General features: G+C 73.8%; 77 protein-coding genes and 4 pseudogenes. 34 read left to right on the forward strand and 47 right to left on the reverse strand.

The window, feature by feature from the left end; all coding sequences use genetic code 11:
* Both GA0070215_RS24945 and GA0070215_RS24950 read left to right on the forward strand, forming a co-directional pair.
* Positions 1-319 (forward strand): C39 family peptidase (locus tag GA0070215_RS24945; protein WP_208600419.1); only part of this gene is annotated, 319 nt, incomplete at its 5' end.
* A 200-nt stretch (positions 320-519) separates the two neighbouring features.
* Positions 520-2,283 (forward strand): glycosyltransferase family 2 protein, encoded by a 1,764-nt coding sequence (locus GA0070215_RS24950; protein ID WP_091050502.1) that lies wholly within the window; start codon positions 520-522, stop codon positions 2,281-2,283.
* Here GA0070215_RS24950 and GA0070215_RS29340 read toward each other — a convergent pair.
* The 4 genes and pseudogenes from GA0070215_RS29340 to GA0070215_RS24965 form a co-directional block, all read right to left on the reverse strand.
* Positions 2,209-2,409 (reverse strand): annotated as a pseudogene (locus tag GA0070215_RS29340) (DUF6510 family protein); the annotation flags it as partial. The gene GA0070215_RS24950 and the pseudogene GA0070215_RS29340 overlap by 75 nt on opposite strands.
* A gap of 16 nt (positions 2,410-2,425) precedes the next feature.
* On the reverse strand, positions 2,426-3,184 hold the full coding sequence (locus GA0070215_RS24955) for a ferredoxin reductase (protein ID WP_091050507.1): 759 nt from the start codon (positions 3,182-3,184) through the stop codon (positions 2,426-2,428).
* A gap of 1 nt (position 3,185) precedes the next feature.
* On the reverse strand, positions 3,186-3,785 hold the full coding sequence (locus tag GA0070215_RS24960) for a sulfite oxidase-like oxidoreductase (RefSeq protein WP_091050510.1): 600 nt from the start codon (positions 3,783-3,785) through the stop codon (positions 3,186-3,188).
* A 50-nt stretch (positions 3,786-3,835) separates the two neighbouring features.
* A complete protein-coding gene (locus tag GA0070215_RS24965; protein WP_026268322.1) occupies positions 3,836-4,870 on the reverse strand; it encodes a TerC/Alx family metal homeostasis membrane protein in 1,035 nt (344 codons plus the stop codon).
* A 242-nt stretch (positions 4,871-5,112) separates the two neighbouring features.
* Here GA0070215_RS24965 and GA0070215_RS24970 point away from each other — a divergent pair, with 242 nt between their 5' ends.
* A complete protein-coding gene (locus tag GA0070215_RS24970; protein ID WP_018787243.1) occupies positions 5,113-6,297 on the forward strand; it encodes a CaiB/BaiF CoA transferase family protein in 1,185 nt (394 codons plus the stop codon).
* Positions 6,298-6,313: 16 nt separating this feature from the next.
* Here GA0070215_RS24970 and GA0070215_RS24975 read toward each other — a convergent pair whose 3' ends face one another.
* A complete protein-coding gene (locus GA0070215_RS24975) occupies positions 6,314-6,718 on the reverse strand; it encodes a DUF2267 domain-containing protein (protein ID WP_091050514.1) in 405 nt (134 codons plus the stop codon).
* A 177-nt stretch (positions 6,719-6,895) separates the two neighbouring features.
* Between GA0070215_RS24975 and GA0070215_RS24980 the strand changes: the two genes are divergently transcribed.
* Positions 6,896-7,165, forward strand: coding sequence for a DUF2795 domain-containing protein (locus tag GA0070215_RS24980; RefSeq protein ID WP_013285970.1), 270 nt, complete (start codon positions 6,896-6,898; stop codon positions 7,163-7,165).
* A 314-nt stretch (positions 7,166-7,479) separates the two neighbouring features.
* On the opposite strand, the gene GA0070215_RS24985 is transcribed toward GA0070215_RS24980, so the two are convergent.
* From GA0070215_RS24985 to GA0070215_RS25010, 5 genes are all read right to left on the reverse strand, one after another.
* Complete coding sequence (locus GA0070215_RS24985; RefSeq protein WP_091050517.1) at positions 7,480-8,148, reverse strand: hypothetical protein; 669 nt, start codon at positions 8,146-8,148, stop codon at positions 7,480-7,482.
* 38 nt (positions 8,149-8,186) lie between these two features.
* Positions 8,187-9,158, reverse strand: coding sequence for a pirin family protein (locus GA0070215_RS24990; RefSeq protein ID WP_091050521.1), 972 nt, complete (start codon positions 9,156-9,158; stop codon positions 8,187-8,189).
* A gap of 16 nt (positions 9,159-9,174) precedes the next feature.
* Positions 9,175-10,011, reverse strand: a complete 837-nt coding sequence (locus GA0070215_RS24995; protein ID WP_018787239.1) for a hypothetical protein — start codon at positions 10,009-10,011, stop codon at positions 9,175-9,177.
* Positions 10,012-10,040: 29 nt separating this feature from the next.
* A complete protein-coding gene (locus tag GA0070215_RS25000; protein WP_018787238.1) occupies positions 10,041-10,382 on the reverse strand; it encodes a MazG-like family protein in 342 nt (113 codons plus the stop codon).
* A gap of 251 nt (positions 10,383-10,633) precedes the next feature.
* Positions 10,634-11,413: a DedA family protein gene (locus GA0070215_RS25010; RefSeq protein ID WP_018787236.1), complete on the reverse strand. Its 780-nt coding sequence runs from the start codon at positions 11,411-11,413 to the stop codon at positions 10,634-10,636.
* Between the two features lie 42 nt (positions 11,414-11,455).
* On the opposite strand from GA0070215_RS25010, the gene GA0070215_RS25015 reads away from it, so the two are divergent.
* The gene (locus GA0070215_RS25015; protein WP_091050524.1) at positions 11,456-12,172 is read left to right on the forward strand and encodes a carbon-nitrogen hydrolase family protein; all 717 of its coding nucleotides are present in this window, start codon (positions 11,456-11,458) and stop codon (positions 12,170-12,172) included.
* Positions 12,173-12,258: 86 nt separating this feature from the next.
* On the opposite strand, the gene GA0070215_RS25020 is transcribed toward GA0070215_RS25015, so the two are convergent.
* The 4 genes from GA0070215_RS25020 to GA0070215_RS25035 all read right to left on the reverse strand — a co-directional run bounded on the left by GA0070215_RS25020 (position 12,259) and on the right by GA0070215_RS25035 (position 15,934).
* On the reverse strand, positions 12,259-13,701 hold the full coding sequence (locus GA0070215_RS25020) for a serine/threonine-protein kinase (protein ID WP_091050527.1): 1,443 nt from the start codon (positions 13,699-13,701) through the stop codon (positions 12,259-12,261).
* A 61-nt stretch (positions 13,702-13,762) separates the two neighbouring features.
* Positions 13,763-14,611, reverse strand: coding sequence for an SAM-dependent methyltransferase (locus tag GA0070215_RS25025; protein ID WP_026268320.1), 849 nt, complete (start codon positions 14,609-14,611; stop codon positions 13,763-13,765).
* Positions 14,612-14,686: 75 nt separating this feature from the next.
* Complete coding sequence (locus GA0070215_RS25030) at positions 14,687-15,574, reverse strand: helix-turn-helix domain-containing protein (RefSeq protein WP_018787231.1); 888 nt, start codon at positions 15,572-15,574, stop codon at positions 14,687-14,689.
* Between the two features lie 105 nt (positions 15,575-15,679).
* Positions 15,680-15,934, reverse strand: coding sequence for a DUF397 domain-containing protein (locus GA0070215_RS25035; RefSeq protein ID WP_018787230.1), 255 nt, complete (start codon positions 15,932-15,934; stop codon positions 15,680-15,682).
* Positions 15,935-16,158: 224 nt separating this feature from the next.
* Here GA0070215_RS25035 and GA0070215_RS25040 point away from each other — a divergent pair, with 224 nt between their 5' ends.
* Positions 16,159-16,794, forward strand: a complete 636-nt coding sequence (locus GA0070215_RS25040) for a GGDEF domain-containing protein (protein WP_026268319.1) — start codon at positions 16,159-16,161, stop codon at positions 16,792-16,794.
* Between the two features lie 51 nt (positions 16,795-16,845).
* Here the strand turns inward: GA0070215_RS25040 and GA0070215_RS25045 are convergent, their stop codons facing one another.
* Positions 16,846-17,340, reverse strand: a complete 495-nt coding sequence (locus GA0070215_RS25045) for a type II toxin-antitoxin system PemK/MazF family toxin (RefSeq protein ID WP_026268318.1) — start codon at positions 17,338-17,340, stop codon at positions 16,846-16,848.
* A gap of 80 nt (positions 17,341-17,420) precedes the next feature.
* On the opposite strand from GA0070215_RS25045, the gene GA0070215_RS25050 reads away from it, so the two are divergent.
* Entirely contained in the window at positions 17,421-18,017 is a 597-nt protein-coding gene (locus tag GA0070215_RS25050; RefSeq protein WP_167361567.1) for a DUF4291 domain-containing protein, read from the forward strand.
* Positions 18,018-18,205: 188 nt separating this feature from the next.
* Complete coding sequence (locus tag GA0070215_RS25055; protein WP_091050534.1) at positions 18,206-19,423, forward strand: hypothetical protein; 1,218 nt, start codon at positions 18,206-18,208, stop codon at positions 19,421-19,423.
* Here GA0070215_RS25055 and GA0070215_RS28710 read toward each other — a convergent pair.
* The 11 genes from GA0070215_RS28710 to GA0070215_RS25110 form a co-directional block, all read right to left on the reverse strand.
* Entirely contained in the window at positions 19,369-19,722 is a 354-nt protein-coding gene (locus tag GA0070215_RS28710) for a hypothetical protein (protein ID WP_091050537.1), read from the reverse strand. The two genes, GA0070215_RS25055 and GA0070215_RS28710, sit on opposite strands and share 55 nt — an antisense overlap.
* Positions 19,723-19,892: 170 nt before the next feature.
* On the reverse strand, positions 19,893-25,379 hold the full coding sequence (locus tag GA0070215_RS25065) for a non-ribosomal peptide synthetase/MFS transporter (RefSeq protein WP_091050540.1): 5,487 nt from the start codon (positions 25,377-25,379) through the stop codon (positions 19,893-19,895).
* Entirely contained in the window at positions 25,379-28,504 is a 3,126-nt protein-coding gene (locus GA0070215_RS25070) for a non-ribosomal peptide synthetase (protein WP_091050543.1), read from the reverse strand. Before GA0070215_RS25070 ends, GA0070215_RS25065 begins: the two co-directional genes overlap by 1 nt.
* Positions 28,501-28,689: an MbtH family protein gene (locus GA0070215_RS25075; protein ID WP_018787223.1), complete on the reverse strand. Its 189-nt coding sequence runs from the start codon at positions 28,687-28,689 to the stop codon at positions 28,501-28,503. Before GA0070215_RS25075 ends, GA0070215_RS25070 begins: the two co-directional genes overlap by 4 nt.
* Before the next feature lies 1 nt (position 28,690).
* A complete protein-coding gene (locus GA0070215_RS25080; protein WP_091050547.1) occupies positions 28,691-29,644 on the reverse strand; it encodes a TauD/TfdA family dioxygenase in 954 nt (317 codons plus the stop codon).
* Between the two features lie 31 nt (positions 29,645-29,675).
* Positions 29,676-35,111 (reverse strand): type I polyketide synthase, encoded by a 5,436-nt coding sequence (locus GA0070215_RS25085; protein WP_091050551.1) that lies wholly within the window; start codon positions 35,109-35,111, stop codon positions 29,676-29,678.
* 29 nt (positions 35,112-35,140) lie between these two features.
* Positions 35,141-38,644 carry a non-ribosomal peptide synthetase gene (locus GA0070215_RS25090; protein ID WP_091050555.1) on the reverse strand — a complete coding sequence of 1,168 codons (3,504 nt, stop codon included), beginning with the start codon at positions 38,642-38,644 and terminating at the stop codon, positions 35,141-35,143.
* Positions 38,641-40,947: a lantibiotic dehydratase gene (locus GA0070215_RS25095; RefSeq protein WP_091050557.1), complete on the reverse strand. Its 2,307-nt coding sequence runs from the start codon at positions 40,945-40,947 to the stop codon at positions 38,641-38,643. The genes GA0070215_RS25090 and GA0070215_RS25095 overlap by 4 nt, the downstream gene beginning before the upstream one ends.
* The gene (locus tag GA0070215_RS25100) at positions 40,944-44,054 is read right to left on the reverse strand and encodes a thioesterase domain-containing protein (protein ID WP_091050561.1); all 3,111 of its coding nucleotides are present in this window, start codon (positions 44,052-44,054) and stop codon (positions 40,944-40,946) included. The genes GA0070215_RS25095 and GA0070215_RS25100 overlap by 4 nt, the downstream gene beginning before the upstream one ends.
* A complete protein-coding gene (locus GA0070215_RS25105) occupies positions 44,051-47,503 on the reverse strand; it encodes an AMP-binding protein (RefSeq protein ID WP_244167138.1) in 3,453 nt (1,150 codons plus the stop codon). Before GA0070215_RS25105 ends, GA0070215_RS25100 begins: the two co-directional genes overlap by 4 nt.
* Positions 47,504-47,844: 341 nt before the next feature.
* Positions 47,845-48,237, reverse strand: coding sequence for a DUF2267 domain-containing protein (locus GA0070215_RS25110; RefSeq protein ID WP_018787216.1), 393 nt, complete (start codon positions 48,235-48,237; stop codon positions 47,845-47,847).
* A 149-nt stretch (positions 48,238-48,386) separates the two neighbouring features.
* Between GA0070215_RS25110 and GA0070215_RS25115 the strand changes: the two genes are divergently transcribed.
* From GA0070215_RS25115 to GA0070215_RS25125, 3 genes are read left to right on the forward strand one after another with little or no spacing between them, the layout of a single operon-like run.
* Positions 48,387-50,486 carry a molybdopterin-containing oxidoreductase family protein gene (locus GA0070215_RS25115; protein WP_091050565.1) on the forward strand — a complete coding sequence of 700 codons (2,100 nt, stop codon included), beginning with the start codon at positions 48,387-48,389 and terminating at the stop codon, positions 50,484-50,486.
* The gene (locus GA0070215_RS28550; protein ID WP_244167139.1) at positions 50,486-50,800 is read left to right on the forward strand and encodes a hypothetical protein; all 315 of its coding nucleotides are present in this window, start codon (positions 50,486-50,488) and stop codon (positions 50,798-50,800) included. The genes GA0070215_RS25115 and GA0070215_RS28550 overlap by 1 nt, the downstream gene beginning before the upstream one ends.
* Before the next feature lie 32 nt (positions 50,801-50,832).
* On the forward strand, positions 50,833-51,438 hold the full coding sequence (locus GA0070215_RS25125) for a class I SAM-dependent methyltransferase (RefSeq protein WP_091050569.1): 606 nt from the start codon (positions 50,833-50,835) through the stop codon (positions 51,436-51,438).
* 89 nt (positions 51,439-51,527) lie between these two features.
* On the opposite strand, the gene eccB is transcribed toward GA0070215_RS25125, so the two are convergent.
* Positions 51,528-52,937 (reverse strand): type VII secretion protein EccB, encoded by a 1,410-nt coding sequence (eccB, locus tag GA0070215_RS25130; protein WP_091050572.1) that lies wholly within the window; start codon positions 52,935-52,937, stop codon positions 51,528-51,530.
* A 100-nt stretch (positions 52,938-53,037) separates the two neighbouring features.
* On the opposite strand from eccB, the pseudogene GA0070215_RS25135 reads away from it, so the two are divergent.
* The 10 genes and pseudogenes from GA0070215_RS25135 to GA0070215_RS25180 all read left to right on the forward strand — a co-directional run.
* Positions 53,038-53,259, forward strand: a pseudogene (locus tag GA0070215_RS25135) (thioredoxin family protein); the annotation flags it as partial.
* On the forward strand, positions 53,256-53,525 hold the full coding sequence (locus GA0070215_RS25140; protein WP_091050573.1) for a metal-sensitive transcriptional regulator: 270 nt from the start codon (positions 53,256-53,258) through the stop codon (positions 53,523-53,525). The pseudogene GA0070215_RS25135 and the gene GA0070215_RS25140, both read left to right, overlap by 4 nt.
* Before the next feature lie 133 nt (positions 53,526-53,658).
* On the forward strand, positions 53,659-55,059 hold the full coding sequence (locus GA0070215_RS25145) for an MBL fold metallo-hydrolase (protein ID WP_091050576.1): 1,401 nt from the start codon (positions 53,659-53,661) through the stop codon (positions 55,057-55,059).
* Between the two features lie 84 nt (positions 55,060-55,143).
* Positions 55,144-55,728, forward strand: coding sequence for a rhodanese-like domain-containing protein (locus GA0070215_RS25150; RefSeq protein WP_091050579.1), 585 nt, complete (start codon positions 55,144-55,146; stop codon positions 55,726-55,728).
* Positions 55,725-56,618, forward strand: coding sequence for a sulfite exporter TauE/SafE family protein (locus tag GA0070215_RS25155; protein ID WP_091050584.1), 894 nt, complete (start codon positions 55,725-55,727; stop codon positions 56,616-56,618). The genes GA0070215_RS25150 and GA0070215_RS25155 overlap by 4 nt, the downstream gene beginning before the upstream one ends.
* Positions 56,557-57,165, forward strand: coding sequence for a class I SAM-dependent methyltransferase (locus GA0070215_RS25160; protein ID WP_091050586.1), 609 nt, complete (start codon positions 56,557-56,559; stop codon positions 57,163-57,165). The genes GA0070215_RS25155 and GA0070215_RS25160 overlap by 62 nt, the downstream gene beginning before the upstream one ends.
* A gap of 74 nt (positions 57,166-57,239) precedes the next feature.
* On the forward strand, positions 57,240-57,950 hold the full coding sequence (locus tag GA0070215_RS25165; RefSeq protein WP_091050589.1) for a polyamine aminopropyltransferase: 711 nt from the start codon (positions 57,240-57,242) through the stop codon (positions 57,948-57,950).
* Between the two features lie 72 nt (positions 57,951-58,022).
* Positions 58,023-58,202 carry a hypothetical protein gene (locus GA0070215_RS25170; protein ID WP_018787202.1) on the forward strand — a complete coding sequence of 60 codons (180 nt, stop codon included), beginning with the start codon at positions 58,023-58,025 and terminating at the stop codon, positions 58,200-58,202.
* Positions 58,203-58,303: 101 nt separating this feature from the next.
* On the forward strand, positions 58,304-59,983 hold the full coding sequence (locus GA0070215_RS25175) for a long-chain-fatty-acid--CoA ligase (protein WP_091050592.1): 1,680 nt from the start codon (positions 58,304-58,306) through the stop codon (positions 59,981-59,983).
* A 228-nt stretch (positions 59,984-60,211) separates the two neighbouring features.
* Positions 60,212-61,348 carry a winged helix DNA-binding domain-containing protein gene (locus GA0070215_RS25180; RefSeq protein WP_091050648.1) on the forward strand — a complete coding sequence of 379 codons (1,137 nt, stop codon included), beginning with the start codon at positions 60,212-60,214 and terminating at the stop codon, positions 61,346-61,348.
* 9 nt (positions 61,349-61,357) lie between these two features.
* Here the strand turns inward: GA0070215_RS25180 and GA0070215_RS25185 are convergent, their stop codons facing one another.
* Complete coding sequence (locus GA0070215_RS25185) at positions 61,358-62,005, reverse strand: class I SAM-dependent DNA methyltransferase (protein WP_208600420.1); 648 nt, start codon at positions 62,003-62,005, stop codon at positions 61,358-61,360.
* Between the two features lie 42 nt (positions 62,006-62,047).
* On the opposite strand from GA0070215_RS25185, the gene GA0070215_RS25190 reads away from it, so the two are divergent.
* A complete protein-coding gene (locus tag GA0070215_RS25190; protein WP_091050656.1) occupies positions 62,048-62,815 on the forward strand; it encodes a class I SAM-dependent methyltransferase in 768 nt (255 codons plus the stop codon).
* Between the two features lie 187 nt (positions 62,816-63,002).
* Positions 63,003-64,466, forward strand: coding sequence for a PepSY-associated TM helix domain-containing protein (locus tag GA0070215_RS25195; RefSeq protein WP_091050595.1), 1,464 nt, complete (start codon positions 63,003-63,005; stop codon positions 64,464-64,466).
* Between the two features lie 28 nt (positions 64,467-64,494).
* Here the strand turns inward: GA0070215_RS25195 and GA0070215_RS25200 are convergent, their stop codons facing one another.
* Positions 64,495-65,139: an alpha/beta fold hydrolase gene (locus GA0070215_RS25200; RefSeq protein WP_018787196.1), complete on the reverse strand. Its 645-nt coding sequence runs from the start codon at positions 65,137-65,139 to the stop codon at positions 64,495-64,497.
* 112 nt (positions 65,140-65,251) lie between these two features.
* A complete protein-coding gene (locus tag GA0070215_RS25205) occupies positions 65,252-65,833 on the reverse strand; it encodes a carboxymuconolactone decarboxylase family protein (protein ID WP_244167140.1) in 582 nt (193 codons plus the stop codon).
* Positions 65,834-65,895: 62 nt separating this feature from the next.
* On the opposite strand from GA0070215_RS25205, the gene GA0070215_RS25210 reads away from it, so the two are divergent.
* Both GA0070215_RS25210 and GA0070215_RS25215 read left to right on the forward strand, forming a co-directional pair.
* Positions 65,896-66,552, forward strand: a complete 657-nt coding sequence (locus GA0070215_RS25210; protein WP_091050598.1) for an HAD family hydrolase — start codon at positions 65,896-65,898, stop codon at positions 66,550-66,552.
* Between the two features lie 132 nt (positions 66,553-66,684).
* Positions 66,685-67,290, forward strand: a complete 606-nt coding sequence (locus GA0070215_RS25215; protein WP_026268313.1) for a YdeI/OmpD-associated family protein — start codon at positions 66,685-66,687, stop codon at positions 67,288-67,290.
* A gap of 11 nt (positions 67,291-67,301) precedes the next feature.
* Here GA0070215_RS25215 and GA0070215_RS29605 read toward each other — a convergent pair whose 3' ends face one another.
* Entirely contained in the window at positions 67,302-67,424 is a 123-nt protein-coding gene (locus GA0070215_RS29605) for a hypothetical protein (protein ID WP_018787192.1), read from the reverse strand.
* Between the two features lie 46 nt (positions 67,425-67,470).
* On the opposite strand from GA0070215_RS29605, the gene GA0070215_RS25220 reads away from it, so the two are divergent.
* The 3 genes from GA0070215_RS25220 to GA0070215_RS25230 are packed head-to-tail and all read left to right on the forward strand — an operon-like array spanning position 67,471 to position 69,586.
* The gene (locus GA0070215_RS25220; RefSeq protein WP_244167141.1) at positions 67,471-68,247 is read left to right on the forward strand and encodes a hypothetical protein; all 777 of its coding nucleotides are present in this window, start codon (positions 67,471-67,473) and stop codon (positions 68,245-68,247) included.
* Positions 68,248-68,287: 40 nt separating this feature from the next.
* Positions 68,288-69,031 carry an SAM-dependent methyltransferase gene (locus tag GA0070215_RS25225; RefSeq protein ID WP_091050600.1) on the forward strand — a complete coding sequence of 248 codons (744 nt, stop codon included), beginning with the start codon at positions 68,288-68,290 and terminating at the stop codon, positions 69,029-69,031.
* Positions 69,032-69,088: 57 nt separating this feature from the next.
* Positions 69,089-69,586: a YcxB family protein gene (locus GA0070215_RS25230; protein ID WP_018787189.1), complete on the forward strand. Its 498-nt coding sequence runs from the start codon at positions 69,089-69,091 to the stop codon at positions 69,584-69,586.
* 208 nt (positions 69,587-69,794) lie between these two features.
* On the opposite strand, the gene GA0070215_RS25235 is transcribed toward GA0070215_RS25230, so the two are convergent.
* A complete protein-coding gene (locus GA0070215_RS25235; protein ID WP_091050601.1) occupies positions 69,795-71,201 on the reverse strand; it encodes an alpha/beta hydrolase in 1,407 nt (468 codons plus the stop codon).
* Positions 71,202-71,390: 189 nt separating this feature from the next.
* Here GA0070215_RS25235 and GA0070215_RS25240 point away from each other — a divergent pair, with 189 nt between their 5' ends.
* The gene (locus tag GA0070215_RS25240) at positions 71,391-71,585 is read left to right on the forward strand and encodes a helix-hairpin-helix domain-containing protein (RefSeq protein WP_018787186.1); all 195 of its coding nucleotides are present in this window, start codon (positions 71,391-71,393) and stop codon (positions 71,583-71,585) included.
* Between the two features lie 30 nt (positions 71,586-71,615).
* Here the strand turns inward: GA0070215_RS25240 and GA0070215_RS25245 are convergent, their stop codons facing one another.
* Both GA0070215_RS25245 and GA0070215_RS29345 read right to left on the reverse strand, forming a co-directional pair.
* On the reverse strand, positions 71,616-71,984 hold the full coding sequence (locus GA0070215_RS25245; RefSeq protein WP_091050604.1) for a YciI family protein: 369 nt from the start codon (positions 71,982-71,984) through the stop codon (positions 71,616-71,618).
* Between the two features lie 109 nt (positions 71,985-72,093).
* Positions 72,094-72,336: pseudogene (locus GA0070215_RS29345) on the reverse strand (phenazine biosynthesis protein PhzF); the annotation flags it as partial.
* 413 nt (positions 72,337-72,749) lie between these two features.
* Here GA0070215_RS29345 and GA0070215_RS25255 point away from each other — a divergent pair.
* Positions 72,750-73,808 carry a HupE/UreJ family protein gene (locus GA0070215_RS25255; protein ID WP_244167145.1) on the forward strand — a complete coding sequence of 353 codons (1,059 nt, stop codon included), beginning with the start codon at positions 72,750-72,752 and terminating at the stop codon, positions 73,806-73,808.
* A gap of 8 nt (positions 73,809-73,816) precedes the next feature.
* Here the strand turns inward: GA0070215_RS25255 and GA0070215_RS25260 are convergent, their stop codons facing one another.
* Positions 73,817-74,092, reverse strand: a complete 276-nt coding sequence (locus GA0070215_RS25260) for an ArsR/SmtB family transcription factor (RefSeq protein WP_244167142.1) — start codon at positions 74,090-74,092, stop codon at positions 73,817-73,819.
* Between the two features lie 146 nt (positions 74,093-74,238).
* Between GA0070215_RS25260 and GA0070215_RS25265 the strand changes: the two genes are divergently transcribed.
* On the forward strand, positions 74,239-75,288 hold the full coding sequence (locus GA0070215_RS25265; RefSeq protein WP_091050609.1) for a cation diffusion facilitator family transporter: 1,050 nt from the start codon (positions 74,239-74,241) through the stop codon (positions 75,286-75,288).
* Positions 75,289-75,391: 103 nt separating this feature from the next.
* Here the strand turns inward: GA0070215_RS25265 and GA0070215_RS25270 are convergent, their stop codons facing one another.
* The 5 genes and pseudogenes from GA0070215_RS25270 to GA0070215_RS25290 all read right to left on the reverse strand — a co-directional run bounded on the left by GA0070215_RS25270 (position 75,392) and on the right by GA0070215_RS25290 (position 78,807).
* Positions 75,392-75,754 (reverse strand): antibiotic biosynthesis monooxygenase, encoded by a 363-nt coding sequence (locus GA0070215_RS25270; RefSeq protein WP_091050669.1) that lies wholly within the window; start codon positions 75,752-75,754, stop codon positions 75,392-75,394.
* A gap of 63 nt (positions 75,755-75,817) precedes the next feature.
* Positions 75,818-76,261, reverse strand: a complete 444-nt coding sequence (locus tag GA0070215_RS25275) for a YunG family protein (RefSeq protein WP_244167143.1) — start codon at positions 76,259-76,261, stop codon at positions 75,818-75,820.
* A gap of 146 nt (positions 76,262-76,407) precedes the next feature.
* The gene (locus GA0070215_RS25280) at positions 76,408-76,971 is read right to left on the reverse strand and encodes a sugar O-acetyltransferase (RefSeq protein ID WP_091050613.1); all 564 of its coding nucleotides are present in this window, start codon (positions 76,969-76,971) and stop codon (positions 76,408-76,410) included.
* Between the two features lie 163 nt (positions 76,972-77,134).
* Positions 77,135-77,775: pseudogene (locus tag GA0070215_RS25285) on the reverse strand (DUF7003 family protein).
* A gap of 315 nt (positions 77,776-78,090) precedes the next feature.
* Positions 78,091-78,807: a DinB family protein gene (locus GA0070215_RS25290; protein WP_091050675.1), complete on the reverse strand. Its 717-nt coding sequence runs from the start codon at positions 78,805-78,807 to the stop codon at positions 78,091-78,093.
* A 237-nt stretch (positions 78,808-79,044) separates the two neighbouring features.
* Here GA0070215_RS25290 and GA0070215_RS29910 point away from each other — a divergent pair, with 237 nt between their 5' ends.
* Positions 79,045-79,488 (forward strand): DUF4279 domain-containing protein, encoded by a 444-nt coding sequence (locus GA0070215_RS29910; protein WP_167361569.1) that lies wholly within the window; start codon positions 79,045-79,047, stop codon positions 79,486-79,488.
* Here GA0070215_RS29910 and GA0070215_RS25300 read toward each other — a convergent pair.
* Both GA0070215_RS25300 and GA0070215_RS25305 read right to left on the reverse strand, forming a co-directional pair.
* The gene (locus GA0070215_RS25300) at positions 79,371-80,033 is read right to left on the reverse strand and encodes a GNAT family N-acetyltransferase (RefSeq protein WP_091050620.1); all 663 of its coding nucleotides are present in this window, start codon (positions 80,031-80,033) and stop codon (positions 79,371-79,373) included. The genes GA0070215_RS29910 and GA0070215_RS25300 overlap by 118 nt on opposite strands.
* The gene (locus tag GA0070215_RS25305; RefSeq protein ID WP_091050623.1) at positions 80,030-80,656 is read right to left on the reverse strand and encodes a VOC family protein; all 627 of its coding nucleotides are present in this window, start codon (positions 80,654-80,656) and stop codon (positions 80,030-80,032) included. Before GA0070215_RS25305 ends, GA0070215_RS25300 begins: the two co-directional genes overlap by 4 nt.
* Positions 80,657-80,718: 62 nt before the next feature.
* On the opposite strand from GA0070215_RS25305, the gene GA0070215_RS25310 reads away from it, so the two are divergent.
* On the forward strand, positions 80,719-81,303 hold the full coding sequence (locus GA0070215_RS25310) for a GIY-YIG nuclease family protein (RefSeq protein ID WP_091050628.1): 585 nt from the start codon (positions 80,719-80,721) through the stop codon (positions 81,301-81,303).
* A gap of 2 nt (positions 81,304-81,305) precedes the next feature.
* Here the strand turns inward: GA0070215_RS25310 and pyrE are convergent, their stop codons facing one another.
* Genes pyrE through GA0070215_RS28185 form a run of 5 tightly spaced genes read right to left on the reverse strand, consistent with a single transcriptional unit; the run spans position 81,306 to position 82,608 of the window.
* Positions 81,306-81,830, reverse strand: coding sequence for an orotate phosphoribosyltransferase (gene pyrE, locus GA0070215_RS25315; RefSeq protein ID WP_091050632.1), 525 nt, complete (start codon positions 81,828-81,830; stop codon positions 81,306-81,308).
* A gap of 19 nt (positions 81,831-81,849) precedes the next feature.
* On the reverse strand, positions 81,850-82,023 hold the full coding sequence (locus tag GA0070215_RS28555) for a hypothetical protein (protein WP_167361570.1): 174 nt from the start codon (positions 82,021-82,023) through the stop codon (positions 81,850-81,852).
* Positions 82,020-82,238, reverse strand: a complete 219-nt coding sequence (locus tag GA0070215_RS25325) for a hypothetical protein (RefSeq protein ID WP_026268310.1) — start codon at positions 82,236-82,238, stop codon at positions 82,020-82,022. The genes GA0070215_RS28555 and GA0070215_RS25325 overlap by 4 nt, the downstream gene beginning before the upstream one ends.
* Positions 82,235-82,414 (reverse strand): hypothetical protein, encoded by a 180-nt coding sequence (locus GA0070215_RS25330; protein ID WP_091050637.1) that lies wholly within the window; start codon positions 82,412-82,414, stop codon positions 82,235-82,237. The genes GA0070215_RS25325 and GA0070215_RS25330 overlap by 4 nt, the downstream gene beginning before the upstream one ends.
* Positions 82,411-82,608 (reverse strand): hypothetical protein, encoded by a 198-nt coding sequence (locus GA0070215_RS28185; protein ID WP_141708247.1) that lies wholly within the window; start codon positions 82,606-82,608, stop codon positions 82,411-82,413. The genes GA0070215_RS25330 and GA0070215_RS28185 overlap by 4 nt, the downstream gene beginning before the upstream one ends.
* 204 nt (positions 82,609-82,812) lie before the next feature.
* Between GA0070215_RS28185 and GA0070215_RS25335 the strand changes: the two genes are divergently transcribed.
* A complete protein-coding gene (locus GA0070215_RS25335; RefSeq protein ID WP_091050641.1) occupies positions 82,813-83,361 on the forward strand; it encodes a GntR family transcriptional regulator in 549 nt (182 codons plus the stop codon).
* Positions 83,362-83,665: the final 304 nt, after the last annotated feature.

The following is an 83,665-nucleotide window of genomic DNA, read 5'->3' on the forward strand; positions in this document are numbered from 1 at the left end:
CGCCACCGACGCCTACAAGTCGGTCGAGATCAGCACCCCCAAGGCCGACGACGAGCAGACCGACACCCTGCGCGCCGACGTGATCAAGACCGTCGACGCCGGCCGGGCCGTGGTCGCCAACATCGCCGGCACCGCCACCGACACCGACGGCACCACCCACTCCTTCGAAGGCGGCCACTACATCAGCGTCACCGGCTACCGCGACAACGGCGACACCGTCACCATCGCCGACAGCGCCGACCCGAACACCGCCACCTACCGCATGAGCATCGACAACCTCGCCGACTGGATCGCCACCCGCGGCTACAGCACCAGCTAAGCCACACCACCGCACCCATAGCTGCACAGCAAGAACCCACACCGGCAGGGCCCGACCCCACCACGGGGTCGGGCCCTGCCGCGCGTATCCAACGGCTGCCTGCCGGTCACCTCGCCGTCACGCTGCCGTCGTCACCCGGACGGCTCGCCCCACCACGCTGGGTGGCGCCGGATCGTCCGGGCGACCGCGAAGGAGAAGCTGTGGCAGCCGAGGAGGCGACGCACCGCCCACCGACCACGCACCGCCCGGCCGCGACGAGCCGCCCCGACGTGAGCGTCGTCGTGCCGGTCTACAACACGCTGCGCTACCTGCGGTCCTGCCTCGACTCGGTGCTGCGGCAGACGATCGGCCCGGACCGGATGGAGATCGTGGCGGTGGACGACGGGTCCACCGACGGCAGCGGCCGCCTGCTGGACCGGTACGCCGCGAAGCATCCCGGCACGGTGCGGGTCGTGCACCAGGCCAACTCCGGTGGCCCTGCGGCGCCCTGCAACCGGGGACTCGACCTGGCCACCGGCCGGTACGTGTTCTTCCTCGGCTCGGACGACCGGCTCGGCCCGGAAGCCCTCGAACGTATGGTCGCCGCCGCCGACCGGTACGGGTCGGACGTGGTTCTCGGCAAGGTGGTGGGGGTCAACGGCCGGCACGTCTTCTCCGACGTGTTCGCCGACGGCAACGTGGTCGACGTGAGCCTGTTCGACTCGGCGCTGCCCTGGTCGCTGGCGAACACGAAGCTGTTCCGGCGCGACCTGGTGGACCGGCTGGGGCTGCGGTTCCCGGAGGACATGCCGGTGCTCAGCGACCAGCCGTTCACGCTCACCGCCTGCTACCACGCCCGGCGGATCTCGGTGCTCGCCGACCACGACTACTACCACGCGGTACGCCGGCTGGACGCCCGCAACATCACCTACCACAGCCGGATCGAGCAGCGCCTGGTCAGCGTGGAGCGGCTGTTCGCGTACGTGGCCGACCTGATCCCTGCCGGAGCGCGCCGGGACGCGGTACTGCGCCGCCACGTCGGGCTGGAGCTGGCGAACCTGGTCGGCGACGACTTCCGGCACCTGGACCGGGCCGCGCAGGAGCGGGTGCACGCGACAGTCGCGCGGCTGGTGCGGCGGCACGTCACCGACAGCCTGCGGGACCGGCTCGGCATCGAGGCCCGGCTGCGCCTGGGCGCGGTGACGGCGGGCGGGGTGGACGACCTGCTGGCGGTCATCGAGCAGGACTGCGGCCGGGGCGTGCCGGCGACGGTGTTCGCCGGTGACCGCTGGCACGCGGGCTATCCGGGCGCCCCGGCCCCCTGGACCGACGTCACCGACGTGCGCGCCGACTGGCTGGCACGGCTGGACACCGTCGACGTCAGCTGGGCCGACGGGCACACGCTGACGGTGACCACGCGCAGCCCGTACCCCCGGTTCGCCACGGAGGCCGGGCCGGTGCGGATGCTGGCCGGTCCGGTCGTGGGCGCGACCCGGATGGACGCCGGTGATCCGACCGGCCGCACGCTCCGCACGGACTTCGCCCTCGACCGGCTCCTGGCCGCCGGGTCCGCCAGCGGGCAGCGCCACCCGGTCCGTGCCGAGGTGGACGGCGGTCACGGGCGCGGCGGCGCCGCGGTGCGCGCGCCTCGGCTCGCCGCCGGGCGGCCCCGGCTGCTGCGGCACGGCGCCCGGCTGTACGGGGTGGCGGCGACCGTCGACCCACGCAACGGCCAGCTCGTGCTGTCGGTGGTGCCGGTGACGGTGGCGCAGCTCGTCGGGCGGCTGCGTCGGCGCGGTGCGGCCCGCGCGCAGGTGTCAGGACGCGGGCCGGAAGGCCGGCTCGGCCGCCATGGGCACCTGGAGGTACGTGGTGCCGCGCAGGTCCAGCCAGGCCCGCTGCGGCGCGCGGACCAGCCGCACCATCACTCCGGAGCAGGCAGGGCAGCGCCCTACCAGGCCCGGGGCGTGCGAGTAGACGTGTAGCCCGGCCATCGGTCCGGTCGTCCCGCAGGTGTCGCAGCGGCCGGTGGTGGCGCTCAGGTCGACGGCGAACAACTCGCGCAGCGGTCCGTCGAGCATGTTGCCATCCAGGTAGGACAGGTCGGTCATACGCCCTCCTCGGGTCTCAGCCGGTCGGGCCGAACCGTTCGGTCCGTACGCGCCGGGTCGGGTGACCCAGCCCCACCAGCAGGTCGGCCACGGTCTCCACGAATCCGGTGGGGCCGCACACGTAGCACAGCGGCTCCAGGTCGGGCGGCCAGCCGTGGCTGTTCACGTCGGCGAGGCCGATCCGGTGCGGCTCGCCGCGCCAGCCCTCGGGCGCAGACCGGGTGTAGACGTACGCGACGTCCAGGCCCTGGTCGTCGCGCGCGCGGCGGCGCAGCTCGTCGGCGTAGATGACGTCGTCCGGGGTGCGCACCGAGTAGACGAGCCGGAACGGGGTGCGGCTGCCCGCGGCGCGGCGTGCGCGGATCATCGCCATCAGCGGCACCACCCCCGATCCACCGCCGACCAGCAGCACCGGCGCGGTGCCGTCGGTACGCCAGACGAACCAGCCGCCGACCGGCCCGCGTACCTCCAGCGGGTCGCCCTCGGCGTAGGTGTCGGTCAGGTACGGCGACACCTCGCCGTCGTTCACCCGCTGCACGGTCACCTCGATCCGCTCGCCGTCGGCGGGCCCGGCCAGCGAGTACGACCGGGCGGCCTGGTAGCCGTCCTCGGCGGTCAGGCGCAGGTCGACGTGCTGCCCGGGCAGGTGCCCGGGCCAGCCGGGCACGTCCAGCACCAGCGTCTGCGCGGTGGGCGTCTCGATCCGCCGCTCGACCAGCCGGGCAACCCGCCACATCAGCGGCGCGACGCGGCGGCCCTGCGCCTGCGCCGTCATCTCAGTCGCCCTGGTAGCGCTGCTCGCGCCACGGGTCGCCGTAGTCGTGGTAGCCGGCGGTCTCCCAGAAGCCGGGACGGTCCTCGACGAGCAGCCGGATGCCGTGCACCCACTTCGCCGACTTCCACAGGTACAGGTGCGGTACGAGCAGCCGCGCCGGCCCGCCGTGCTCGGCCGGCAGCGGCCCCCCGTCGTACGTGTGCACCACCCACGCCCGGCCGCCGCGCAGGTCGTCCAGCGGCAGGTTCGTGGTGTAGCCGCCGTAGGAGTGCGCCAGGGCGTACCGGGCGTCGGTGTCGACGCCGTCGAGCAGCGTGTCCAGGGAGACGCCCTGCCAGGTGGTGCCGAACTTGGACCAGCGGGTGACGCAGTGCAGGTCCACCGTCGGGGTGTCCTGCGGCAGGCCCATCATCTCGTCCCAGGACCAGCGGTACTCCGCGCCCGTCTCACCGGTCAGCACGAACTCCCAGGTGTCCAGCGGCACCCGCGGCGTCGGGCCGGCGGAGAGCACCGGGAAGTCCTCGGTGAGGTACTGCCCCGGCGGCAGGTCGGAGGCGGACGAACGGGGCCGGCCCTGGAAGCCCGGCGAGACGATTCCCACCCGTCAGTCGTACCACCGCCGCACACACCGGGGCAGCGGTTCCCACCGAGTCAGGACGAGCCGCCGCCCGACACCTCCTGCACGACCGTGCGCTCGCCGTCGCCGCTGTCCCGGGTGGCCCGGAGGCTGGTGATGGTGACGACCACCAGGACGCCGACGATCACGCCGAGCGAGGCCAGCGTCGGGATCTCCGGCACGCCCTCCCAGATGCCGTGCGCCCAGTGCAGGCCGAGCTTGAGGCCGATGAACGCGAGGATGACGGCCAGGCCGTAGCTGAGGTGCACCAGCCGGCTCAGCGCGGCGTGCAGCACGAAGTAGAGCGCACGCAGGCCCAGCAGCGCGAAGGCGTTTGTGGCGAAGACCAGGTACGGATCCTCGGTGATGCCGAAGACGGCGGGCACCGAGTCGACGGCGAACACGATGTCGGTGGCCAGCACGGCGACCACGACGAGCGCGAACGGGGTGAGCGCCCGGCGGCCGTCCTGCCGGATCGTCATCCGGGTGCCGTGGTACTCGTCGACCACCGGCATGAACTTGCGCAGCAGACGCACCGACCGCATCTTGTTGATGTCGACCTCCTGCTCGTGCCCGGAGAGGGCGTCGCGCAGCAGCTTCACCGCGGTGGCGATGAGGATGAGCGCGAAGAGCAGGAAGGCGAAGTCGAGCGTCTGGAGCGCGGCGGCGCCGAGCGCGATGAACACGCCGCGCAGCACCAGGGCGCCCGCGATGCCGTAGAGCAGCACCCGCTGGGCCAGCACGGAGGGCACCGCGAACGCGGCGAGCAGCAGCATGAAGACGAACAGGTTGTCGACCGACAGCGACTTCTCGACCAGGTAACCGGTGAGGTACTCGATGCCCTGCTGGCTGCCCCAACGGGACCAGATCCAGGCGCCGAAGGCCAGCGGCAGGGCGATGTAGAAGGCCGACCAGCCCAGCGCCTCGCGGATGGAGACCTCGTGCGGCTTACGGGTGACCAGGAAATCCAGCACCAGCAGCACGAGCACGCCGACGATCGTCACCGCCCACAGCGTGGGCGTGCCGATCGAGGACAACTCGGCCGCAGCCAGGGGGAACAATTCGGGCATGGAACCTCCTCGAACACCGTGTCATGTTCGAGGTCTCCTTCACCCACTTTTTCGTGGGCAACCACCCGGGGCTCGCCTCGGCGGCTCGCCGTACTGACCGGAATGATTCGTGGGAAGTACTCCCCTCGCCTGCACAAGGCTAGGTCACCGCCGGACCGGACGCCAAGTCGGGACACGGATGCTTGCCCTGGTCGACCACCGCGCGCCGGCGGAGGGCATGGCGCGAGGTCACCCGGGCCCCTATGGTGACGCGGGTGACCAACCAGGGACCGTTGACCGGCGTACGGGTGATCGAACTGGCCGGCATCGGCCCCGGTCCGTTCGCCGCGATGATGCTGGCCGACCTCGGCGCCGACGTGGTGCGCGTCGACCGGCCCGGCGGCGGGTTCGGCGCCTTCCCGGGCGACCTGCTGAACCGCAACCGCCGCTCGATCGCTGTGGACCTGAAGCAGCCCGCGGGGCGTGACCTGGTGCTCGCCCTGGCCGCGGGCGCGGACGCGCTGGTGGAGGGCTTCCGGCCCGGGGTGACCGAACGGCTCGGCCTCGGCCCGGACGACTGCCTCGCCGCCAACCCCCGCCTGGTGTACGGGCGGATGACCGGCTGGGGGCAGGACGGGCCGCTGGCGCAGCACGCCGGGCACGACATCGACTACCTGGCGCTGACCGGCGCGCTGCACGGTGTGGGCCGGGCCGGGGAACGTCCGGTGCCGCCGATGAATCTGCTCGGCGACTACGGCGGCGGGGGCATGATGCTGGCGCTCGGCGTGGTCGCGGCGCTGTACGCGGTGCGCGGCGGTGCGCCCGGCCAGGTGGTCGACGCGGCCATCGTGGACGGCGTGTCGGTGCTGGCCACCCAGATCCACGCGCTGCGCGGCATCGGCCTGTGGCAGGACCCGCGCGGGGTGAATCTGCTCGACGGCGGTGCGCCGTTCTACGACACGTACGAGTGCGCCGACGGGCGGTACGTCGCGGTGGGCGCGCTGGAGCCGCAGTTCTACGCCGAACTGGTCCGGCTCACCGGCTTCCCGCTCGACGCCGACGCGCCGGCCGGCGAGGACGCGCCGGGCGACGCGCTGGACCGGGACGACCCGGCGAACTGGCCTGCGCTGCGGGCCGCCTGGGCGCGGCTGTTCCGCACCCGGACCCGGGACGAGTGGACGGCGCTGCTGGCCGGCACCGACGCCTGCGTGGCGCCGGTGCTCGACTGGGCCGAGGCACCGGCGCATCCACACCTGCGCGCCCGGGAGGTCTTCGTGGCGCCGGACGGCGTCACCCAGCCCGCTCCCGCGCCGCGCTTCTCGGCCACCCCGACCTCTGTCCGGCGTCCGCCGCCGTCACCGGGCGAGCACACCGACGAGGTACTGGCCGACGCCGGGATCGACACCGGCCGGATCGCCGCGCTGCGCGCCGCGGGCGTGCTCGGCTGACCGCCCGCCCATCCGCTCAGCGGCGGTTCGCCGCCGGGGCCAACGCCGGTTCCACCATGTCCCGGTAGTCGCGGGGGAACCGGACCACGACGTCCTGGAACTCTCCGCCGCGGATCGCCTCGCGCATCGTGACGAAGACCGCGCGTACGGCGTCCCGGGCGGTGTTCTCGTCGCAGTCGGCCCAGCGGGCGACCCGGGCGACGAACTCGGCCGCGCCGAACCGTTCCGCAGCCTCGTCGCGCGGATACGGGCTGAGCAGCCCCTGCAGCGGCTTCGGCAGCTGCGCGGCCAGGTCCAGCACCTCGCCGCCGGTCAGCCGCTCGGCGAACGTCTCCAGCGTGGCCCCGGTGAGCGTGGCGGCCCGGTCCTCGCCGGTGCCGGTGAGCCGGGCGACCCGGCTCACGAAGGTCAGGTAGTGCATGCGTGGTACCCCCTTCGGTGCGCCCCCCGCGGCTACCCGCGACGGCGCGCCGGAAACGGCGCCGGTCGCCGGCGCGAGACGGCGTAGGGATTTCCGCGCCCGCGGGCGTGAGGGGCGGCGCGGCGGGTAACCGCCGCCCGGTCATGACCCCGACTACTGCCACGAGGAGCCCGACCCATGGCGAGTTACACGGATGTCCTTGATTACCTGTCCGCGCTGGACTATCCGGCCGGCAAGGACGACGTCATCCGCGAGGCGGAACGGGAGGGCGCGCCGCCGGACGTGTTGCGGGCGCTGCGCGCGCTGCCCCCGGTGGACTACGCCAACGGCACCGAGGTGGCCCGGTCGGCCGGCATCGACGCGGCGCCCGAGGTGAGCCGGTCGCAGCGCGCGGCGCAGGCGCGGGACAACCACCCGCGCGTGTCGCAGCACCTGCGCGGCATCTGAGCACGGTGGCGGGCCGGCGGGCGACACGGCCGCCGGCCGCCGCGCGTGCGGAGGAGGGCCGGCGTACGACTGTGGCGCGTGGGCGCTCCCCTGTGGACGCGCCCCGGACAGGCGAGCGCCCCGGGTCACGAACCGCGACCTGGGGCGCCACGCAGCACCTGTCCCCCGCAGTTCACGCCCGAACCGGGTCGCGACCGCGCAGCGGTGAGATGTTCGCCCGAACCGGGCGGGCATCGCTGCCACGATCATCATACGACGCGGCATCAGCCGAACGGGTGAGAATCGCGGAATTGTGGCCGGGCGCACGTCCGCGCTCAAGCGGTCACCTCGGCGTACCGCCGCTCCAGGTCCACCCGCGCCAGCGCTCCGACCAGCCACGACAGTTGCTCCGACTCGCCGCTGCCGGTCAGTCCGGCGAGGTCACGCGCGGTACGGCCCAGCCCGAGCCGCCGGGCCGCCGCGAGCGCCCGCCGGTCGGCCACCGGCGCCGCCTCGCGCCACAGCGCCTGCGCCTCGCGCAGGAACAGGTCGCACACCTCGTCGTCCACTCCGGGCAGCGCGGTCAGCAGCCGTCGCTCCGCACCCGGGTCCTGGTGCGCGGCGGTCCGCAGCCGGCGCAGGTCGCCCCGGTACGCCTCGACGACGGTGCGGGCCAGGTCGCCGAGGGTGTCGGCGATCGCGGCCAGGTCACCGCGCAGCCCGGCGGCGCGCAGCACGCGTACCCGGTCCTCGTGCCGGGAGCGGGCCATCCGGGCCGAGGTGTCCCACCCCGCGTCGCGCAGCGCGGTGGCCGCGTCGACGGCCCGGTGGAAGTCGCCCCGGCGGGCCAGCAGGACGGCCAGGTACAGCACCTGGAACAACTGGGCCGGGTTGTTCGTCACCCGGAACCCGAAGCACTCGGCGAACCCGCGGCCGTCTCCGGCGAGCCGGCGGGCGAGCCGCTTGCGGTCCGCGACGTCGCGCGGGGCGTTCTGTGTCGGCATGCCGCCGACTACCCCGGCGACGGCGCGGCATTCGGCGGTCAGCCGCGCACGTCTCCGCCGCGGTCCCGGGCCTTGAGCCGGGTGGTGGGCAGCGCGGGCGCGGGCAGCGGCGGTGCCGCGTCGTCGGCGACCACGCCGAAGCGGCGGCCGGCCGTCCAGTCCTCCCGGGCGGTCACCACCTCATCGTGCGAGCGGCCGACGAAGTTCCACCACATCACCAGTGGCTCCTCGAACGGGGTGCCGCCGAGCAGCAGCAGCCGGGTGCCCGGCTCGGCGCGCAGTGTCAGCGTGCTCCGCCCGAGGCCCAGGTAGAGCAGCGCGCCGGGAGCCAGCGCCGTGCCGTCGCACTCGGCGGCCCCGGACATGGCCAGCAGCCCGTACTCGAAGTCCGGACGCAGCGGCAGCGCGGCCGGCGCCGGCCCGCGAACCTCGATCTGCGCGCCGACCAGCGGGGTGTGCACGACCGCCGGCGAGCGTTCCCCGCCGAGGTCGCCGACGAGCAGCGTGACGTCCAGGTCGCCGGCACGGAAGCGGGGCAGGTCGGCGTGGTGGGCGAAGGCCGGGTCACCGGCGCGGGCCGGGTCGGGCAGCGCCACCCACAACTGCACGCCGTGCATCAGCGGCGGGTGCACGAGCGGGGAGCGCTCGGAGTGGGCGATGCCGCGCCCGGAGGTCATCACGTTGAGCTGACCCGGCCGGATGGGCTGCACGTTGCCGAGGCTGTCGCGGTGCAGGATCTCCCCGTCGAGCAGCCACGTGACGGTCTGGAGCCCGGTGTGCGGGTGCGGCGGCACCTCCATGCCGGGCCGGTCGGCCACGTCGTCGGGCCCGAAGTGGTCGACGAAGCACCAGGCGCCGACCATCCGGCGCTGCCGCTGCGGCAGCAGCCGGCGCACCGTGGTGTAGCGGCCGAGCGGGACGTCGTGGCCGGGCAGCAGCACGCTGCCCGGGTCGGTCGGGCCGGTGCCCGGTGGGAGCGTCTGCGCGGGCAGGGATTCGGTGCGGTCCACCGCCCCGACTGTACGCTCAGTACGCGGTGACGCTCACCGCGTTCGCGCCCCCGACCAGGTCGAGGTAGAGCCGGTCGGCGGCCCGGTCCCAACCCGGTGAGCTGATGAGGTCACCGGCGGCGATCCCGCCGCGGCGCTCGTCGTACAGGGTCAGGGAACCGGCACCGGAGGCCACCCGCACCCGGGCCGGCGGCGCGTCGGGCACCGTGACTGTGAGTTCGCTGACTCCGCCGGTCATCCGGACGGTGAGCGAGCCGTCGAGCCGCGGCAGCAGCAGCCGGGTCACCGCCGCGCCGCCGACCAGGTCGACCCCGGCGAGCCGGGCCTCGCTCAGGTCGAGGCGCTGCTCGCTGACGCCGCCGATCAGCCGCAGCCGCCAGGTGACCCGCGAGTTGAGCACCACCTCGACGGCGGCCGGGCCGGGGCGGCCGTTCTCCTCGATCCGCAGCCGGACCCGGTCCCCCTCAAGCTGCGGGCGCGGGGTCACACCCGAGCCGTCCGGCGCGCCGATCCGGTAGAGGTCGTCGCCGAGGTCGGCGGCCCGCAGCGTGAACCGGGTCAGCCCGTCGACCAGCTCGAACCGGGCGCGCTGCCGGTCGCCGCGAGGTTCGGTGAGCGTCTGGGCGCCGGCCACCTCGGCGGTGCCCGCCCCGCCCGAACCGCCGCCCTCGGTGACCGGTGACGGGGGCGCGCCGCCGGAGAAGACCACACCGAGACGGGCCGGGTTGGACAGCGTCACCGCCACCGCCACCGCGCCGAGCAACACCACCAGCACCGCGGCAGCCGCCAGCAGCCGGGCTCCGCCGGACCAGCGGGGCCGGGTCAGGTAGGGGTCGTCCTCGGATGCGGTCATGGTCGTCCCCTCTCGCCGGTCCCCACCGGTCATACGTCCGCGTCGTCGTCCCGGTTCATTCCCCCTCCGGTACGCGAACGCACCTTGCCGGCACACGCGGCCAGCACGGCGTGCGCGTCCAGCCCGAGACTCTCGATGGCGACAAGCGCGGTGAACGCCACGTCGGCGAGTTCGGCGGCGACCTCCTCCCGGGTGTGCGTCACCCCCTTGCGTGGGTTCTGCCCGAGCAGGCCGATCCAGGCCGCGGCGACCTCACCGGCCTCCTCGCCGATCTTGAGGATGCGACAGGTCAGTTCGGTGTCGCCGCGGCCGTTCGCGGCGTCGAGCCAGGCGCGCGCGTCCCGCGCCGTCGTCCAGATGGTGGCGTCCACGCGGACCAGTGAACCGCACCCGCACACCGTTCGCGGAGTACGCCGAGGAGCTGTTCGCCCGGCCGAGGCCGGCGCCGCCCGGGACGACCTGACCCGCTGGGTGCGCACCGGCAAGCGCCCGGCCGGTGACGCGGTCACCGACCGGCGCGCGGTGGCGGCGCCGGACTTCGGCTGCCGGTTCAGCGACCGGGCCGCCCCGGGCCGCCGGCGCCGGCACCCGCCCGCTCTACCCGCCCTGCTGAGCCGGGGGCTCAGTCCTCCGCGCGGCCGTACCAGCCGCCGCGGTAGACGGTGCCCGGCGGGGCCGTCTCCGGTTCCGGCTCCAGCTGCGGCTCCGGCTGCGGCGGCACGTCGCCGGCGGTACGGCGGGAGCGGCGGACGCGGCTGACCACGAACCAGCAGACACCGGCCACCACGGCCACGATGACGAACTTCTGGAACGTGCCCGCGTACGCCTCGACCACGTGCCACTGCTCGCCGAGGAGGTAACCGGCGAGGACGAACGTGGTGTTCCAGATCAGGCTGCCCAGCGCGGTGTAGAGCAGGAAGACCGGAACTGGCATCCGTTCCACTCCGGCCGGGATGGAGATGAGACTGCGGAAGATCGGAATCATCCGGCCGAAGAACACCGCCTTGACGCCGTGGCGCAGGAACCACGCCTCGGTGCGGTCCACGTCCTCCAGCTTGATCAGCGGCAGCCGCGCGGCCAGGGCGCGCATCCGGTCCCGCCCGAGGGCCGCGCCGATGTAGTAGAGCGCCAACGCGCCCACGATCGACCCGAGCGTGGTCCAGACGATGGCGCCGACCAGGCTCATCTTGCCCTGGCTCGCGGTGAAGCCGGCCAGCGGCAGGATCACCTCGCTGGGGATGGGCGGGAACAGGTTCTCCAGGGCCACCGCGAGCCCGGCGCCCGGCCCACCGAGGCGTTCCATCAGGCCGGTGACCCAGCCGGTCACTCCGTCGCCGGCCGGTTCCGCGGCCCGCGCGGCGCTCACCCGGGGGACGGCGAGCAGCTGTGCGTTTCCGATCATCCGTCAAACGTTACGGGGCGAAGCTGCGAACGGCCACGCGGCATGGAAACCATTATCGTGTACGTCGTGCGTACACCGTTGCGGATCGCCGTCGCCCAGCCGCTGACCCGCTCCCACGACGTCGAGGGCAACGCCGCCCGGCACGCCGACGCGGTGCGCGCCGCCGCGGCCCGGGTGGTGGTCTTCCCGGAGATGTCGCTGACCGGGTACGAACTGACCGCCGCGCCACTGGAACCGGACGATCCCCGGCTCGCGCCGCTGCGGGGCGCGTGCGCCGAGACCTGCACGCTGGCGCTGGCCGGGGCGCCGGTGCCCGGGCCGCACATCGGGGTGCTCGCCGTCGACCCCGAGGGCGTGCGGGTCGCGTACCGGAAGATGTTCCTGGGTGGCGCGGAGCCGCGGCACATGCGACCGGGCCGGGAGCCGGCGGTGCTCGATGTGGACGGCTGGCGGCTGGGCCTGGCGGTGTGCAAGGACACCGGGACACCGGAGCACGCGGCGGCGACGGTGGCCCTGGGCGCGGACGCCTACCTGGCCGGGGTGCTGGAGTCGGCAGACGACGCGGCCGTGCCGGACGAACGCGCACGCCGGGTCGCCGCCACGCACGGCGCGTGGGTCGTGACGGCGAGTTTCGCCGGGTCGACCGGAGGCGGGTACACGCGGGCCGCTGGTGGCTCCGGCATCTGGTCACCGGCGGGTGAGCCGGTGATCCGCGCCGGCGCGGACGCAGGCGAGGTGGCCACGGGGACGCTGCGCTGAGGACGGATCCCCTACGCTGTGGAACGGATGCCCGAGGCGGCCGCCCTGGTGACGGAGACGATCCGCGCTGTCGCGCCGACCGCGGCTCAGCCCTCGTCGGCGCCGCCGCGCAGCCGCTCGTAGCCGTCGATCAGCCTGCGCAGCGCGGCGGCGGTGATCGGGTCGATCTTGTCGTCCTCGGCCGCGTCCTCGATCTTCTCGCGGAGGTCCTCGACCCGCTTGCCCCTGTCCCTCGCCTTGCCCCGGTCCAGCTCGGCGGCCTTCTTCCGCAGGTCGTCGGCGGTCTTGGGGTCGATCAGCCCGATCGCCTCGGCCCGGTCGAGCAGCTCGTCGAACCGGTCGCCGAGCTGCCGCAGCGTCACCGGTTCGGGTGCCGTCGACGGCGGCGCGGCGCGGCTGGGCTTCGGGGCGGGCGGCTCGGCGGCGCCGGTCGTGGGGCCCGTGGTGGGCGCGGCCGCAGGCGGCGTGCCGGAGCCGTCGCCCCGCACCAGCGAGCCGACCACGGCGAGCAGCAGAACTACCGCACCGGCCACCAGCAGCCCGAACAGCCGGTTCGACGAGACGGCCGGGCGCGGCGGCGCGACGGAACGTGCCGGCGGGGCCGGGCGGTACGCGGCGGCCGGGGACCGTTCGACGAGGGTGGGCGGGTGCGCCACCGGAGCCACGGTGGGCAGGATCGCGGTCGGCGGGTCCACTGGGCGGCCCGCGCCCAGCCGGTCGGCGAGCCGGGCCGCGGCGGGCCGCCGCGCCGGGTCCACCGCCAGGCAGGCCAGGACCAGGTCGGTGATCTCCGGCGGCAGGCCCGGCACCCGCGGCGGCGGCACCGGCGGCCGGTCGCGCCGCACGTCCACCACGTCGTCCCAGCTGCGCACCGGGAGCGGTGCCCGACCGGTGAGGCTGCGGTAGAGCAGGACGCCGAGCGCGTACACGTCGCCGGCCGGGTTCGCCGGGCCGGGATCCAGGCGCTCCGGGGCGAAGTACGCGGGGGTGCCCATCAGCAGCGCGCCGGTCTGCCTGGTCACCGGGTGCGGGCCGGCGGGTGCGGCGATGCCGAAGTCGAGCACCTTCGCGCCGGTCTCGGTGAGCATCACGTTCGCCGGCTTGATGTCGCGGTGCACCACACCGATCCGGTGCGCCGCGGCCAGCGCCCCGGCGACCTGCCCGGCCGTGCGGACCGCGTCCGGCCAGGCCAGCGGACCGCCGACCAGCCGGTCGGCGAGCGTCTGCCCCTCCACCAGCTCCATCACCAGGTACGGGACCACGACGCCGCTGTCCAGCGTCGCCTCGCCGTAGTCGTACACCTGGGTCACGTGCGGGTGGGTGAGCCGTGCCGCCGCGCGGGCCTCGCGCTGGATGACCGCCCGCAGTTGCGGATCGGCGGCGAGCTGCCCGGCGAGGGCCTTGACCGCGACGGGCCGGTGCAGCACCTCGTCGTCGGCACGCCACACCTCGGACATCCCACCGAGGCCGATGCGTTCGCGCAGGACGTATCGGTCGTGCAGGCGCAGGGCGGGCGTGAACGGCGACATGATGCCTCCAGTCTGCCCGTCCGGTCCCCGTGCCCGTCAACCGCCCGGCGCGCGGCCCCGGTCAGGGCTTGCGGGCGACCCCGCCGTACATGCTGACCTCGACCACCGACGGGCGCGGCTCGGGCTCGCCGTCGGCACGCCACTCGGCGACCGAGCAGACGCCCGGCTCGACCGGTTCCAGGCCGTCGAAGAAACGCACGACCTCCTCCCGGCTGCGCAGGTTGATCACGCCGTGCGGGCCGCCGCCGCGGGCCGCCGCCTTCGCCTCGGCGGCCAACTCGGCGGGCAGGTAGTCGTGGGTGGCGTGCGAGGCGGCCAGGTAGCTGCCGGCGGGTAACGCGTCCAGCAGGTGACCGACGATCGCGTACGGATCATCGCGGTCGGGCACGAAGTGCAGCACCGCCAGCAGCATCAACGCGACCGGCTGGGACAGGTCGAGCGTGCGGCGCAGGTCGGGGTGGGCGAGGATGCGCTCCGGGTCACGCAGGTCCGCGTCGAGGTACGCGGTGGCACCCTCGGCCGAACTGGTGAGCAGCGCACGGGCGTGCGCAAGCACGATCGGGTCGTTGTCGACGTAGACCACCCGGGCCCGCGGGTCGGTCGACTGCGCCACCTCGTGCGTGTTGTCGGCGGTGGGGATGCCGGTGCCGATGTCCAGGAACTGCCGGACGCCCGCCTCGCCCGTCAGGTGGCGCACGGCGCGGCGCAGGAACCGCCGGTTCTCCAACGCGCTGATCCGGATGGTCGGGAACCGCTCGGCCATCGCGTCGCCGGAGTCACGGTCGGCCTGGAAGTTGTCCTTGCCGCCGAGCCAGTAGTTGTACCGGCGGGCCGGGTGCGCCACGCTGGTGTCGATCCGGTCGGCAAGCGATCCGGAATCGGGTGCCGTACCTGTTGCGTCGCTGGTCAAGGCCGCCTCCACGACTCGCGTACCACCGTCCACTGTCCCCGGTCGCCGTCATGCTACTGCCCGGCGCCGTTCCGGTCAGGCCGGGTACAGCTCGTCGCGCAGGCGGGCCAGCAGTTCCGGGGTCCGCTCCGGCGGGGCGGCCTCCACGCACAACCGCTCCATCGCCTCGGCGTAGAAGTCCAGGTCGTCGCGCTTGTCGAGGTAGATCGCACTGGTGAGCTGCTCGATGTAGACGATGTCGGGCAGGTCGGCGTCACCGAAGCGCAGGATGCTGAACGCACCGCTGGCCGCGGCGTGCCCACCGGCGGCGAACGGGACGATCTGCAGCCGCACGTGCGGGCCGGAGGTCGCCTCGATCAGCGCGTCCATCTGCTCCCGCATCACCGCCGCGCCCCCGATCGGGCGGCGCAGCACCGCCTCGTCGAGCACCGCCCACAGCTGCGGCGGGTCGGCCCGCCGCAGCAGTTCCCTGCGCTGCATCCGCAGCTCCACCCGCCGGTCCAGCTCCGCGCCCGACGCGCTGCGATGGCCGAGCAGGATCACCTCCCGGGCGTACGCCGCGGTCTGCAGCAGACCGGGCACGAACTGCACCTCGTACGTGCGGATCAGCGCGGCGGCCGCCTCCAGGCCAAGGTAGGACTGGAACCAGGCGGGGAGCACATCGCCGTAGCGGTGCCACCAGCCCGGGCTGTTCGCGTCCCGGGCCAGCTTGAGCAGCGCGTCGCGGTCCTGGGTCGCGGTGACGCCGTAGAGCGTGAGCAGGTCGGCCACGTCGCGTTCCTTGAAGCCGACCCGACCCAGCTCCATCCGGCTGATCTTCGACTCGGACGAGCGGATCTCCCACCCGGCGGTCTCGCGGCTGACCCCGGCGCTCTCCCGCAGCCGGCGCAGCTGCCCGCCGAGCAGCATGCGCAGCACCGTCGGACCGCTTGTCGGACCACCCTCGACGGGCACCGTCGCCACCTGACCGCCCTCGCATCCCGACCGCCCCGGCCGGGCACCCTCCCGAACCGACGAGTAAGCATGCCATGAACCGACAGTGAGATGAACTCCCCCGGACGGACGGAGTCAGTCCCGTATACGGGACGGCGGGATCAGGTGGTCGAAGTCGCCGTCGCGGGCGCCGAGCACGAACGCGGCGATCTCGTCCACCGTGTAGATGAGCGCCGGCCCCTCGGGGTGCCGGGAGTTGCGGACCGCGATGCCGCCACCGGGCAGCTCGGCCAGTTCGACGCAATTGCCGCTGGGGTTGCTGCGGCGGCTCTTCAGCCAGCGCATCGGTGGCAACTCGGTCACGGGCACGCCGTTCGGCGGTTGCTGCATGGGCGTCCTTCGGGATGAGCCAGCCGAGGCCGCGGGGAGGAGCGGTGGGTGGCGACGTCTGTCGACTGAGGAGTGAGATGCACGTGCATCTGCTATTGCATCTGCAATGGACAGAGAGCATGATAGCCGAAATACGGTGTGCCGGTTCGTTCACGCACGGTGACCCGAGCCCGGCCCCGGGACGCCGCTCCGCGCGGCTTCGGGACTGCGGTGAGGAGGACGCGTTGGCGGATCCGATGACCATCGCCTCCGGCATCTCCGCCGCGGGCGCCCTCGTCTCCGCCTGGCAGTTGCGCCGCCGCGCGCTGCGCGCCGAAGCCGAGATCGAGCTGCTCCAGGCCGAGCTGGCCGCCGAGCGGCACGCCGCCAGCCACGACCCGCTCACCGGGCTGCCGAACCGCCGCGCGTTCTTCCGGCTGGCCGCCGCCCTGCTCACCGACCCCGCCGGTCAGCCGCTCGTCGCAGTCGTGCTCGACCTGGACGACTTCAAGCAGGTAAACGACCGCTACGGGCACGCCGCCGGGGACCAGGTGCTGGTCAGCGTGGCGCAACGGCTGGCCGCGTTCGCCGGCCCCAACCTGGTGGCCCGGCTCGGCGGCGACGAGTTCGCCGGCCTGCTGGCCAGTCCCACGCCGGACCGCCGGTGGATCGAACACGCCACCCGGCGGCTCTGCGAGGCGCTCGCCGCGCCGATCCCGCTGGGTGCGCGCAGCATCCAGGTCACCGCCTCGGTCGGGCTCGCGCCGGTGCACTGCCCCACCCAGCTCACCGACGCGCTCTGCCGCGCCGACGCGGCCATGTACGAGGCGAAGACGCTCGGCGCCGCCCGCCCGGCCCGCCAACTCGTCGCGGAGTGCTGACCGCGCTCGGTTCAGCCGGCGCGCGTGCCGCGTCTCGGCGTACCCGGCGGGTCAGCGCCAGCCGTAGCCGGCGCGCAACGCCTGCCCGACCCGGTCGAACCGGGACCGGTCCAGCACCGCGCCCTCGCGGCGGATGCTGTCCTCGCGCATGGTGAGCACCCGGTCCAGGCGTACCCAGCTCGGCCGCTCGTCCCGGTCCCACTCCCCCGGGCCGAGCGCCAGCCAGTGCCGCTGGCCGTCCCGGTCGCTCTGGCTGGACAGCATCAACCCGAACAGCGTGCGGCTGTGCCGGCCCACCACCAGCACCGGGCGGTCCTTGCCCTGGCGGGGATCGTCCTCGTACGGCACCCAGGTCCAGACGATCTCGCCCGGGTCGGCCTGCCCGTCCGGCTCCGGGGCGTACGACAGCTCGCGGCGCTGCAACGCGCTGACCTGACGGCGGCGCGCGACCTGCGCCGGGATCGGCCCGCCGGGGCGGGTGGGGGCGGGTACACCCCGGGTGATCCGGCCGAGCCGCGACGCCACGTTCCTCAACAGACCTGCCACGGCGGGCAGCCTATCGCTCGGTGTGAGCCGGCCCCGGAATCGGGTCGCCCGGGCCGGGAGGGCAGTGCCATCATGCCCCGGTGACAGCGCCCCGCCACCAGATCCGTGCCGCGTTCACCGACACCGCCGTCACGGTCTACCAGGCGTACCCGCCGGAGATCGCCGGCGCGGCCTTGCGCGCGGGCCGGTTCGTGCCGCCGTTCAAGCGGGAGCGGATGACCTGGATCAAGCCCTCGTTCCGCTGGATGATGTATCGCTGCGGCTGGGCGCTCAAGCCGGGCCAGGAACGGGTGCTCGCGATCGACATCAGCCGGGCCGGCTTCGAGTGGGCCCTGCGGCACGCCTGCCTCAGCAGCTACGACCCGCGCCTGCACCCGGACCGGGAGGCATGGCGACGCGGACTGCGGGTCAGCCCGGTGCGGGTGCAGTGGGACCCGGAACGCTCGCTGCGGCTGGCGCCGCTGCCGTACCGCTCGCTTCAGGTCGGACTGGCCGGCGAGGCGGTACGCCGGTACGTCGACGAGTGGGTGGTCGGGCTCACCGACGTCACCGCGCTGGCCCGGTCGGTGCACCACCGGCTCACCGACGGCGACGAGGCGGGGGCGTCGGCGCTGCTGCCGGTGGAACGGCCGTACCCGCTGCCGGACGAGGTGGCCCGCGTCATCGATGCGAGCTGAACGAGTACGCCGACGCGAGGCGTCCCGGCGCCGGGCGCCGGGCGCGATGTTAATAAGGGGCCCCTCTACTACCGGAGGCGTTAACAGGGGGCCCTTCCTTACGCTTGGGGCGTGGAGTTGTCCGACGATCGACCTGTGGTCCTGGCACGCGGCGTGCCGACGGCCGCGCCGGCGGGCAGAGTGGAGCCGTGACTCCTCTGCGCGCACCCCTGGCCCGTTACGCCGAGCGGCTGCACCGTGCCGCCGGTGACACCCACCACGTCGCCTCCCCGTTGGGCGCCTGGTTGCTGCTGGCGCTGACCGGCCCGGCCGCCACCGGCGACGCCCGCGCGGCGCTGGCCGAGGCGCTCGGCGCCGACCCGGACGACGCCGCCGCCGAGGCCCGGGCGCTGCTCGCCGCGCCGCATCCGATGGTCGCCGCCGCCACCGCGCTGTGGGAGCGCACCCCGGCGGCGGAGCTGGCCGCCTGGCGAGCCACCCTGCCGGAGGCAACCGAGCGCGGTCCGCTGCCGGAACAGGCGGCCCTGGACGCCTGGGCCCGGGAGCGTACCGGCGGGCTGATCGACCGCTTCCCGGTCGATGTCGCCCCGGACACCCTGCTGGTCCTGGCCAGCGCGCTCGCGACGCGGGTGTCCTGGGCCGACCCGTTCGACACCGCCCCGGGCACGGAGCTGGGCGCTGGTAGCGCCTGGTCGAGCCGCCTGCGGTGGGTGCTGCGGACGCCACCGTTCAGGCACCGCTGCTGGCTGGCCGCCACCGACCGGGCCGGTGCCGTGGCGGTGCACGCGGCGCCGGCCCGGACCGGCGACGACGGCACCGGGATGCTCGTGGTGTCGGTGGCCGCCGCACGCGAGGTGCCGGCCGCCGACGTGCTGGCCGCCGCCCAGGAACTGGCGGGCGCCGCCGCCCTCAGCCCGGGCAACTCCCTGCCGGGCCACCTGTCGCTGTTCGACCTGCCACTGGGCGAGACGCCGCTGTGGACGCTGCGGGAGGAGCCGGTCAACACGTTCGCGCCGGGCGGCCGGGAGGAACGTGCCACAGCGGTGCTGCCCTGCTGGTCGGCGAGCAGCCGGCACGACCTGACCGCGCCCGGGTTCGGCTTCGACGCGGCGGCGCGGGCGCTCGGCGGGCTGCTGGGCCTGACCGGGCCGGGATTCGACGCCGCGCAGTCCGCGGTGGCCCGGTTCGGCCGCTACGGTTTCGAGGCCGCCGCGGTGACCGCGTTCGGCATGGTGGCCGGCCTGCCGCCGGAGGGAGTCGCCCGCGTCGCCGAGCTGCGGTTCGGTCACCCGTACGCGGTGGTTGCGGTGACCACCGACCCGGCCGGTGGGCCGTGGCACGCGCTGCCGGTCTACTCCGCCTGGGTCGCCGAGCCGGAGGAGCTGCCCGCCGACGAGGCCGGATAGGCGGCGAGCGCGCTCGTGAGCTGGCCCAGCCCCAGCGAGCCGAGTTCCAGGGCCCGGTGGTGGAACACCCGCCGGTCGCCGGGGAACGCCGGCAGGTGACCGCGTGCGGCGGCGAGCAGGAGGCTGCGGGCGTACCCGTCGAGTGCGGCCGGGATCGCGGCCTGACGCGCGCCGACGTGGGCGTGCAGCGGGGTCGCGGGCAGCGCCTCGATCCGGCGCAGGGCGTGCGCGGCGAGGTCGGCGCGGGCCTGGTGACCGTCCGGGCTGTAGTCGGTGAGCCCGTTCGGCGTCCTGCTCACAGGCCTCGACCACAGCCGCACAGGGATCGAGGCGCCCCATCTCCCGCAGCAGCTCGTCGGTGACGTCCTCGCTCACCGCACCGATGCTGGCCCCGGTGATCAAGGAGTTCGTGCCGGCCGGGGGGCCCGGAACGGACACGAACTCCTTGATCAACCGGGTGGAGGCGGGGTCAGACCGAGACGAGTTCCTTCTTCCCGGCCTTGGCGGCCAGGCGCTTCTCGCGCTCCTGGGCGCCGATCAGGTCGTCCGGCAGGGAGTCCTCCACCTCGATGTCGAACCGGCGCAGCAGCCGGATCGCGAAACCGCCGAGCGTGATGAGGATCAGCGCCACGCCGAAACAGATGTACGCGAAGCCGATGCCACGGCCCGGCCCGGTGCCGATCACCGCGCCCACCGAACCGGCCAGCGCCCCGCCCGGAGCGAGCATCGGCTCGAACAGCGCGGTGGCGCCCGGCGCGAGCAGCGCGAACCCGATCGGCAGCGTCGACCAGGAGATGGTCTGGTTGAGGCTGAACACCCGGCCGTGGAAGCGCTGCGGCACCTTCACCTGGACGATCGTCGCGTAGATCGACTGCGCGGTGGTCATCGACATGGCCAGCCAGCAGAAGCCGACGCAGATCATCGCGACCGACGCGTCCAGGCCGATCAGCACACAGCCGATCGCGGTGCCCAGGTTGCCGATCAGCACGCCGATCATCCGGCGCTTGCGCGGACCGCCCCACAGCGACATGAGCACGCCGCCGAGCACCGCGCCGACCGCCTCGGCCAGCGCCACCTGCGCCACCTGGGTGGGGCTGCCGAACGACAGCACCAGCGGGGTGATGAGCACCAGCGCGGGCGCAAGGAAGATGTTGCCCAGCGCGAAGTAGCCGAGCATCAGCCGGAACCCGCGGTGCCGCCACGAGTAGCGCATGCCGTTGGCGATGGCCACCAGCAGCCGTTCCCGGGGCCGCCAGCCGAGCGCGTCCGGGAACCGGACCACGGCGAGGGTGAGCACCGCGAACACGTAGCTGGCCACGTCGACCAGCAGGATGCCCTTCAGCTCGATGGTGGCGAGCAGACCGGCCGCGAACGCCGGCATGAGCAGCGTCGCCACGCCCGTGGAGAGCTGCGTGATGCCCATGGCGTGCCCGAGGTAGCGCTTGGGCACCAGCTGCGGCACCGCCGACTGGAACGCGATCCGCTGGAACGAACCGGCCACCGAACTCAGCGCCACCAGCATGTAGATGTGCCAGAGCACCAGGTTGTCGGTCCACAACAGGGCGGCCAGCACCAGCTGGACGGAACCGGCGAAGCAGCTCGCCGTCATCATGATCCGCCGCCGGCTGACCCGGTCGACCAGCGCGCCGGCCACCGGCAGCATGAGCACGCCGCAGATCAGCGCGAGTGCCCAGAGCAGGCCGAGGTTCGCCACCGAGCCGGTGCGGTTGAACAGCCAGATCGGGAGCGCGAACGCGGTCAGCGCGGAACCGGTGCTGGAGATGAGCTGGCCGGTCGTGACGGCCATGAACCGGCCCATGCTCGGCTTGATCGTCGTGGTGGGCTTGCGGTCCTCCCCCACCCGCAGTGTGTCGGCGACCACCCAACCGGCGTCCGCACCCTGGGCCTGCGGCGTCAGGGCGCCGACGTCCCCGGCGGCCACCGCCGGGTGCACCCGCGTGACGATCTCGGCCAGTTCCTCGGCCCGGTACTTGAGGAAGAAGTGACCGGCCTGGTCGAGCACGACGAGGCCGAGCGTGTCGCTGAGGAACTGCCACTCGGCGTACCGCTCGCGGTAGTAGTCGGTAACCGGGTCCTCGGAGCCGACCACCGAGATGATCGGCGCCCGGAGCTTCGCCGCCCGCTGGTCCAGCAGCCGGGTGAAGTACTCCTCCGAGGCGCGGGAGTCGGCCCGCATGTTGCTGATGATCCGGTCGGCCTGCTCCGGGTCCAGCTCCTCGGTGTCCACACCCATCGACTTGAGCCAGCTCGCGGAGTGCCTGTTGCTGCTGAGCCGCTCCAGGCGGTCGCGCAGCGCCGCGATCACGCCCTTCGGGCGGGCGAACGGGAACATGGCGCCGATGTAGACGGCCTCCAGATCCCGGCCGGCCGCCTCGACCTTGCGGGCCACGTCGGCGAGGATGGCGCTGCCCACGCCGCAGTGGCCGTACAGGGCGATCGGTCCCTCGACCCGCTCCAGGATCTCGTCGGCGACCCGGCCGGTCAGCTCGTCGAACGGCAGCGCGTCCTCGCTGAGACCCACGTCGTGGCCGGGGATCGCCAGCGACCACAGCCCGTACCCGGCGGGCAACGCGTCGGCCAGCGGCTGGTAGACGATGGCGCTGCCGCCGCCGTACGGGACACAGACGTACGTCAGCACCCGCTTGCCCGCCGGGATCGGCCTGGTCAGCTCGTAGAGCAGCCGGCGCGGCCCCTCCTGCGCGGCGTCGCCGGAGATGAACGCGGCGAGGTCGCGGATGGTGCGCTGCTGGAACAGGTCCATCACGCCGACCGCCCGGCCGCCCAGCTCCGCCTTGCGGATCTTCGCGACCACCTGGGTGGCGAGCATCGAGTGCCCGCCCAGGTCGAAGAAGTCGTCGTCGATGCCGAGCGTGTCCACGCCCAGCACCTCGGACCAGATCGCGGCGAGCGCCCGCTCGGTGTCGTCGCGCGGCTCGACCAGCGCCACCGACGCCTCGCGGGTGACCACCGGCGCGGGCAGCGCCTTGCGGTCCAGCTTGCCGTTGGGGGTCAGCGGCAGCGCGTCGAGCGTGACGAACGCGGCCGGCACCATGTACTCCGGCAGCGTGTCCTTCAGCGCCGCCTTCAGCGCGGCGTGCTCGGCCTCCCCGACCAGGTACGCGGTGAGCCGCTTGTCGCCGGGGCTGTCCTCGCGGACGATCACAGTGGCCTCGGTGACGCCCGGCTGCTCGCGCAGCGCGCTCTCGATCTCGCCCAGCTCGATGCGCAGGCCGCGCAGCTTCACCTGGTTGTCGATGCGGCCCAGGAACTCGATCACCCCGGCGCCGTCCGGGCCGGCCACCCAGCGGGCCAGGTCACCGGTGCGGTACAGGCGGGCGCCAGGCTCACCGGAGAACGGGTCGGGGACGAACTTCTCCGCGGTCAGCGCGGGCCGGCGGTGGTAGCCGCGGGCCAGTCCGACGCCGCCGATGTGCAGCTCACCTGCCACCCCGACCGGGCACTGCCCGCCGGACGGGTCGAGCACGTGCAGCCGCAGGTTGGCGATCGGCGCGCCGATCGGCACACTGGTCACCTGCGCCAGCCGGTCCGGCTCGCACGCCCAGGCGGTCACGTCGATGGCCGCCTCGGTCGGGCCGTACAGGTTGTGCAGGCCGCACCACGGCAGCCGGGCGGTGAAGTCGGCCGCCGAGGCCAGCGGCAGCTCCTCGCCGGAGCAGATCACCCGGCGCAGCGCGGTCGCCGCCTCCACGCCGTCCTCGGCGAGGAAGACGGTGAGCATCGACGGGACGAAGTGGGCGGTGGTGATCCGCTCGGACACCAGCAGGTCACGCAGGTAACCCGCGTCCTTGTGGCCGCCCGGCTTCGCCAGCACCAGGCGGGCGCCGGTGCGCAATGGCCAGAAGAACTCCCACACCGACACGTCGAAGCTCGCCGGGGTCTTCTGCAGCACCGCGTCGTCGGTGCCGAGGCCGTACGTCTTCTGCATCCAGTCGAGCCGGTTGACGATGCCCCGGTGCGTGTTCGGCACGCCCTTCGGGCGGCCGGTGGAGCCGGAGGTGTAGATGACGTACGCCAGGTGCTCCGGCCCGGCGGTGGGCGCCGGGTCGGTGTCGGGCCGGTCGGCCCAGACCGTGGCGTCGTCCAGTTCGAGCACCGTGGCGCCGGTGTCGGGCAGCACGTCGCGCAGGTGCGACTGGACCAGCACGACCGGCGCGTCCGCGTCGGCGACCATGAACGCGAGCCGGTCGGCCGGGTACTCCGGGTCCAGCGGGAGGTACGCGCCGCCGGCCTTGAGCACGCCGAGCAGGCCGGCGACCAGTTCCACCGAGCGTTCCGCGCAGACCCCGACGAGGGTCTCCGGGCCGACGCCCGCCGCGCGCAGCCGGTGCGCGACGCGGTTGGCCTGCGCGTTCAGCTCGGCGTACGTGCGGCTGTGCCCGTCGATGGTGACCGCTACCGCGTCCGGGGTGGCCTCTGCGCGCTCCTCGATCGGGCCGTGCAGCGTCTCGGCGCGCGGGAAGTCGGCTGTGGTGTCGTTCCAGGCGGCCAGCAGTTCCCGCTCGGCGGCGGGCAGCAGCGGCAGCCGGGACACCGGGGTGTCCGGCGCGGCGACGACCGCGTCCAGCAGCGCGGTCCACCGCTGCGCCACGCGTTCCACGGTGGCCCGGTCGAACAGGTCGGTGTTGAAGACCAGCTTGCCCCAGAGCCCGTCGACGGTCTCCACCGCGTGCAGCTCGAAGTCGAACCGGGTGGCCTGCAACTCCATCGGGGTCCAGGAGAACGTGACCTCGTCGGTGCGGGACACGCCGCGGAAGCGGCCCATCTCGTAGTTCTGCAGCACGAACATCGTCTGGAACACCGGGGATCGGCTGACGTCGCGCGGCAGGCCCAGCTCGTGGACCACCTTGGCGAACGGCACCTCGGCGTGCTCGAACCCGTCGAGCACGGTACGGCGGGTGCGCTCCAGCAGCTCGGCGAACGTCGGATCGTCGCCCAGGTCGGCGCGCAGCGGCAGCATGTTGATGAACATGCCGACGACGTTCTCCAGCTCCGGCGCGGACCGGCCGGCCACCGACGCGCCGATCGCGAAGTCGTCCTGGCCGGCGTGGCGGGCCAGCAGCACCTGGTACGCGGCCAGCAGCGTCATGAACAGCGTGCCGCCGCTGTCGCGGGTGAGCGTGTTGAGCGCCCCGGTGGCGGCCGGGTCGAGCTGGAACTCGACGAAGTCCCCGCGGTAGGTCTGGGTGGCCGGGCGGGGCCGGTCCAGCGGCAGTTCCAGCGGGGTGACGCCGGCCAGCCGCTGCTTCCAGTAGTCGACGTGCGTCCGCGCCTGCGGGCCGTCCAGCTCCTGGGCCTCCCAGACGGCGAAGTCGCCGTACTGGATCGGCAGGGCGGGCGGCTCGCCGCCCCGGTAGAGCGTGATCAGGTCACGCAGCACCACGTCCACCGACCAGCCGTCGCCGACGATGTGGTGCTGGGCGAGGAACAGCACGTGGTCGTCGGCGGCGAGCCGGACCAGCAGGGCCCGCAGCAGCGGCCCGTTCGCCAGGTCGAACGGCTCGGCCGCCGCCGCGTCGACGAGCGCCTGCGCGGCGGCCTCGTCGGGCGCCTCCACCACTGTCAGCGGCACGTCGGCCGTGTCCGCGACGACCACCGTGGGACGGCCGTCGGCGTCGGCCGGGAAGCGGGTGCGCTGCGACTCGTGCCGGTCGGCGAGCGCGGTCAGGGCGGCGCGCAGCGCGTCCACGTCGAGTGGTCCGCGTACCCGCAGCGGCACCGCGATGTGGTACGCCGCCTCGCCCGGGGCGAGCTGGTCCATGAACCAGACCCGCTCCTGGGCGTAGGACAGCGGCACCTGGGCGCCGGACGGGCGGGGGGTGATCCGGGCCGCGGGGGCGGCCTGACGGGCGCGTAGCCGCTTGGCGATCAGCGCCTGCCGGGCCGCCTCGCGGGCCGGATCCTTCAGGTCGGTCATCAGTCGGTTCCCTCTTCCGCCGCGAGCAACGCGGCGACCTCGGTGTCGGAGAGCCCGTCGAGTTCGGCGGCGATCCGCTGTTCGATCTGGGCCGCCAGGTCCGCCACCACAGGGCTGCCGAACAGCGCCCGCATGGGCAGGTCGACGTCCACCTCGGCGCGGATCCGGGCCATCGCCCGCATGCCGCGCAGCGAGTTGCCGCCGAGGGCGAAGAAGTCGTCGTGGGCGCCGACCTTCTCCACCTGGAGGATCTCGGCGTACACCTCGGCGACCAGAGCCTCGGCCTCGGTGCGGGGCGCGACGTAGCTGTCCTGGGCCTGCTCGGCCGCCGCCGGGGCGGGCAGCGCGGCGCGGTCCAGCTTGCCGTTGGGCGTCAGCGGCAGCGCGTCCAGCCGGACCAGAGCGGCCGGCACCAGGTGCGCGGGCAGCTCGCGGGCCAGTTCGGCGCGGACCGAGTCCTCGTGGGCCGGGCCCACCAGGTAGCCGACGAGCATCGGCTCGCCGCCGTCGGTGCGGACCGCCGCGGCGGCGGCGCGCACGTCCGGGTGGGCCAGCAACGCGGCCTCGACCTCACCCAGCTCGATGCGCATACCGCGCACCTTGACCTGGTCGTCGCGGCGGCCCAGGTAGTCGAGCGTGCCGTCGGCACGCCAGCGGGCCAGGTCGCCGGTGGCGTACATCCGGGCGCCGGGCGGGCCGTACGGGCACGGCAGGAACCGCTCGGCGGTCAGGCCGGGCCGGTCGTGGTAGCCGCGGGCGAGCTGGGTGCCGGTGACGTACAGCTCCCCCACCATCCCCGGGGGCACCGGCCGCAGCGCCGCGTCGAGCAGCAGCGCCCGGGTGTTCCAGGTGGGCCTGCCGATCGGCACCGGACCGGCCGGGACCGGCTCACCGGGTGCGACCCGGGCCGCGACGCAACCCACTGTGGCCTCCGTCGGGCCGTACTCGTTGATCACCGCCACGTCGGGGTGTGCGGCCCGCCAGGCGGCGAGCTGCTCTCCGGTCAGCGCCTCGCCGCCGATCACCAGGTCGGCCGTCGGCGAAAGCTCGCCGTCGAGCAACGGCAGGTGGCTCGGCGTGACCTTGAGGAAGGCCGGCCGGCCACCGGCGCGGGCGGCCGGGGAGTCGATCGCGGCGAGCCGCACCGTGCCGCCGGCGGTGAGCGTGCCGAGCAGGCCGGTGACGGTCAGGTCGAACGACACCGGCGAGTGCAGCAGCGCCACCCCGGAAAGCCCCGGGTAGGTGGCGCGGGCCCAGGCCAGGTACGCGGTCACCGCCCGGTGCTCGACCACCACGCCCTTCGGGCGGCCGGTGGAGCCGGAGGTGTAGAGCACGTACGCCGGGTGCTCCGGGCGCAGCGGCGCGACCCGGTCGGCGTCGGTGAGGTCGTCGCCGGACTGGTCCGAGCCGACCTCGCCGTCGAGCACCAGCGCGTCACCGGGCACCAGGGCGGCGGTGTCCGGCGCGGTCACCACCAGCGCGGGCGCGGCGTCGGTCAACAGGTACGCGATCCGGCCGGCCGGGTACGCGGTGTCCACCGGCACGTACGCGGCGCCCGCCTTGAGCACCGCCAGCATCGCCACGACGAGGTCGCAGGAGCGGGGCAGCGCCAGCGCGACCCGGGTCTCCGGGCCGGCGCCGCGGGCCACCAGCAGCCGGGCCAGCCGGTTCGCGGCGGTGTTCAGCTCGCCGTAGCCGAGCGTCACGCCGTCGCAGACCAGCGCCGCCGCTTCCGGGGTGGCGGCGGCCCGCCGTTGCACCTCGTCGACCACAGTGGTCACCGGCACGTCGTGGGCGGTGTCGTTCCAGGCGCCGAGCACCTGGTCCCGCTCGGTGTCGGTGAGCAGCGGCAGCGCGCCCACCGGACGTTCCGGCTCGGCGACGGCGGCGGCGAGCAGGCGTACGTAGCGGCTGACCACCGTCTCGGCCGTGGACCGGTCGAACAGGTCGGTGCGGTAGACCAGGCGGCAGTCACCAGTGGTGATGTCGAAGGCCAGGTCGTCCTTCGTGGTGCCCAGCTCGACCGGGTCGAGGCCGGAGTCCGGGATCCAGTTCAGCGCGGTCTGGAAGATCGGCTGCACCGACGGGTCACGCTGCGGGTCGACCGCCTCGACGATCTTCTGGAACGGTGTCTGCCCGTGCTCCATGGCGTCGATCAGGCCGTTGCGCACCCGGCCGAGCAGCGCCGCGAACGTCGGGTCGCCGGAGACGTCGCAGCGCAGCGCCACCGGGTTGACGAACATGCCGATCAGCGACGCCAGCTCCGGGTTGTCCCGGCCCGCGGTGGAGACGCCGACCACCACGTCGGCGTCGCCGGAGATCCGCGACAGCAGCGCCGCGAAACCGGCCAGCAGCACCATGTACGGGGTGGCCTGCGCGCCGGTGGCCAGCGCGCCGACGCGGTCCAGCAGCCCGTCGGGCAGCGTGAAGCGCACCTCGTCACCGGCGAAGCCGAGCTGGGCCGGGCGGGGCCGGTCCAGCGGCAGGCCGGTGACCGGCGGCGCGCCGGCCAGGTGACCGGTCCAGAACGCGAGCTGCCGGTCCAGGTCCTCGCCGGTGAGCTGCTGGCGCTGCCAGACCGCGAAGTCGGCGTACTGGATGGGCAGCTCGGGCACGGCGGGCTCGGCGCCGGTGCGCGCGGCCTCGCAGAACGCGACCAGCTCGGCGTGGAACAGCACCGCCGAGTGGCTGTCGAAGACGGCGTGGTGCACCACGAACGCCAGCGCCAGTCCTTCGGTCATGCGGATCAGCCGGGCCCGCCACAGCGGCGCCGCGTCCAGCGGGATCGGCAGGCGCGCCACCTCGCCGCGGATGCGCTCGAACTCGGCCCGCTGCTCGCCGGCCGGCAGGTGGGTGATGTCGGTGACGGGCAGCGGCGACGGCTCGTGGGCGCGCACGACCTGCACCAGCACGCCGTCGTTGGTCCGCAGGTGGGTACACAGCGCCTCGTGCCGGGCGATCACCCGGTTGACCACGTCACTCGCCGTGCCGGCGTCCACGCCGGCGGGGAACAGCCACGGGAAGGACACGTTGAACACCGGCGAGGCGGCGTCGAGCTGGTTGGCCATCCACACCCGCTCCTGGGCGTAGGAGGCCGGGAAGGTCCACTCCTGGCTCGCGCTCATGAGAGGGCCTCGCGCACGGAGCGGGGACGCATGTCGGTCCAGACCTCGTCCACGTGGGCCAGGCACTCCTCGCGGCTGCCGGCGAAGCCGGTGTCGTGCCAGCCGGCGGGCAGGTCCCGGTCGGCCGCCCAGATCGAGTACTGCTCCTCGTCGTTGCGGACGACCAGGAATCGGAGTTCGGCCATGTCAGTTCGCTCCTGCGTTCTCGGGGGTGTACGGCTCGGCCATCGCCACGGCGATCTTGCGGGGACCGGTGAACGGTTCCCGGCCGTGCGCGGCGGTCATGTTGTCCACCACCAGCACGTCGTCGCGCTGGTAGTCGAAGCGGACGGTGGCGGCCCGGTAGGCGGCGCGGAGGTGGTCCATGACGTCGGTGGGGATCTCGCCGCCGTCGCCGTAGTAGGTGTTCGCCGGCAGCCCGTCGGCGCCGAACATGGCCAGCAGCCCCTCCTGGTAGTCAGCCGGCAGCGTGCTGAGGTGGAAGAAGGTGGCGTGGTTGAACCAGCGCGGGGTGTCCGACCCGGGCCGGTGGTGCACCACGTCGCGGACCGCGCGGGTACGCAGGCCGTCCTCGCCGACCCACTCCACGGTGATCCCGTTGTCCGCCGCGTACGCCTCGACCTCGGCGCGGCTCTCGGTGTCGAACACCTCCTGCCAGCGGGTGCCGAAGTCGCCGTGGAAGTTGCGCACCAGCATCCACCGGCGGCGGACGAACTCCTCGCGGACCGCGGGGTCGACCAGCTCGTACACCCGGCGCACGTCGGCCAGCGGCGTGGCGCCCCGGCTGTCCGGCGGCGTGACGCAGTAGAAGAACAGCGTCAGCGGCCAGCGCGCCTGGTACGAGTTCTCGTTGTGCAGGAAGATCTCCTCGTCCGGCGGGTAGTCGGTCGAGGTGTAGACCCGGCCCTTGATCGAGTGCCGGGGCGAGGAGCGCTCGGTGTAGGTCAGCGGCTCCCCGGCGAGCGCGCGGACGGCCTGGTCGAAGCCGTCCACGCCGCCCACGTCGAAGCCGCGGAACAGCAGCCCTCCGCTGGCGACGAGGGTGTCGCGCAGCTCGGCGCGCCGGGCCGTGATCAGGTCGGTCAGCGCCCGGCCGTCGCTCTCGACGACCACCGGAAGCGTCGTGGTTGTCTCGCTCATGGTGCTTGTCTCCTGGTTCTGCGTCGGGAGGTCAGCCGCGGGGCAGCCGCGGGATGGCCGGGATCGCCGCCGGGGCGGCCGGTGCGTCGGCGCGCAGCTCCTCGATCCGGGCGGCCAGTCCGGCCACCGTGGGGGTCTCGAAGAGGCTGCGCATCGGCAGCCGTACGCCGGTCGCCTTGCGCATGGCGGCGATGAGCTGCACGGCGACCAGCGAGTTGCCGCCGAGGGCGAAGAAGTCGTCGTCCACGCCGACGTCGGTGACGCCGAGGCCGTCGCGCCATACCTGGGCGATCGTCTTCTCCAGCTCGGTGCCGGGCGCCGCCGAGCCGCCGGCGGCCGTCGTCGGGCCGGTCGGCGCGTCGGTCTCCTCGGCGAGGCTGTCGGTGGTGACCCGGGCCGCCCGGCGCCGGATGTCGGCGACGGTGCGGGTGGTGATCACCACCTGGGCGCCGAGGCCGGCGGCGAGGCTGCGGCGGAACGCCTCCGCGCCGTCGACCGGCCGGATGTCCTCGGTGACCGCCGCCGGGGCGTCACCGCCCGCCGCCGGGGACTCGGCCAGGTTGCCGGTGACCGCGTCCCGGTCGACCCGACGCAGCACGAAGTCGCCGATCGCGACCAGTTCCCGCCCGTCCGGGTCGCGCAGCGACAGGTCGGCGGCGACCACCTCGTCGGTGGCGGCGGGCCGGTGCCGCAGGTGACTGTGGAACGTCGCGGGCAGCGGCCCGCGCACCACGATCCGGCCGTACGACAGCGGCAGGTAGGTGCCGGAGCCCTGTCCCCGGCCGAACGCGGTGGCCACGTCCAGCAGCGCCGGGTGCATGCCCCAGGAGGGCAGGTCACCGAGCGCGGCGGCGGGCGCCTGCACCCGGGCCAGTTCCTCGCCGTCGGCGAGGTGGTGCTCGGCCAGCGCCGCCCAACGCGGCCCGAACGTGAGCATGCTGGTACGTCCCCTGCCGAACGACGCGTCGTCGTCGACCCGCCGCCCGGTCACCGTGGGCACGGCGGCCGGCGGGGCCGCGTCGGTGGTCCAGCCGGCGGTGCCGCGGACGTGGGTCCGCGCCTGACCGGCGGCGAGGCTGGCGACTGTGAAGTCGGTGCCGTCCTCGGCCGAGGTCAGCTCGACCCGGTACTGGGCCACGGTGCCGTCCGGCACCGAGAACGGCTCCAGGAACACCACGTCGCGCAGCTCCACCGCGGCATCCGGCCCTGGCGCGGGCAGCGCCGCGACCACCGCCGCGCGCACCGACTCCAGGTGGGCGGTGCCCGGCACCACCGGCACCCCGCCGATCCGGTGCTCGTCGAGCAGCCAGTGGGTGCCGGCCGAGACCAGGCCGTGCAGCACCGTGCCGTCCGGGCCGGCGACCATCGTGGTGAGCACCGGGTGGGCGACCGCCGTGGTCACGGTGTCCCGCCCGGCGGCCCGGAACCCGGCCGGCGCGGCGGTCTCCACCGCCATGCCGACCTCGGCCCAGCCACCCCAGTTCTGCGACACCACAGGCGCGCGGAACCCGGTGCCGGAACGCGCGAACGCGTCCAGGAAGTTGTTCGCGGCGCAGTAGTCGACCTGGCCGAACCCGCCGATCACCGCGGTGATCGAGGAGCACAGCACGACGAAGTCCAGCGGCAGGTCACCGAAGACCCGGGCCAGCGCCAGGGTGCCGGCCAGCTTCGGGGCCAGCACACGCCGCGCCTCGTCGCGCTCCTTCACCTCGGCCATGCCGCCGCCGGGCAGACCGGCGGCGTGCACGATGCCGTCCAGCCCGCCGAACCGGCGCTCCACCTCGTCGCGGACCCGGCGCAGGTCGTCGGCGTCGGTGACGTCGGCGGCGAGCACCAGCACCTCGGCGCCCGCGGCCTCCATCCGGCGGATCGCCGCGATGGCCCGCCCGGCCCGGTCGGTACCGCCGTGCACCGCGAGGTGCGCGTCCCAGGCGTCCCGCTCGGGCAGCCCGGACCGGGCCAGCAGCACCAGCTTGGCGCGGACCCGGCCGGCGAAGTCCTCGGCGAGGGTGACGCCGATGCCGCCGAGACCGCCGGTGATCAGGTAGCGGCCCTCCTCGCGCAGCACGCCCGGCACGTCCTCGGCGGCCACGCTCACCTGCTCGTAGCCGCCCAGCCAGCGGCGGTCGCCGCGCAGCGCCACCTCCGGGTGCTCGGCGTCGACCGGGCTGCGCAGCTCGGCCACCAGGGCGGCGACGCCACGCGCGGCCGGGTCGGTGTCGAGCAGCCGCACGGTCAGGCCGGGCAGCTCGGCCGGGAGCACCCGGGCCAGGGCGGCCAGCGTGGCGTGCTCCGGGCGGGTCAGGTCGTCGCCGCGTACGTCGCCGATGCCGGCGGTGACCAGGTCCAGGCGTACGCCCGCCTCGTCGGCCGTCACACCGGCGCCGGCGAGGGCCTGCACCAGGTGCAGCGCGCCGAAGAAGCCGCGCTCCTGCGCCGCCCAGGCGGCCGCCGCGTCGGTGCCGACCGGCTCGCCGTCGAGCGCGAACGCGTGCACGATCCGCCGGGGCAGGTCGGCTCCGAGCGCGGCGACCAGTTCCTCGGCGTCGGCGCGTACGCCGGGGCGCAGCCGGAAACCGTTGGCGGTCGCGGTGAACGCCTCGCCGGCGCGTACCTCGACCGGGTCGTCGCCGGCGGCACGCAACGCGGCCACGAGCGCCTCGCCGCGCGGGCCGTCGGCCAGCACCAGGCAGCGGCCCAGCGGCTCGGCCGTCCGGGTCGGGGCGGCCTGCCGCCACACCGGCACCGCGAACCACTCCGGCAGCAGGCGGGGACCGGTCTCCACCGGCGCCGCGGCGAGCTCCTGCTCCGGCTCCGGGTCGATCCAGTAGCGGCGCCGCTCGAACGGGTACGTGGGCAGCGGCACCCGTCGCGCGTGCGGGTCGGCGGGGACGCTCACCGGCACCCCGGCGCACCAGAGCGCGCCGGCGGTGCCGAGCAGCGCGGCCACGTCACCGGTCTGCTCACCGGGACCGGGCAGGCTGCCCAGCGGGGTCAGCGCCCGCTGCGCCGCACCGGCCTTGGCGACCTGCATCCGGGCCAGGTTGGCCAGCTGCCGGCCGGGCCCGCACTCGACCAGCGCCCAGGTGCCCTCGGCGAGCAGGGTGGCGACGCACGCGCCGAAGCGGACCGGGCGGCGCAGGTGCGCCGCCCAGTACGCCGGGTCGGTGGCCTGCGCCTCGGTGATCCAGGTGCCGGTCACGTTCGACACGAACGGCACCGCGGGTGCCCGCAGCGGCACCGTGGCCATCAGCGCGGTGAACTCGTCCAGGAGCGGGTCCATCATCGGCGAGTGGAACGCGTGCGAGGTGCGCAGCAGCTTCGACTTGTTCTTGCCACCGAGGCTCGCCGCGAACTCCTTCACCAGCGCCGTCTCGCCCGCGACCACGCAGGTGCCGGGGCCGTTGACGGTGGCCACCGACAGGCCCTCGGGCAGCCGGCCGGTCACCTCCGACTCGTCGAGCGTGACCGCCAGCATCGAACCGGCCGGCAGGGAGTGCATGAGCCGACCCCGGGCGGCCACCACGCGCAGCGCGTCGGCGAGGTCGATCACCCCGGCCACGGTCGCGGCGACGTACTCGCCGATGGAATGGCCGATCATCGCGGCCGGGGTCACCCCGGCGGCCCGCCAGGCGGCGGCGAGCGCGTACTCGAGCGTGAACAGGGCGGGCTGGGTCCAGCGGGTCTGCGTGAGCTTGTCCGCCGCCTCCGGGTCGCGGCCCAGGATCAGGTCGCGGATGTCCAGGCCCAGCTCGGGGCGGAGCAGCTCCGCGCACTCGTCGACGGCGGCGGCGTACGCGCTGTCCTGCGCGTACAGTTCGGCGCCCATGCCGGCGTACTGCGAGCCCTGGCCGCTGAACAGGAACGCCACCCGGGGCGCGGAGCCCTCGGCGGCACCCCGGTGGCCCTTGCGCCGCTCGCGCAGCGCGGCGGCGGCGGACGCCGGGTCACCGGCGACGACGGCGGCGCGGTGGGGGTACACCTGGCGGCCGACGCGCAGCGTGTGCGCCACGTCGGCCAGCGCCACGTCGCTGCCGCTGTCCAGGTGGTCGGCGAGCCGCCGCACGGCGGTGTCCAGCGCGGTCGGGGTCTTCGCCGACACCTGGAGCAGGTGCGCCGGGCGGGCCGGCGGCTCGGACCGGCCGGCGGCCGGTGCCTCCTCCAGCACCACGTGCGCGTTGGTGCCGCCGATGCCGAAGGAGCTGACGCCGGCCCGGCGCGGACCGCCGTCGGCGTCCCACTTGGTCAGCGTGTTCGCCACGTAGAACGGGGTGTCGGCGAAGTCGATGGCCGGGTTCGGCGTCTCGTAGTTGATGGTCGGCGGGATCAGCCCGTGCTCCATCGCCAGCACCGTCTTGATCACGCTGACGATGCCGGAGGGCTGGCTGAGGTGGCCGATGTTCGACTTCACCGAGCCGATGCCGCACCAGCCGCGCTCGTCGGTGTCCTTGGTGTAGACGGCGGACAGCGCGGCGACCTCGATCGGGTCGCCGAGCGCGGTGCCGGTGCCGTGCGCCTCGACGTAGCTGATGCTGCGCGGGTCGACGCCGGCCAGCTCGACGGCCTGGGCGACGGCCTCCATCTGCCCGTCGATGCTGGGGGCGGTGAAGCCGACCTTCCCGGCGCCGTCGTTGTTGATGGCGTTGCCGAGCACGACCGCGCGGATGGTGTCGCCGTCGGCGAGCGCGTCGGAGAGCCGCTTGAGCAGCGTCACGCCGACGCCGCTGCCCCACACCGTGCCGTTCGCTCCGGCGTCGAACGGCCGGCACCGCCCGTCCGGCGAGGTGAAGCCGTCCATGCCGAGGTAGCCGACGTGCGGCAGCTCGATGTTGACGCCGCCGGCCAGGGCCATGTCGCACTCGCCGTTGCGCAGCGCCTCGCAGGCCAGGTGGAACGCCACCAGGGAGGTGGAGCAGGCGGTGTGCACGGTCATGCTGGGCCCGCGCAGGTCCAGCCGGTACGACACGTTGGTGGCCACGTAGTTCGGCGAGTTTCCGGTGGCCAGCGAGACGGTGCTGTGCGGGTTCCCGCCGACCCGCTTGTTGCGCAGCACGTTGCGGTGCAGGTACGTGTTGCCGCCGGTCCCGGCGTACACGCCCACCGCGCCGTCGTAGCGGCCCGGGTCGTAGCCGGCGTTCTGCAACGCGGTGTAGCAGGTCTCCAGGAACAGCCGGTGCTGCGGATCGGTGATCTCGGCCTCGCGGGCGGTCATCCCGAACAGGCCGGCGTCGAACTCGTCGTAGCCGTCCACCAGCGGGGCACGGTTGACCCAGCCCGGGTCGTCGACCTCCTGCGGCTGGGCACCGCGGGCGAGCTGCTCCTCGCGGGTCAGCTCGGTCGTCGACTCCACGCCGTCGACCAGGTTGCGCCAGAACTCGTCGACGTCGGCCGCGCCGGGCAGGCGGGCGGCGAGCCCGACGATGGCGATGGGCTCGACGCCGTCGTCGGCGGGCATGTCGTTCTGCATGGGGGTTCTCTCATTCACAAGGGATCGCGTCACGGGTGGGGTCGGCGAGGTGGCGGGGTACGGCGGGCGCGGCCCCGCCGGGCGGCGGCGCGCATCGCGGCGCGGGCCAGTTCCGGTCGGTCGGCGGCCCCGTCGAGGCTGGCGGCGAGCGCCCGCACGGTCGGGTGGCGGAACAGGTCGAGCATGGTGATCGAGCGGCCGGTGGCCTCGGTGAGCCGGGCGTGCACCGCGGCGAGGGCCATCGAGTGGCCGCCGATGTCGAAGAAGTTGTCGCTGACCCCGACCGCGTCGCGGCCGAGCACGTCCCGCCAGATCCCGGCGATCAGCTCCTCGGTGGCGGTGAGCGCGTCCGAGCCGGCGGGCAGCGGCGCGCGGGCCGGTTCGGCGGTGGCCACCGTCATCGCGCCGAGCGCGGCGACCCGCACCGCCGGGCGGGGCAGCTCGGGCGCGACCTCGGCGGCCGGGGCGTCCGGGTCGGCGGCGAGCGCGCCGACCAGGGCGGCCAGGTCGGTCAGGAGCGCGGTGATCCGCTCGGCGGTGAACAGGTCCGGGTTGTGCACCACCTCGACACCGGCCCGCCCGTCGCGTTCCACCACGTAGACGGTCAGGTCGAACGGCGACCCGGGCTTGGGCACCGGCACCGGCTCGGCGGTCAGGCCGGTCAGCGCCAGCCGGGGCGCGACGAAGTTGAGCACGTTGAACAGCACCTGCACCAGCGGGGCGCGGGAGGTGTCCCGGCCCACGCCGAGCGCCTCGACGATACGTTCCAGTGGGGCGCCCGGGCGGGCGGTGACCTCGTGCAGTTCGGCGGCGGCCCGGTCGACCTGCTCGGCGAAGCTCGCGCCGCCGGAGCGGACCCGCACCGGCACGGTGTCGATGAAGAACCCGATCACCTCGTCGAACGCGGCCAGCCGCCGATCCGCGACGATCGCGCCGAGCACGTGCTCGTCACCGCCGGTGACCCGGCGCAGCAGCTCGCCGAACGCGGCCAGCAGCACCGCCGCGACAGTGGTGCCGCGCCGGGCCGCCAGGTCGCGCACGGCCCGGTCGGCGGTCTCGTCCAGCCGCACCGCGGCCTCCGCGCCGGCGTACGTCTGCACAGCCGGTCGGGGACGGTCGCGGGGCAGGTCCAGCACCGTGGGAGCGCCGGCCAGGTGCGCGGTCCACCAGGCCAGGTCCGTCTCGCCGCGGCGCCCGTCCCGGTCGGCGCGCCACACCGCGTAGTCGGCGTACGTGGCGGGCAGCGGCGGGCGGCCCGGCACCGACCGGCCGAGCGCGCGGGCGTACGCGAGCGCCAGCTCGTCGTAGAGCAACGCCTCGGACCAGCCGTCGAAGACCGCGTGGTGCACAGTCACCGCGAGCACGTGCTCGTCGGCGTCGAGCCGGTACACGGTCACCTGCCAGGGCGGCCCGGTGGCCAGGTCGAACGCGTGCCCGGCGCCGGCCGCGAGCATGCCCGCCAGCTCGGCGTCCGGGTCGGGCGCACCGGTCAGGTCGACCACCGGCACGGCCACGTCGGTGGGTTCCTCGCGGACCGCGTACGGCACGCCGCCGTTGTGCGGGATGCGCCAGCGCAGCACGTCGTGGCGTTCCGCGACGGCCCGCAGCGCGGCGCCGAGCGCGGTGACGTCCAGCGGCCCGCGCAGCCGGTGCGCGACGGCGATGTTGTACGGCGCGCTGGACGGGGCGAGATGGTCCATGAACCACAGCCGCCGCTGCGGCGGCGACAGCGTCGGCGGGTTGCCGGTGGTGAGCCCGTCGGCGTCGGCGGGGTCGGCGGCGCGGACCCGGTCCACGAACGCGGCGAACGTGCGGTCGGCGAACAGCACCCGCGTGTCCACCTGTCGGCCCAGCTCCGCGCGCAGCGCGGCGACCAGCCGCATCGCGGCGATGGAGTTGCCGCCGGCGGCGAGGAAGTCGCTGTCCGGGGCGGGCGCGGCGCCGAGCAGCCGGGTCCAGGCGCGCCGGACCGCGGCCGTCACCGGGTCGTCGCCGGCGGGCGCGTCGTCCACGGTGGCCGGGGTGGCCGCCGCCAGCTCGCGCAGCGCCGGCCGGTCCAGCTTTCCGGTGGTCGCGCTGACCGGCAGCGCGTCCAGCCGCACCATCCGGGCCGGCAGCATCGCGGTGGTCAGCCGTGTCGCCGCGTACGCCCGCAGCTCGTCGTCGTCCGGCGCGCCGGCCGGGGTGAGGAACGCGACCAGCTCGGGGCCGGCCGGGCCGGGTACCGCCTCCACCGCGACGCGCTCGACGCCGGGGCAGGCGGCCAGCACGGCCTCGATCTCGCCCAGCTCGATGCGCTGGCCGCGTACCTTCACCTGCCGGTCGGCGCGGCCGAGGTAGACGATCCGGCCGTCCGGGCCCTGCCGGACCAGGTCGCCGGTGCGGTAGAGCCGCTCGCCGGGCACGTCGCCGAACGGGTCGGGCACGAACCGCTCGGCGGTCAGGCCGGGCCGGTTGAGGTAGCCGTCGGCCAGGCCCGGCCCGCCGATGAGCAGCTCGCCGGTCTGGCCCGCCGGCACCGGCCGCAGGTCGGAGTCGACCACGTACGCCCGGTGGTTGGGCAGTGGCCGGCCGATCGGCATCGGGTCGGTGTCGGCGTCGGTGAGGTCGCAGGTGACCGCCAGGACGCTGGTCTCGGTCGGGCCGTAGCCGTTGACGAAGCGCCGGCCGGGCGACCAGCGGGCGACCAGCTCGGCCGGGACCGCCTCGCCGCCGCAGATCAGCACCCGCCACGACGGAAACCCGGCCGGGTCCAGCAGCGACAGCACGGTGGGGGTGATGAAGCCCCAGGTCACCTCGTGCGCGGCGGCGAACCGGGCGATCCGCGCCGGGTCGGCCCGGTCCTCGGCGCCGAGCAGCTGCACCGACCCGCCGAGCGTCAGCGGCACGAACAGGTCCATGACGACCACGTCGAAGCCGAGCGAGGCGATGCCGAGGCTGCGCACCGAGGCGTCGGCGCCGGTCAGCGCGGTCACGCCGGTGACGAACTCGACCAGGTTGCGGTGGGTGTTCAGCACGCCCTTCGGGCGGCCGGTGGAACCGGAGGTGAACAGCACGTACGCCGGGTCGCCGGGGCGGGCCGGGCCGGGCGCGAGCGGGGCCGGCCCGGGCGGTCCGAGCGTCGTCACGCCGGGTTCGTCGCCGAACTCGGCCGCTGCCGCGTCGCCGACCACCACCCGTACGCCCGCGTCGCGGGCGATGCCGCGCAGCCGCGCCCGGGGGCCGCCCGGCTCCAGCGGCACGTACGCGGCGCCGGACAGCAGCACGCCGACCACTGTGGCCACCAGGTCGGGGGTACGCGCGCCGCACACGCCGACCCGGTCGCCCCGGCCGACGCCGTGCCCGCGCAGCGCGGCGGCCACCCCGGCGGCCCGGTCGACGAGCTGGCGGTAGGTGAGGCGGGTGTCCCACTGGCGCACCGCCACCGCGTCCGGCGTGCGGGCGGCCTGCTCGGTGATCAGGTCCGCGAGGGTGGCGTCCGGCCAGGGCAGATCCGGGCCGTGGACGGCGCTGACGGTAAGGGTATCGGTCACCGGAGTGCTCCAAGGGGTTCGGCCGGGTCGGTGATCTGGAGGCGGAGTTCGCTGACGTAGCCGCGACCCCGGGCGTCGGGCACCCACGCCTCGGTGGGCGCGGGCAGCAGTTCGGAGACCACCACCGGCACGTCCGGCCCGGTACGCAGCGCGGCGTCGACCATGGCGCACAGCGACTGCGCGTACAGCGGCCCGGTCAGGTCCACGTAGCAGGGTTTGATCTCGGTGCCGACCTTGACGAAGACCCGCTCGGGCAGGCCGGTCTCGGCGCGCCAGCGGCGTACCGCCAGGTAGCGGGCGGACTCGTCGGAGTGGCCGCCCAGCCCGCACGCCCCGGCCGTGGTGCGCCAGGTGCGCCGCGCCACGACCAGCCGGTCGATGGTGATGCGGGGCGTGTACGCGGCGGCGCCGAGCAGTTTGAACGCGTCGAGCAGCAGCGAGCCGAGCAGCGTGGCGAACACCTCCATCAGCGGCCAGCGGGCGCCGTCGGGGAAGACCGCGGTGAGCTGGTCGCCGGTGCGCTCGACCAGCACGGCGGTGGCCGGGACCAGGCGGTCCACGTCGGCGCCGTGCGCGGTGTCGATGCCGAGCTGACGGTCCGCCGGGCCGGTCAGCGCGTACGTGGTGCGGGTGGTGCGGCGGGGGAAGCTGTCCGGCCACAGCACCCGCAGCCGGACCGGACCCAGGTCGGCGTCGAGGTCGGCGCGCAACGCGGCCGGGTCCGGGTGGAACGGGCTGAGCACCGCGCTGTCGAAGGCGACCGAGGCCGGGTGCAGCTCGCCGAGCACCAGCAGGAAGTCGCCGCGCTCCACGGCCTCCGGCGAGGCGGCACTGAGCTGCACGTCCGGGTTGTGCAGCCGGGCCGACGGCCAGCCGGGCCGCGTCGCCGGGAACAGTTCCCGGGCCCGCTCGGTCAGGTCCGCGGCGCGCAGCCGCAGCTCCGCCTGCCCGGCGGGCAGGTCCGCCAGGCCGAACAGCTCGGCCCAGCGTGCGGTGAGCGTGGCGCCGGCCCGGCCGATCGGGCCGTCCGGGGCGACGAGCGTGCCCTGGGCGAGCAGCCACAGGTCGGCCAGCCGTACCGGTCCGCCGTCGGCGACCAGTTCCTCGTGCAGCTCGGTGAAGAGGTCGCCGCAGCGGCCGGCCACCTCGCCGGTGAACCAGCGGGCGGTACGCAGCACCACCGCCATCGGCTCGGCGAGCGCGTCGATCACCGCCGAACCGATCCGGAACTCCAGGTCGCGGGCGGTCTCCTCGTAGCAGACCGTGCGGGCGGCGTACATCTGCCCGCTGCGCCGGGTGGCCGGGCGGCCGGTGACGGCGGTGAACCCGGCGTTGAGCGCGGCGAGCGCGGCGCCGAGCCGGTCCGGGTCGCCGGCCGCGGCGGCCACCTCGTCGCGGGCGGCGCACAGCCGGCCGAACTCGGCCGCCGTCGCGGCGCGGACCGCATCGTCGCCGATCGCGGCGATCCGCGCTTCGAGCACGCGCTCGGCGTCCGGTGCGATCGGCAGGTTCGCACCCCAGTTGAGCCGGCCGTGCTCGACCCAGCGGTCCAGCAACAGGTAGACGTCGTCGGCGCTGTGCACCTCTCCGGCGTCGCACAGCCGCTCCGCCAGCTCCACCGCCGGCGTGCGCCCGTCGCAGGCGCCGAGCACCAGCGCCTCGACCGGGGTCAGCGCGATCGGCGGGTGCAGCGGGACGCGCAGCTCCCGCCCGGCGACGGTCAGGTGCGGTTGCAGGGCCGGCGCCCACCACCGGCGCACCGCCAGGTCGTCGGCGAGCCGGTCGGCGTACGCGATGAGCGCCCACGCCTCGAAGTACACCCGCCGCCGGTGCACGAGCGCGTCACCGGGCACGGTGTGCACCCCGGGCCGGGTGGTGTCGAACGTGCCCCAGCAGACCGGGCCGAAGAAGCCGATCGTCTCGGCCTTGCCGCAGTAGCGCTGCCAGTAGCGCAGCAGGCTCAGCTCGCGCTTGCGGCGGCGCACGTTGCGGACCTGCGGGTCGGTGCGCAGCAGCCCGTCCAGCGCGATCAGCATGTCCGGGTTCTGCCAGGTCACCGCCTCGCGCAGCAGCGGGTCGGCGGCCAGCTCGCCGGCCACCGCCGAGGACTCGGCGAACGCCTCGGCCAGGGCCTTGCCGAACACCTCGGGGCCGGTGTCGCCGGCGAGCAGCGCGTCCGCGGCGGCGGCGCAGTCCGGCGCGGCGAACCGGTCCAGCCCGGCGGCCGGGAAACCGGCGGTACGCAGGACCACGTCCCGCCACACCGACCAGCCGGTCTCGCCCAGGGGCAGCAGGTGGCTCACCGGTACTCCTCCCGCCGGGCGTCGGTGATGTGCAGGCGCAGCTCGCTGAAGTAGCGGCGGCCCTGCCCGTCGGGCACCCACGCCTGCTCCGGCGCGGGCAGCATCTCGCTGACCGTGAACGACACGTCGTCGCCGCCGTCGACCCGGGCGGCACGCACCATCGCGCAGAGCGTGGTGGCGAACGCCGGCGCGGACAGGTCCACGAAGCAGGGCTTGGTCTCGGTGCCGAGCTTGACGTACACCCGCTCGGGCAGGCCGAGGCGGCGGCGCCAGCCCCGGACGGCGAGGAACCGGTCCGGTTCGCCGTTCGGCACGGCCAGGCCGCTCTCGCCGACTGTGGTCCGCCACGTCTGCCGGGCCAGCACCAGCCGGTCCACCGTGACCCGGGGCGTGTACGGCGCGGCGGCGACCAGTTTGAACCCGTCCACGGCGTGCGCGCTGAGCGGCTCGGCGAAGATCTCGACGAGCGGCCAGCGCTGACCGTCCGAGGCGGTGGCGACCAGATCGCCGTCCACCTCGTCGACGACCAGGCCGACGGTGGGCAGCACGCGGGCCGGGTCGGCGCCCGGCGCGTCGAGGAACGCCAGGTGCCGGTCGGCCGGGCCGGTCAGCGACTCGGCGGTACGGCTGGTACGCCGCGGCCAGTCGGCCGGGAACAGCAGCCGGACCCGCCGCTGCCCCATGTCCGCCGCGAGCGCGTCGCGCAGCCGCTCCACGTCCGGGTGCGACGGGGTGAAGACCGCGCAGTCGAACGACGACCAGGCGGCGTGCAGCTCGCCGAGCACCACCGTGTAGTCGCCGCGCCGCAGCGCGTCCGCGTCGGTGGCGCAGATCTGCAGGTCGGGGCTGTGGATGGCGGCGTTCGACCATTCGGGACCGTCGCCGGGGAACGCCGCGTCGATGCGGCCGGCGAGGTCGGTCGCGCGCAGCCGCACGTCGGTGGTGCCGGCGGGCAGCGTGTCCAGGCCGAACAGCCCGGCCCAGCGGGCCGCGAAGTCCGCCGCCACCGCGTCGACCGGCCGCTCCCCGTCGCCCCAGAACATCCCCTGGGCGAGGAACCACAGGTCGGCCAGCGGCACCGGGCTGCCGGACTCGGCGCGCAGTTCGTCGTACAGGCCGCGCAGCACGTCGAGGTAGGCGCGGGCGAGCGCGTTGGCCAGCCAGCGGGCGGCGCGCAGCAGCACGTCCAGCGGGGCGGCCAGCTCGGCCAGCAGCGGCGCGCCGAACACCACGTCCAGATCCCGGGCGCTGTCCTCGTAGCAGACCGTGCGGCCGGCGTACATCTGCCCGGCCCGGCGTACCGCGGGCACGCCGGTCAGCTCGGTGAACGTGGTGTCCAGCGCGTCCAGTGCGGCCCGCAGCCGGTCCGCGTCACCCGCTGCGGCGGCGACGTCGTCGCGGGCGGCGCGCAGCCGGTCGAACCCGGCGCGGGCGGCGGCGCGGGCCGGCTCGTCGCCGATCGCGTCGATGCGGTCGGCCAGCACCCGCTCGGCGTCCGGACTCACCGGCAGGGCCGCGTCCCAGGTGATCAGTTCCCGCTCGACCAGCCGGTCGAGCAGCGCGTACCCGTCCTCGGAGCGGCGCAGCCCGATCGCCGGATCGGCGACCAGGTCGGCGGCGGCGCGCCGGCCGTCCGCCGCGCGCAGCAGCGCGGCCTCGACCGGGGTCAGCGTCAGCGGCGGGCGGCCGGGCCGCAGCACGTCGCGGTCCCGGACCGCCAGGTGGGCCCGCAGCATCGGCGGCCACCACCGGCGCACCGCCAGGTCCGCGCCGATCCGTGCGGCGTACGCGGACAGCGCCCACGACTCGAACCACACCCAGCGCCGCCGGGTCAGGCGCTCGCCGGGGTCGACCCGGGCAACGTCCGGCTGCGCGGGATCGACTGTGACCCAGCAGCCGGGACCGAAGAAGCCGACCGTCTCGTTCTTGCCGCAGTAGCGCTGCCAGTACTTCAGCAACGCCCGTTCCCGGTCCCGGCGGCGCACGTTGCGGGCCGCGTCGGCCCCGCCGCGCACCAGCCCGTCGAACGCGACGAGCGCGCCCCGGTTCTGCCAGGTGACCGCCTCGCGCAGCAGCGGGTCGGCGGCCAGCTCGCTGAACCGCTGCGCGCCGGCGCGCAGCGCCTCCTCGAACTCCTTGGTGAACCGGTCCGCACCGGCGCCGGTGGCCAGCAGCTCGTCGGCCGCCGCGGCGGCCCGGGGCGCGGTGAACAGCTCCAGCCCGTCGGCCGGGAACCCGGTGGTCCGCAGCATCGCGTCGCGCCACACCGACCAGCCGGTGTCGCCGAGGGGGACCCGGTGCGCGGCGCCGGCGGTCCCGCGACCGGCGGCGCGCACCGGGTCCGGACCCGCGTCCGGCGTGGCGGCGCGGGTGTCGGTGGGCGCGGCGGTCAGGTCGGCCCGGATCAGCGCGGCCAGCTCGGTCAGCCGGTCGTGCAGGAAGAAGTGCCCGCCGTCCAGCTCGTGCAGGGTGAACCCGGCCGCGGTGTGCTCGGCCCAGGCGGCGCTCTGCTCCCGGCTGACCGCCCGGTCGGTGCGGCCGGCGAACACGACGATCGGCACCGGCAGCGGCTCGCCCGGCACATGGCGGTAGTCGTCGACCCGGCCGAAGTCGGCGCGCAGCAGCGGCAGCAGCAGTTCCACCAGCTCGGGGTGGGCGAGCAGTTCGGCGGGGAGGCCGCCGCCCTCGCCGAGGCGGCGCAGCAGCTCGTCGTCGCCGGCCCGGGACAACCCGTCGAACGGGCCGGGCGTGGCGACGTGCGGCGCGCGGGCGCCGCCGACGTAGAGCCGCAGCGGCAGCGGGCGACCGGTGCGGCGCAGCTCGCGGACCACGTCGAAGCCGAGCCGTCCGCCCATCGAGTGGCCGTAGATCGCGTACGGGCGGTCGGCGCGGGAGGCGATGGCGTCGGCCACCTCGGCCACGCCGAAGCGCGGATCCTCGGTGATCCGGTTCTCCCGGCCGGGCAGTTGCACCGGCACCACGTCGACGCCCGGACCGAACTCGGCGGCCCAGCGCCGGAACACGCTGGCGCCCGCTCCGGCGTAGGGCAGGCAGAACAACCGCACCGGCGCCTCGGGTCGGCTTCCGGCGGAGACGAACCAGTTCACCGCGGACCTTTCTGCACGGGGTCGATCCAGTGCCGGCGGCGCTGGAACGGGTAGGTGGGCAGTCCGGTGCGCCGGACCGTGCCCTCGGGATGCAGCTCGTGCCAGTCGACGTCGCGCCCGGCGACCCACTCGGCCGCCGTCTCACGCAGCGGGCCGCCGTCACCGGCGACGCGGGCGTCGGTGTCCAGCAGCACGTCCAGCGCGGACAGCGCGGCCGGCAGGTCGGCGGCGACCACCGCCGCCCGGTGGGCGAACGCGCGCCGGCCCAGCGCCAGCGTGGCGGCCACATCGGGCAGTGCCGGGGCCGCCCCGGCGAGGTGGCTGCGCAGGCGGGCCAGCGCGGCCCGCAGCGCCACCGGGGTACGCGCGGAGACCGGCAGCAGCCACGGTCCCTCTCCGGGTGGGTCGGCCGGCTCGGCGGGCGGCGGCTGTTCCACCACGACGTGCGCGTTGGTGCCGCCCAGGCCGAACGCGCTCACTCCGGCGACCCGGCGCGCGTCGTCCGGCCAGTCCCGCGCCTTGGTGGGCACGTAGAACGGTCCGGCGGCCAGGTCGATCTCCGGGTGCGGGCGGGTGAAGTGCAGGTTCGGCGGGATCACGCCGTGCCGTACCGCCAGCACCGTCTTGATCAGCCCGGCGATGCCGGCCGCGGCGTCGAGGTGGCCGATGTTGGTCTTCACCGAGCCGAGCGCGGTGGACTCGGCGGGCGCGGCGCCCGCGTACACCTCGTGCAGCGCGGCGACCTCGATGGCGTCGCCCAGCGGGGTTCCGCTGCCGTGGCCCTCGACGAGGCGGACCTCGCCGGGCGCGACCTCGGCGGAGGCGAGCGCGTTCGCGACGGCGGCGGCCTGTCCGGCCGGGCCGGGCACGGCGAAACCGGCCCGGTCCGGGCCGTCGTTGGTGACCGCCCAGCCGGGCAGGACCGCGTAGATGCGGTCACCGTCGGCCTGTGCGTCGGCGAGCCGGCGCAGGGCCACCACGCCCGCGCCGGAGCCGAACCCGGAGCCGGCGGCGGCCTCGTCGAAGGCGCGGCACCGGCCGTCGGGCGAGGCGAGCCCGCCCGCCCGGTGCCGGGGCCACATCACCGTGGACCCGCCGGCCAGCGCCAGGTCGCACTGGTAGTCGGCGAGGCTCTGCGCGGCGACGCACACCGCGACGAGTGAGCTGGAGCAGGCGCTCTGCACGGCCATCGCCGGGCCGGTCAGCCCGAGCCGGTAGGCCACCTGCCCGGGCAGGTGGTCGGTGAACTGGCGGCCGACGAGCCGGGCCTCCCAGTCGTCCGGGTCGACGTCGCCGACCACCGCCGGGTTGTCCATGAGGTGGAACAGGAAGTAGCGGTTGGCCGAGGTGGCGGCGTAGACGCCGACCAGCCCGGGGAAACGCGCCGGATCGTGCCCGGCGTCCTCCAGCGCCTCCCAGGCGGTCTCCAGGAACAGCCGGTGCTGCGGGTCGGTACGGTCGGCCTCGTCGGCCTCGAGACCGAAGAACTCGGCGTCGAAGTCGGCCACCCCGTCGAGCCGGCCGGTGGCGCGGACGTGCCGGGGGTCGGCGCGCAGGGCGGGGCCGACGCCGAGCGCGGCCAGCTCCTCGTCGGTGTGGTCGTGCACCGAGTCGACACCGGTGCACAGGTTCCACCAGAAGGTGGCCACGTCGGGCGCGCCGGGGAACCGCCCGGCGACACCGACCACGGCGATCTCGTCGCCGGTGTACTCGCGGGCGGCGCGCACCGGCGCGGCGGGCGCGGGCAGCACCGGGGCGCGGACCGCCTCGGGCGGGGCGTCCAGCAGCAGCGCCGCCTGGGCGGCGACGGTCGGGTGGTCGAACAGGCGCAGCATCGGCAGGCGTACGCCGAAGCGCTCGGCGAGTCGCTGCTGCACCTGACCCAGCAGCAGCGACTGCCCGCCCACGTCGAAGAAGCTGGCGGTGCGGGCGACCGCGTCGCGGTCCAGCACCGCGCACCAGATGTCGTGCACGGCGCGTTCGGTGTCGGTGGCCGGTGCCTGCTCGGCGGGCACCTCGGTCACCGGGTCGGGCAGCGCCCGCTCGTCGACCTTGCCGGTGACGGTGAGCGGGAACTCGTCGACCACCACTACCGCACGGGGCACGGCGTAGCCGGGCAGCGCGGCGGTCAGCGCCGCGCGCAGCGCCGCCGGGTCCGGGCGGGCACCGGCCCGGCGGGCGTACGCGAGCAGTTCGCCGTCGCGGACGACGACGCGGACGCCCGCGACGCCGGGCTGGGCGGACAGCACCGCCTCGATCTCGGTCAGCTCGACCCGGTGCCCCCGCACCTTGACCTGCCGGTCCAGCCGGCCGAGGCAGACCAGTTCCCCGCCGGGCAGCAGCCGGCCGAGGTCACCGGTGCGGTACGACGGCACCCCGTCGGCGTCGGCGCCGAACCGGTCGCTGTCCTGGTTGAGGTAGCCGGGGGCGAGGTGGCGGCTGCGGACCACGATCTCGCCGGTGTCCGGGGCGAGGTCCAGCCGGTAGCCGGGGAACGCGACGCCCACCGGCAGCGGCCCCCGGGCGTCCGGGTCCACCTCGGACAGCGGCTGCACGTGCCGGGCGGCGAACGTCATCTCGGTGGCGCCGTAGCCGTTGACGAGCAGGCAGTCGGGGGCGAACCGGTCCCGGCCGCGGGCTGCGTCGGCCCAGGTGGCCTGCTCGCCGCCGAGCAGCACGGCCCGCACCGTGGGCAGCCGGCGCGCGCCGAGTGTGTCGAGCAGGAAGCGGTAGACGGTGGGCGTGCAGTGCAGCACCGTGGCGCGGTGCCGGTCGAGCTGCTCGACGGTGTGCGCCAGCCCGTGGCGGCGCAGGTCGACCGGGACCACTGCGGCGCCGGTGAGCAGCGCCGGATAGAGGTCGGGGATGGCGGCGTCGAAGCTGAACGACGCGAGCAGGCTGAGCCGGTCGTCCGGGCCGACACCGAGCGCGGCGATCTGGTTGTCGACGACGTGGGCCAGGTTGCGGTGGGTCTGCCCGACCGCCTTCGGCACGCCGGTGGAGCCGGAGGTGAACAGCACGTACGCCGGCGCGTCCGGGTCGGCCGGGACCGGGCGCAGCGGAGCCGGCGGCACGTCGTCCAGCGGCACCACCGGCCGGTCACCGGCCAGCGTGGACGCCAGTTCGCGGTGCTCGGCGGCGCAGGCCAGGGCGGTGACACCGGCGGCGTCGACCATGTGGCGCAGCCGCGCGACCGGGAAGCCCGGGTCCAGCGGCACGTACGCGCACCCGGCCGCGAGCGCGCCGAGCAGCGCCGCCACGGTGGGCGCACCGTGCGCGGTGAGCAGCGCGATCCGGTCTCCGGCGCGCAGGCCCGCGGCGGCGAACACGGCAGCGTGCCCGCCGGCCGCCCCGGCCAGCTCGGTGTAGGTGACCTCGTGGGTCTCACCGAGAAGGGCCGGACGTCCGCCGTGTACCGCCGCGATCGCGCCGAAACGATTGATGATCATCGTCTCTGCCATGTCAGGAAACGGGTTGCGCTCCACCGAGGACAGGCACGCAGCGATCGACGAATGTGATCATTGATCCCCCCCAGGACTTCACATTGGAAGCAGAATATGGCTCGATCCGTGCGCCGGAAGAGCAGCGACGAGGCTCGAACCGAAGAGGGGACGGCACCGTGGAACCTCGGACGGAGGAATTCGTCCGATCATCCCTCTAGCGCGTAGACGATTTGCAGCGTAGGTGACCGCGGACAAACTATTTTACGGAGAGAATACTTCCAGGCCGTGGAATCTTCGCCGCAGACGGCCTCGGTGCCGCAGCTCGACCCGGATCACGGGGAGCCTGCTCAGACATCGTACGGCGGTCGCGGAATGGGGTCCACCATGGCGTCGAAGCCCTTCGGGAGCTGCGCGACGAGATCGTGGAACTCCCCCACCGTCACCGTGTCGCGCAGCGTGGCGAGCACCGCCACGGCGCCCACCTCGGCGACCGCCGGGTCCACCGCCGCGCGCTCGGCCACCCGGTACAGGAAGTCCACAGCGCCACCGGTGGCGGCGGTGCCGCCGGGCTCCAGATAGCCGCCCACGTCGTCCGGCAACTGCGCGGCGAGGTCCGTCGCCTCGTCCGCGGTGATCCGGTCGGCGAGGGTCTGCAACACCGCCCGGGAGACGGTGGCGGCCTCGTCGGCGGGCAACTCGGCCCGCCGCGCCACCGCCTCGACGAACAGGGGGAACCGCATCCCATCCTCCCCTCGCCGCCGCCGGTGGGCACCACGCCCACAACGGTCGGCCCCGGCGGGTACCCGCGCCCGTCCCGGCCAAACGCCACCGGCCCGGGCCGGTCACGACGAGTGGCGGCAGCACCACGAACCGGGGGTAGCATCCGCCCATGGCCCCCGTCACCACCCACCCCGGTGCCTGCCCGCTGGACTGCCCGGACACCTGCGTCTGGCAGCTCACGGTGGAGGACGGCCGGGCGGTCGCGCTGCGCGGCGACCGCGACCACCCGTTCACCAGGGGCGCACTCTGCGGCAAGGTCAACCGCTACCTGGATGCGGTCAACGGGCCGGACCGGCTCACCACGCCCTGGATCCGCACCGGCCGCAAGGGCACCGGCCGGGTCGCGTACCGGCCGGCGAGCTGGGACGAGGCAGTCGGCCGGGTGGCCGCCGGGCTGCGCGCGAGCATCGAACGGGACGGCCCGGAGTCGGTGCTGCCCTACTACTTCGCCGGCACGATGGGCCTGGTCCAGGGCTGGACCATGGGCCCGCGGCTCTTCGCCCACCTGGGCGCGTCCCGGCTGGACACGACCATCTGCACGGCGGCGGCGCGGGCGGCGCTGCGCTCGCTCTACGGCGCCTCGGTCGGCTTCGAGCCGGAGTCGATCGTCGAGGCGAACCTGATCGTCCTCTGGGGCGCCAACCCGCTCGTCACCAACCTGCACCTGTGGCCGTTCGTGCAGCAGGCCCGCGAGCGCGGCGCGTACGTGGTGACCATCGACCCGCTGCGCACCGACACGGCGGCCCGCAGCGACGAGCACGTCGCACCGCTACCAGGCACCGACGCGGCGCTCGCGCTCGGGCTGACGCGGCACGTCCGCGACGCCGGGGCGGCCGACGAGGCGTGGCTGGCCGCGCACACCACCGGCTGGCCGGAACTGCGCGCCCGGCTCGACGACTGGCCGGTGGAGCGCGCCGCCGCCGAGTGCGGCCTGCCCGCCGGGACGATCCGCCGGCTCGGCGACCGGATCGCCACCACCCGCCCGACGGCGGTACGGGTCGGGCTGGGCCTGCAACGGCACCACGGCGCCGGGCAGGCGATCCGGGCGATCTGCGCGCTGCCGCTGGTCACCGGCGACTTCCGATACCCGGGCGGCGGGGCGCTGGTGACCACCAGCGGCCACCACCCGGTCGACAACGGGCCGGTGATCCGCCCGGCCGGCATGCCCGCCCCGCCGGCCCGGTCGCTGAACATGAGCCGGCTGGCCGCCGTGCTCACCGGGGAGGCCGACCCGCCGGTCACCTCGCTCGTGGTGTTCGACGCCAACCCGGCGGCGACCGCGCCGGACCAGGCCCGGCTGCTGACCGGGCTCGGCCGCGCCGACCTGTTCACCGTCGTGCTGGAGCAGCGCTGGACCGACACCTGCGACTACGCCGACGTGGTGCTCCCGGCGACCATGCAGCCCGAGCACCTGGACCTCCAGACCTCCTACGGGCACCACTACACGACGCTGAACCTGCCGGTGACCCGCGCGCCGGGCGCGGCGCTGCCGAACACCGAGATCTTCCGGCGGATCGCCGCCGCGCTCGGGATCGACCACCCGGCGTTCCGGGACAGCGACGAGGACCTGGCCCGGCAGTTGCTGGCCGGCGCCCCGATCACGTACGAGGAGCTGCGCGAACGCACCTACGCCCGGCTCACCGGCGTGCCGGTGGGCTCCGCGCCGTACGCCGAGGGTGGTTTCCCCACTCCGGACGGGCGGGCCCGGCTGCACGACCCGGCGCTGGCCGCGCTCGGGGTGGACCCGCTGCCCGGGTACACGCCACCGGCCGAGGCGGCGGACCCGGAGCTGGCCCACCGGTTCCCGCTGACGCTGCTCACCCCGGCCAACCGTTACCTGATGAACTCCACGTTCGCCTCGCTGCCGTGGCACACCCGCCGCGCCGGGCCGCCCCGGATGCACCTGCACCAGGCCGACGCGGCGGCGCGCGGACTCGCCGACGGCGACGCGGTACGCGTGCACAACGACCGGGGCGCGTTCCTCGCCGCGGTGGCTGTCGACGAGGCGACCCGGCCGGGGCTGGCGTTCACCTACAAGGCGTACTGGGCGCGGCGCAGCCCCGGCCGGTCCAATGTCAACGCGGTCACCGGCGTCCGGGACACCGATTTGGGCGAGGCGCCGACGTTCCACGACTGCCGGGTGGAGGTCGAGCCGGCCGGCTCGGCATCATCCGCCGGGTCAGCCTGCCGCTGGCCGCCCCGTCGGTGATGGCGGTCGCGCTGCACGACTTCATGATTGCCTGGAACGAGTACCTGTTCGCGCTGGTGTTCCTGGTCGACCGGCCGGACCGGTGGACCGTGTCGCTGGGCCTGTCGCTGCTCGCGTCAGGCGTCCGCCGAGGGTGTCTCACCGACCGGCACGTCGGCGACCGCACGCAGCGTGCCCGGCCGCTGTCGATCGGGCTGGCCTCGGTAGCGGCCGGGTTGCTGCTGCTGATGGGCGACCACACCTGGCCGCAGGTGCTGGCCGGCGTCGCGCTGGGCGGGCCGCTCGCCGCGGGCGCGTTCCTGGCGCTCACCTGACCCGGCCTCGCAAGATCAGTTACGGTGGGCGCATGGCCAAGCCGACCCGATGGGTGACCGACACGAACCCCGGCCACTCGCAGTGGTACGTGGACCGGTTCCGTCAGCTCGCCGCCGAGGGCGCGGACCTGGCCGGTGAAGCGCGGCTGCTCGACGCGCTCGTACCGCCTGGTGCACGTGTCCTGGATGCCGGCTGCGGCACCGGCCGGGTCGCCGCCGCGCTCGCCGCCCGCGGGCACGACGTCGTGGGCGTGGACGCCGACCCGACGCTCGTCGGGGCGGCCCGGGCCGACCACCCGGGCCCCCGCTTCCTGGTCGCCGACCTGGCCGAGCTGGACCTGGCCGAGCAGGGCGAGGCGGAGCCGTTCGACGCCGCGGTGCTGGCCGGCAACGTGATGGTGTTCGTCGCCCCCGGCACCGAACGTGACGTGCTGGGCCGCGTCGCCGCGCACGTACGCCCGGACGGGCTGGTGGTGGTCGGCTTCGCCACCGACCGCGGCTACCCGGTGGCCGACCTGGACGCCGACGCGATCGCCGCCGGGCTGCGCCCCGAGCACCGGTTCGCCACCTGGGACCTGCGGCCGTGGCGGGACGACGCCGACTTCGCGGTGACGGTGCTGCGCCGCCCCGCCGGCTGACCCGCTGCTCTTTCCCCGGCTCGGCGGCTGTGCGTCCGAGCCGGCGCGGCCCGGCGCGGCTGTGCGTCCGAGCCGGCACGGCCCGGCGCTCAGGCGGGTGCGGCGACCGTGCGGGCGGCCTCCGGATCCAGCGGGCTGCCGGCCGGCAGCAGGTCCACCAGGCCCGCCGGCAGCCGCGCCGGACGCACGCCCGCGTAGCCGAGCATGCCCGGCACGTCGGCGCCGGTCAGCGCGTACCGCCGGCCCAGGTCGGTGACGACGCAGATCGCGCCGCCGGTCGCGCCCGGCGCGGGCGCCGCCTCCACGAGCGCGCCACGTCCCGGCTCGACCACCACCGCGTCGGCGAGCCCGGCCCGGCCGCCCGGCGTGCGCGCGGCGGCGGCCGGGTCCGGCGCGGTGACGCCGAGGCGGAGCTCGCGGAGGCCGCCGTCGTCGCCGGCCCGCGCGCAGAGCGCACCCTCGGCGGCGGCCAGCCGGGGCGGTACGGCGGGCGGCGCGGTCGCCCCGCCGGGCACCAGACCGGGCAGCTTCGGCAGCGCGGCGAACCGGCCGAGCGTGATCGGTTCCGGCTCCCGCTGGCCGGTCCGGGCCAGCAGGAGCGCCGCCTGCAGTTCGGTGATGCCGGCCAGCCCGCCCCGCTGGGCGACCGCGTACTGCCGTCCGCCGCCGGAGTTGCGCACCAGGTAGACGTCGCCCACCGCCGCGCCGGCGACCCGCTCGGACGGCGCGCCGAGGTCGTCCACCGGTGGCGGGGCCAGATCGGCGCCGGCCGGGAGCGTGTTCAGCAGCGCCGCCGCCACCGGCACCGCCCGCTCCCGGGTGGCGGCGAGCGCGGCGAGCACCCGGTCGGTGTCGCGCAGCAGGTAGCGCCGGTCGTGCCAGAGTAGGTGCAGGCCGCCGTCCGGGTGCCGGGCGAGCAGGCCCTGGTCGCCGAGCGCCCGGCCGCCGGGGGCTGCCCGCCCGATCAGCAGCACCGAACGGGCCTCGCCGCGCCCGGCCGCCGGGCGCCCGCCCTCCTCGCGCCCGGCGTCGTCACCCGCCGCCGAGCACAGCGTCCAGGCGTCACGGACGAGCCGGTCCGACGCGGGCAGCGAGTCCGGTGCGTCGGCGATGCCGAGCGGCAGGCCGCGTGGCACCCCGTCGATGGCACGGCGGCTGACCAGCACCGTCTTCGGCCGCTCCGCGCCGATGATCAGCAGCGCGGAGGCGTAGTTGAGCACCGGGTGCAGCTTGTCGTCCCGGTAGACGAACCGCGCACCCGACTCCTTCTCCACGATCACCGCGCCGGTCTCCCGCCACGAGTCGCCGCCACCGGTGAACAGGCCGTGGAGCGCGACGCCGCCGAGCGCGATCGCCGCGACCAGGACGCTCGCCAGACCCGCGCCGGCCAGCCGCCGGAACGGCGACTGCGGCGGGTCCGTCTCCCGCATGACGAGCGCGGCGACCGCCCGCTGGACGCTGAACTGGTACGAGTGGAGCTGCTCCTGCCGCGACGCCATCGTGTACCTTCCGCCGGGATCGCCGGCGCACAGAATAGACGCTCCGTCACGTCCCTGGAGACCCTCCGTGTCCTCGCCGACCTTAGTTCGTCGGCCCGCCCTGGCAGCCGCCGCCCAGACCCGGTCGATCCCGACACTCATGGCGCTCCGGGACGGCGTGCTGGTGTTCGCCCAGCCGGGCGCCCTGCCGGCGGCCGGGCTGGAGGAGCCGATCCGGGCGGTGTGTGACCTCGACATGGACGAGGTCCGGACCAAGGCCGCCGGACGGGTGGCGACACTGGTACCCCCTGGGGTATCTTCGATCGCAGGAGGTGGGACGTGAATCTTCGACCGGAGATGACAGGCGATGCGCTGACCCGGCTCAAGCGGGCCCGGGGGCAGCTCAACGCCGTCATCGAGATGATGGAGAACGGCGAGGACTGCCGCGCCGCGCTGACCCAGCTCGCCGCGGTCTCCAAGGCCATCGACCGGGCCGGCTTCAAGATCATCGCCTCCGGCATGCGCTACTGCGACGCTGCCCGCCAGGCGGGCGACGAGCCGGAGATGACCGAGGATGAGCTGGAGAAGCTCTTCCTGTCCCTGGCCTGACGCGCCCGCCCGACCGGATCCGTCCGCGCCGTGTGACCGCGACGCGGGCGGGTAGACATCTGCCCGGAAACCCCGGGCCGCAGCCTGCCCCCCATATACCCCCGGTGGTATATGGGGAAAGAGAGGAAACGGCATGACTCTCGACGTGTCCGTCATCGCGACGTCCTCGCTCGGCGACCGCAGCTACCTCGCCTCCGACGGCCGGGTGGCGATCGTGGTCGACCCGCAGCGCGACATCGACCGCATCCTGTACCTGGCCGGTGCCGAGGGCGTACGGATCACCCACGTGGTCGAGACGCACATCCACAACGACTACGTCTCCGGCGGCCTGGAACTGGCCCGGATCACCGGCGCGCAGTACCTGGTGGCCGCCGCCGACCCGGTCGGGTTCGACCGGACCCCGGTCTCCGACGGCGACACCGTGCCGGTGTCGGACACGATGCGGCTGCGGGTGATCGGCACCCCGGGCCACACGTTCCACCACCTGTCGTACGCGCTCGACGAGGCCACCGACGGCGGCTGGAACCCGGCCGGCGTGTTCACCGGCGGCTCGCTGCTGTTCGGCACCACCGGCCGCACCGACCTGCTCGGCCAGCAGTACGCGCACGATCTGGCGCACCACCAGCACGCCTCGGCACGCAAGCTGGCCGACCTGCTGCCCGACGGCGCGCAGGTGTGGCCGACGCACGGCTTCGGCAGCTTCTGCTCGGCCAGCCAGGCCGACGCGCCCGAGTCGACGATCGGCCGGGAGAAGCAGGCCAACCCGGTGCTGCGGCTGGCCGCCGACCAGTTCGTCACCGAGACACTGGCCGGGCTGGACGCCTACCCGGCGTACTACGCCCACATGGGCGTCGCCAACGCCGCCGGTCCCACCCCGGTCGACCTCACGCCGGTGGCCCGCGCCGACGCCGACGAGCTGCGCCGCCGCATCGCCGCCGGGGAGTGGGTGGTCGACCTGCGCCACCGCAAGGCGTACGCGGCCTCGCACCTGGCCGGCACCGTCAGCCTCGGCCTGGACGGGCCGATGTCGACGTGGCTCGGCTGGCTGATCGACTGGGGCGTACCGATCACGTTCCTGGCGCAGACCCCGGAGCAGGTCGCCGACGCCCAGCGGGAACTGGTGCGCATCGGCATCGACCGTCCGGCCGCCCAGGCCACCGGCGAACCCGCGCGGTGGGCCACGGATCCGTCGCAGCTGCGTGAGCTGCCCGTGGCCGACTTCGGCGCGCTCGCCGCCGCGCAGGCCGGGAAGACCCAGGCCGGGCTGCCCGAGCCGCAGGTCGTCCTCGACGTGCGGATGACAGGCGAGTGGACGGCCGGGCACATCGACGGTGCGGTGCACGTGCCGCTGCCGGACGTGCCGAAGCGGCTCGCCGACATCCCCGCGGGGACGATCTGGGTGCACTGCGGCTCCGGCTACCGGGCCACCGCCGCCGCGTCCCTGCTCGCCAACGCCGGCCGGGACGTGGTGCTGATCGACGACTCGTACGGCCGGGCCGAGGCGGCCGGCGTACGCATGGCGCCCGTCGCCTGACCTCTCCCCCAGCGCCCGGCCGGCGTGTCCCCACGCCGGCCGGCGCCGGACCCTGCCCGAGAACACCGGTGAAGGAGACAGAGCATGACCACGACCACCCCCACCACCATCGACGCGGCGACCCTGCGCGAACTGATCGCCGCCGGCCGTACGCCGCGGATGCTCGACGTGCGCACGCCCGGCGAGTTCGAGGCGGCGCACATCCCCGGCGCGTACAACGTGCCCCTGGACCTGCTCCGGGAGCACCGCGCGGAGCTGCGCGGCCACCTGGACGAGGACGTGGTGCTGATCTGCCGCTCCGGCGCCCGGGCCGGCCAGGCCGGTCAGGCGCTCGGCACCGTCGACCTGCCCAACGTCAAGGTGCTCGACGGCGGAATGCTGGCCTGGCAGGCCACCGGCGCACAGGTCAACCAGGGCCGGTCGCGCTGGGACCTGGAGCGCCAGGTGCGCCTCGTCGCCGGCTCGATCGTGCTCGCCGCCGTCCTCGGGTCGGTGTTCGTCCCCGGCCTCAAGTGGGTCGCCGCGTTCATCGGCGCGGGCCTCACGTTCGCCGCGCTCACCAACACCTGCGCCATGGGCGTGCTGCTGAGCAAGCTGCCGTACAACCGCGGCGCGAGCTGCGACCTCGACACGATCGTGGGGCAGTTGCGTGACGGGAGCCGCAGGTGACCACCCTCGTGCTGACGCTGGCCGGCGCGGTGCTGATCGGCGCGACGCTGGGCCTGCTCGGCGGCGGCGGATCGATCCTCGCCGTGCCGCTGCTGGTCTACGTCGCCGACCTGCCCGCGAAGGAGGCGATCACCACCTCGCTGCTCGTTGTCGGCGTGACGAGCGCCGTCGCGGTACTGCCGCACGCGCGGGCGAACCGGGTCCGCTGGCGTACCGGGCTCATCTTCGGCGTGGCCGGCATGACCGGCGCGTACGCGGGCGGCCGGCTGGCCGAGTTCGTCCCGGCCGGCGTACTGCTGACCGGGTTCGCCCTGATGATGCTCGCCACCGCGGTCGCGATGCTCCGGGGCAAGCCCGTCGAGGGGCACCCGGTGCCGCACGAGCTGCCGATGCTGCGGGTGGTCGGAGACGGCGTGGTCGTCGGCCTGGTCACCGGTCTGGTCGGCGCGGGCGGCGGCTTCCTGGTCGTACCCGCCCTGGCCCTGCTGGGCGGGTTGCCGATGCCGGTCGCGGTCGGCACCTCGCTGGTCGTCATCGCGATGAAGTCGTTCGCCGGCCTGGCCGGCTACCTGTCCAGCGTGCAGATCCACTGGGGTCTGGCCGCCGGGGTCACCGCCGCCGCGGTCGTCGGCAGCCTGCTCGGTGGCCGGCTCGCCGGCCGGATCCCGGCCGACCTGCTGCGCCGGGGGTTCGGCTGGTTCGTCGTGGTGATGGGCGTGTTCGTGCTCGCGCAGCAGTTGCCGCCGGTGTGGGGACTCGCCGTGGGGCCGCTTGCCGTGGCCGGTACGGTCACCATGGCGGTGTGGGGCCGCCGGAGGAGGGGGCACAGTGGACAGCAGCGCCTGGGACAGCCGGTACGCCGACACGTCCGGACTGGTGTGGAGCGCTGAGCCCAACCGCTTCGTTGTCGAGTCGGTCATCGGGCTGACTCCCGGGTCAGCGCTGGACATCGCCGCCGGCGAGGGCCGCAACGCGGTGTGGCTGGCCGGTCAGGGGTGGCGGGTCAACGCGGTGGACTTCTCCGCGGTGGCCGTCGACCGGGGGCGGGAGCTGGCCGACGCGCGCGGCGTCCCAGTTGACTGGCGGGTCGCGGACGTGACCGCGTACCGGCCGGTGCCGAACAGCTACGACCTGGTGCTGATCAGCTACCTGCACCTGCCCGCGCCGGAGTTCGCCGGGGTGCTCGCCGCGGCGAAGTCCGCGCTGCGCCCCGGTGGCACGCTCGTGGTGGTCGGCCACGACCTGGCCAACCTCGCCGGCGGCATCGGCGGCCCGCAGGACCCGGACGTGCTGCTCACGCCGGAGTCGGTGGTCGACGGGCTGGCCGGGCTGCGGGTGCAGCGGGCCGAGACGGCCCACCGGCCGGTCCCGGGCACCGACGGCGGCACCGTCGACGCGCTGGACACCGTCGTGGTGGCCACCCGCCCCGCCGACTGACGCCGTCGTTTCGCCGGGCCGGGCCCGGGACCGGCCGGTAGCATCCGGGGACGGATCGGCGGAGAGGACACCGGGTGGGCGCGCGTTTCGAGGAACTGGCCTGGCGGGAGACGCCGATCGGCGAGATCAGCCTGCGGCGGCGCCGTGACCCGGCTCTGGACTCCGACGTGTACGAGGTGAAGCTCGACGACGAGTACCTCATGTCCAGCGCCTTCCCGGTCGCGGAGATCGAACTGGCCCGGCTCGGGCTGACCCCGCTGACCGGTGAGGCGCTGGACGTGGTGGTCGGCGGGCTCGGCCTCGGCTACACCGCACGGACCGCGCTGGAGGATCCCCGGGTGCGTTCGCTTGTGGTGGTCGAGGCGATCGAGGACGTCATCGACTGGCACCGGCGGGATCTGCTGCCGTTCGCCGCCGGCCTGGCCACCGATCCGCGTACCCGGTTCGTGCGGGCGGACTTCTTCGCCGCGGTCGCGGGCGACGGTTTCGACGACGACGAGCCCGGGCGCCGCTTCCACGCGGTGCTGCTGGACGTGGACCACTCCCCCCGCCAGGTGCTGCACCCCAGCCACGCCCCGTTCTACACGGTCGGCGGGCTGCGCCGGCTGGCCGCGCTGCTGCACCCGGAGGGCGTCTTCGCGCTGTGGTCGAACGACCCGCCGGACCCGGCGTTCCAGCGCACGCTCACCGAGGTGTTCCCGACCTCGGTGGCGCACGTCGTCCGGTTCCCGAACCCGTTGCAGGGCCGGGAGGCGGCGAACACGGTGTACGTGGCCCGGCACTGATCCACCCGGCGGCGCATGGCCGCCCGATCAGCGGGAAAGCGCACGGCCCACCGTACGACGGGAGGCTGGGACATGCGCGCGTTGCTGTGGGTGGTCGGCGTGGTCGCCGGTGTGCTCATCCTGCTCGGGTTGCTGCTGGAGGCGGTCCGCTGGCTCGTCATCATCGGCGTGATCGCGCTCGCCGCGGTCATCATCTTCGGCATCGTGAAGGGCCGGCGGGTGGTGCACCAGCACTCGACCCGCCGACGCTGACCTGCGGAGAGTGTGACCCACCCGGCAACCTACGTGAACGTAGGTTACCGAATGGTCAAGTTAGGCTGGGGGCGTCATCCGCGCGACGAGGAGTAACGGCGATGGACGCGACCGCCCAGCGACCCTGGACCCGTAGCTACGCACCCGGGGTGCCGGCCGACATCGCCGAGCCGGACGGCTCGCTCGTCGACCTGCTCGACGAGGCTGCCGGGCGGTTCGGTCCCCGGGTCGCGCTCGACTTCTACGGCGCCACCACCACGTTCACCGAACTGGCCGACCAGGTGGCCCGCGCCGCCGAGGCACTACGCCGGCTCGGCGTCGGCCCGGGCGACCGGGTCGCCCTGGTGCTGCCGAACTGCCCGCAACACGTGGTCGCGTTCTACGCCGTGCTGCGCCTCGGCGCGGTGGTCGTCGAGCACAACCCGCTGTACACCGCCGACGAACTGGACCGGCAGCTCACCGACCACGGCGCTGTCGTCGCGATCGCGTGGGACAAGGTCGCGCCGCTGGTGGCGGGACGCGGCGCCGTGCGTACCGTGGTGGCGGTCGACCTGACCGCGGCGTTGCCGCGGCTCAAGCGGTGGGCGCTGCGGATGCCGCTGCCGAAGGTCCGCGCCGCCCGCTCCGCGATGACCGCCCCCGCGCCCGGTGCCCTGCCCTGGTCGGAGCTGGTCGCCGCCGCCGGGCCGCTGCCCGCCGGGCATCCCGCGCCGGCGGTCGGGGACGTGGCGCTGCTGCAGTACACCGGCGGCACCACCGGCGAGCCCAAGGGCGCGGTCCTGACCCACCGCAACCTGCGCGCCAACGCCGCGCAGGGCCGGGCCTGGGTCCCGGGCCTGCGCGACGGCGCCGAGACGGTGTACGCGGTGCTGCCGCTGTTCCACGCCTACGGACTGACGCTCTGCCTCACCTTCGCCGTGAGCATCGGGGCGACACTCGTGCTGTTCCCCCGCTTCGACGCCGACCAGGTGCTCGACGCCGTCCGCCGCCGCCCGCCGACGTTCCTGCCCGCCGTACCGCCGGTCTACGCGAAGCTCGCCACCGTCGCCCGCGAACGCGGCGTCGACCTCACCTCCATCCGGTACGCGATCTCCGGCGCGATGTCGCTGCCACCGGCCACCGTGGAGCTGTGGGAGCAGGTGACCGGCGGCCTGCTGGTCGAGGGATACGGCATGACCGAGACGTCCCCGATCACGGTGGGCAACCCGGTCGCGCCGACCCGCCGGCCCGGCACCGTGGGCGTGCCGTTCCCCTCCACCGACGCGCGCATCGTCGACCCGGAGGACCCGACCCGCGACCGCGCGCCGGGCGAGGCCGGCGAGCTGCTGGTCCGCGGCCCGCAGGTGTTCTCCGGCTACTGGCACCGCCCGGAGGAGACGGCCAAGGTGCTGCTGCCGGGCGGTTGGATGCGTACCGGCGACATCGTCACCATGGACGCCGACGGCTTCATCACGGTGGTCGACCGGATCAAGGAACTGATCATCACCGGCGGCTTCAACGTCTACCCGTCCGAGGTGGAGGAGGCGCTGCGCCGCATCCCGTACGTACGCGAGGCCGCCGCCGTGGGACTGCCCACCGGCGACGGCGAGGAGGTCGTCGCCGCCGTGGTGATCGACCCGGCGGTGGCCGTGACGCCGGAGGCGATCCGGACCTCGTGCCGCACCCACCTGGCCGGATACAAGGTGCCGCGCCGGATCGTGATCGTCGACGAGCTGCCGTACTCCCAGATCGGCAAGATCCTGCGCCGCGAGGTACGCGAACGGCTGCTCGCGGGCCGCTGACCCGGGCCGCCCGTTCACCGGCCAGGCGGGGAGGGTGGACGGGCGTCCATGGTGGATTCACGGGGCAGGTCGGTCGGTCGTTACCTCATGCGCCTGGCCGGCGGCGGGGTGTTCCTGCTCAAGCGCTCCGGCCCCGACCGGAGGGCGGGCTGCGTTCCGCCCTCCGCGCGCTGACGTACCGGACCGCGCTGCACCGGACGTGTCGGTGCCGCCGCCTACGCTGTGGACATGATCGACAGGCGTCAGGTGCTGAACTTCCGGATCCGGGCCCAGCAGCTCGACCGGGCCGAGGGGTCGCTCGCCGACACCGCCGTGCTCGACATCGGCGTGCAGGACACCGGTCCCGACGGCGGCCGATGGGCGCTCGCCGCACGCGGGGTCGACGTGACCCCGCTGAGCGGTGCCGACCTGGCCCTGCTCTGGACCGTACGCGGCGCGCCGCACCTCTACCGCCGGGCCGACGTGGGCACGGTCGCCGCCGCGGTCGAGCCGTTCTCCGACGCCGACGCGGGCAAGCGCATCTACGACGCGGCGAAACCGTTGAAGGCGGCAGGCATCGGCATTCTCGCCGCGCTCGACGAGGTGGCCGCGCGGATGCGGGAGATCGTCGGTCGGCCGACGGTCAAGGGCGAGGTCTCCGGCCGCCTGGCCGACGTGATGCCCGAGCCCTACCTGCGGTTCTGCCGGCCGTGCAACGCGACCCACCTCTACGAGATGCCGTTCCGGCTGGCCGCCGCGCGGGCCGGGCTGGAGCTGCGGCTCGGCACCTCACCGCCGGTCCTGGAACGCATCCCCGGGTTCCGTCCCGCCGCCGCGCCCGGCGACCGGTTCGACCTCGTCCGCGCCTACCTGCGGCTGCTCGGCCCGGCCACCCCGAAGCACGTGGCCGACTACCTCGACGCCCCGGTCAAGGAGGTGAAGGCCCGCTGGCCGAGCGACGCGGTCGAGGTGAGCGTCGACGGCGAGACGCGCTGGCTGCTCGCTGCCGACGAGGCCGCGCTGGCGTCGGCCGAGACCACGGCGACCCGCCTGCTCGGCCCGTTCGACCTGTTCCTCCAGGCGAAGGACCGGGCGACGCTGGTGCCGGACGCGGCTCGGGTCAAGGAGCTGTGGCCGGTGCTCGGCCGCCCCGGCGCCGTCCTCGTCGACGGCGACGTGGCCGGCACCTGGCGCCCCCGCAGGTCCGGCCGCTCCCTCACGGTCACGGTCCAGCCGTGGCGCAAGCTCACCGGCAGCGCCCGCGACGCGGTCGTCGTGGAGGCGGAGCGGCTCGCCGCATACCGGGGTGTGCCGCTGGCCGGCGTCGACGTCGAGGGCGACCGGCGCGTGCTCGACCGGATCGCGGCAAGGCACCCGGACGCGTAGACCGCCACGTCAGCGGTGGGCGAAGACGAAGCCGCCTTCGACGTCCGGGGCGGGGTGATGCGTCATCTCGGCCTCGACGGTGAACCCGGCGTCGGTCAGCCAGGCCGCGACCCGCTCCGGCCGGCGGCGGTGCACGTGGACGTGCATCGGATGCCCGCCGTATCCCCGCGTCTTGAGCCGGCTTCCGTCACCGGCGTGGAACCCGAGCAGCACGACCCCGCCGGGCCGCAGCACCCGGTGGAATCCGGCGAGGACGGCGGGCACCTCGTCGTCCGGCACGTGGATCAGCGAGAACCAGGCGAGCAACCCGGTCAGCTGCCCGTCGGTGAGGTCGAGACGGGTCATCGAGCCCACCTCGAAACGCAGGCCCGGGTGGTCGCGCCGGGCCACGTCGATCATCACCGGTGACAGATCGATGCCGAACGCGCTCAGACCCAGATCATGCAGATGACGGGTGATCCGTCCCGGTCCGCATCCGACGTCCGCCACCGGCCCGGTCCCCCGCGCCCGGACCAGCTCGGCGAAGAGCGCGAGGATGCCGCGCTGGAACGGCTCGTTCGCCAGGGCGTCGCGCAGCAGGTCGGCATAATCGACCGCCACCGTGTCGTAGGAGGTGCGGGTGTCGTCCAGCCAGCCGGTGTCGCTCACGCCGCGCACGATAGCCGCGAACGACGGACCGGTGGTGGAATGATGACCGGCATGCCGGATCGGGCGTTGAGCTTCGGGGCGGCAGCGCGGGCGTACGAGCGGTTCCGGCCCGGCTATCCGGAGGAACTGGCCGATCTGGTGCTGGCGTACGCGGGCCGACCCGTCCGGACCGCATTGGAGATCGGCGCCGGGACCGGCAAGGCGACCCGGCTGTTCGCCCGGCGCGGCATCACGGTCACCGCCACCGACCCGGACCCCGCGATGCTCGCCGAGCTGCGCCGGCACGTCCCCGCGGACGTGCGGGTCCGGCAGGCCGCGTTCGAACAGTTGCGCGCCGACGAGCGCCACGACCTGGTGTACGCGGCGGCGGCCCTGCACTGGACGGCCCCGCACCGGCGGTGGGAGCGGATCGCCGGGCTGCTCACGCCCGGCGGCGTGTTCGCCTCCTTCGGCGGGCCGCTGCGGCTGGCCGATCCGGCTGTGCGCGACGCGGTGGCCGTGGCCCGGTCCGCGTACCTCGCCGACGACGAGATCCCGTCCCCGGACGGGACGCCACCGGCGGCCCGGATGCAGTGGCCCGGCACCGAGCTACGCGCATGCGGGTGGTTCACCGACGTGCGCCAGTCGGAGATCCCGCGGCGGATCACCGTGTGCGCCGACGACTACGTCGGTGTCCTGTCGACCGTCTCGGCCTATCTCGAACTGCCTCCGCCCGTACGCGAGCAGGTGTTCGACCGCATCCGGGACGTCCTGCCCGGCACGGTCGAGGTCACCGCCGACGTCACTGTGCACCTGGCGCGGCGGACGTCGCAGCCCTGATCGACCGGCCCCGGGTGATCCTTGACGCCACCGCGCCGGAAGACCACCCGAAGATTTACGCGGACGAGGGAACTTCCCGACACACCTGGCCGACTACTCGATCGGGAGACGGCAACCGGGCAGCCCATGGCTCGACGGGCACGAGCCACCCCGCACCAAAAGCCCATATTTTCGATCGGAGTAGTCGATGTCCGTCACCGAACTGTCCGGCGATCCCGCGCCGGGCACCTCCACCGCCGCGTCGGCCGCTCGGCCGGGCCGCCAGCCCACGCCGTTCGCCGCGCTGCTGACCCGGCTGCACTTCTACGCCGGCATCCTGGTTGCCCCCTTCCTGCTGGTCGCCGCCCTGACCGGCCTGGCATACACCATCACCCCGCAACTGGACCAGGCCCTCTACGGCGACCGGCTGACCGTGGCCGCCGTCGGTGACCAGCCGAAGACCCTCGCCCAACAGGTCACCGCCGCACGGGCCGCGCACCCCGACGGCACCATCGCCGCCGTGGCGCCCGGCACCGGCGACCGGACCACCCAGGTGGTGTTCTCGCTCGAGGAACTCGGCGACAAGCAGCACACCGTCTACGTCGACCCGTACACCGGCGAGGTGACCGGGCAGCTCACCACCTGGTTCGGCTCCACCCCGGCCACCACCTGGCTCGACGACCTGCACCGCAACCTGCACCTCGGCGAGGTCGGCCGGCATTACTCCGAGATCGCCGCCAGCTGGTTGTGGGTCCTCGTTCTCGGCGGGGTAGTCCTGTGGTGGCGCCGCCGCAGCGCCACCCGCGCCCGGACGGCACACCTGCTCGTGCCGGACCTGACCGCCCGCAAGGGAGTCCGCCGTACCCGGGGCTGGCACGCCACCACCGGTGTCTGGCTCGCGGTCGGCCTGCTGTTCCTCTCCGCCACCGGCCTGACCTGGTCCCGGTACGCCGGCGCGAACTTCAGCACCGGCCTGGACACCCTGCGCGCCGGCACGCCCGCACTCTCCGCCACCGTTGACGGCGTGGCCGCGCCCGCGGGCGGCGGTGAGCACCAGCACGGTGGCGCGGATACCGGCACGGCGGACAGTCCGGCGTCCTACGACAACGTGCTGGCCTCCGCGCGCCGCGCCGGACTCTCGGGACCGGTGGAGATCAGCCCTGCGGCGGAGCCCGGCCTGGCCTGGACCGTCGCCCAGGTCGACAACACCTGGCCGGTCGCGAAGGACCGCATCGCCGTCGAGCCGACCACCGGCGCGGTCACCGCCCGCAGCGACTTCGCCGACTGGCCGCTGCTCGCGCAGCTCAGCAGCCTCGGCATCCAAGCCCACATGGGAATCCTGTTCGGGCCGGTCAACCAGGTCCTGCTCGCCGCGCTCGCTCTCGGTCTGCTCTGCGTCATCGTCTGGGGTTACCGCATGTGGTGGCAGCGCCGCCCCACCCGCGCCGGCCGCCGCGCCCGGCTCGGCTCGCCGCCCGCCCGGGGCGGTCTCCGAGGGCTCCCGTGGTCGGCGCTGCTGCTCGGCGTACCGATCACCCTGGCACTCGGCTGGGCACTGCCCTGGTTCGGCGTGACCCTGCTCGGCTTCCTCGTCGTCGATCTCGTCCTCGGCGTGGTCGCCCGTCGGCGCCGCCGGGCCCTACCCGTCTCACCCGCCCCGGCCGGGAGCTGATCCGGCGGCGGATCAGCACGGGGCGGGATCAGGACGCCAGGTAGGCGGTCAGCCGGTCGGCGAGCGGGCCCGGCCGGCTGAGCGCCACCGCGTGGCCGCCGTCGATCTCGTCGGGCACCACGCCGAGCCGGTCCGCGGCCACCCGGCGTTGGAAGCCGGCGGGGAAGAACTGGTCGTCGCGGCCGATGAGCACCTTCGTCGGCACGGCCGGCCAGGTGGTCAGCGGCCACGGCTCGTCCCCTTCCGCGCTGACCTGCTCCCGGCCGTGCGCCGGCGCCTCGGCGACGATCTCGGCCGGCACGCCGTTGTAGAACTGCTGCTCCTCACTGAGCCCTTCCGGCTCGCGGTAGCCGGTGTTGCCCCACCAGTCCCCCGGCTTCTCGCCGGGCCGCGGGATCATCGGGGTGAGCAGGACCAGCAGCCGCACCGGCAGCCGGTCGGCGACCAGCGGTGCGGTGAACGCGCCGTACGAGTGCCCGACCACCGCGAGGTCGTCGCGGGCACCGACGGCGTCGACCACCGCCTGGCGGAAGGCGGCGAACCCCGCCGACCGGTCCCCGATCGGCAGCTCCGGCACCACCGCGTCGTGGCCGCGGGCGGCCAGCTCGGGCACCAGCAGATGCCAGTCCCATGCGCTGCCCCCGCCGCCGTGGATGAGCACGAACGTCGTCATGTCCGTACCCTCCCACGCCGGTACGACATGCCGTGGCCGTGCGGAGTCGGCCCACGTCCGCCTTCCGGGCTTCGCACGCGGCCACCCTCGACCAGCGCCCGGACCCGCCCGTTCAGACCGGGCGGCCGAACGTCACCGCCTCCCGGACGAGCGGTGGTGCCTTCTCCGCCAGTTGCGCGTCCGGCCGGGCGCCGAGCGCGTCGTTCACAGTGGAGAAGGCCAGCCGGAACGCGATGAGCGTGGTCGCCTCGAAGATCTCCCGGTCAGTCAGGCCGGCGTCACGCAGGCGTTGCGTGTCGGCCTCGGTGGTGGCGTTCGGGTCCGTCACCACCCGGCGGGACCAGGCGGCGAGCGCCGTCTCCCGCTGCGACAGGTCCGCCTCGGTGCCGCGCAGCACCGCGGCGGCTGTCGTCTCGTTGCTCATCCCGGCCAGCCGCGCGCCCCAGGCCAGCGCGCAGTACGAGTCGCCCCGGGCGGCGGCCGTGGCGGCGACCAGCACTGCCACCTCCCGCGAGGACAGCGTGGACTCGGACAGTAGTTCGGTGCGCGTGCTCTGGAACGACATCAGCACGTCGGGACGCCAGCACCAGACGCGGGTGAGGTTGTTGACGTAGCCGTCGGCGGCGAGGTCGTCCTCATAGGCGGTTTTCGCCGCCGGGCTCTGCGGCGGTTCGGGAAGGAAGCCGGGATTCATGCGGGCAGTCTGCGCCACCCGGGCGTCCCCCACTGGCTGATCAACGACAGTACGATCCGCTGATGATCCAGGCGGTCTTCTTCGACGTGGGCGGGACGATCCTCGACGAGACGCGCGAGTTCGCGACCTGGGCGGACTGGCTCGGCGTGCCACGGCACACCTTCTCCGCCGTCTTCGGCGCGGTGATCGCCCGAGGGCTGGACTACCAGGAGGTGTTCCGGGCCTTCCGGCCCGACTTCGATCTCACCGCCGAACTCGCGCGCCGGGTCGCGGCCGGTGACCCGGAGTCGTTCGGCGCCGACGATCTCTACCCGGACGCGCGGGCCTGCCTGGCCGCCCTGCGGGAGCAGGGACTGCGGGTCGGCCTGGCCGGCAACCAGCCCGAGCATGCCGAGGCGACGTTGCGGGCGCTGGACCTGCCGGTGGACGTGATCGGCACGTCGGCGGCCTGGGGCGTGGCGAAACCGGCGCCGGAGTTCTTCACCCGGGTGGTCCGCGAGGGCGGCGGCGACCCGTCGGCGATCCTGTACGTGGGTGACCGGCCGGACAACGACGCCGCCCCGGCGATGGCCGCAGGCATGTCGGCGTGCCTGATCCGGCGCGGCCCGTGGGGCCACATCCTCGACATGCCGGACGTCGCCGACCGGTGCCTGTTCCGCATCGACACGCTGGACGTGCTGCCCGCCCTGGTCGCGCGGCACAACGCGGCGGGCGGCTAAGCCGGCACGTCACCGAAGTCGCAGACATGCTCCGTCGCGAGCGATGCCGCTGCCGGACGGGTTGCCGACGGCCGAGAGCCGCACGAGCGGCGGCTGCAGCCGATGTCGTACGCCCGGTTTAGCCTGACCACCATGCCGAGCGACGAGCTGGACGAGCTGATCGTGCCCGACGCGGCAGCGCTGCGCGCGTGGCTGTCCGCCCACCACGACACGTCACCCGGTGTCTGGCTCGCCCTGACCCGCAAGGGCGGCACTGTCACCACAGTGACCTGGCAGCAGGCGGTCGACGAGGCGCTCTGCTTCGGCTGGATCGACGGGCAGGCCCGCAAGCGCGACCACGAGAGTTCCTGGATCCGGTACACCCCACGCCGGGCGCGCAGTTCCTGGTCGCAGCGCAACGTCGCGCACGTGGCCCGGCTGGAGTCGGAGGGGCGGATGACGCCCGCGGGCCGGGCCGCGGTGGAGGCCGCGAAGGCGGACGGCCGGTGGGCTGCGGCCTACGCACCGCCGTCGGAGGCCGAGGTGCCCGCCGACCTGCTCGCCGCCATCGCCGCCGAGCCCGCCGCCCAGGCCATGTTCGACGTCCTCACCAGCGCCAACAGGTTCACGCTCATCTACCGGCTCAACGCGGTCAAGCGCGCGGAGACCCGGCAGCGCAAGATCGGCGAGTTCGTCGCCATGCTGGCCCGGCACGAGACGATCCACCCGCAGAAGGCGAAGCCGCCGGCCACCCCGTGACCCGCCGTGTCTCACGAGTTGTCGAGGACGAACGCGCGCATGAGCGCGGCGCACTCCGCCGGGCCGCCGGGACCTCCGGCCTCGCGGAGGAACACCGCCAGGCCGTCGACGTCGGCGTGCCGGTGGCGGATCAAGCCGCGAGGGGCCTCGCGATCCGGCCGGTTTCGGCAGGATGAGCCGATGCGGGTGGCGATGGCGACCGACGCGGGGCATCCCGGGCGCGCCAATGAGGACTTCGCGGGCGCCGTGCCGTGCGGCATGGTGCTGGTCGACGGCGCCGGTGGCATCGCCGGCGCACACGAGGTCTGCCATCACGGCATCGCCTGGTACGCGACCCGGCTCGGCGGCGCGCTGCTCGGCGCGCTGTCGCCGGATCGGCGCCTGCGCGACGTGCTGGCCGAGGGCATCGGGCGGGTCACCGACGCGCACCGCGACACGTGCGACGTGACCCATCCGATCAGCCCGTTCGCGGCCGTGGCGATGCTCCGGTTCTCCGGCGGGGCCGTCGAGCACCTGGTCCTCGGCGACGCGGTGGCGATCGTCGGCCGGGCGGGTGGTGAGCCGCTCGTCGCCCACGATCCGCGGGAGGTGGTGATCGCCCAGTCCGTCGAGGAGCGGTTGAAGGACGTGCCCGAGGGCGGCGACGAGTACCGGAGGCTGCTGATGGAGCTGCGATCCCGCCGTAACAGCCCCGGCGGGTTCTGGGTCGCGAAGGACGATCCGGCAGTCGTGGACGAGGCGGTCACCGGCGAGTGCCGGGTCGACGAGGTGCGCACGGCGGCGCTGCTCAGCAACGGCGCGAGCCGCCTCGTGGACACCTTCGGCCTGACCGGCTGGCCGGGGCTGCTGCGTCTGCTGGAAACCGACGGCCCCGCCGAGGTCGTCCGCCGGGTGCGCGAGGCCGAGGCGCGTGAGGGCGTCGCCACCGACGACGCGACGATCGTCTGCCGCACCTGACCGGCACGACAATCCGGCTGTCCTCGTGTTGACTGCGGCGATGGACCGTCAACGGCTGAGCAGCATCGCGCACTCGCACCATCCGATCGCGGCCCCGGTCTCCGGTGTCAACGTCAACCGGCTGCTGCGCCGGGCCGGTCGCCGGCCTGCGGCCCGCATCCTCGACCTGGGCTGCGGTGAGGCCACCTGGGCGCTGCAGGCGCTCGCGCACCACCCGGACGGGCACGCCGACGGCGTGGATCTCAACCCGTACGCGCTGGAACGCGCCGCGGAGGCCGCCGCCGTGCGCGGCCTCGCCGACCGGCTGACGCTGCACGAGCGCGACGCCCGGTCCTACGTGCCGGACGGCGACTACGACCTGGTGCTCTGCGTCGGGTCGACGCACGCGTTCGGGGGGTTCGGCGGGACGTTGGAACTGGCCGGCCGGCACGTGGACCCCGATGGCATCCTGATGGTCGGCGAGGGCTTCTGGCCGGTGCCGCCGACGCCTGCGGCGCTTGCCGCGCTGGGCGCGAAACCCGACGACCACACCGACCTCGCCGGTCTGGTCGACGCCGCCGAGCAGGCCGGCTGGACCCCGGTGTACGGGCATGTCAGCGACGTCGCCGAGTGGGACGACTACGAGTGGTCGTGGACCGGCTCGCTGACCGAGTGGGCGCTGGACAATCCGGGTCACCCGGACGCCACCGACGCGTTCGCCGCCGCCCGGGAGCACCGGGACCAGTGGCTGCGCGGATACCGCGGTGTGTTGGGCTTCGTGACGCTGGTGCTGCGCCGGACCTGACTGGCGCGCTACGCGGGTCCAGTCCGGCACAGGCGGGCGGGGGACTATCGTTCGGGCGTGCAGATCCGTTTCGCCGTACCGGCCGATCCCGCCTATCCGGCCCGCGTGGCCGCCGCGCTCGCCGCCGCCCGGCTGCGCCGGTTCGGCTACATCGGCGCGGCTCTCGCCGCGGTCGGGGTGATCGGCTGGGTCGCCTCGCAGGCGTCGGAGCGGGGTGACCGCTTCGCGTCGCTGTGGACCGCGCTCGTCGTGGCCGGCGTGCTGTCGATGCTGTACGCGCCATGGGTCAGGTGGCGGGCCCGGCGCCGCTCCGGTGGCTATGCGGTCGAGGGCGGCTACGACATCGACGAGCGCAACATCATGATGCGCAGCGGCTCGGAGTCCGGCGGCATCGCCTGGGACGGCGTCACGCGGGTCACCGAGACCCCCGATTTCTGGATCGTGTACGTCGGACGGATGCCGGCCACGGTGATCCCCCGCTGGCTGATGTCCACCGAGGACGCCGGGAGGCTGCGCGCCTTCATGGCCGAGCGGCAGCTGCTCGGCGACCGTTGACCACGTAGTGATCGGCTGCATACGTTGCCTCGGTGACCGAGAGGCGCGAGGCGACCTTCCTGATCCTGACCGCGCTGGCCGACGAGCCGCGCCACGGCGGCTCGGCGCGACCCTGTTGCTGCTCGTACCGGGCGTGGCGGCGCTGCCGCACCGGCACCCGGCGGCCCGCCGGCTCGTCGGGGCGCCGGGCGCGGCGGTCTAGCAGCGGTCAGCTCGCCGGGCATCGCGAGCCGGGGGCGGGCACCGTCAGGTCGACGAGGTACCTGTCCACCACCGCCTGCGTGCAGTCGTTGCGCTGGTAGGTGCCGTGGCCCCAGCCCTCGTAGGTGACCAGACGCCCGTGCCGGCCGAGTTGCCGGGCGACGTTCACCGCCCACGCGTAGCCGGTGCGGGGATCGTGCCGCGCGTTGAGCAGCAGCAGCGGCGTGCGGGTGTACACGTTCAGCTCGTGCGGCGGGTTGCGGACCGGGGACGGCCAGCCCAGGCAGGTCTGCACGGCCAGCAGACCGGCGCCGTACCGGACGTCCGGGGCGACGGCCGCGGCGTCCCGGACCAGGCCGGCGTACGCGGTGTAGTCGCGTACCTGCGCCGGCCAGTCCGCGCAGAACGCCGCGACCGAGAGCGAAAGATTCACAGCCGGTGGCGGCGTGCCGGCGGCCATGTCCCGCACGATCACCGCGAGTTGCGGCCAGCGCGGGCCGGCGAGCAGGCCGAGTGCCACGGCAGTGACGTCGAAGGCGGTACGGGGGGCGTACTCACCACGGTCCGCGCGGGCCAGCGCCCGCGCCCACACCGACCGTACGTCCCGTTCGTGGAGCACACAGTCCGCCGACCTGTCACACCAGGAGACGAACTCGTCGAACGAGTCCTGCAACGTGGCGGCCTGTGTCCGCACGAAGGATCGCGTGTCGAGGCTGTGGTCGAACACGCCCTCCAGCACGACGGCCCGTACGCGTCCGGGGTACCGCTCGGCGTACTGCTGGCCCAGCAGCGTGCCGTACGAGCTGCCGTGGAACGACAGCCGCCGCTCCCCCAGCGCACGCCGCAGGGCGTCGAGGTCCCGGGCCGTGCTGAGCGTGTCGGCGTGGTCGAACACCGGGCTGGTCGGACGGCACCTGCGCCACAGCGCCTGGTTGTAGGCCACCGCGGCGTCGAAGTCCGCCTGGCCGGTCAGCGGGACGGGCGGCCTGCGCAGCGCCGGATCCGGGGTGCAGACGGGCGCGGCGGTGCGGGCGACCGTGCGCGGGTCGAAGCTGACCAGGTCGAACCGGTCCAGCAACTCGTCGCTGAACCGGTCGCCCTTGCGGATGCGTTCCACCCCCGAGTCGCCGGGGCCGCCCGGCCCGAAGACCAGCGCGCCCACTCGCCGCTCCGGCGTTCGCGCGAGCCGGCGTGCCACGGCGAGGTCGAACGTCGGGCCGTTCGGCCGGGCCCAGTCCACCGGCACGCGGAGCCGGGCGCATCGCACGCGCTCGTCCGGTGGGACGTTCGGCAGGTCGTCGGCGCACTCGCCCCAGACGAGCCGCTGCGGCGGGGAATTGGCGCGCGCCGATCCTGGCAGTCCCGCGAGGACGGTGAGTGCGGTCAGAGCGACGGCCACGGTACGACGGAACACTGCGCCTCCCGGTGTTTGGATGCTCCTCGATTCTTCGGCGGCGACCCGCCCGAGTCCCATCCGGAACCGCCCCGATACGCCTGTCCGGTCCTTCCCCGAATCTGCCCCTGAGAACTACGGGGACGGAAACGGCACGGCACTGCACTCGCCGGGACATCGGGCTCGCAGCCGGCGGTCTAGCATCGGGCGATGACGTCGTCCCTGGACCGCCTGCCGAAGATCAGCGCACCGGCCACGAGGGCGCTGACCGCCGCCGGCTACACCACGCTGCGCCAGCTCGCCGGGGTGCCGCGCGCGGAACTCGCCCGCCTGCACGGCATGGGACCGAAGGCGCTGAGCGTCATCGAGGCCGCCCTCGACGAGCACGACCTGCGGCTGCGCTGACGAGGCGCTGTCGCGGCGACGCCTGACCCGTCACCGGCCCGCCGCGCGGAGCATCGCCTCCGTCTCGGGGTCGGGCATGATCTCCCGGACCTCCTGGGCGCAGCGGCACGACGCGGCGATCTTGGCGGCCCACTTCACCGCCTCGTCCCGGGAGGCCGCGTCGAGGACCACGAACCCGCCGATGACCTCCTTGGTCTCCGGGAACGGCCCGTCGGTGACCACCCCGTCCGTGCCGACGATGGTCGCCTGCTGGCGTTCGAGCCCGGTGCCGTACACGAACACGCCCGCGTTCACGGCCTCCTGGATGACCGCGTGCGCGTCCTTGCCCACCTGGGGAATCTCCTCGGCGGGGATGTGGTCCATCGCGCCATCGTTGAACGAGATCAGGTACCGCGGCATGCCATGACTCCCTTGTCCGGGCGGCCCGGTCCGGCCGCCTCTCACCCGTACTACGAACGAGCCACCCGGGATCCGACGACACGCGTCCTCCGCACCGGACCGCCTCCTCCGCGGGCGGGATGGGCACGGCGGTGCCGGTCACCGAGATCCCGGTGCCGGGACCGGCGGGGATGCCGACGTTGAGCAGGCTCGGCCGCCCCATGTTCTCGCCCTGCCGCACGGTGACGGTCGCCGGCGGCGTCCTCGACCACGCCGCCAGGCGCTGCCGGGTCGCGGCGGCCACGATCGGATGCCAGGCCCCGGCGTACGCGACTCGCGGCGGCAGCGTCGCGTCGAAATCGTCCGGCCACCACCACGACACGGAGAATCCAATCATGCGCAGCTTCGAGACCACTTCATCGGGACCGTCCGCAACGACCGGACGGACATCCAACACAGCGACTACAGGTAACCATTCTCTCCCTGCCTGGCCACCGCATTGGTGACGCCTCGTTACCTGGGCAAACATCATCGCCGCTGGTCGTCGTTCGTCACGGTTGTTTGACGGCCGACGCCTGGCGACGGCCTGGGATGCTCATCGGGTGGGATCCGTCCGCCTCTGCTGGTGTTCCCCCTGTCCTGCCCCGTCCAGCCGTCGCGCTGTTCATTTTCCGTGTACATGGGGTTGCCCGGGTCACTGCGGGAACTGAACGGGGTGGCGGAGCGACTAGTAGACGGCCCCGGCACACTCAGGGCTTGCGGGCGACTTTGGAGGAGGGCGGGAACATGCTCGCTGGTGTGCGACAAGGCGCGTTGGTTTCCGGCGTGGTGGTAGCCATAGTGCTGGCCGTGCCGGGTGTTGCCTGGGCTCACGGTGTCGGTGGGTCGAGTGATTCGGTCCCTGGATTCGCGTGGCTGGGTACAACACACATGCTCGTCGGCTGGGATCACCTGGCGTTCGTCGGTGGCATCCTGCTCCTGGCCAGGGCGATTCGGCGGGCGGCGAAGCTGATCTCACTGTTCGCGCTCGGACACAGCGTCACTCTGTTCACCGCGACCGTGGCCGACTGGCACGTCAACCCGGTCCTGGTCGACGTGGTGGTGGCGTTGAGCCTGGTCTTCGTCGGTGTGGTCGGGCTGCGGGGACGGCCGAAGAACTGGACGTGGTTCGCCGCCGCCGTGCTGGCCTTCGGCCTGGTCCACGGTCTGGGGCTGTCGACCCGGTTGCAGGCGCTCGGACTGCCCTCGGACGGGATGATCCCCCGCGTGCTGGCCTTCAACATCGGCGTCGAGATCGGGCAGCTCGTCGCCGTGATCGCCATGTTCATCGTCGGTGACGTGCTCAGTCACTACGTGCCGAAGCTGCGTGATCCCCGGCTGTCGCACGGCGCTTTGGTGGCGGCCGGGGTCGTAGCCGCGTCGATCCTGGCCCTCAGCGCCCCGGGCGAGGTGCTGCAGCCGATGCAGGCCGAACCCGCGGCCGGCGCCTGCACGGTACGGGACCGCACGGAAACCTTCCCCGCCGGCGGTGGCCACCCGGTCAAGGACTTCTTCGAGCCGGGCGAGACGGTGCCGGCCACCTCGTTCGGGCATGTCATCGGCGACGGCTACGTCATCGTCAACTACCGGCCCGACCTCGCCGCCGACCAACTCGCACAGGTGCGCGCCTTCGTCACCGACACCGCCGCCGGCCGGGTCGTCGGAGGCCCCGCCCCCGGACAGACCGAGGCGATCAAGGCGGTGCACGCCTACCGCACCGCAGCCTGCGCCACCACCGACATCGACGCGGTCCGCGAATTCACAGACGAGTGGTTCGCCGATCCCCGCTCCAAGCCCGTCGAGTAGCGCCCGACTCAGTCGTGCTCCGGCGCTCCCGTCACCCGATGCGACGCCGCGTGCAGCACCTCGATCACCAGCCGCCGCACATGCCCGCCCCTGGCCCGGTACAACGCGCGCCGGCCCTCCCGCCGCACGCTGACCAGTCCCGCCAGGCGCAGCTTGCCCAGGTGCTGCGACACCGCCGGCCGGGCCGTGCCCACCGCCTCCACCAGCGCGGTCACGTCGTACTCGCCCTCGCTGACCAGCGCCATCAACCGCAGTCGCGTGGGATCGGCCAGCATCCGCAACATGTCCGTAGCGGCAGCGATCTGCTGCGCGCCAGGTAGGTGTTGTTGCAGGTCACTGGCATCTGCAACGTTGTCGCGTGCGTACATGAGCACATATTGTCGCCACCGTCGCGGAAGGACTTCTGCATGACCGCGTGATCGGGGGAGTGATGACCGAGCACCACGACCACCCGGCCGACCACGGCCATCGCCACGACGGCCTTCTCGCCGCCTGGTGGCACCGGCTGACACACGCCGTCGTCCCGCACTCCCACGACTCCCGGGCGAAGACCGACCCGGCGCTGGAGTCTTCCCGTGACGGGCTGCGCGCGCTGTGGATCTCACTGGTCGGGCTCGGGATCACCGCGCTCGCCCAAGCTGTCATCGTGGTGCTGTCCGGCTCGGTCGCCCTGCTCGGCGACACCCTGCACAACGTCGCCGACGCCCTGACCGCCGTACCGCTCGGGATCGCCTTCCTCCTCGGCCGCCGTGCCGCCACCCGCGCCTACACCTACGGATACGGCCGGGCCGAAGACCTCGCCGGGATCGTCATCGTCGTGGTCATCGCCGGGTCAGCGGTCGCCGCCGCCTGGACCGCAGTGGACCGGCTGCTACGCCCCGCAGAGGTGACCCATCTGCCCTGGGTCGCCGCCGCCGGTCTCGTCGGGTTCATCGGCAACGAACTGGTCGCCCGCTACCGTATCCGCGTCGGACGCCGCATCGGCTCCGCCGCCCTGGTCGCCGACGGCCTGCACGCCCGTACCGACGGCTACACCTCCCTCGCAGTCCTCGCCGCCGCCGGTGGCGCCGCACTCGGCTGGCGCTGGGCGGACCCGGTCATCGGCCTGGTCATCGCCGTCGCCATCGCCGTCGTCCTCAAGGACGCCGCCCGGGAGGTCTACCGCCGACTGATGGACGCCGTCGACCCCGAACTGGTCGATCAGGCCGAAACCGCCCTGCGGGCTGTCGACGGCGTCCAGGACGTGGCTGCGGTACGACTCCGATGGGTCGGCCACCGGCTGCACGCCGAAGCCGAACTCGTCGTGGACGCCGGTCTCACCCTCGTCGACGCGCACCAGATCGCCGCCGACGCCGAACACCAGCTCACCCACGCCGTACCCCGGCTGACCACCGCCACCGTCCACACCGACCCGGACAGCCACCCAGGCGGACACCACCACCTCAACCTGTCCCACCAGCGCCGCCAGCTCTCAGGTTGATCTTCCTCTTGAATCCAGACCGGTACGAACGCCGACACCAAGCTCATCGCGCTCAGCCTCGCATCCCGTCCGTGCCGAGCAGACGCGGCGTGACCCCGTCCGGTCAGACGTCGAGACGCTGTGGCCCGGGGCCGACCTCGCGGGCGACGGTGTACGTGGGAACGCCGGTCATGCGCGCTTCGGCCTTGCCGGACAGCCCCGCCAGGGCCTGAGCGATGGCGGCCATCCGGCCTTCGGTGTCCGAGGTCTCCACGAAATTGCGGTAGTCCGCCTCGCTGGCCCAACGCACGACGGTGTACACCCGGGTGCCGTCGGTGCTCAGGTAGAAGCGAGCCGACTGGTAGCCAGGATAGAAGCGCACCCAGCGCTCCTGGATCTCTGCGAAGGCCGCTACGAACTCCCGTTGGGTGTCGGGGCCGTCAACCGTGTAGTCGATGATCGAGTTGAAGCTGACATCGGCGCTCACGTACGCACTCCTCATCATGCAGGGCAGGCTGCCGCCATCCTGCAACCTCAACCGACGTTGAGATCAAGAGTGGGATCCATTCAATGACCTGCCGCCGTAGAGGGCGACGAAGACCCGGTCCCGCAGGATCTCGTACTGCCGGCGGCACCGTACCGGTGGGCCCGGCGGCCGTTGCTGAACCTGACCGCCGACAACGACTTCCGGTGGCTGGAACTGGTCAGCCGTCAGGTCCACCTCACGACCGTCGGCCAGCCGGTTCCAGTAGTGGTGGCCGACCTTGGCGTCTCCGGCGAAGACCTCGCCGAGGATCAGCTCTCCCCCGAGCAGGTCTTGGATGATCAATGCGGTCACCCCGCACTGACCACGGGCTGCGTTGCCGACGTGCCAATTCTCCAGGTCATGCGGGTCGCAGGTGTCCGCTCCCCAACCGGCGCGCAGCACCGGCCGCAGGATCTCCAGGTCGATCGCGAGAGGGACTGCTCGTTTGTCGTGCTCCTCAAACGTCACCCGGGAAGGGTCGGCCCTCGACCGGGTCGAGAGTCAAGAGACCCCCGCCAAGCTCGCCTGCCGAGGGGCGGACTCCGATGAAGACCGTCCACATCTCCTGTCCCACACATCCGGATCTGCCGATGTGCGTGGGTGAGCCGCAGGTTTCAGGTTGCAGTAGACGCTGGCTTCAGACGCTTGCGCTCGACAACGCTTGTTGCTGTCACCACACTCAGCGGCGGCACGTCCTTCGCGACAACGGCGCCCGCGCCGACGACTGAGCCGCGACCGATCGTCACTCCAGGGGTGATCGTGGCTGCGGCGCCAATCCACACATCATCCTCGACGACGATGGGCGCGTGCGTGATGGAGTCGTACCGTTCGTCGAGTTCGACGGGGTGTCCGGCCGTGCTCAGAGTCACTCGGGGACCGATCAGAACGCGGTCACCTACGGTGATGCCCCCGTAGTCGAGGAAGAAGCATCCCTGGTTGATGAACACGCGCTCTCCGAACGATGCTCCAAGCCCGTAGTCGCAATAGAACGGGGGCAGGATGGACAGCGAGTCAGGGATGGGTTTCCCGAAGATCTCGGTGAGCACCATCCTGCGCGCGTCGAGGTCGTCAAACGGCAGCACGTTGAGGCGCGAGGTCAGGTCCATGACGAGCTGTACGCGCTCCGCGAAGGCTCGGGACTCGGGCGTCCGTGTTCGTAAGCGTTGCTCGTTGCGCATGGGGCGATCTTGGCACGGTGCGTCAGAGACTGGGGCACGACCCACCGGCAGGGAGTGCGTCACGCCACCGGTTCCACCGCAGTAAGGCAGGGCGGGATCATGAGCGCAGACGGTACAGGTCATAGCTCTTCTGCTACGAGGTGAGCGGCTTGGGCCGGCCCGGCTACAGGCTTCCCGAGTCCGGCCAGTTGGACCAGTGGGTGTTGGGCGGAAGGCTCGGCGCATATCGCCCGAGGTCGCCGGGTGTGAGGACATCGGCAATCTGGCGGAAGGTCTCAGACTCGCTGGGTCGTAGCCCGCCGGCCAGGTCGGGGTGGTTCCACTGGTCCAGCCGGAGCACCTCGGGTATGTCGACCCGGATTCGGCGCCGCAGTTCTTCCTCGTCGGCCAGGAGAAGCTCGCGATGGCGTGGAACGAGCCGGCGCAGCACGTCGACCAGGTCCTCGCCCGGCTCGGCCGCAAGGGCGACCGTCTGGCCACGAACCATTACCGGTCCTCCCCGGTAGGTCTCGGGCTCGTCGGGGTCTTCTATCTCGTCCCAGTTGTCGACTCGGTCGAGAAAGTCCCCGTTGCCATAGCCAGGTTCGCCGCTGGTTAGGCAGTTGCCGAACACGTGGAGCACGTCGGTGAGGTTGCCGGCCGTGGCGAATAGCCGACCGCCTCGACGATGAGGGCCCACTGCTCAGCGTCACGATACCCGTGTAGCCGAACGTCAACAGCGTAGTTGTAGCCGTGGCCCAGGTCCGGAAACAGGAACTCCTCGGCTGCGGCGTCGAACTGTTCGAGGACCTCGACCGAGTGCATAGCCGAGCAGTGTAACCAGGCGCGCCCGTGACCCGAGAGGCCCGCACATGCCACTGGGCGTAACGACTCTTCCGCCGCCTAGTGGGTGCGCCGGAAACAGAAGCTTCCGTCACTCTCCGTAAACGTCTGGTGTATGTATCGGCTCGATCCCCGTGCACGCACGTGCCGATGAGCGTGCGTTCCAGTCCCGACAGATCTCGCCGATCCTCAAACTCCAGAAGTGCCGCGTCCAGCTCCGGGGTCAGCAGCTCGGCAGCGCGTAGACAATCAGCGATACCCGCATGGGCAAGAGGCCGAATCGACGGCCGGCCCTACTCAGCGGTCCTGTGCCGAAATCAGGTCGAGGTCGCGGACGCAGAAGCCGTGGTGCTCGAAGGTCTCGTTGAGCACCGTGCGGAGGCACTGCCGCACCGAGCGGCCCCGGGCGTACGGCGGCCAGACATCGTCGTCGGGCACCGGCGCTCGCGCGGTTAACTGTACAGCGGTGACCTTGTCGAGCCAGGCCTCCAGCTCAGCGGCCTGTGCGGCACGCACGCTCACTATCTCGTCCAGGGCCGGGTCGGACGAGAGGTCAAGCCCGTGCGCTCCGGCGTAGGGCTCGACGCTCGGCCCGATGCCCATCGGAGTGAACAGCTGTGTCGAGCCCAGGCAGCAGCGGCGGAACCACGAGTCGTGGACGAAGACCAGGTGGCGCAAGGTCTGCACCGCTGACCACTCGTCGTTCACGCTGCGGCGCTCGATGCCGGGCGTCTGGCGGATCCGCTCGATCGTGGCGGCCCAGCCGGTATGGAGCTGACGTGCTGCCTCGCGCAGGTCGGCAGGGTCCTCGGAGCGGATCAGCGCCCGTACCGGATGACGCCGGTCGAGCTCTGCTTCGACGTACTGCGTGACTTCGACACCGTTCACCACGAGGTTGGTGACCAACCCGTCGATCACGACATCCTGCATGACGACACCGATCAGGCGTGCCCCGGTCAGATCACACTCGCGGAACTCAGCACCGTGCAGATCCTCGTCGACATATCGCGTCATGCCCCACACAGTAGGGCCGCGCACCGACAAGTCAGCCTCGGCTCGGCTGCACTCCGTGATCTCCCGACCAACTGCACGGCGGCCAATGGCGAGCCAGGACGCATCGTGACGCACACCCGAGGCGGCCGGATGCACGCTCATGCCGCGGAGCGCTCGTTACCCAAGTGCCGTTCGTCGGCGTCCGGATGTGCCGAATTGAGTGCACCCCTACGGGTCCGAACGCATAGGTTGGCGCACATGGTGGACGCGCCGCGGAAGGTTCAGCAGTACTGCTACTTCTGGCTCCGCAGCGAGGCGGTGACAGCCGAACAGATCACGGAATGTCTCGGGCTTGAACCGGATCGAACCGCCGCCATGGGAAGCCGTCGCACATCGCCGAGGCTGGTCCCGGCAGCTCATCGGTGGGAGATCCGCTGTGAGACACACGGACGAATCGACGAACAGGCGTCCACCGTGCTTGCACGTATCGCGCCGGCAGCTGATCGGGTGCGAGCCCTTGTCGACGGCGGCGACGTCGACGCAGGTCTGATGATGGTCCGCTGGTTCGACGACCCAGACGGCGGCTACAACGCGATGGGCTGGCGGCTGAGCTGTGAGCAGATCCAACTGCTCGCACGGATGGGCGCAAGCGTCGAATCGGATGAGTACGCAGGAGACTTCACAGCCCATTCGAGCCGATGACCGTCCTCATCTGCCGCGAGTTGCTTGCCGTGGCCGGCCATGCCTCCTGGATCTTGGAGGGTGGGATCGAAGGTGAGGTTGAGTAGTTCCAGGCCGGTGACGGGCTGGAAGCCGATCTCGTTGTAGAGCGCCAGGGCGGGGATGTTGCCGGTCTCGGTCTGGAGTGAGACGCGATGCGCGCCGGCGGCACGGGCGTTGCGGATGACGTGCTGGAGCAGGGCCTTCGCGATACCGCTACGGCGACGGTGCGGGGCCACGTAGAGGTCGCGGACCGACCATGAGGTGCCCAGCATGAGCGATGCCGGCATGATCGTGACCGTGATGAAGCCGCAGACGAAATCAGCTCGGATGGCGGCAGCCGCGGAGATCCGGTGTTGTGCGATCTGGTCGTGCAGCCAGGAGCGGGTGATCTCCGGGGTCGACGGTTGGCCGTAGTGTGCCCGGTAGTCGTCGAAGAGAGCGGCTACCTGATCGAACGCCGGGTGGGCGGGGCCTGTCGACACGATCGATTGCGGCCGTGTGCCCTCCGAGTGGGCCGCCGTCATCGGCCGAGCCAGGTGGCGACGCACGCCTCGTTGCCCTCGGCGTCGGCCAGGACCCACCACTTCGGTGCGTGCGCATCGGAGACCAGCCGGCCGCCGGCAGCCAACGCGGCGGCGATTCGGACCTCGGCCTGATCATGTGGGACGGCGACATCAAGGTGCATGCGGTTGCGTTGTGGACGCGGAGCATCCATCGGCTGCACCCCGAAGCCCGGACCCCGGCGCGCCGGGTCGGCCAGATAGTCGTCGTCGATCTGGCGGTAACCCAGCAGGGCCCGCCAGAACGGCAGCACGTCCGCGCCGACCAGGGCGTCGAGTGTGACGTTGACGAGCTGCACGGCGGTCGGATCGGCGGGGATGCCCAGGTCCCTGGCGGCAGCCGAGATCCGCCGGGCCAGCGTGACGTCGCGCGACGACAGGGACACCGTGACGCCGGCATGACGCAGATCGACGTTGACGTACTGCTGCTCCGCGCCACCGGCGAGCCGGCCGATCTCATCGACGAACGCTATACCCTCGGCCAGCGAGCCGGTGCGGAAATACGCCGAGACCACGTGGTAGAGGCAGCGCCAGTCCTCGACACCGTCGGCCGCGTGGAACTGCCCGGCCGTGATGCGCACCATCATGCCGGCGAACCTAGCATCGGCTGCGCGACGGGGCGCGCCGTGGCGCTCGCGCTCACCCTAGGATGGTCCCGGTGACCTTCCCCGAACGGCGGCCCGCCGACGTCCCGACCGACGAAGAACGGGTCGACGCGGCCCTGCGGTTGCTCACCGGCGTGCCGGCCGCACTCGATGTCGCCGTCAAGCGGCTCGCCCGCGGCAGCGGCGTCTACGCCTGGTGGGCCGCTCCCTCGGTCCTCCCCGATCTCCCCGGACCACCGAACGACAGCGACCCGTCGCGGCGGATGCTCTATCTCGGCCGGGCGACCAGCCTGCGCGGCCGGATCCTGCGCAACCACCTGCGGCGTTCGGGCAGCTCGACGCTGCGCCGCACGTTGGCCGGTCTCCTCGTGTCCGAGGGCTACCGGACGACCTGGACCGACCGCGTCGTCCTGATTCCCGCAGACGAGACACGGCTGACCGCCTCGATGCACGAAAACCTGCGCCTGACCTGGGCCGAGGACGCCGAGCCGGCGAACATCGAGGCCGAACTCGTCCGGCGCCTGCACCCGCCGCTCAACGTCCACGGCGTCGACCCCGAGCACATCCAGGCGGCAGTGGTCGCCGCCAAGAACGCGTACAACCTCAGCAGCGGACCGGCGCAGCCCTAGCCTCACGCCGTCAGTGCGGCTTCCAGATCACGACGGGTGAGGGCGGCGCGGAGCTGCAGCCCCTCGGCGGCCAGGTTCTCCCGGCCGCCCTGCTCGCGGTCGATCGCGCAGACCACCGTCTCGACCTGGGCACCGACGGACCGGAGTTGTCCGCACGAGGCCAGGAGCGCGCCTCCGGTGGTCACCACGTCCTCGATCATGACGACCCGCAGACCGCTCACCGGCCCGCCCTCGGCCACCTTCGCGGTGCCGTACTCCTTCGCCTGCTTCCGCACGAAGACCGTCGGCAGCCCGGTCAGCTGCGACATCACCGTGGCGATCGGGATGCCACCCATCTCCATCCCCGCCAGCACGTCGCACTCCGGCAGCAGAGCGACCATCGCCTCGGCGACCTCGCGCAGCAGCTCCGGCTTCCCCTCGAACAGGTACTTGTCGAAGTACTCGTCGCTGACCTGCCCGGATCGAAGATGGAACCGGCCGGTGAGATGGCAGGTGTCGTAGACGCGGCGCGCGAGCGGGTGGGTCACCGGCCCAGTTTCGCACCCGTCACACGATCCGGCGGATGCGTACCCTCGGAGGCTCGTTGCGGAGGTGACCCAGCTTGTGCTGGCGGACCTGCTCCTCCCACACCTCCTGGTCGTACTCCGGGTCCGGCGCCGTCCACCGGTGCGACCCGTCGCTGTAGTGGAACTTCTCGTCGCCGGCCCGCAGCACGCTCACCGCACCCACCCCAGGAACCGCCTGTGCAACGTCCCCGCCGGCGCCCAGCTCAGATCCGCCGTCGCCCGTACCAGCTGCGCCCCCAGGTACACCGCCAGCGACACCGGCGCACCCTCGTACTCCGCGAGCAGCTCCCGCCGCCGCGTCGCGCACGGCCACGGCGCACCGCATCCGCCGCACGTCCAGACCGGCAGCACCGGCCCGTGGGTGCTCACCCGCGCACCCCCAGGAAGCGGGCGACGCTCGCGCGCGCCTGCCGGCTGGTCGCCCACGCGACCTGCCAGCAGGGGTACGGAGTCAGCCGCGCCCACCACAGCCGGCAACCCACGCACATCCCGTCCAGACCCCGTACGTGCACCGCCAGGATCGCCGCTTCTCCCTCGGCAGTCATGCCGGCTCCTTCGGGCCGTTGCTCGCGATCGGCTCTTCGTGACGGTGCGCGTCTCGCAACCGAGCCGCCTGATCAAGCAGCCGTCGCTGCGCCTCCGCCTGCTCACGTTGCTGGATGGCCTGCCCGGCTCCCCGCTCCCGCGACACCGTCCGACGCCGCAACCGTTTGAGCAGTTCAGTGATGCTCGCCGCCATCGCGTCTCCATCGTCAGCCTGCCAATGACGTGTCGGGGCTCCCCGTTACCGCGCGGCGTGGTTGCTGACCGGAGCCGAACGGTAACGGGTCGCCAGCCACAGAACCTAGTGCACTAGGTTTGCAGTCGGCAAGGGAGGCACGCGAACTTGGCACACCAGGTTGTCTGTGGTCGACTGGGCGGGCTGACCGGAGGTACCGCCGACATGCCGAACACGCCTGCCTACCTGACGATCGCCGCCGACCTACGTGCAGCGATCCTGTCCGGAGAACTCTCCGCTGGAGCGAAGTTGCCGTCCGAGTCCGGCCTGATGCGCCAGTACGACGTGAGCCGGACCGTCGCCAAGTGGGCCATCGCCGTCCTGAAGGGCGAGGGCATTGTGGAGGGTCGAGCCGGATCCGGCGTGTACGTCCGAGACACCACCCGGCTGGTTCGTCATGCCCGGGGCCGCGACGTTCGCTCCGGCGACGGCCCGACTTCCCCGTTCGCGCGCGACGCAGCCGGCGCCGGGCAGCAGGGCACCTGGGAGCACGACAGCCGCCACGAACGGGCCGATGAGCGGATTGCCGCGCGGCTCGGCATCGAGCCGGAAGCGCCGGTGATGCGAACGTCCTACCGTTTCCTCGCCGACGGCGAACCGATACAGCTCTCCGTGTCGTACGAGCCGCTTGCCCTCACCAAGGGCACTCCGATCGAGTGGCCCGAGGACAGCGACGTGAAGGGCGTCGTCGCTCGTATGGACAATGCCACGTAGCCTAAGTTGATCTTGGCGGTGGCTGGACCCGGTAGATGTGGATGGTCGGTGGCCGGTCGTGGCGGATGCTGGCCGGTTCGTCGGGTTTCTTGACCCGGTACTGGTTGTGGCGGGCTCGTTTGACCGCTCGGGGGCAGGTGCGTTCCCTGCGTTCGGGAATCAGGAGATCGGCGATCCGGGTCAGGTGGACCGGTAGCTGGTCAGTCCAGTCCTGAGGGGGGAATGTCCGCCGTACCGGTGGCGGTGCGGCGGATCAGGCGCAGGACCCTGGTGAACGAGACCCGGTCGGGGTCGATGTCGGCGG

Source organism: Micromonospora marina, assembly GCF_900091565.1.
GTDB lineage: Bacteria > Actinomycetota > Actinomycetes > Mycobacteriales > Micromonosporaceae > Micromonospora > Micromonospora marina.

What these genes read in the sequence shown, in the direction of transcription:
- GA0070215_RS25215 (WP_026268313.1), top strand. Translation starts at nt 66,685, where the DNA reads ATGCCGAGCGACGAGCTGGACGAGCTGATCGTGCCCGACGCGGCAGCG.
- GA0070215_RS25085 (WP_091050551.1), bottom strand. Translation starts at nt 35,111, where the DNA reads ATGCAGAACGACATGCCCGCCGACGACGGCGTCGAGCCCATCGCCATC.
- GA0070215_RS24985 (WP_091050517.1), bottom strand. Translation starts at nt 8,148, where the DNA reads ATGCCGACACAGAACGCCCCGCGCGACGTCGCGGACCGCAAGCGGCTC.
- GA0070215_RS25300 (WP_091050620.1), bottom strand. Translation starts at nt 80,033, where the DNA reads ATGACGGCGGCCCACTCGGAGGGCACACGGCCGCAATCGATCGTGTCG.
- GA0070215_RS25080 (WP_091050547.1), bottom strand. Translation starts at nt 29,644, where the DNA reads ATGAGCGAGACAACCACGACGCTTCCGGTGGTCGTCGAGAGCGACGGC.
- GA0070215_RS25065 (WP_091050540.1), bottom strand. Translation starts at nt 25,379, where the DNA reads ATGACCGACCTGAAGGATCCGGCCCGCGAGGCGGCCCGGCAGGCGCTG.
- GA0070215_RS25260 (WP_244167142.1), bottom strand. Translation starts at nt 74,092, where the DNA reads ATGTTGCGGATGCTGGCCGATCCCACGCGACTGCGGTTGATGGCGCTG.
- GA0070215_RS25225 (WP_091050600.1), top strand. Translation starts at nt 68,288, where the DNA reads ATGGACCGTCAACGGCTGAGCAGCATCGCGCACTCGCACCATCCGATC.
- GA0070215_RS25195 (WP_091050595.1), top strand. Translation starts at nt 63,003, where the DNA reads ATGTCCGTCACCGAACTGTCCGGCGATCCCGCGCCGGGCACCTCCACC.
- GA0070215_RS25290 (WP_091050675.1), bottom strand. Translation starts at nt 78,807, where the DNA reads ATGACGCGATATGTCGACGAGGATCTGCACGGTGCTGAGTTCCGCGAG.
- GA0070215_RS29910 (WP_167361569.1), top strand. Translation starts at nt 79,045, where the DNA reads ATGGTGGACGCGCCGCGGAAGGTTCAGCAGTACTGCTACTTCTGGCTC.
- GA0070215_RS25020 (WP_091050527.1), bottom strand. Translation starts at nt 13,701, where the DNA reads ATGTCGCCGTTCACGCCCGCCCTGCGCCTGCACGACCGATACGTCCTG.
- GA0070215_RS25330 (WP_091050637.1), bottom strand. Translation starts at nt 82,414, where the DNA reads ATGACTGCCGAGGGAGAAGCGGCGATCCTGGCGGTGCACGTACGGGGT.
- GA0070215_RS25070 (WP_091050543.1), bottom strand. Translation starts at nt 28,504, where the DNA reads ATGAGCGCGAGCCAGGAGTGGACCTTCCCGGCCTCCTACGCCCAGGAG.
- GA0070215_RS25305 (WP_091050623.1), bottom strand. Translation starts at nt 80,656, where the DNA reads ATGATGGTGCGCATCACGGCCGGGCAGTTCCACGCGGCCGACGGTGTC.
- GA0070215_RS25210 (WP_091050598.1), top strand. Translation starts at nt 65,896, where the DNA reads ATGATCCAGGCGGTCTTCTTCGACGTGGGCGGGACGATCCTCGACGAG.
- GA0070215_RS25280 (WP_091050613.1), bottom strand. Translation starts at nt 76,971, where the DNA reads ATGCGCAACGAGCAACGCTTACGAACACGGACGCCCGAGTCCCGAGCC.
- GA0070215_RS25010 (WP_018787236.1), bottom strand. Translation starts at nt 11,413, where the DNA reads ATGATCGGAAACGCACAGCTGCTCGCCGTCCCCCGGGTGAGCGCCGCG.
- GA0070215_RS25240 (WP_018787186.1), top strand. Translation starts at nt 71,391, where the DNA reads ATGACGTCGTCCCTGGACCGCCTGCCGAAGATCAGCGCACCGGCCACG.
- GA0070215_RS25115 (WP_091050565.1), top strand. Translation starts at nt 48,387, where the DNA reads ATGGCCCCCGTCACCACCCACCCCGGTGCCTGCCCGCTGGACTGCCCG.
- GA0070215_RS25175 (WP_091050592.1), top strand. Translation starts at nt 58,304, where the DNA reads ATGGACGCGACCGCCCAGCGACCCTGGACCCGTAGCTACGCACCCGGG.
- GA0070215_RS25170 (WP_018787202.1), top strand. Translation starts at nt 58,023, where the DNA reads ATGCGCGCGTTGCTGTGGGTGGTCGGCGTGGTCGCCGGTGTGCTCATC.
- GA0070215_RS24975 (WP_091050514.1), bottom strand. Translation starts at nt 6,718, where the DNA reads ATGCACTACCTGACCTTCGTGAGCCGGGTCGCCCGGCTCACCGGCACC.
- GA0070215_RS28550 (WP_244167139.1), top strand. Translation starts at nt 50,486, where the DNA reads ATGGCGGTCGCGCTGCACGACTTCATGATTGCCTGGAACGAGTACCTG.
- GA0070215_RS25255 (WP_244167145.1), top strand. Translation starts at nt 72,750, where the DNA reads ATGCTCGCTGGTGTGCGACAAGGCGCGTTGGTTTCCGGCGTGGTGGTA.
- GA0070215_RS24965 (WP_026268322.1), bottom strand. Translation starts at nt 4,870, where the DNA reads ATGCCCGAATTGTTCCCCCTGGCTGCGGCCGAGTTGTCCTCGATCGGC.
- GA0070215_RS24970 (WP_018787243.1), top strand. Translation starts at nt 5,113, where the DNA reads ATGGTGACGCGGGTGACCAACCAGGGACCGTTGACCGGCGTACGGGTG.
- GA0070215_RS25220 (WP_244167141.1), top strand. Translation starts at nt 67,471, where the DNA reads ATGCGGGTGGCGATGGCGACCGACGCGGGGCATCCCGGGCGCGCCAAT.
- GA0070215_RS24955 (WP_091050507.1), bottom strand. Translation starts at nt 3,184, where the DNA reads ATGACGGCGCAGGCGCAGGGCCGCCGCGTCGCGCCGCTGATGTGGCGG.
- GA0070215_RS25150 (WP_091050579.1), top strand. Translation starts at nt 55,144, where the DNA reads ATGACCACGACCACCCCCACCACCATCGACGCGGCGACCCTGCGCGAA.
- GA0070215_RS25015 (WP_091050524.1), top strand. Translation starts at nt 11,456, where the DNA reads ATGGAAACCATTATCGTGTACGTCGTGCGTACACCGTTGCGGATCGCC.
- GA0070215_RS25200 (WP_018787196.1), bottom strand. Translation starts at nt 65,139, where the DNA reads ATGACGACGTTCGTGCTCATCCACGGCGGCGGGGGCAGCGCATGGGAC.
- GA0070215_RS25110 (WP_018787216.1), bottom strand. Translation starts at nt 48,237, where the DNA reads ATGCGGTTCCCCCTGTTCGTCGAGGCGGTGGCGCGGCGGGCCGAGTTG.
- GA0070215_RS24995 (WP_018787239.1), bottom strand. Translation starts at nt 10,011, where the DNA reads ATGACCGCATCCGAGGACGACCCCTACCTGACCCGGCCCCGCTGGTCC.
- GA0070215_RS25075 (WP_018787223.1), bottom strand. Translation starts at nt 28,689, where the DNA reads ATGGCCGAACTCCGATTCCTGGTCGTCCGCAACGACGAGGAGCAGTAC.
- GA0070215_RS28185 (WP_141708247.1), bottom strand. Translation starts at nt 82,608, where the DNA reads ATGGCGGCGAGCATCACTGAACTGCTCAAACGGTTGCGGCGTCGGACG.
- GA0070215_RS25310 (WP_091050628.1), top strand. Translation starts at nt 80,719, where the DNA reads ATGGTCCCGGTGACCTTCCCCGAACGGCGGCCCGCCGACGTCCCGACC.
- GA0070215_RS25180 (WP_091050648.1), top strand. Translation starts at nt 60,212, where the DNA reads ATGATCGACAGGCGTCAGGTGCTGAACTTCCGGATCCGGGCCCAGCAG.
- GA0070215_RS25205 (WP_244167140.1), bottom strand. Translation starts at nt 65,833, where the DNA reads ATGAATCCCGGCTTCCTTCCCGAACCGCCGCAGAGCCCGGCGGCGAAA.
- GA0070215_RS25125 (WP_091050569.1), top strand. Translation starts at nt 50,833, where the DNA reads ATGGCCAAGCCGACCCGATGGGTGACCGACACGAACCCCGGCCACTCG.
- GA0070215_RS25265 (WP_091050609.1), top strand. Translation starts at nt 74,239, where the DNA reads ATGACCGAGCACCACGACCACCCGGCCGACCACGGCCATCGCCACGAC.
- GA0070215_RS25245 (WP_091050604.1), bottom strand. Translation starts at nt 71,984, where the DNA reads ATGCCGCGGTACCTGATCTCGTTCAACGATGGCGCGATGGACCACATC.
- GA0070215_RS25035 (WP_018787230.1), bottom strand. Translation starts at nt 15,934, where the DNA reads ATGCAGCAACCGCCGAACGGCGTGCCCGTGACCGAGTTGCCACCGATG.
- GA0070215_RS25190 (WP_091050656.1), top strand. Translation starts at nt 62,048, where the DNA reads ATGCCGGATCGGGCGTTGAGCTTCGGGGCGGCAGCGCGGGCGTACGAG.
- GA0070215_RS25105 (WP_244167138.1), bottom strand. Translation starts at nt 47,503, where the DNA reads ATGATCATCAATCGTTTCGGCGCGATCGCGGCGGTACACGGCGGACGT.
- GA0070215_RS25145 (WP_091050576.1), top strand. Translation starts at nt 53,659, where the DNA reads ATGACTCTCGACGTGTCCGTCATCGCGACGTCCTCGCTCGGCGACCGC.
- GA0070215_RS24980 (WP_013285970.1), top strand. Translation starts at nt 6,896, where the DNA reads ATGGCGAGTTACACGGATGTCCTTGATTACCTGTCCGCGCTGGACTAT.
- eccB (WP_091050572.1), bottom strand. Translation starts at nt 52,937, where the DNA reads ATGGCGTCGCGGCAGGAGCAGCTCCACTCGTACCAGTTCAGCGTCCAG.
- GA0070215_RS25335 (WP_091050641.1), top strand. Translation starts at nt 82,813, where the DNA reads ATGCCGAACACGCCTGCCTACCTGACGATCGCCGCCGACCTACGTGCA.